The organism is Trinickia symbiotica (assembly GCF_002934455.1).
GTDB lineage: Bacteria > Pseudomonadota > Gammaproteobacteria > Burkholderiales > Burkholderiaceae > Trinickia > Trinickia symbiotica.
The window spans coordinates 111,250-226,592 of the sequence record NZ_PTIR01000007.1 but is presented as its reverse complement, the minus strand read 5'-3'; the positions used below and the strand labels follow the sequence as shown (position 1 = coordinate 226,592).

Below are 115,343 nucleotides of genomic sequence, written 5' to 3'. Positions count from 1 at the left end.
GTTCGAAAAGCAGTTCAGTAGTGGCAGCAGCGCGCAGCCGCGACAGGTTGTCGATTCACGCGGGCGCGATCGGCAGTACACGGGTTGCAGTTCGTAGTTGGCAGTACTGACCATGTCGATTCAGCAGTTGATGTAAAGCATTCGCGTCCAGAATGGCGGCCGCGGCGCCGAAGGTCGGCGCCGCCTGGCTGTCAGGCGCAACGGGGTATCAGAGCAGCGAAGAGACCAACGGGGGTATCGAATACGTAGTCAACGAGTAGTCCCGACTCAGTCGTTCGAGCCGCTTGCACCGGAAACGGTGGAAGCGGCTCTTTGTTTTCGATCGTGCGATCGGCCAACACGGTGCCCGGACGGCGCGCCCGCCCCTCTCTTCGCGCGCTACTTCCATCCTTCGAGCCTGAGCGTCGAGCGTACGAGACGCTGCTCTTCCTGCTCGATCTCTCTCAGGCAGAGCGCCACAGTTCGGATATGGTCGCTTGCCGCGCGCCGAGCCTGCTCGGGCATCTTGCCCACGACGGCGTTGTAAAGCCGGGCATGTTGCCGGTCGATCGTGTGCTTTTCGGCTTCGCGGTGATACAGGTTGTTGACCGATGCGAAGACCGAACTGAGGAGCAAGTCCGTCAGCGAACGAAGCGTATGCACGAGGATAGGGTTATGTGACGCCTCGCAGATCGCAAGGTGAAACGCGTGGTCGAGACGCGCATGCGTCTCGGCGTCGCGCTCGCCCGCACTCGTGTCGATCATTTCCTCGTACCGGCGCTTGATGAGCACGTAGTCGGCGGAGGTGCCGCGCAGCGCGGCAAGCCGCGCCGATTCGCCCTCGAGCAGCCCGCGCACCTCGAAGAGGTCGTAGAGCGTGCGCGGCTGCGAAGCAAGCAAATGCATCATCGGCGTCGTATGTTCGCGCGAGGCGAGGCGCGCGACGAACGAGCCGCGCCCCTGCTCCGTCTCGATGATGCCGCGCGCGCGCAGCAGCTTGAGCCCCTCGCGCAATGCGGTACGCGAAACGCCGAGCTTCTCCGTCAAGCGCCGCTCGGACGGCAATGCCTGCCCTTCTTTCAAAACGCCGTCGACGATCAAGGTTTCGATCCGCTCAGCGACGACGTCAGCGACCCGCCTGGCCGCCCTCTCTTCGAGTCTCTGTTCCACTGGTATGACCACCTGCGCTCAATCTGGGCGACGCGTTTGCATCGCGCTCCCATGCCGCTAATGATAAGCGCCGTCTGACCATCCTCGCAAAGAGGTCATCCAAAAACTGGTATGACCACCAGACTTCCCCATGGACAGATGGGGCAACCCCGTACAACAATCATTCGCACCACAAGGGAACATCATCGAATGAGCTTCACCTATGACGAAAGAATCGACGGCGCCTTGCCGCCGGTCGATCGCGAGGCGCTGATCGCCGCGCTGCATCGCCTTTCACCGACCATGGAAGTCCTGCACGAGCCGGAACGGCTGCGCCCTTACGAGTGCGATGGGCTCTCGGCCTACCGCACGGTGCCGCTTTGCGTCGTGCTGCCCGAGACGGTCGACGAGGTCTGCGCCGTGCTCGAGCTCGCCGCGAAGCGGGGCGTGCCTGTCGTTGCGCGCGGCGCCGGCACCGGTCTCTCGGGCGGGGCGCTGCCCCTCGAAAAAGGCATCCTGCTCGCCATGTCGAAGTTCAACCGCATTCTCGAGATCGATGCATCGGCCGGTATCGCGCGGGTTCAGCCCGGCGTGCGCAATCTCGCGATCTCGCAGGCGGCCGCGCCGTACGGCCTTTATTACGCGCCCGATCCTTCGTCGCAAATCGCCTGCTCGATCGGCGGCAACGTCGCCGAGAACGCTGGCGGCGTGCATTGCCTCAAGTACGGGCTCACCGTGCACAACATTCTCGCGGTCGACATCGTCACCATCGACGGCGAACGCATGACGCTCGGCGCCGCATCGCTCGATAGTCCCGGCTTCGACCTGCTCGCGCTCTTCACGGGCTCGGAGGGCATGCTCGGCGTCGTCGTCGAAGTGACGGTCAAGCTGCTGCCCAAGCCGCAATGCCAAAAGATGCTGATGGCGAGCTTCGACGACGTCGAGACGGCCGGCAACGCCGTTGCCCGGATCATCGGCGCCGGCATCATTCCGGGCGGGCTCGAGATGATGGACAACCTCGCCATCCGGGCCGCCGAGGACTTCATCCATGCGGGCTACCCCGTCGACGCCGCGGCGATTCTGCTTTGCGAGCTCGACGGCGCGGCGAGCGACGTCGACGAAGATCTGGCGCACGTGAGCGAGCTGCTGGCAAGCGCCGGCGCGGTCGAAATCCGGATCGCGCGCGATGAAGCGGAACGCCTGCGACTTTGGGCGGGCCGCAAAAACGCGTTTCCCGCGGTCGGCCGGCTAGCGCCCGATTACTACTGCATCGACGGCACGATTCCACGCCGCGAGTTGCCCGGCGTGCTGAAAGGGATCGCGGCCCTTTCGGACGAATACGGCTTGCGCGTCGCCAATGTCTTTCATGCCGGCGACGGCAACCTTCACCCGTTGATCCTGTTCGACGCGAATCGACCTGGCGAGCTCGAGCGCACCGAAGCGCTGGCCGGCAAAATCCTCGAACTCTGCGTGGCCGTGGGCGGCAGCATCACCGGTGAACATGGGGTGGGCCGCGAGAAGATCAACCACATGTGCGTGCAGTTTTCGAGCGACGAAATCGAGTTCTTCCACGCCGTCAAGGCCGCATTCGATCCGTCTCGCCTTTTGAACCCGGGCAAGAACATCCCGACGCTGCATCGCTGCGCCGAGTTCGGCGGCATGCACGTGCACCACGGCAACGTGCCGTTCCGCGAGCTGGAGCGCTTCTGATGCGACGAGAGTTCAACTCGACCGACGGCAGCGAAGCGCTCGTCGAAGCCGTGCGCGCCGCCATCGACAAGCGCACGCCGCTCGCGATCCGCGGCGGCGGCACGAAGGCTTTCCTCGGCCGACCGGTCGATGGGCACGACGGCCGCGCGGTGCCGATCGATACGACCGCTCACGCCGGCATCGTCAGCTACGATCCGACCGAGCTCGTCATCACGGCTCGCGCGGGCACACGGCTCGCCGATCTCGAGGCCGCGCTCGACGAAGCCGGGCAGATGCTGGCCTGCGAGCCTCCCACGTTCGACGGCCGCGCAACGGTCGGCGGCATGGTCGCCGCGGGCCTGTCCGGGCCGCGCCGCCCATGGGCCGGCGCCGTGCGCGATTACGTGCTCGGGTGCCGCGTCGTGACGGGTCACGGCAAGCACCTGCGCTTCGGCGGCCAGGTCATGAAGAACGTCGCCGGCTACGATGTTTCGCGCCTTCTCGCGGGCAGCTTCGGCTGCCTCGGAATCATCACCGAAGTCTCGCTGAAAGTCGTGCCGAAGCCGCGCGCCACGGCCGATCTCGCGCTCGACATGCCGCCCGAGGCCGCCCTGCCCAAGCTGGCAGGCTGGCTGCGAGAAGGCGTGCCGATCGCAGGCGCCTGCTTTGACGACGGCATGCTCCGGCTGCGGCTCGAAGGCGGCGCGGGTTCGGTGCGCGACGCGCGGGCGCGCTTGGGCGGCGTCGTGTCGGATGGTGCGTTCTGGGCCGCGCTGCGCGCGTTCGCCTTGCCGTTTTTCGCGCGTCCCGAGCCGCTTTGGCGGCTCTCCGTGCCTGCCTCGGCCCCGCTCGTCGAACTGCCGGGCAAGCCATTGCTCGACTGGGGCGGCATGCAGCGCTGGCTCAAAACCGACGCGCCGCCCCGCGTCGTGCGCGATGCGGTGCGTGCGCTCGGCGGACATGCCACCTGCTTCACGCCCGAGCTCGTGGATGAACCGTTCGAGCCGCTTTCCCCCGCGCTCCTGCGCATTCATCGACAGTTGAAGGCGCAACTCGATCCCCACGGGATCTTCAACCCCGGCCGCCTCTACGCCGGACTCTGAACGCCCGGCGCTGAACGCACCGCGGCTGAAAAGACGACCACGCGAACACCCGAATCCGATTACCCAAATCGATGCAAACCACTCTGAGTGAAGAAGCCCGGTCGATCGCCCGGGCCGACGAAGCCGAAGCGATCTTGCGAGCCTGCGTCCATTGCGGCTTCTGCAACGCGACTTGCCCCACCTATCAAGTGCTCGGCAACGAGCTCGACGGTCCGCGCGGCCGCATCTATCTGATCAAGCAGCTGCTCGAGGGCAAGCCGGTCGGCGCCACGACGCAAACCCATCTCGACCGCTGCCTCACCTGCCGCAACTGCGAGACGACCTGTCCGTCGGGCGTCCGCTATCACACGCTGCTCGACATCGGCCGCGCCGAAGTCGAACGGCGCAGCGAGCGTCCCGTGAAAGAGCGGCTGCTTCGCGCCGGCTTGCGCCGCGTCGTGCCGAACTCGTCGCTCTTCGCCAAGCTTTTGACGGCGGGCCGCGCGGTGCGCCCGCTCTTGCCCGGCTCGCTGCGCCGGAAGATTCCCGCGTCGGCCGCTCGCGCGTTGCCGCGGCCGCCGGTACGGCATGCACGGCGCGTCCTGCTGCTCGAGGGCTGCGTCCAGCCGTCGCTCTCGCCCAACACGAACGCGGCGGCCGCGCGCGTGCTCGACAGGCTCGGCATCAGCGTGAAGCCCGCCCGCGAGGCCGGCTGCTGCGGCGCGGCCGAATATCATCTCAACGCGCAGGACGCCGGGCTACAGCGCGCGCGGCGCAACATCGACGCCTGGTGGCCGGCGATCGAGGCCGGCGCCGAAGCGATCGTGCTGACGGCGAGCGGCTGCGGCGCCTTCGTCAAGGAGTACGGCGATCTGTTGCGCGACGACGCGGCCTATTCGGCGAAAGCGCGACGCGTGAGCGAGCTTGCGCGCGACCTCGTCGAAGTCCTCGCGGTCGAGCCCGTCGAGGCGCTGCAGCCGCCCGGCTCGACCGGGAAGGATCGCGCCCACCGCGCGGGCCGTATCGCCGTGCATTGCCCGTGCACGCTGCAGCACGCGCAAAAGCTCGGCGGCAGCGTCGAAGCGCTGCTGCGGCGCCTCGGCTTCGATCTCACCGAAACGGCCGACGGACACCTGTGCTGCGGCTCGGCCGGCACCTATTCGATCACTGAGCCCCAACTGGCCCGCACGTTGCGCGACAATAAGCTCGACGCGCTCGAAGCCGGCGGTCCCGACACGATCGTGACGGCCAATATCGGCTGCCAGACGCATCTGAACGGTGCTGGCCGCACGCCCGTGCGGCACTGGATCGAACTCGTCGACGCATCGCTGGCGTCCTCCTGAATCGAGATTCGTCGATCGACATCGGCAAGCACGGACGCCCGCGCCAGATCAGTCAGTAGTCCGAAGAGAAAAGAGAGAATCGAGATGAATACGAAATCCGTACTCGGCGTCGCCGAGGTCAACGACATCCTCACCGCGGCGCGCGCCGAAGCCGAACGGCACGGCTGGGCGGTGGCGATCGCGGTCGTCGACGACGGCGGCCATCCGCTCGGCCTGCTGCGCCTCGACGGCGCCCCGCCGAGCAGCGCTTATATGTCGACGGAGAAGGCACGTACCTCGGCCCTCGGCCGGCGAGAATCGAAAGCTTATGAGGATATGATCAATGGCGGACGCTACGCCTTCCTCAGCGCGCCGCTCGCCGGTACGCTCGAAGGCGCGGTGCCCATCGTCGTCGATGGGCAGTGCGTCGGCGCGGTCGGCGTATCGGGCGTGAAGTCGGACCAGGATGCGCAAATCGCCAAGGCCGGCGCCGCAAGCGTCACGCAGCGTGCCGCCTGAGGCCCCCTTCAACAACAACCCCATACGCATGACCATCATGAGCAATCTGACCGACCTTCACGGCTTGCGCGTCGACGACGCGCTCGTCCGCTTCATCGAAGACGAAGCGCTGCCCGGCACCGGCGTCGATCGCGACGCATTCTGGCAAGGGTTCTCGGCGATCGTCCACGATCTCGCGCCGAAAAACCGCGCGCTGCTCGCGGAGCGCGACCGTCTGCAGACGGCTCTCGACGAGTGGCACCGCGCGCATCCCGGCCCCGTGACCGATCCGCATGCCTATCGCGCCTTCCTCGAGCAGATCGGCTACCTCGCACCCGCGCCTCAGCGGGTGCAGGTGACGACCTCGAACGTCGACGTCGAGATCGCCGAGCAAGCCGGCCCACAACTCGTCGTGCCGCTCTCGAACGCCCGGTATGCGCTCAACGCGGCGAACGCGCGCTGGGGCAGCCTCTATGACGCGCTTTACGGCACCGACGCATTGCCCGAGGACAATGGCGCGGCGCGGGGTGGCGCTTACAACCCGATTCGCGGGACACAGGTGATTCAATACGCGCGCGCGTTCCTCGATCGCGCCGCGCCGCTCGAGAACGGCTCGCATCGTGACGCGACGCGCTATGCGGTAGTCGATGGCGTGCTCACCGTCAGCACGGCGAAGGGCGCGACGAAGCTCGCCACGCCGGCCCAGTTCGTGGGCTTTCTCGGCGAGCCCGATGCGCCGACGGCCGTCCTGCTGAAGCACAACGGGTTGCACATCGAGATTCAGATCGACGAGGAGACGCCGATCGGCCGCACGGATCCCGCGCATGTGAAAGACGTGCTGCTCGAGGCCGCCGTGACGACGATCATCGATTGCGAGGACTCGGTGGCCGCCGTCGACGCGGACGACAAAGTCGCCCTCTATCGCAACTGGCTGGGCCTTATGCAGGGCACGCTCACCGAGGAGGTCACGAAGGGCGGCAAGACGTTCGTGCGCCGCTTGAACGCGGACCGCAGCTATCGCACGCCGGACGGCAAGACGCTGACCTTGCATGGACGCTCGTTGCTTTTCGTGCGCAACGTCGGCCATTTGATGACGAACGGCGCCGTGCTCGATCGCGATGGCAACGAAATTCCCGAAGGCATTCTCGATGCGGTGGTGACGACGCTTTGCGCGCTCCACGATCGCGCGAGCAAGCTCAACTCGCGCACGGGCTCGATCTACATCGTGAAGCCCAAGATGCACGGCCCGGCCGAAGTCGCGTTTGCCGGGGAGCTGTTCGATCGCGTCGAGGATCTCTACGGTCTGCCGCGTAACACGTTGAAGATGGGCATCATGGACGAGGAGCGCCGCACGAGCGTGAACCTCGCCGCCTGTATCGCAGCGGCCAGCGCGCGCGTCGCGTTCATCAACACGGGCTTCCTCGATCGCACCGGCGACGAGATGCATTCGGCGATGGAAGCCGGCCCGATGTTCAGGAAAGGCGACATGAAGACGTCGACGTGGATCTCGGCCTACGAGCGCCACAACGTGCTCGTCGGCCTCGCCTGCGGGCTGCGCGGCCGCGCGCAGATCGGCAAGGGGATGTGGGCGATGCCCGACCTGATGCATGCGATGCTCGAGCAAAAGGCCGCGCAACTGCGCGCGGGCGCCAACACGGCCTGGGTCCCGTCGCCGACGGCCGCCACGCTGCACGCGCTCCACTATCACGATGTCGACGTCCAGGCAGTGCAAAAAGAGCTCGAGAACATCGACTATGCGAGCGAGCGCAGCGCACTCATCGACGGCCTCTTGACCGTGCCCGTCGTCGAGCGCGCCCAGTGGTCGCAAGAGGATATCCGTCGTGAAGTCGAGAACAACGCGCAGGGCATTCTCGGTTACGTGGTGCGCTGGATCGATCAGGGTGTCGGCTGCTCGAAGGTGCCCGACATTCATAACGTCGGCCTCATGGAAGACCGCGCGACGCTGCGCATTTCGAGCCAGCACATCGCGAACTGGCTGCGCCACGGGATCGTCGACGAAGCGTTCGTGAAGGAAGTCTTCGAGCGCATGGCCACCGTCGTCGACAAGCAGAACGCCGGCGATCCGAACTACCGGCCGATGGCGCCCGACTATGCGGCTTCCGTCGCATTCAAGGCGGCCTGTGCGCTGGCGCTGCAAGGCCGTGCGCAGCCGAGCGGCTATACCGAGCCTTTGCTGCATCGGTTCAGGCTCGAGATCAAGAAATCCGCGCGGCACTGAAAGTCACGCCATATTCCTCTCGGGAAGCCGCATTTGCGCTTCATACCGTGCCTGCCGCCCTTGCTCAAAGGGCGGTTTTTTTTGAGCCCGCTTGTTATAATCCGATCACGTCATCGATACAAATATAACGCTCCGCGCGCTACGCGCCGGGCGGCTGCGCTACCGATTCCTATGCTCAAGACCGAACGCCTGCGCTCGCTCGTCGATGCGCTCGCCAAGCACAACGTCATGCATCTGCGCGACGCGGCCACGCTGCTCGGCGTGTCCGAGATGACGGTGCGGCGCGACATCGCCGCGCATCCAGACCGCTTTACCTATCTGGGCGGCTACATCGTCAGCGCCGTCGATGTGCCGAACGCGGCGGGCTACTCGCTCGAGCAGGAAAAAGACCATTTCGCACAGGCGAAGGCGCAGGCCTCGGCGCACGCGGCGCGGCTCATCGCCGATCACGAAACGATCTTCATCGACTGCGGCACGACGCTGACCGCGCTCGCCCGCCTCATTCCGGCCAGCATGCAGCTGACAGTCGTCTGCTATTCGCTGAATATCGCCGAGATCGTGCGGCGCATGTCGAACGTGCGGATGATCATGCTCGGCGGCGTCTACGTACCGTCGTCCGATTCGTTCGCGGGCGACGAAAGCCTCGAGACGCTACGCCGGATGGGAATCAACAAGGCGTTCATTTCGGCGGGCGGCATCGATGCCGCGCGCGGCGTCACCTGCTGGAACTTTCACGAGGTCGCGATCAAGCAGGCGGCGATGGCCAACGCCGTGGAACGGCATCTCGTCGCGGATTCGAGCAAGTTCGGCATCGTCAAGGCCGTGCGCTTCTCGCAGATCGAAGACTTCGATTCGATCATCACCGAGAAGGGGCAGGAGCGGCAAACGCGCAAGACGTGACGCGACGGCCCGCGCCGCCGCGGGCAACGAAGCACCGCTTGGCGATCAGCCGCGCCGGCGCAACGCGAAGAGCGTACCCGCGACCAGGATGAACGCGCCGATGATGACCTTTTGCCAGGTGCTCGGCACACCGACGAGAATCAGCACGCTGTTGATGAGCGTGACGAGCACGACGCCGAGCAGCGTGCCCACCACCGTGCCGGTCCCGCCCGTAATGCGCGCGCCTCCGAGAATGACGGCCGCGATCACGTCGAGCTCGGAGCCGACGAGATCGAATGGATTCGCGATCCGCCCGTTCGACACGTGGATGATGCCCGCGATGCCGGCCAGCAGGCCCGTATAGCCGAACACGAAGAGATGGACGGCGCGCAGGTTGTACCCGAGCCGCTCGGCGATCGCGAGACTGCCGCCCATCGCATAGACGGCGCGCCCCATCATTGTCCGGTTCAGCAGCCACCAAGTGAGGACCGCCGCGACGAGGAGCGCGATCACGGAAACGGGCAGGACCGCGTGGAGTCCGTCGGCAGTCTGATAGGCAAAGAGCGGAATTCGGCCGAAGCGATCCATGCTGTGCGGGATGTTCATGAAGAACGTCGTCCCGACGAACGTCAGCAAAATGCCGCGATAGAGATATTGCGTGCCGATCGTCACGATCAGCGAAGGCGCCTTGAGCCGATGCACGAGCAAGCCGTTGACGACGCCGAGCAGTACGCCGCCTAATGCGCCCGTGCAAAGAATCAGCGCGAACGGCGCATCGGGCCACCAGACGAGCACGGCCTTCGTGATCGAATACATCGTCAGCGCGCCGATCGCGGTGAAGGACACATCGATGCCGCCCGATGCCAGCACGACGAGCGTGCCGAGCGCGAAAAGCGATGTCGTCGTGGCCGAATGCAGCATGTCGAAGAGCGTCGCCCACTGCAGAAAGCGCGGATTGAGTACCGCGACGACGATCGACGTCAGCACGATCAGCGCGACCGTGAACCATTCCGGATTGCGTGCGAGCTTCGCGCGCCAGGCGGGCGGCCGACCTTCTCGCGCGATATCCATGGCTTTGGGGGTGCTCATCGTCGATTGATTCATCATGCTGGTTCCGAGAGAGGTGCGTCCGAGAGGAGAGCACGGTACAACGCGGCCTCCGTGAGCCCTTCGGCGCCATACTCGCCGACGACGCGGCCTTTCTTCATCATCAGAATCCGATCGCAGTTCTGCAAAAGCTCGGGCAGGTCGTCGCTGATCAGCAAGATGCCGATCCCTTGCTGCGAGAGCCGCTGCACGATGCGATAAATGATGTCTTTCGATCCCACGTCGACGCCGACGGTCGGCCCGTGCAGGATCAGCACATGCGGATCGATCGCGAGCCAGCGCCCGATCAGCACGCGCTGCTGGTTGCCGCCCGAGAGCGACTGCACGGCGCGATCGACGTCGGGCGTCGCGATCTGCAGCTCCTTCACCGTCCGCTCGGCGAGCGCGCGCGAGCGCTTGCGATCGATCTGGCCGAAGCGGTCACGCAGGCTCGAAATCATCGCCGTGATGACGTTCTCGCGAATCGATTTATCGAGAAAAAGGCCTTCGCTCAAGCGATCCTCGGGCACGTAGCCGATCCGGTGCCGCTTCGCGTCGGCGGGCGTCGCCAGCGTCACGGGCTTTCCCTCGAGCGTAATGCGCCCCGCATCGGCAGGCGCCACGCCCGCCAGTGCGCGGGCGAGCTCGTTGCGGCCGGAGTCGAGCAGACCCGTCACGCCGAGAATCTCACCGCGATGCAAGGCGAACGAGATGTCGCGGAATTGCCCGCGGCGCGCAAGGTCGCGCACATCGAGGACGACCTCGCTTTGCGAAGCCGCTTCGCGATAGCGCTCCTGTGATAGCTGCCGCCCCGTCATCAGCTCGGAAAGCTGCGCTTTCGTGTAGTCGGTAATCGGCCCCTGCGCGACCTTCTGACCGTCGCGCAACACCACGACCTCGCCGCCGATCGCATAGCACTCGTCGAGCTTGTGGCTGACGAACAGCACCGTCACGCCCTGCGCGCGCAGCGCGCCGAGCACCTCGATCAGATTCGCGACTTCCTTTTGCGTGAGCGACGTCGTCGGCTCATCCATGATGACGAACTTCGCCTCGCTCGCGATCGCACGCGCGATGGCGACGAGCTGGCGCGTGGCAAGCGGCAGCTGCTCGATCAGCGTCGCCTGGAAGTCGGCATCGCTCGGCAGTCCTACCGATTCGAGCGCCTTCGCGGCGGTCGCCGCGAGGACGCGGCGATCGAGCGTCCGCGCGAGGCGTCCGCCATGCTCGGCGAGCTCGGGCGTGAGCGCGACGTTTTCGGTCACGCTCATGTTCCATAGCAGCGAAAGATCCTGATAGACGGTCTCGATACCGGCATCCAACGCCTGCAGCGGCGTCAGCCGCGCATAATGCCTGCCCTCGATCACGAGCTCGCCTTCATCGGGCGGCTGCGCACCCGAAATGATCTTGATCAGCGTGCTCTTGCCGCAGCCGTTTTCGCCGAGCAGGTGATAGATCTGGCCTCGCTCGAACGCGAGCGTGACGCCGCGCAGCGCATGCACGCCCGTGAAGCGCTTGTGGATGCCGACCACCTGCAGCAGCGGCTCAGAAGCCTTGTCCCCGTTCATCGTCGAGTTACCGTCCACCGTTTGCGTCAAACCTTTACAGAACTCGGGCGCGCGCTCGACGTCCGAGCGCGCGCCGTGCTTCTCGCCGATCCGATCAGAAGTTGTACTGCTTGTAGTTCGACTTGTCGACGCTGACCCAGCCCTTGCCGCGTACGATGATGCCCTTGCCGGGTCCCTTGCTGACGGTCACGCTCTCGTAGCCAGGCAGTCCGAGATTGTCGCCGTTCTTGACGGTCTTGCCGTCGATCAGCATCTGCGCGATCTTGTTCATCGCGAGGCCCGCAAGCTTCGGATCCCAGAACGCGATGCCGTTGATCGCACCGCTCTCGAGATACTTGGCCGCTTCGGTCGGCAGGCCCGTGCCATAGACGCAGACCTTGCCTTGCAAGCCGGCTTCCTCGACGGCGCGGCCGATGCCGAGCACATCGAGCGATGACGAGCCCTGGAAACCCTTGATGTCCGGGTGCTTGCGCAGCACCTCCTTGGCGACGACATAGGCGTGCTCGCCGTCGTTGTTCGTCTCGAGATTCTTCTCGACGAGCTCCATCTTCGGGTACTTTTTCTTCGCGTTGTCGATGCCGCCGTCCGCCCATTGCACCTGCGAGCGGCTGCCGAGCGAGCCGACGAGCGTCGCCCACTTGCCTTCGCTCTTCATGCAGCTGGCGAGCCGATCGTTCAGCGCGGCACCGTATGCGGAGTTATCGAAGGCCTCGAGGTCGACCATCGTGTTCTTTTCGTTGTCGGCCTCGTGCGTGACGACCTTGATGCCTTTGTCCATCGCCTTCTTGAGGACGGGCTCGAGCGTTGGCGGATCGTACGGGACGACGGCAAGCGCGGTCACCTTCTTCGCGATCAAATCCTGGATGATCTGCGACTGCTGCGCGGCATCGGCCGTGCCCGGCCCGGTCTGGTAAGCGTTGACGCCCTGCGCTTTCGCGAATTCCTTGACGCCTTCGTCCATCCGGTTGAACCAGCTGATACCGGTCACCTTGACCACCGTGACGATCGTTTCGTTCGTCGCCGCCTGCGCGGCCACGACGATGCCCGCGCTCAATGCACACGCCGCGAGCGCAAGGCTCAATCGATTCAATTTCATGCCGTGTCTCCTTCTTTTTTCGCTTGACGCCCCTTGTTACGCGACGCGGCGCCCGAGGCTTGGCGCTCGTCGATTACCGAATGCTGTTCGGCGCTAACCGCCGCCTTCGCGCTTGCCCGCGGCAGCAGGCGGCTTCACGCCGCCGACGCCGAAGATCGCGCGCACACGCTCGCCGCCCGCGAACGCGAGCGACAGCAGGAGCAGGAACCCCCATGTGCAATCGCGAAAGAACTGCGAGAGATTCATGAGGTTGAAAAGGCTCGACAGAAACTGCAGAACGGTCGCGGCGAAGACAACGCAGATCACGCGTCCGTACCCGCCCGCCGGGTTGACGCCGCCCATGACGGCGATCAGGATCGCGATCAGCAGATACGAGTTACCGTAGTCCCACTTCGCGCTCATCGTATGGGTCGAGCTGATGAGCCCGGCGACCGACGCGAGGACGCCGCAGATCGTGTAGGTGATGACAAGCATCCGCGCATTGGGCACGCCCGCATAGAAGGCCGCGCGCTGATTCGTGCCCATCAGATAGAGCCGCAAGCCGAACGGCGTGCGCGCGAGCAGCCAGCCCAGCAGCAGCGCCACGGCAACGTAGATGACGAACGAAATCGGCACCTGGAGGAACGTGCCGTTGCCGATGTCGGAAAGCGGCTCGATGTAGTCGATGTGAACGGACGCGCCATTACTGAGCGCGACCGCGAAGCCCGTAAAGACGAGCTGGGTGCCGAGCGTGCAGAGAATCGGCGTGAGGCGCAGCCGCGCGATGACCATGCCGTTCAGAAAGCCGCCTGCGAGCCCCATACAGACGACGATCACGCAAAAAAGCGACGTATAGAGCACCGGCGAGTCGTCGCCGTTGACGAAGCGCGGCACGACGAGCGCGGCGACCATCCCCGACAGGTTCGCGAGCCCGACGCCCGACAAATCGATGCCGCCGTTGCCCGACAGCATCGACAGCATGATGCCGAATGCCAGCAGGCCGACTTCGGGCAGCTGAGAGCCCATCGACTGCAGGTTGTCGATGCCGACGAACTGCCCTTGCGAAAACCAGACAGCGACGAGCACCACGACCAGGTTGACGGTCAAGAGGAAGTTCAATTGCCGATCGGCGAACCATCGGCGAAGCGTCAATGAGGACCACATGGCGACAATGGGCTCCTAATCGCAATCTCGGTAGTTACGCGCTTTCACGCATCGGCGCGGCGTTGCCGAGCAACGCTTGCACTTCGGCCAAACGCGGCATGGAAGGCGCGGTGCCCGCGCGCGTCACTGAGATGCCGGCGAGCGCGCAGCCGAAGCGCACCGCTTCGAGGGATTCCGCACCGCGCGCAAGCGCCGCCGCGAAGCCGCCCGTGAACCCGTCCCCGGCCCCTGCCGTTTCGACGACCGTACCGCACCGGAACGCCGGCACGAGCACCGATTGCGAACGTGAATGCAGTAGCGCGCCGGCCTCCCCGAGCGTGACGATCGCCGCGCCCGCGCCTTTCGCCAGCAGGACGTCGGCCGCGCGCCGTGCATCGTCTGCATCGCGGATTTCGATGCCCGTCAGCGCGGCGGCCTCGGTTTCGTTCGGCGTGATGTAGTCGCAAAGCGGAAAGAGGTCGTCGGGAAGCGGCAGCGCGGGCGCCGGGTTCAGCACCGTGGCGACACCATGGCGGCGCGCGATCTCGAGACCTCGCCGTGCGGCCGCGACCGGCTGCTCGAGCTGCGTCACGAAGACCTGGGCGGCCGAGATGTCGGCTTCGATCGCGTCGGCGTCGCTCGCGTCCATCGTCGCGGCCGCGCCAGCCGCAACAATGATCGCGTTGCGGCCGGTTCCTTCCTCGACAAAGATGTGCGCGGCGCCCGTCGCCACACCGTCGAGGACCTTCGCGCGCGCCACGATGCCTTCGGCTTGCCAGGTCGAGCGGGCGATTTCGCCGAACGCGTCGTTGCCGAGCCGCGTGCAGAACACGACCTCGGCACCGGCGCGCGCCGCCGCCACGGCCTGATTGGAGCCCTTGCCGCCCGGGCCGAGCGCGAAAGCCGAACCGGCGATCGTCTCGCCGATGAGCGGCATGCGATTCGCGCGAAACGCGAGATCCGTGACGTAAATGCCGAGGATGACGACGCGCCCGCTCATTGTCCCCGCTCCGTTGCGCCGCCGCTCGGCGCATCGGGCGCGAGAATCACGCCCTTCGCGAAGATGAAGCAGCCATAGCCGCGCTGCTCGCCGGTAGCGATCACGCAATAGGCCTTGCGCGCACGGGCATAGAACGCGTGGCGCTCGATCGGCGCGAACGGCACGGCGCGCCCCTCCGCGGCATCCACTTCGGCCTGGGCCTCGCGCTGAACGATGGGCAGCGCGTTCGGGTCGCCCACCACTTCCATGCGCATCGCGGGCGCTTCGACGAACGTGTCGAGCGGCAGCAGCGAAAGAACGGCGCGCACGGCACGCGCGGAGTCGGCGCCGTCCATGCGCAGGAGCCGCCCGAGCGTCGTCGCGCGCGCGACCGAATCGGCCGGGAAGTTCGCGTCGCAGATGACGAGTTCGTCGCCATGTCCCATCGCGCTCAACGCATAGAGGATGTCGGGATTCAACAGCGGGTCGAGTTGTTTGAGCATATGTCTCCTCCATTTCGATGTTGTGCCGCTTTGCGCCGCGGGCGGCCCCGGTCAGGCGCGTCGCCCTATCGAACTCTGTCTCGATCCGGCGAACGAAAGCGGTCAATCGCCGTACGGTATCCAAATGTTCTTGATTTGGGTAGCCTGACGTAAAAACGGCAGGCCCTCGCTCGAGCGGTCGAACCAGTCGATTTGCCGTCCGTAGTCGACAAAAGTCCGCTTCAAATTGCCGACGGACTCGCGCTCGACGAGCGTCGACTCGTCGGCACGCCCGAAGCTCCATACCGCGTCGACGTCGTCGTGCTTCACGAGCGCGGGCAACAAAGCGCTCCGCGAGCCGGTGACGATATTGAGCGCCCCAGCCGGCACATCCGACGTTTCAACGACTTGATAAAAGTCGGTCGCCATCAGCGGGCAAGCCTCGCTCGGCAACACCACGACACGATTGCCTAGCGCAAGCGCGGGCGCAACGAGCGAGACGAAAGCGAGAAGCGGCGCTTCGTCGGGACAGGCGATGCCGATCACGCCGACGGGCTCGTGCATCGCCAAAGCGACGCCGCGCAGCGGCGGGGCGTGCACCGCGCCGTCGAACTTGTCGGCCCACGCCGCGTAGCTGAAAAGCCGCCCGATCGCCGCATCGACTTCGCGTTGCGCGTCGAGGGCGACCACGCCCGCGCGGCGCGCGAGCTGCCGAGTGAATTCATCGGCGCGCGCGGCAAGGTTCTCGGCGAGGTAGTAGAGTACCTGCGCGCGACCATGCGCGCTCGCCTGCGACCACTTGCCCGCCGCGCGCGCGGCGGCCACGGCATCGCGCACATCCTTGCGGTTGCCGTCGCCGACTTCGCCGACGAGCTCGCCGCCCGGCGTAAGGACGGCCCGCGAGTAGCCGCTGTCGGGCCGGACCTGCTTGCCGCCGATGAAAAGCTTGGCAGTCCTGTCGATTCTCTCGATGCGCGAACCGTCGTCGACATGACCGGCTTCATCGGCCCGCCTCGGCGTACGCAGCGGCAGCTTGCTCCATGCCTGCGGCTTCAGGTATTCGTAGACGCCCTCACGCCCGCCCTCGCGCCCGTAGCCCGATTCGCGATAGCCGCCGAACCCGACCGCCGCATCGAAAAGATTCGTCGCGTTGACCCAGACCACGCCGCAGGCGAGCCGGGGGGCAATGTCGAGCGCGCGGCCGATCGTCTCGCTCCAGATGCTGGCCGCGAGCCCATAGCGCGTATTGTTCGCGAGCGCGACCGCCTCCTCGGGCGTGCGAAAGCTCATCGCCGCGAGCACCGGTCCGAAGATTTCCTCTTGTGCGAGCGTCGAGGCCGGCGCCACATCCGTGACGAGCGTGGGCGGATAGAACGAGCCGCGCTCGGGCAGCGCGACTTCGCGCGGTTGCCAGATCGTGCAGCCTTCAGCCCGCCCCGTCTCGACGAGCGATTCGATGCGCGCGAGCTGCACCGGGTCGACGATCGCCGCCATGTCGATGCCCTTGTCGAGCGAATGACCGACGCGCAGCGTCGCCATGCGGCGCTTCAGCTTCTCGATGAATTGCGCTTCGACGCCTTCCTGCACGAGCAGCCGCGAGCCCGCGCAACAGACTTGCCCCTGGTTGAACCAGATCGCGTCGACGACGCCCTCGACGGCCGAATCGAGATCCGCATCGTCGAAGACGATGAAAGGGGACTTACCGCCGAGCTCGAGCGTGAGCGACTTGCCCGATCCCGCCGTCGCCGCGCGGATCTGCCGGCCGACTTCCGTCGAGCCCGTGAACGCGATCTTGTCGACGCCCCGGTGATCGACGAGTGCCGCGCCGGTCCGGCCGTCGCCGGTCAAGATGTTGAGCACGCCATCGGGCAACCCCGCGCGCTGCGCGAGCTCGGCGAAGAGCAGCGCGGTAAGCGGCGTGTACTCGGCGGGCTTCAGTACGACGCAATTGCCGAGCGCGATGGCCGGTGCGATCTTCCACGCCAGCATCAGCAGCGGGAAGTTCCACGGCACGATCTGCCCGATCACGCCGAGCGGCGCCCATTCGGAAAATTCGCTCTCCTGCAGCTGAGCCCACCCGGCGTGGTGAAGAAAGTGACGCGCGACGAGCGGCACGTCGATATCGCGCGTCTCGCGGATCGGCTTGCCATTGTCGAGTGCCTCGAGCACCGCGAAGAGGCGGCTGTGCCGCTGAACCATCCGCGCTAGCGCGTAAAGATGCCGCGCACGCCCGGGGCCGCCAAGCGCATGCCACGCTGGCTGCGCCGCGCGCGCCGCCGCGACAGCCGCCTCGACGTCGGCGGCATCGCCCTGCGCGACGCGCGCGAGCGTTTCGCCCGTGGCCGGCGCGATGACGTCGAAGAACGTCCCGGCGGCCGGCGCGCGCCAGGCGCCGCCGATGAAATGGCCGAATCCCTCGCCGTGACGCGCGAGCCACTCGCGCACAGGCTGGTCGGCCTCAGGGGCGGGACCGTACTCCATCGAAGAAAAATACTCGGCTACGCTCATCGGAAATCGGCTCGGTCAGGCTGCGGGGTGTCGGTGGAAAGCGGAGTAACGACCGCTCACGTGATGCTCGAGTTGCCGTTCGATATCGGCCAAAAGGCTCGAGGCGCCGATGCGAAAGAGCGCCGGCTCGAGCCACGGACGGCCGAGCTCTTCTTTCATCAGGATCTGGTAGGCAAGCGCGGCCTTCGCCGTGGAGACGCCGCCGGCCGGCTTGAAGCCGACCATCGCGCCCGTGCGCTCGCGATACTCGCGAATCGCGCGCACCATGACGAGCGACACGTCGAGCGTCGCGTTCACGCCTTCTTTGCCCGTCGAGGTTTTGATGAAGTCGGCGCCGGCCATCATGCAGATCATCGAAGCTCTTGCCACGTTCGAAAGGGTGCGAATGTCGCCCGTGGCGAGGATCGCTTTCACGTGCGCCGGGCCGCAAGCCGCGCGAAAATCGCGCACCTCGTCGTAAAGCGCGCGCCAGTTGCCGGTCAGGATGTGCTCGCGCGTGACGACGATATCGATCTCCGCGGCGCCGTCCGCCACCGATGCTTCGATTTCCTTCAGCTTCAGGGGATGCGGCGTCAGGCCGGCCGGGAAACCGGTCGAGACGGCCGCCACGGGAATGCCGCTGCCCGCGAGCGCATCGACCGCCGCGGCGACGAACCGGTGATAGACGCAGACCGCACCCGTTGCTATCGGCGCGCCGGCCATGCCTAGCGCCTCGAGAATGTCTTCGCGAACGGGCCGGCGCGCCTTCGCGCACAAGCGGCGCACGCGGCCTTCCGTATCGTCGCCGTTCAGCGTCGTGAGATCGATGCAGGTGACGGCCTTCAGCAGCCAGGCCGCTTGCGCATCCTTCTTGACCGAGCGGCGCGTGCCGAGGGTGGCGGTGCGCCGCTCGACGGCCGAATGGTTGACGCGCAACGTATCGAACCATCCGGCGTCGAATGGAACGCCCGCGTTTCGCGCCGCGTGCACGAGCGGCGCCTGACGCAGCGCGACGACGGAGTTCGAGGGAGCTTCGGACATAGGAATGGGGGCCTCGATCAGCGAAAAGCGCTCGCCGCTTTCGCAATGCGAGGGAAAGCCGAGCGCTAACTGGCACCCATCCTAGCGCAGCCGATATGATCGTGACAATAGGTTGTTACGATCATCTCTACCGATCGGTCTTGTCGGCGTCATCGGTACGCAATCGATGCATCGAGGCCTGCAACGCGGGATAGAGCCCCTTGTAGACCTCGAACTGCCGCGCGTAGATCGCACGGCGGGCAGGGTCGGGGCGCGCATGCTCGCGCAGCGTCACCCAGCCGCGGGTGGCCGCCACCTCGTCGGCGAGCCCTGAGCCGATCGCCGCCAACAGTGCCGCCCCCATCGCCGCCTCGACTTCCTGCTCGATCGTAAAGACCGGGTATCCCGTCACGTCGGCGATGATTTGCATCCAAAGATCCGAGTGGGCCGCGCCGCCGACGACGATGAGCCGTTCGTCGAGGGCGCCCGCGCCGCGCCGGCCTGCCTCGATATTGTGCTGCAGCGCGAAGGCGACGCCCTCCAGCACGGCGCGATAGAGATGCGCGCGTGTATGGACGAGATTGAGACCGACGAACGCGCCGCTCGCCTGCGCATCCCAGATCGGGCTGCGCTCGCCCATCAAGTACGGCAGAAACACCACGCCGCCGCAGCCCGCCGGCACCTCGGCGGCGGCTCGCTCCAGCAGCACATGAGCGTCGCCGGGCGCGAGGCTGCCGGCCTCCTTGGCGGCCTTGGCCGCTTCGACTTCGGCCTGGCAAAACTGATCGCGGTACCAGGCCACGCAGGCACCCGCGCAGCTCGCGCCACCAAACACGTAGAGATCGCGGCGCCCGTTGACGACGTACGGCATGCTGACGAGCCCGTGCCGCGCGTCGACGCTTTGGTTGATATAGCCCCAACACATGCTTGTGCCGATCATCGCAACGTGTTGACCGGCGCGGGAGACGCCGGCGGCGAGCGTCGCGATGGCCGCGTCGACGCCACCCGCGACGATCGGCATGCCTGCTTCGAGGCCGAGCTCGTCCGCCCATTGCGGAAGCAGCCCGGCGACGACCTCAGACGACTCGACGAGCCGCTGCGGCAGCATGGCGGCTGGAATGCCGAGCATCGCGAGGGCTTCGTCGGACCAGCGGCGCGCGGCCACGTCATAGATGCCGCCGATGTTGCCCGCTGAACTGTGGTCGACGGCTACCTCGCCGGTCAGCCGATAGGCGACGTAAGCGTTCGGCGGCAGGAAATAGCGCGTCTTGGCCCAGACGTCGGGCTCGTGCTCGCGCAGCCAGAGCATCTTGGTGAAGCCATAGTAGCTATCGACGCCATTGCCTGTGATCGCGAGAAGCCGCTCCATGTCGACGTTGCGGCGCACCCATTCGACTTCGGCTGTCGCGCGCCGATCCATCCAGATGAGGCACGGGTGAAGCGGACGCATTTCGTCGTCGACGGGAATGCCGGAGCCGCCGTAGAGACTGCTGATCGCGAGCGCCTTGATGTCGCGGGCCTCGACGTCCTTGGCGCGCGCGTCGCGCGTGCAGGACGCGATGCAGTTCACGACGGCATCGAACCATACGCTCGGCCATTGCTCGGCCCACAATGGCCGCGGCGTATCGGGCCGGTAGCTTTGCGCATGCTGCGCAATGATCGTTCCGTTCTCATCGGCGAGTATCGCCTTCGTGCTTTGCGTGCCGATATCGATGCCGATGACGTAGTTCATCACGTTGTCTCCGAGTGGTTGTATTTCGAGGCCGGCGACCGCTTCGCCGCGCGGACGGACTAGTGCGTTTATAGGACGATGGCTTCGCGCGTGCAACCGCGGCGCGCGACTGCCTCGACCGATGCCGATCGGATAGCGCTCGGAGAAGACGTCGCCGCTCGGGCAAGTGGCGGCATCGGGGATGTCCAGCGTCGAGCGGCGGGACTCACACGGCGGTCGCGCCGGTCGAGGCTTGTTCGCCGTGCGCGGGTTTCATGACGCGTGTAACCGCGGCGAGAAAATGCTCTAGGTCAGGAGTGACGATCGAGGCGTCCTTCGCGGCGTCGTCCCATTGCCGCAGACGTACGGCGTCGGACGCATACGGCTTGCGAGAAAAAGCCTCGGCGTCCTCTCGGCTGAACACGCCGCCCTGTAGTTCCAGGCTGCGCTTGGAGTCAGCAGAGAGCCGCTCGTAATAGCCGTCGTCGACAGCGCAGAGATAGCGCTTTGCATCGACATGGAGGCGGATCGGCTCGAGCACGCTGTCAGGCAACACGGGGCGCAGAAACGGCAGCGCGAAGTATTGGTGCATGTCGTCGATGCCGTGCGCGGTGGGCGTGTCGCCCTGCAGGTTCAGCAGATGACCGAGATCGTGCAGCAAAGCGGCCGCGACGAGCGCGTCGCCTGCGTTCTCGCGCTCGGCGCACGTGGCGCACTGAAGCGCATGCTGAAGCTGCGTGACGGGTTCGCCGCTGTATGAAATGTCGCCGTGCTGTTGGAACAAGGCGCGAATATCGTCGAGGCTTAAAGCCACACGTCACCCCAATTGCTCACAGTCGAACCCCCTCGTTGGCGATATTGCGCAGCAACGCGGGATTGGAATACTGCTCCGGGTGCTCCCATTCATCGAGCCAGACAGGGAGTGGCGAAATGTTGACGCCGGTTTCGAGCAAGACGTCGAAAGCGATATCCGCCATAGCCAACGCCGTCCCCAGATAACGTTGGTGTTCGCCTCGAAGCAGAACCGCGACGTCTGCATCACTGTCGCGATGATGAGTCCCGCGTGCGCGGCTGCCGTACAAGAACGCGCCGGCCGTATCGTATCGGTCGGCGATCAGCTCGAGAAAGCGCCGAACGGCATCTTCCGTTTCATGATCAATGTGGTTCATCGCGGCATCCAACTGTCTTGCGGAGTCTAGCTGGATGCAATCATAGCAACGGCGCGGGGGCGGCAGCCAGCCCGTCAAAGATTCACCGTGCCCGCGTGCACGGCCGAGCCTGCGGGCCAACGCCGCCCTGGTTGTCGCTTTAGTCGCCCTACCGCTCGTGCTTCTTCGGAATCTTCGCGCCGTGCTTGCGCGCCTGATTGAGGGCGATCGCAACGGACTGCTTTTGCGACTTGCCGTGTTTCATTTCGGTCTTGACGTTCTTCGAGACGTCCTCACGAGATGTACCTTTTCGCAGTGGCATGGTCCTCTCCTGTGGTAGTTGCGGATTCGTTCACCGTTAGTTCGGTGTACTGATGAATCGAGCAACCGTCATTCCAGGAGCCGCCCTGCCCGGCTCGACCCACTGCCTCACGCCTCGATGCGCCGCCTTGTCATGCCGAGCAGCCCGGCCATCGCCGCGCGCGCCGCCTCCACGTTGCGCGCGCGGATCGCATCGAAAACGGCCGTGTGCTCGCCGAGCGCCGCGTTGAAGACGTCGGCGCGCTTCGCGTTGAGCCGCAACTGCGCCTCGAGGGTGCGCTCGATGACCGAGCCTAGCGGCATCAGAAGCTCGTTGCGGCTGGCGGCCAGGATCCCGAGGTGAAAGCGCAGATCCGCCCGCACCCACTCGTCGATACTGCGCGCCGCCGCCATCGCCGCGTGCGCGTCGGCGAGCGCGCCCATCGCCTCGTCCGTTTGCGCACGCGCCGCAAGCGCGGCAGCGTAAGGTTCCACCATCTCGCGCATCTCCTGCAGCTTGAGCGCAAATTCGAGCGGCGGCGCCACCTGCGAGTACCACTCGAGCAAGTCCGCGTCGAGCAGGTTCCAGGCGTGGCGCGGCCGCACGCGCGTGCCGACCTTCGGCCGCGACTCGACAAGCCCCTTCGATGTCAGCGTGCGCAGCGCCTCGCGCAACACCGTGCGGCTGACGCCGAATGTCTCCATCAACTCGGCTTCGCGCGGCAGCGTCGATGCCGGTGCGTAGTCGCCGCGCAGAATGCCGGTCGCAAGCAGGTAGGCGACGCGCCCATGCAGATCGCGCTGAATGATCGTTCTCCCCAAATGTGTGGTCTCGTGGATGCCGACGCTTTCCTTTCAATCCGCGCCGACGACGGGGATTATCGCGACATGCAGGAAAAGCGCAACCCCGCGTCAGATAAGGATTAGTAGTACTATTAATAGTACTTCATAACGATTTCGTGTACGATTCGTCTCCAACCGCAGTCGCCTCTGAGCAATCGCAAAGTCGGCACCGGGGATACCGCCAATCGTCATAGCAATCGTTGGAGACAGGAGAACGCTCCCCCATGAAGATCACCAAGCTCGAAACTTTCGTCGTCCCGCCGCGCTGGCTGTTCCTCAAGATCGAGACCGACGAGGGCATCGTCGGCTGGGGCGAGCCCGTCGTCGAGGGCCGCGCGCATACGGTCGAAACCGCCGTCCAAGAGCTCGCCGACTATCTGATCGGCAAAGATCCGCTCGCCATCGAAGATCACTGGCAGGTGATGTACCGGGCCGGCTTCTATCGCGGCGGTCCGATCTCGATGAGCGCGATCGCCGGCATCGACCAGGCGCTATGGGATATCAAGGGCAAGCACCACGGCGTACCGGTGCACGCGCTGCTCGGCGGGCAGGTTCGCGATCGGATCAAGGTCTATTCATGGATCGGCGGTGACCGCCCGAGCGACGTCGCGAACAACGCGCGCGCGGTCGTCGAGCGCGGCTTCAAGGCGCTCAAGATGAACGGCTCCGAGGAAGTCCAGATCGTCGATACCTACGACAAAGTCGAGCGCGTCATCGCGAACGTCGCCGCCGTGCGCGAGGCCGTTGGCCCGCACGTCGGCATCGGCGTGGATTTCCACGGCCGCATTCACAAGCCGATGGCGAAAGTGCTCGCGAAAGAGCTCGATCCGTACAAGCTGCTCTTCATCGAAGAGCCGGTGCTTTCCGAGAACGCGGAAGCGTTGCGCGACATCGTCAACCAGACCAACACGCCGATCGCGCTCGGCGAGCGGCTCTACTCGCGCTGGGACTTCAAGAACATCCTCGCGGGCGGTTACGTCGACATCCTTCAGCCCGACGCCTCGCATGCCGGCGGCATCAGCGAATGCCGCAAGATCGCGACCATGGCCGAAGCCTATGACGTGGCCATCGCACTGCACTGCCCGCTCGGACCGATCGCGCTCGCGGCTTGCCTGCAGATCGACGCGGTCAGCTACAACGCGTTCATCCAGGAACAAAGCCTCGGCATTCACTACAACCAGGGCAACGACCTCCTCGACTACATCCGCAACCCGGAGGTCTTCAAATACGAAGACGGCTTTGTATCGATCCCGCAAGGGCCGGGGCTCGGCATCGAAGTCGACGAAGCGAAGGTGCGCGAAATGGCGAAGGTCGGTCATCGCTGGCGCAATCCGGTCTGGCGCCACGAGGACGGCAGCGTCGCCGAGTGGTAATCGAAAAGCCGTCACCGTGCGGCCGTAACACGTAACGCGAAGGACGTAACGCCGCGGGCAATCCTGGTCGAACCGGTCGCCCGCCGAGCGTTGCGCGAATCGCGCGTCTTCCCGCAACGCCTCGCCCCATCAGGCAGCGCGCCTTCGAGCGCACCCCTCGGCATCCGCGGTACCCGACCTGGCCTGCGTTTTGCAAAGTGTCACCGCAAAACGACCAATCAGGGAGAGGCCGCCATGGCGGAGTATCTGCCGGACTATTTAATCCGGGAACAAATGGCGGTGGGCGCGCTCGTGATCTTCGGCGTGCTGCGCGTGCTGGCCGCGGCGTTTGCTTTACGCCGCGGCTGGCATGTCGCTTTGGTCGACAAGGCTGGCATCGCCGCGGCCGTTCTTTATTGCGCCCCGCAGATCGTCGATCTGCTCTCGCATGCGTACCTCGTATCCGCAGCAACCGCCGAGCTCGAAGGCAAAGTCATCGGCTGCGCGATCGCGCTGTTTTGCGCGCCGATCGTGAGCCACAAGCTGGGTTACGAATAGGCGCCAAGCACGGCGCGAACGCAACGTCCGGCAGGCGCCGCGCCGCCATCGTGGACGACCGCCGCCGCAGCCGGGTTCGGCTTCACGCAGGCGGCGTAAGCGCAAGCACCGCCGCCGCGATGAACACGCCCAGTATCACGAACGCCTCGAGATGCAGCACATTGTTGAACGTGTGCGCATCAGCCGTCGAGGCCGAGCGGCGCAAGCGCGGCAACACCGATATCCGGTTGAGCCCGCCGAGCACGATGGCGAACAACACGAGTGCGGCCTTGAGCGCCAACACATGGCCCCAGGTGCTCGTGCGCAGCGCGGTGAGCGTGCCGCCGAGGCCGCGCTCCGCGCTGACGAGGCCCGTCGCCGCAACGACGACGAGCGCGACGACTGAAGTCGTCGACACAAAACCGGCCACGCGGATCATGGCGCCGCGCGTCGTCGACGCGTCGAGCGCGGGCAGCACCACGAAGCCACCGGCCAACACGAGCCCGCCCCACACCGCCGTCGACAGCACGTGCAAAACTTGCGTCGCCGCCGCGAACGAGAGCACGCCCGCATCGGCTGCATGGCCGAGTAGCGCGGCACCGGATGCGCAAGCCAGCGCCGCGAGCCCCATCGCGAATCGGCCGAAGGGCCCGCCACGATACATGCAAGCCGCGATAACGAGCACGGCCGCCCCGCCGAACGCCACGCACCAGGCGTGGCCGACGTGCGTCTTCACGAGTACGTCTGGCAGGTAGGCCACGCCGTCGACCAACCCCGCGCCGCTCATCGAGGCAGCCTCGTAGACCAGCCAGCCGCCGTCGGCGAGCACGAGGACGAACGCGGCGGCGACGATGGACGAGCGTGCCCGATGCCAGGCCGAATGCGATGACGCATTGCGCACCCCGGCGCCATCCCCCGCCAGCCACCGCTCGAAAAGCACCGAGCCGACGACGAACGCAAAAGCGATATTCATCAATGCGGCCAGCGTGGCCTGCCCGATCAGCAATCCGTCGAGATTCATCGGTCGGCGTACCCCGCGAAGACCGGCGATACGGGAACGGCGTCTGGATGCGACAGCATGCCGCAGGGCACGCGGGAGGACTGACGAACAAGCTTCATGAGCGGCCAATGGAAAGAAAAACGACAGGAAGACGAAAAGCGCGGAGGCGTCGCGCATGCCGCGACACTCGCCTCGCGCGCCAGGCGAGAGTGTACGCTGTCGGCAGACCTCGGCCGACGACGTGAGTTCACGGACGATCCATTGCGAATGAAGCACGCATCGGCTTTGATACCAACACGATCCGCAGGCAGCCCTCAACCCATCCCGCATGAGCCCTGCGCACGGCTCCGACGCGGCAAATTGTCGCGGGAACGCGTCATGCGGTATCGCGGCCATGCGCAACGAATAGCTCGTGACCGGCATCGATGTTAGAATGCTGCGTCGCAACGCCGCAGCACGCCGGCCGGAAGGTGTCCCGCACCGTAGGCACCGAGCCCACATCCGGCAGTCACGAGCCAATCACAGAGCACCACCGGGCCGATCGAAGTCCGGCAGGTCCCACGAATAACGATGGAGTTACGCGTGTCTTCAAGACGCATTTTCCGCCCGCTACTCGCCCTTCTGCTGATTGGCGGTATCGGTCTCTCGATCAGTGCGCAAGCGCAGACGCAGCCCCAAGCCCCCGATACGATGGAACAGCGCGTGCAGGGTTGCACGGCGTGCCACGGCAGTCACGGGCAGGGCACCGATAATGACTACTTCCCGCGTCTGGCGGGCAAACCGGCCGAGTACCTGTTCAACCAGCTCCAGAATTTCCGCGAGGGCCGGCGCAAGTATCCGCCGATGAACTACCTCGTCACGTACCTTTCGGACGACTACCTGCACCAGATTGCGGATTATTTCTCCAAGCAGCGTCCGCCCTACCCGGATCCGTCGAAGCCGACCGTCTCGGCCGATACGCTCGCGCGCGGCAAGCAGATCGTCTTGAACGGCGATCCGTCGAAAAACGTCCCTGCCTGCGCGGCCTGCCACGGCAAGGGGCTGACGGGCATGGAGCCGGCCATCCCGGGTCTCGTCGGTCTGCATCAGGACTACATCAGCGCGCAACTGGGCGCCTGGCGTTCGGGCACGCGTCACGCGAAAGCGCCCGACTGCATGCATGAAATCGCGACGCGCCTGACCGACGACGACGTCAACGCCGTCGCGGCCTGGCTCGCGACGCAGCGCGCTCCCCAAAACCCCGTTCCGGCTCCGGCCCGCTCGATGAAGACTCCGCTTGCCTGCGGCAGCGAACCGCAATAAGCGCGAGGAGAGACATAAACATGAAACGCAAGTCCCTGTTCGCCCTCACGGCCGTCGTCGTCGCGGCCGCGGCGCTCGGCTCCGTCCTCTGGTCGGGCGGCGATAACCTGCACAACGGCGCGGCTGTCGCGGCCACGCCGGCCGATCAGGCCGCGCTCGTCAAGCGCGGCGAATACCTCGCCCGCGCCGGCGACTGTATCGCTTGTCACACCGTGCGCGGCGGCCAGCAATTCGCCGGCGGCCTGCCGATGGCGACACCGTTCGGCACGCTCTACACACCCAACATCACCCCGGACGATCAATACGGTATCGGCAAGTGGTCGGCCGACGATTTCTATCGCGCCCTGCACACGGGCCGCTCGAAGGACGGCAGCCTGCTCTATCCGGCGTTCCCGTTCGCGAGCTACACGAAGGTGACGCGCGCCGATTCCGACGCGATCTACGCGTACCTGCGCACGGTTCCGCCGGCGGAAGTGCCGAGCCGCCCGCATGAGCTGCGCTTCCCGTTCAACAACCGCAATCTGCTGATCGGCTGGCGCACGCTCTTCTTCCGTGAAGGCGAGTACAAGGACGATCCGACCAAATCGGTCGAATGGAACCGCGGCGCTTACCTCGTCGAGGGTCTCGGGCACTGCACGATGTGCCATACGTCGATCAACATGATGGGCGGCCCGGTCAACTCGGCGGCATTCGCGGGCGGGCTGATCCCGCTGCAGAACTGGTATGCGCCGTCGCTCACGTCGAACAAGGAAGCGGGTCTCGGCGATTGGGACATCAAGGACATCGCCAGCCTGCTCAAGACCGGTGTCTCCGAGCGCGGCGCCGTGTTCGGGCCAATGGCCGAGGTCGTCCACAACAGCCTGCAGTATCTGTCGGACGACGATGTCCGCGCGATGGCGACGTACCTGAAGACGATCCCGCAGAAGAGCGAAGCGCCCGAGACGATGCAGTACGAAACGTCTCAGAAGTTCGGCAGCGAGCTGCTCGACCAGGGCCAGAAGATCTACAAGGACAACTGCGCGAAGTGCCACGCCGACAACGGCCTCGGCAAGCCGCCGGCATACCCGCCGCTCGCGAACAACCAGTCGATCCAGATGCCTTCGGCCGTGAACCCGATCCGCATGGTGCTGAACGGCGGCTATCCGCCGAGCACGGGTGGCAATCCGAAGCCGTACGGCATGCCGCCGTTCGCTCAGGCTCTGTCGAACCAGGAAGTCGCGGCTGTGGTCACGTATATCCGTATGTCGTGGGGCAACCACGGCACGCCGGTCTCGCCGCAACAAGTGAGCGACCTGCGCTCCGCACCGCTCGATTGAGCCCATGATGCGCGAGGGCGCGGCCACGCGGGCAACCGCGGCCGCGCCCTCGCCTTTTTGGCGATGACGCGTGAGTCACGCGTCGCGCCTCTCGTAAAGATAACGCTATGTCATTCGATTCCCTCGGCCTGTCCGAACCAGTGGTACGGGCCGTCCAAGAGCTCGGCTACACTTCGCCGACGCCAATACAAAAGCAGGCGATTCCCGCCGTTCTCGAAGGCGGCGATCTGCTCGCCGGCGCGCAGACCGGCACGGGCAAAACGGCCGGCTTCACGCTGCCGATCCTCGAGCGTCTCTCCCGCTCGTCCACCGGTCACGAGAGCGGCGCGCGAGCGGCCCGTCCGGTGCGCGCACTGATCCTGACGCCGACGCGCGAACTGGCCGCGCAAGTCGAAGCCAGCGTGCGCGCCTATGGCAAATACCTGAAGCTCAAGTCGACGGTGCTCTTCGGCGGCGTGGGCATCAACCCGCAGATCGAGGCACTCAAGCGCGGCGTCGATCTCGTCGTCGCGACGCCCGGCCGGCTGCTCGATCACATGCAGCAAAAGACGATCGACGTGTCGCGGCTCGAAATCCTCGTGCTCGACGAGGCCGACCGCATGCTCGACATGGGCTTCATTCACGACATCAAGCGCGTGCTCGCTCAGTTGCCGAAGAAGCGCCAGAACCTGCTGTTCTCGGCCACGTTCTCCGACGAGATCAAGGCGCTGGCCGACAGTCTGCTCCAAGCGCCCGCGCTGATCGAGGTGGCCCGCCGTAATACGACGGCCGAGCTCGTCACGCAAACGATCTACCCCGTCGATCGCGAACGCAAGCGGGAGCTGCTCACGCATCTGATCAAAACGCGCAATTGGTTTCAGGTCCTCGTGTTTACGCGCACGAAGCACGGCGCGAACCGACTCGCCGAGCAGTTGACGAAGGATGGCGTGAGCGCGCTCGCCATTCACGGCAACAAGAGCCAGTCCGCGCGCACCCGTGCGCTTGCCGAATTCAAGGATGGCACGCTGCAAGTGCTCGTCGCCACGGATATCGCCGCGCGCGGCATCGATATCGATCAACTTCCCCACGTCGTCAACTTCGATCTGCCGAACGTGCCCGAGGACTATGTGCACCGGATCGGCCGCACGGGCCGCGCAGGCGCCACGGGCGAGGCGGTTTCACTCGTGTGCGTCGACGAGCGGCAATTGCTGAAGGACATCGAAAAGCTGATCAAGCGCGCGGTGCCCCAGGAAGTGATCCCGGGCTTCGAACCCGATCCGACCGCCAAACCGGAGCCGATCCAGCCGCGTCGCAACCAAGGCGGCACGAATCGTCAGCCGCGCTCGGACCAAAGCCGGCCGCAACCGGCGCGAGCGAAAGAGCCAGCAAGCGGTCGTGCCGCGCCGCGCGCCGAAACTCGCGGCGGGCAGACGAGCGATGCCAACCGTGTCGATACCAAGCGGGTCGATGCAAAGCGGGGCGACACCAAGCGCTCGGACCCGAAGCGTGCTGACGCGAGGCGCCCCGATTCGACGCGCCCGGACGCCAAGCGCGCGGACCCGAAGCGTGCTGACGCGAAGCGCCCCGATTCGACGCGCCCGGACGCCAAGCGGCCGGATGCAAAGCGCGGCGCCGAAAGCGACAAGCATGGTCGCGGCCCCGCTCGCAGCGGGAACCCGAATGCAGCGCCGGGCACCGATACGCGCAAACCCGACGGCCGCAATAAGAGGCAGGAGATGGAACCACGCGGACGAGACCAGCGTGCAAGCAATCCTGGCGCACTGCTCGGCGGCCGGTCGCGGCCTTCAGCCGCCAGCGGCGACTAACCGCAACCGCCATCAATCGCCGCTCGCTCCCCGCGCGGCTCGTCGGTTTTGCGCCGCGAGCCGCAGGCGATCGACCTGGCTCCGCCAACGGTCGAGCACGGCATCGCGGCTTTCGTCGGCGAGCTCGAAAGCGATTCCGCCCGTGAGCCGCGCATAGGCGACGCGCTGCAGCTCCCCCGTATCGATCGAGGCTTGGAAGGAAGCCAGCTCGCCGTCGTCGGGCAGGATATCGACGTTCAATTGCACCTGATAAAACGCCGCATCGTGAACGAACGTCAGCGCGGCGCGAGCAGAGCCCTTTGCCGCCTGCGCGGTCAGCGCGCGTGCGGCGCGCGCACCCGGCCATAGCGAAAATGAAAGCGTCCGCGCATCCGGCGCATAGAGTTCGCCGAGGCTCAGGAGCGAGGTGCGCAGGTGCCCGTTGGCATCGACCGTCACGAGCGATGCCGTAAAGCCGGTCTCACGGGCGAGCGCCGTCCCGTCGAACAACGCGCGCAACTCGGACGGCCATTCGTCGAAGACTTGCGACTCGAGTGCACGCGCTCGAGAGGAAGGATCGCTCATCTGCGTGCTCCGGACACCCTATCGAAAAAACACATGCTGCGTGATTTTCGCAAGCGGGTAGTGGACGCCGGGCTGAATGCGCGCGGGAAGGTCGAGCGGCTTCAGCAGCATCTTCACGCACATTTCAGCCGACAGATTGCGACGCACGAGCGCGTTGATGCGCGCCGCGCGCTCGCGGTTGTAAGCCGTATCGTGCACGCGCTCGGGGTAGCGGATCGCAAAAACGTGCCGCAATGCGATCTCGGAATCCTCGCTCTTGATCTCCATCACACGGCGCATCAACGCGCCAAGGACGGCCAGCCGGCCGTTGCCTTCGACCTTGTTGTACTTCTTGAAGTATTTGAAGAAGTGCTTGTAATGGCGGACTTCGTCGGTCCGGATGTTGTCGGTGATCTCCTTCAGCACAGGCTCATCCGAGCACTCGTTGATCGCGCGGTAAAGCGTGGCCGTGCCCGTCTCGACGACGCAGCGCGCCACCATCTCGAGCGCGCGCGTCTTCTCGAACTCTTCGACCGAGCAGGTCCGCGAGTATTCGTCGAAGAAGTTGCGAAAGGCGGTGTCCCAGTCGAATTCGGGCCAAACGTACGCGATGTAGGCCTTCAAGGCGCGTCCGTGCTGCAACTCCTCGGGCTCCCACTGATGGTTGAGCCAGGCCGAGACTTCGGGATCGTCGTCGAAGTAGGACGTGAGGTTGCTCGTGTACAGATCGGAACCGCTTTCAATGAACGAAGCCGCGCACAAAAGCAGCAGCAAGTCTTCGTTCGCGGCCGCGCGTTGGCGGTCGATCCGGGTCAAATCGATGTCCTCGATGCGCCAGGGCATCACATGCGTGGAGTCCGTGTACGTCATTGCATTGAGCTCCCAAAGCCGCGTCCCATGGGGTCGGCCGCGCGCCGGTCAACTCGCGCGAATACCCAATCGAGAGATTTCCCAAGACGTATTTCAGGCAAGCCTCGGGCCCGCCTATGCGTGCAGGAAATCCAATGCGGCGCTTCAGTTAATTAAACCTTATGCCGGCATGTTAGCCGGAGTTGGACGAAAGTGCTTCGGCACACTCCAATGACCGCCGAAGCGTATCGCCGGTTCCGGCCCTGATCACCTCGATCGGCCGGCGATGGGTGCATACGTCTTTCGGCGTATTACGAAAGAGAGCGCGCAACGTCGCCCCGCGCGCTCGCCCTTTGACGCTCGCCCTTTGACGCTCGCCCTTTGACGCTCGCCCTTTGACGCTCGCCCTTTGACGCTCGCCCTGGAACGCGCTCGTCCAAGAACGCGCTCGTCTTACAATACGCACCTCAATTTGCCCAATGCGAACGCCGCCCACCATGACCCGAGACCCCCGCCTGAGCCTCAATGCGCGCCAACAGGAACTGCTCGAATGGGTCCAGCGCGACGGCTTCGTCACCGTGGAGGATCTAGCCTCGCATTTCGATGTGACGCCGCAGACAATTCGCCGCGACGTCAACTGGCTCGCGGACATGAATCTCTTGCGCCGCTACCACGGCGGTGCAAGCCTGCCGACGAGCTCGGAAAACGTCTCCTACACGGCCCGTCAGCGAATGTTCCATGACGAAAAGCGCCGCATCGCAGCGCTCGTCGCCACCCATATCCCCGATCAGGCATCGCTTTTCATCAACCTCGGCACGACCACCGAGGAAGTCGCGCGCGCACTGAACCGTCACCGCGGATTGCGCGTCATCACGAACAACCTCAACGTCGCCAACATGATGAGCGGCTACCCGGAATGCGAGGTGCTCGTCACCGGAGGCATCGTGAGACCCTGGGACAAGGGGATCGTCGGCGAGCTCGCCATCGATTTCATTCGCCAGTTCAAGGTCGACTTCGCGATCATCGGCACCTCGAGCATCGAGACCGATGGGACGCTGCGCGATTTCGACACGCGCGAGGTTCGCGTGGCCGAGGCCATCATCGAACACGCGCGCACGGTATTCCTGGCCGCCGACCACTCGAAATTCGGCCGCCCCGCGCTCGTCCGGCAGGGTCACCTGAACCAGGTCGACGCACTTTTCACCGATGGGCCGGTCCCGCCGGAAATGGACGAGGCGATCAAAGCCGCCGGCACCCAGGTGTATATCGCCGAGCCGCAGTGAGCGGCGCGTGCCGCCGCCATATCATGCTGCGGCGCACGCGAAACTTGAAGTACTTTCGCGAAATTGCCACGGACGGCAAACCGCTTTGGCCCCGATCAATTGTCAAACGGAAAATTATCAGGGGACGATTTGGATAAGGCACTCCCCTTGACTACACTGCAGTTCCCCGGCGCATGACCGCGTTCAAGCGCCGCGATGTCTCCCTCTTCCGCCAAGGTGGAGTTCGACGGCAACCGCAAACGCGGCCGCCGCGGCAATTCGATTGCCCATGCATGGAGAGAACGAAATGCTGAGTCCGCATGAATTCGCTACGTTGCTACTCGTGAAGGATGCCCCGAACCAAGTCGATATGGACCGAGAAGAACTCGATGCACTCCTCGAGCATCAACTCGTGCGTCTCGAGAGCCTCGCCTCGGGCCACCGCGAATTGCGCCTGACCGAATCGGGCGATTCTGCGGTCAAAGCAATCAAACGCCTGTCGTAGGTTCCACCGGTTTCACCCGCTTTCGAAGCCTTGCGGCGCACCGCGCCGAAAGGCGGGCTTACGTGCGGCGCCATCGTAGGCCCGATCCCGTGGTCTGCTCAGGCCGGTAGCGCGCTCGCCGCGATGCGGCGCGCTCGGATTTGGGTGGAACCGCTCCCCTGCGCCCTTCAGTTCACCCCTAGCCTCCGCGCAGCGACGGATCCACGGCCGCGCGCCAATTGATCGCCTTCACGCGCGCCTCGTTGAAAAATTCCGCCCAGGCCGGCCGGGCATCCGAACCGCCCGCGACCAGCGCCGCATGCCGCTCGGCAATGGAGTTTTGAAACGCGCAAAAGTCGGCCTGTGTCACGCGGCGGTGCCGATAGCCGACATAGGCGTCGAGCAGCGCGGAATAGACGGCCGGCGCATCCGCACCGTAGTCCGCCTGCACGCCGCATTGCGCCTGCAGCGCCGAGAGCGGCGGCGCGCCGAATCCGGCCACGCCCGCCGCGCATCCCGTAGCGAGCACGACCGCCAGCGCCACACCGCACCATCCGAATCCTCGCATCGTCCACCTCTTCGCAGTTTTCGTCATAGTAGCGCCGCACACACCCTCGCGCGCTGACGGCATGCGCGCCGCTCAAACCCGCGGCGCACGAGTCATTCCCTTTACTTTTTCGAAAATGTTCGATAGATTTCGAAAACGAACATGACGCGTTCGCTACGCTTTCCCATACCGGCGAATCGCGGCCATGCAGATGGCCAGGCAAAGAGGTGAGCGAGTGACAGAACTGAGGGAAGGGGCGCGATACGATCTGCTCGTCGTCGGCGGCGGCATCAACGGAGCAGGAATCGCGCGAGACGCCGCGGGGCGCGGGCTCGCCGTGCTGCTCGTCGAACAGGACGATCTCGCCGGGCATACGTCGTCGTCGAGCACGAAGCTCATTCACGGCGGGCTGCGCTACCTCGAATACAAGGAGTTTTCGCTCGTTCGGAAAGCGTTGAAGGAGCGCGAGACACTATTGCGCGCCGCACCGCACATCATCCGCCCGTTGCGCTTCGTGATGCCGCATATGCCGAATCTGCGTCCGGCGTGGCTGATTCGCGCCGGGCTTTTCCTCTACGACCACCTCGCGCGGCGCGAGCTGCTGCCGGGCTCGCGCGGCATCGTCATGCGCCGTCATCCGGCCGGAGCGCCGCTCGTCGATTCGATCGACCGCGGGTTCGTCTACTCCGACGGCTGGGTCGACGACGCGCGGCTCGTCGTGCTGAACGCGCTCGATGCGAGCGAACGCGGGGCCGCGATTGAAACCCGCACGAAGCTGGTCAGAGCCGTCCGTGCCGGAGGCGAATGGCAAGCCGAGCTCGAGCGCGCCGACGGCACGCGGCTGGCCGTCCGTGCCCGCGCACTCGCGAACGCGGCGGGGCCGTGGGTCGGCCAGGTCCTGCACGAGGCGCTAGGGCGCGGCGCACAGCATACCGTGCGACTGGTCAAGGGCAGTCATATCGTGACGCGGCGCCTCTTCGAGCACGATCACGCGTACATATTTCAAAACCCCGACAAGCGGATCATCTTCGCGATCCCCTACGAGCGTGAGTTCACACTGATCGGCACGACGGACGTCGAGTATCACGACGATCCAGCCCGAGTCGCGATCGACGACGCGGAGATACGCTACCTCTGCGAATCGATCAATCGCTACTTCAAGCGCAAGATCGCACCGGCCGACGTCTGCTGGAGCTACTCGGGCGTGCGGCCGCTCCTCGAGGAGGAAGGCGCCGCCGACCCGTCGGCCGTCACGCGCGACTACCGGCTCGAGATCGATACCGGCACGAACGCGAGCGGACCAGACGCCCCTCTGTTGTCAGTCTTCGGGGGCAAGATCACGACGTTTCGCAAGCTCGCCGAAGAGGCCGTGGACCTCCTCGGCGAGGCGCTCGACCACCGCGCGCCCGGATGGACGGCGGGTGCGGCGCTGCCGGGCGGCGACATCGCGAACGGGCAATTCGATCGGTTTGCAGCACGCTTCGCGAGCGGGCATCCTTGGCTTCCGGCGGAGCTTGCGCACCGCTATGCGCGAGCTTACGGCACCCGGGCCGAGCGCATGATCGGCGAGGCGCGCTCGCTCTCCGATCTCGGGGCCGAGCTGGCGCCCGGGCTGTACGAGCGCGAACTGGCCTATCTGAGCGGCACGGAGTGGGCGCGCTGCGCCGACGACGTGCTCTGGCGCCGTTCGAAGCTCGGTCTTCATCTCGCGCCGGGCACGCTCGACGCGGTGCGATCGCGGATCGACACGTGGTTCACCCGATCCCGGTCGCGTGACAGCGCTTCGCGGGATTCCGTTTTTTCGCAGTAACCGGCGGCGCGCAAAGCGCGGCCGGAGCAAACACACGCCGCACGCGGGCCGCGGCGAATGACGACAATCACATGGAGGGCAGACAATGCAGGACCAATACATTCTTGCGCTCGATCAAGGCACGACCAGTTCGCGCGCGATGGTCTTCGACCGAATGGGCAATATCGTCTCCGTCGCCCAAAAGGAGTTCACGCAGATTTACCCCCGGCCCGGCTGGGTCGAGCACGATCCGCAGGAGATTTGGTCGACGCAGGCCGGCGTCGCGGCCGAAGCCGTCACGCGCGCAGGCTTGAACGGCGGCTCGATCGCCGCGATCGGCATCACGAATCAGCGCGAGACGACGATCGTCTGGGATCGCGAGACGGGCCAGCCCATCCACAACGCGATCGTCTGGCAGGACCGCCGCACGGCCGAGCTCTGCGACACACTCAAAGCACAAGGGCTGGAGGCCAAGGTCCGCGCGAAGACTGGGTTGCCGATCGACGCCTACTTCTCGGCAACGAAAATCCGCTGGATTCTCGATAACGTCGAGGGCGCGCGCGAAAAAGCCAAGCAAGGCAAGCTCGCATTCGGCACCGTGGACAGCTGGCTCGTCTGGAACTTCACGAAGCACGCGCTGCACGTCACCGACGTGACGAACGCCTCCCGCACGATGCTATTCAACATCCATACGCTGCAATGGGATGGCGACCTGCTCGAAGCGCTCGATATCCCCAGCAGCATGCTGCCCGAAGTGCGGTCCTCGTCCGAGGTCTACGGGCCGACGGTGACGACCGTCTTTGCCTCGAAGATTCCGCTCGCGGGCATCGCGGGCGATCAGCACGCCGCCCTCTTCGGGCAAATGTGCACGAAGTCGGGCATGGTGAAGAACACTTACGGCACCGGCTGCTTTCTCGTCATGAACACGGGCGCGAAGCCGATCGAATCGAAGAACAACCTTGTTACCACGCTCGCCTGGAAGATCGGCGATCGTGTCGACTACGCACTCGAAGGCAGCATCTTCATCGCGGGGGCCGTGGTTCAGTGGCTGCGCGACGGTCTCGGCATCATCAAGTCGGCGAGCGAAGTGGAAGCGCTCGCCGCGAGCGTGCCGCATTGCGACGGCGTGTACCTGGTGCCGGCCTTCGCCGGCCTCGGCGCGCCTCATTGGAACCCGCGAGCGCGCGGCACCGTGTTCGGCGTAACGCGCGGCACGACGAGCGCACACCTCGCGCGCGCGGCGCTCGATTCGATCGCCTACCAGTCAGTCGACGTGCTGACGGCCATGCAAGCCGATTCGGGTATCCGCGTGGGCGAATTGCGTGTCGACGGCGGCGCCTGCGCGAACGATCTGCTCATGCAGTTTCAGGCCGACTTGCTCGGCGTGGCGGCCGTGCGCCCGCGCGTCAGCGAGACGACGGCGCTCGGCGCCGCCTATCTCGCCGGGCTGGCAGTCGGGTACTGGAAAGACATCGGCGAGCTCGAGAGCCAGTGGCAGCTCGACAAGCGTTTCTCGCCGGCGATGGAGCGAGGAGCGGCGCGCGAGTGCCTGGCCGGCTGGCAACGCGCGGTCGCGGCCGCGAAAGCCTGGGCGGACGCCACCTGACTCGCGCCGGCGGACGGCCGAGCCCCGCTCACCGATCGCATGGGCCGTGCGACCGAAGAGCAGCCGATCCGAACGACAAAAAAGCAAGCGCGGGCGGCATCGCCCCAACCCGCGACTCGATACCAACGAATGCCATTCCGGAGACAACCATGTCACCTCTCATTGCTGAATTCGTCGGCACGGCGCTGCTCGTGCTGCTCGGCAACGGCGCCGTTGCCAATGTGTTGCTCGCGCGCACGAAGGGCAAGGGCGCCGATCTCATCGTCATCGTCTGGGGCTGGGCAATGGTCGTGTTCGTTGCCGTATACGTCACGGCTTCGTTCAGCGGCGCTCACCTGAACCCGGTCGTCACCGTGAGTCTCGCGCTCGCCGGCAAATTCGCCTGGAGCAAGGTGCCCGGCTACGTGGCGGCGCAGATGCTCGGCGGGATGGCGGGTGCCTTCCTGGTCTGGCTCGCCTACCGGCAACACTTTTCGAAGACCGACGATCCCGACGTCAAGCTCGCCTGCTTCTGCACTGCGCCGGCGATCCGCAGCGTGCCGCACAATGTCGTGACCGAAATGATCTGCACGTTCGTGCTGATTCTCGGCGTGCTCTATCTGGCCTCACCGCAGGTGGGCCTCGGCGCACTCGACGCACTGCCCGTCGGCCTGCTCGTGCTCGGCATCGGCATCTCGCTGGGCGGGCCGACCGGCTACGCGATGAGTCCGGCGCGCGATCTGGCGCCGCGCCTCATGCATGCGCTGCTGCCGATTCCGGGCAAACGCGGGAGCGACTGGCGCTATGCGTGGATCCCTGTATGCGGGCCGCTCGCGGGCGGAGCGATGGCATCGTGGGTCTATATGCACATGCATTGACGCCGCGAACAACGAGCCCCGACCCGCTCGACGAAAGGTAGAGCAGGACCGCGCAATCTACGTGTCATGGGGCCTCATCAAACAAAAAAGCATCCCGCGAGGTCGGCCGCCTCCAGGGATGCGCCCCATGCTCATCTACGACTCACTCTTTTGCGATTGCGATGGCGCCGAGGTGCCGGACGCACGCTCCCCGAGCCGAGGACGGCAACCTAAAGGGCTATAATCAAGGGCTATGCGGAGCGTGGCGTGGCGTGCCGGTCCGGCCGGCCGAGATCGCGCCCTTATTTTTCGAATTTCACCGCCCCCAGGTCAACCACTGCGATCGGCGACTTCATGACCAAAAAAGTGTATGTAAAGACCTTCGGCTGCCAGATGAACGAGTACGACTCCGACAAGATGATCGACGTGCTCGGGCAGGCGGAAGGCCTCGTCAAGACGGATACGCCCGAAGAGGCCGACGTCATCCTCTTCAATACGTGCTCGGTGCGTGAAAAAGCGCAGGAAAAGGTCTTCTCGGATCTGGGCCGCGTGCGCGAGCTCAAGGAAGCGAACCCCGATCTGCTGATCGGCGTCGGCGGCTGCGTCGCCAGCCAGGAAGGCGCGGCCATCGTTGCGCGCGCGCCTTATGTCGATCTGGTCTTTGGGCCGCAGACGCTGCATCGCCTGCCGCAGATGATCGGCGCGCGCCGCGCGACGGGGCGGGCGCAAGTCGACATTTCGTTTCCCGAGATCGAGAAGTTCGACAATCTGCCGCCCGCGCGCGTCGAAGGTCCGAGCGCGTTCGTCTCCATCATGGAAGGCTGCAGCAAGTACTGCAGCTACTGCGTCGTGCCATACACGCGCGGCGAGGAAGTGTCGCGCCCGCTCGACGACGTGCTGACTGAAATCGCCGGCCTCGCCGACCAGGGCGTGCGTGAAGTGACGCTGCTCGGCCAGAACGTCAACGCGTACCGCGGACCGCTCACGGCGGGCTGCCCGGAGATCGCCGACTTCGCCACGCTGATCGAATATGTCGCCGACATGCCCGGCATCGAGCGGATTCGCTACACGACCTCGCACCCCAAAGAGTTCACGCAGCGCCTCATCGACACCTACGCGAAGGTCGACAAGCTCGTTTCGCACCTGCACTTGCCGGTGCAGCACGGCTCCGACCGCATCCTCATGGCGATGAAGCGCGGCTACACGGTGCTCGAGTACAAATCGGTGATCCGCCGGCTGCGCGCGATCCGCCCCGACCTGTCGCTCTCGACCGACATCATCGTCGGCTTTCCAGGCGAGACTGAAGCCGATTTCGCCAAGACGATGGCGCTCGTCGACGAGATGAATTACGACACGAGCTTTTCGTTCATCTACAGCCCGCGCCCCGGCACGCCGGCCGCGAACCTGCACGACGATACGCCGCGGGAAGTGAAGCTGAAGCGCCTGCAACACCTGCAGGCGACGATCGATGGCAACGCCGCGCGGATCAGCCAGTCGATGGTGGGTGGCATCGAGCGCATTCTCGTCGAGGGACCGTCGCGCAAGGATCCGACCGAGCTCGCCGGACGCACGGCAAACAATCGCGTCGTGAACTTTCCGGCGCCGCCCGCGGCGCACGCGCGCCTCATCGGGCAAATGATCGACGTGCGCATCGGTCATGCTTATCCGCACTCGCTGCGCGGCGAGCTCCTGCTCGCCGATGCCGATCTCGCGGCGCATTGAGAATCCTCTTTCAGGACTACCGTTCGGGACAACCGTTTGACCTTGAAAACAGCCCAGCCCCTGGAATTCAACGCACCGCGCGACGACAATGCGCGCCTTGCCAACCTTTGCGGACCGCTCGACGAGAATCTGCGGCAGATCGAGCAGGCACTCGATGTGACGCTGCAGCGCCGCGGGCACCGGATCGCGATCCGCGGGCGCGGCGCCAAGGTTGCGCTCGGCGCGCTCGAGAACTTCTACAATCGCGCGCGCGAGCCGCTATCGGTCGACGACATTCAACTCGCCCTCGTCGAGGCACGCCATCCCGGCAACCGTGGCGCGGGCATGGCCGACGAACCGCTCGAGGCGGCGGGCGTCCGCTATGACCCCGATCACCCGTTCGACGAGCCGGCGGGGCTCGACGACGAGGATCTGGAAGAGCTCGGGCCCAAGCTCTATACGCGCCGGGCCGATCTGCGCGGGCGTACGCCGCACCAGCGCGAATACCTCAAACAGATTGTTTCGCACGACGTGACGTTCGGCGTCGGGCCGGCCGGCACGGGCAAGACCTATCTCGCCGTGGCCTGCGCGGTCGACGCGCTCGAGCGCGATCAGGTGAAGCGCATCGTGCTCACGCGGCCGGCCGTCGAAGCGGGCGAGCGCCTCGGCTTCCTGCCGGGCGACCTCGCGCAGAAGGTCGATCCGTATCTGCGCCCGCTTTATGACGCGCTATACGATCTGCTCGGCTTCGACAAGACGGCCAAGATGTTCGAGCGGCAGATGATCGAGATCGCCCCGCTCGCCTACATGCGCGGCCGTACGCTCAATCATGCGTTCATCATTCTCGACGAAGCGCAGAACACGACGCCCGAGCAGATGAAGATGTTCCTCACGCGCATCGGCTTCGGCTCGAAAGCGGTGGTCACCGGCGACACGACGCAGGTCGACCTGCCGCGCGGGGCAAAAAGCGGGCTCATCGAAGCGCAGCAGGTGCTCGCGAACGTGCGCGGCATCGCGCTCACGCGGTTCACGAGTGTCGATGTCGTGCGTCATCCGCTCGTTGCCCGCATCGTCGAGGCTTATGACAAACATGCGAAAAACGACGACCAGGAAAAGCCCGGGCGCGACGATCGTTAGCGCCCATATGCCGCGGCGCCGGCGCGGGCAATGGCGTTGCGCGCCATTTCGAAGCGACGACGACAGAGGCGGCTTGCCCACATGAGCGCGACCCACACGCCCAAGCTGACGCTCGCGCTGCAATTCCCGGCAGCGTCGGCTTATCCCCGCCACAAGGCGCTGCTGACGCGCGCGCGCGTCGCGAAGTGGATCAAGTCGGCTCTCTTCGCCGACGGCGAGCTGACGCTGCGCTTCGTCGATGCCGACGAAGGCCGTCTGCTCAATCGCACCTATCGCGGCAAGGACTATGCGACGAACGTACTGACGTTCGCTTACGCGGAAAGCGCCGACGAGCCGGTCACGGGCGACATCGTCGTCTGCTGCCCCGTCATCGAAAGAGAAGCGGCCGAGCAAGGCAAAGCGCTCGAGGCGCACTACGCGCATATGATCGTGCACGGCACGCTGCACGCGCAGGGGTACGACCACGAGCAGGAGGACGAAGCGCGCGAGATGGAGGCGCTCGAAACCGATATTCTTGGAGGACTCGGTTTCGCCGATCCGTACGCCGAGCACGAACGTTGACGGCGCCCGACGAATTTCGACATGGCGCGATTTCCCGATTCCCCCAACCTTCCCCTCGATGACGGCGCCGCTGCCGCCGGCGATTGCGCCTATCCGCCCGCGTTGGCCGAAGGCCGGCTGCTGTCCGACGAGGAGCTCGCCGCGTCGCTCGCCCGTGCGTTGAAAGACTGGGACGGCAAGTGCGATCTCTGGCTCTTCGGCTATGGATCCCTCATCTGGAACCCGGGCATGCCCGTGGCGGAAAGCGTGCGTGCGCGCGTGAACGGCTACCACCGCGGGCTTTACCTTTGGTCGCGCGTCAACCGCGGCACCCCCGAGCAGCCGGGGCTCGTGCTCGCGCTCGATCGCGGCGGCTCCTGCACGGGCGTGGCCTTCCGGCTCACCGGTGAAACGGCGATGCCGCATCTGCAAGCGCTATGGCAACGCGAAATGCCGATGGGCTCGTATCGGCCGCAGTGGCTGCCCTGCCGGCTCGTCGACGGGCGGTGCGTCCCGGCGCTCGCGTTTGTCATGCGGCGCGATGTCCCCACCTATACCGGAAAGCTGCCCGATGCCGTCGTCAAGGCGGTGTTCGGCTGCGCGCGCGGGCGCTACGGCACGACGCTCGATTATGTGAGCCGCACCGTGCAGGCATTGCGCGAAAGCGGCATGCCCGATCGCGCGCTCGAGGCCTTGCTCGCGCGCTGCCGCGCGGACGATTGAGCTTTCCGAGGGCCCCGCTTCGCTGACTCACAATCCCGCCGCGGCCGCCACGCCGACGAGCACGCCGACGCCGGCCACACCCAACGCCCCGACGAGCAGCCATCGGCGTCGCGTCAACAGCGTGATCGCCGCCAGCGAAATCGCGATCTGCGTAAGCGTCGTGGCCTGCGCCCAGCGATGATGCCTATGGAGCTGCTCTTCGCTTTCGGCGTCGGCTTCGCGCACGCCCTTCTCGAGCGCTTCGGCATGCTGGCGGATCGCCGCCTTCTGCTGCTCGTACTTGGCGACGTCGGCCTGGAACTTCGCGCTCGCCGCCGTATCCTTGCTCGTCAAGGCCGCACCGAGCTCGGCGAGGTTCTGCTTTTCGCCCTTCGCCTGATAGTAGCTCCACTGATCGGCCGCCTCGGTCTTGCGGATCGCCGCTTCGTTCTTGTAAAACAGCGCGAGGCCTTCCGTCGAGCCGCCCTGATACGAGAAAATCGCGCCCAACGTCGCGAATACGGCCGTCATGACCGCGACCCGACCCGCGAACGGATCGGGCGGCGCATGATGACCGCCATGTCCCGCATGTTCGAGGGCTTCGTCATGAGGACCGTGCACTTCAAAATCGTCCGACATATTTGTTTCGCGCGAGAAGGGTAAAAGAGCACCGTGCATGAGGTATGCGCGCATTCGTCGACGCGCGTTGCGCGACTTTATCAGGATGGCGCGCGCGCTTGGAGAGTCTTGCGCCTGGTGTATCCTTAACTTTCCGCTTACCACGCGTCCGGCCGTCTCGGACGCTTCGCCATGAACGACTCCTATCCCAGTCGACGACACACCGACAAACCGCATGAAAAGCGTTCGCTGCTCGAACGCCTGACCGATTTCATCTCGCCCGAGCCCGAAACGCGCAGCGAGCTGCTCGAAATCCTGCAGGACGCGCATACGCGCAATCTCATCGATGCGGATTCGCTCTCGATGATCGAAGGCGTATTCCAGGTCTCCGACCTATCCGCGCGCGACATCATGATCCCGCGCGCGCAGATGGACGCGATCAACATCGCCGAGCCCCCCGAGCAGTTCATTCCGTACGTCCTCGAGAAGGCCCACTCGCGCTATCCCGTCTATGAAGGCAACCGCGACAACGTGATCGGCGTCCTGCTCGCGAAGGACCTGTTGCGCTACTACGCGGAAGAGGATTTCGACGTGCGCGGCATGTTGCGGCCCGCCGTATTCATTCCCGAGTCGAAGCGGCTCAACGTGCTGCTGCATGATTTCCGCGTGAACCGCAATCACATTGCGATCGTCGTCGACGAATACGGCGGCGTTGCCGGCCTCATCACGATCGAAGACGTGCTGGAGCAGATCGTCGGTGACATCGAGGACGAGTACGACTTCGACGAAGAAAGCGGGAACATCATCGCGTCGCCCGACGGCCGCTACCGCGTGCGCGCGCTGACCGAAATCGAGCAGTTCAACGAAACCTTCGGCACGCAGTTCTCCGACGAGGAAGTCGACACGATCGGCGGCCTCGTCACGCATCGCTTCGGCCGCGTGCCGCACCGCGGCGAGCGCATGCGCATCGACGACCTGATCTTCGAGGTGCTGCGCACCGACGCCCGCCAAATCCACATGCTGCTCGTACGGCGCGATCCGCTCGCCGGCCAGCGCGAGCGCGAACAGCAGCACGTGGAGAGCTGAGTGGCCGAACCGATTTTGCCCCGCGCGCGCCAACGCGCAGCCACCTCGGTCGATGCGGCGAACGCCGCCGGCGCCAGCCTCCGTTCCGGTAGCGCCGGACGCTACGATCGCCCAGGCCGCCCGTTCGACCGACCGATCTCGGCACCGCGAGCGCTGCCCCGCTGGCATTACCTTGCCGCGCTCGCGGCCGGCGCGGCCAACACGCTGTCGTTTGCGCCGACGCCGCATGGCGGCTGGCTCGCGCTCGCGCTGTTCGCTTTTCTCTACGCCTGGCTCACGCGCACGACCGGCTGGAAAAGCGCGGCGCTGACGGGTGGGGCGTTCGGCCTCGGCAACTTCGTCACGGGCGTCTGGTGGCTTTACGTCAGCATGCACGACTATGGCGGGATGGCGGCGCCGCTCGCGGGCGCGGCGGTCATGCTGTTTTCGCTCTATCTCGCGCTCTACCCCGCCCTATCCGCGGGCCTATGGTCGTTTTGCGCCGGCCATGCCGAAAACGTCAGTCGACGCGGTGAATTGCCGTTCTACCCGACGTGGCACGGCACGTTCGCGTTCGCGAGCGCATGGGCGATCGGAGAATGGCTGCGCGGCACGATGCTGACCGGCTTTCCGTGGCTCGCGAGCGGGTACGCGCAGGTGGACGGCCCGCTGGCGGGCTTCGCGCCGATTGCGGGCGTTTATGGAGTCGGGTGGATCGGAGCGCTCGTCGCGGCGCTCATCGTTCAGGCGGTCCACGCGGGCATCGCGCGCCGCGGCCGCGGCCGCGAGCGGTGGGTAGCCGCCGCGATATGCCCGGGGCTGCTCGCGCTGGCGCTCATCGCGAGCGGCATGCTGCTCACGCGCGTCGCGTGGACCCTGCCGGCGAACGCGCCGCTCAACGCACGCGTTCTGCAAGGCAACGTCAAACAGGAAATGAAGTTCGACGAAGCGGGCGTGAGGGACGCTATCGCGCTCTATCAAAGGATGATCACGGAGAAGCCGGCCGATCTGATCGTCACGCCTGAAACGGCCGTGCCGCTGCTGCCGCAGCAGTTTCCGCCGCCGTTCGCGCAGGCTGTGCGCAAGTTTGCCGACAGCACCGGCTCATCCATCCTCGTTGGCGCGTTCGGCGCGACGATCACGCCCGATGGCCAGATGATCGATCCGACGAACAGCCTCTTCGGTATCACGCCGAACTCCAATGAGCTCTACCGCTACGACAAACGCCATCTCGTCCCGTTCGGCGAGTTCGTGCCGTTGGGCTTTCATTGGTTCGTGCAGCTCATGAATATCCCGCTCGGCGATCTCGCACGCGGCCAGCCGGTGCAGCGGCCGTTCATGGTCCACAACCAGCCGGTCGACGTCGATATCTGCTACGAAGACATCTTCGGCGAAGAGATCGCGCGCTCGCTGCGCGAAACGGCGACGCCGGCCGGCGTGCTCGTCAACGTGTCGAATCTCGCATGGTTCGGCGACACGATCGCGCTCGATCAGCATTTGCAGATGGCGCGCATGCGCACGCTCGAGACGGGCCGCCCGATGCTCGCGGCGACGAATACGGGAACGACGGCCGCGATCGACGCGCACGGCCGCGTCGTGGCGAAGCTGCCTGCGATGACGGTCGGCTCGCTCGACGTGACGGTTCAGGGCACGTCAGGCCGCACTCCCTATATCGCGGCGGGCAACAACATCGTGCTCGCCGTGTCGCTGATCCTGCTAGCCTTCGGCTTCGCGTTCGGGCCGGCCAGGCAAAAGCGGCGCAACGACTGAAGCGGGGACACAGAAGAGACGGAGCAATCAACGGCCTGGCGGGCTGCAACGCGCATCGAATAAGGGAGAAACGCAGCCCCCGCCTCACAATGCCGGCAGCAACTCCGGCGGATGATGCTTGAGCGTATGCCGCGCTTCGCGGAACTCGGGAAAGATTGACTCGACGGTTTGCCAAAAGCGCGGGCTATGGTTCATCTCGCGCAGATGCGCGAGTTCGTGCGCGACGACGTAATCGATGATCGAGAGCGGGAAGTGGATGAGGCGCCAGTTGAGCCGGATGCGCCCGTCGCTCGAGCAGCTGCCCCAGCGCGTCGCGGCCGATGACAACGCATACCCTTTGAAGCCGACGCCGAGCTTTTGCGCGTAGACGTCAAGCCGCTCGCCGAAAAGCCGCTTCGCCTCCCCTTGCAGCCAACCTTGCACGCGGTCCTTGATCTGCTGCGCGTCGGCGGATCCCGGCAGCGCGAGCGCGAGCAAGGCCGCGTCCACGTCGAAGGTCAACCTCCCGTGCGCCGACGCGAGCGCGATACGCACCGGCTTGCCCAGGTAGGGAATCTGCGCACCGTCCTGCCAGTCGATCCGCGGCAGCGCGCGCTGCTCGGCGCGCGTCTGCCATTCGGCCAGCTTGGCGAAGATCCAGCGTTCCTTGCCGACGATGGCCGCCTCGATGTCGGCAAGCGTGACCCAGCGCGGCGCCGTGATCGTGAGGCCGGTGCCATCGATCGCGAAACCGATCGTGCGCCGGGCCGATCGTTTCAAGGTGTACTCGAGCGTGCGGCCGTTCAGTGTCAGGCGGCGCAGCTTGGTGGCGGGGGCAAAGGGGGAAGCCGGCGTCTGCGTCGGCGACGAAGGGGACGACGGCGGCAAAGCGGCATCGACGTGCGGCTCGACGAAGAGCGGCAAGTCGAGCTGCCGGCTATCGAGTGCTTTGGCTGAACGGGGCGTTACGGGCTTCGGCATCGGCTTCCCTGTTCGAATAGGCGCCTGGGTCGATGCGGCGCATCTCGGCTTCGATCCATGTCTCGACGCGCGTATTGAGCTCGTCGGGGGTCAATCCTTTCGGATCGATCGGCTTGCCGATCGAAACGGTGACGACGCCCGGGTACTTGATGAACGAGTTGCGCGGCCAGACATGTCCTGCATTGTGCGCGATCGGGACGACGAGCGCTCCGGTATCGAGCGCGAAGCGCGCACCGCCGGTCTTGTACTTGCCCTGCTTGCCGACGGGCGTGCGCGTGCCTTCGGGAAACATGATGACCCAGGCGCCTTCGTCGAGGCGCCGGCGCCCCTGCTTGACGACCGAAGCAAAGGCGTACTTTCCTTCCTTGCGATTGATATGGATCATCTTCAGCATGCCGAGCGCCCAGCCGAAGAACGGCACGTAGAGCAGCTCACGCTTGAAGACGAAGCAAAGCGGGTGCGGCATCGTTGCCGGCAGCGCGAGCGTTTCCCAGGCCGATTGATGCTTCGAGAGCAGCACGGCGGGGCCGTCGGGCAAATTTTCGAGCCCCTCGACACGATGGCGGATCCCATTCAGGTGCCGCAGCACCGCGAGGGTCGAGCGGCACCAGCCGACGGCCATCCAGTACCGCTTGTCGGCACGCAGGAACGGAAAGGCGATGAAACAGGCGATCGCGTACGGAATCGTATAGGCGACGAGGTAGAGGAAAAGCAGAAGGGAGCGAAGGAAGCGCATCGGTGTCGTCGATCGATTGGCGTCACTCGTCCTGATCGGCGAGGTAAGTGAGCGCGAACGCCTTCAGATTTTCGTGCACGCGCGTGCCTTCGGGCAAGCCGCCCGCGACCAGCGTTTCGCCGCCTTTGCCCGTCAGCACGAGATGCGTTGGAAAGCCGAGCGCGGCGCCCGCCTGCAAGTCGCGCAGCGAATCGCCGACAACGGGCGTCACGGCCGGCTCGATCTCGAAGCGCTCGACGATCATCTTGAGGAGGCCCGGCTTCGGCTTTCTACACTCGCATTGGTCGTCCGCCGTGTGCGGGCAGAAAAACACGGCATCGATGCGCCCGCCGACGGCCGCTGCCGCGCGTTGCATCTTCGCGTGCATCGCGTTGAGCGCGGCCATGTCGAAGAGCCCGCGCCCGATGCCCGACTGATTCGAGGCGACGACGACGCGATAGCCGGCCTGATTGAGCCGCGCGATGGCCTCGAGACTACCCGGAATCGCGACCCATTCGTCCGGCGACTTGATGAACGCATCCGAATCGACGTTGATGACTCCGTCGCGATCGAGGATGACGAGTTTCTTGGTCATGGGCTAAGCCGCAAGCTTCGAAATATCGGCGACGCAATTCATTTGCGCGTGCAGCGCGGCGAGCAGCGCGAGCCGGTTCTTGCGCAGCGCCTCGTCGTCGGCATTGACCATGACGTCGTTGAAGAAGGTATCGACGGGGTCGCGCAGCGTCGCGAGCGCCGACAATGCGCGCGTGTAGTCGCGCTGCGCGAGCTGTAACTGGACCGCCGGCGCGACCTTGCCGAGCTCGTCGTTGAGCGCCTTTTCAGCGGCTTCGATGAGCAGCTTCGGCTCCACGCCAGGCCGGATGTCGGCAACCAACGGGGACACGGTCGCCGGCGCGGGCTTTGCCTCGGCATCCGACTTCTTGAGGATATTGGCGATCCGCTTATTGGCCGCGGCCAGCGCCTCGGCTTCAGGCAACGCCGCGAACTCGCGCACCGCGTCGAGTCGCTCGACGATATCGTCGAGCCGCCTCGGCTCGAGGCTCAGCACGGCCTCGACCTCGCCCGCCGTATAGCCGCGCTCGCGCAGCAAGCCGCGCAAGCGGTCCATGAAGAAGGCATAGAGCGCCTGAGTCGCTTCCGCAACATACGGCTCGCTCGCAAAGCAGGCATAGGCCGCGTGCAGCAGATCGACGAGATCGATCGGCAGCTGCTTCTCGATCAATAGGCGCAGCACGCCGAGCGCATGGCGGCGCAGCGCGAACGGATCCTTTTCGCCGGTCGGCACGAGGCCGATCCCCCAGATGCCGACGAGCGTCTCGAGCTTGTCGGCAAGCGCGACCGCGGTGCCCACGCCCGTCGAGGGCAGCGCGTCCCCCGAAAAGCGCGGCTGATAGTGCTCGCTGCAGGCGAGCGCCACATCCTCGGCTTCGCCGTCGTGCCGCGCGTAGTAAGTGCCCATCGTGCCCTGCAACTCGGGGAATTCGCCGACCATGTCGGTCAGCAGGTCCGCCTTCGCCAGATAAGCAGCGCGCCGCGCGAGTTCGACATCGGAATGAATGAACGGAGCGATCGTCCCCGTCAGCGCGACGAGTCGCTCGACGCGCTTCAGTTGGGACCCGAGCTTGTTGTGGTACACCACATTGGCGAGGAGGGGCACGCGCTCGGCCAGCGGCTTTTTCTTGTCCTGCTCGAAAAAGAACTTGGCGTCGGCCAATCGGGGGCGCACCACGCGCTCGTTACCTTCGACGATCTCGCCGGGCGTTTTGGTCTCGATATTCGAGACGATCAGAAACCTCGAGCGCAGCTTGCCGGCCGCGTCGGTCACCGCGAAGTACTTCTGGTTGGTCTGCATGGTGAGGATCAGGCATTCCTGCGGGACCTGCAGAAACTCGTCCTCGAAGCGGCACTCGTAGACCGCCGGCCACTCGACGAGCGCCGTCACTTCATCGAGCAAGGCATCCGGCATCAGCACCTTGTCGGCCTGCGCGTGCGCGAGCAGTTGCGTGGCGATCGTCTCGCGGCGCTCGGTGAAGCTCGCGACGACGCGCCCCTTCGTGCGCAACGTCGATGCGTATTCATCGGCATGGAGAATCGCCACGAGGCCTTCGGACATAAAGCGGTGGCCGAGCGTCGCGTCGCCGGCATCGATGCCGAAAGCCGTGACCGGGACGACCGCCTGGCCATGCAGGACGGTGAGCCGCTGGACCGGGCGCACGAATTGAACGCTCGTGCCGTCGGGACGCTGGTAGGTCATCACCTTCGGGATCGGCAGCTTCCCGAGCGCTTCGTCGAGCGCAGCCTGCAGGCCGTCCGCAAGCGTCGCGCCGGGCGCCGAGTAGCGGAGGAAAAACGCTTCCGCCTTGCCGTCGGACGCCCGTTCGAGCTCGTCGAGCCGAGTGTCGGGAAAGCCGAGCGCGGCGAGCTTTTTCGCGAGCGGCGCGGTGGGCTGGCCGTTCGCGTCCAGCGCGACCGAAACGGGCAGCACTTTTTCGCGCACATGCTTCTCGGGCGCGACGGCGCGCACGCGTTTGACGAGCACGGCGAGGCGGCGCGGTGTCGCGAAGCGCTCGAAAGACGGCTCGCCGTCTATCAGATCGCGCGCCGCGAGCCGCTCGACGAGCCCTTGCGCGAAGGCATCGGAGAGCCGCGCCAGTGCTTTCGGCGGCAGCTCCTCCGTCAGCAGTTCGACGAGCAGGGAGGCGGTGGAGTCTTGATTCATGTTGTCGGATCTTTGTCGGGTCTCGTCACTTCTCGTCGACCGTTCGCTCCGCTCTGAGCGGCGGCGTCCAGGCCGGCATCGCGGCGTCCTGCTCATCGGTCGTGAGGCCTCTCACGCCATGCACCGGGTTGCCGAGCATCGGGAAGCCGAGCTTCTCGCGCGAATCGTAGTAGGCCTGCGCAACCAGCCGCGAAAGTGCTCGGATCCGGCCGATATAAGCCGCGCGCTCCGTGACCGAAATCGCGCCGCGCGCATCCAGCAGGTTGAACGTGTGCGCAGCTTTCAGCACCAGCTCGTAGGCCGGCAGCGCGAGCTGCGCTTCGATCATCCGCTTCGACTCGGACTCGTAGCTGTTGAAAAGCGTGAAAAGAAGATCGACGTTCGCGAACTCGAAGTTGTAGGTCGATTGCTCGACTTCATTCTGGTGATAAACGTCGCCATAGCTGAGGCGCCGCAACTCCGGACCGTTCGGGCCCGCCTCTTCCCATTCGGTCCACACGAGGTCGTAGACGTTCTCGACCTTTTGCAGATACATTGCGAGGCGCTCGAGGCCGTAGGTGATTTCGCCGAGCACCGGCTTGCAATCGAGGCCGCCGACCTGCTGGAAATAAGTGAACTGCGTCACTTCCATGCCGTTCAGCCAGACTTCCCAGCCGAGCCCCCAGGCCCCGAGCGTCGGGTTCTCCCAGTCGTCTTCGACGAAGCGCACGTCGTTTTGCTTCAAGTCGAAGCCAAGCGCCTCGAGCGACCCTAGATAGAGATCGAGAATGTTTTCGGGCGCGGGCTTCAGCACGACCTGGTACTGGTAGTAGTGCTGCAGGCGGTTCGGGTTGTCGCCGTAGCGCCCGTCCTTCGGGCGGCGCGACGGCTGCACATAGGCGGCACGCCAGGGCTCGGGGCCGACGGCGCGCAGGAACGTGTGCACGTGCGACGTGCCGGCGCCGACTTCCATGTCGATCGGCTGAAGCAGCGCGCAGCCCTGTTGATCCCAATAGGACTGCAGCGTCAGGATGATTTGCTGGAACGTGAGCATGTCGTGCCTTTTGCGGCGGGCGGCGCATGAGGCCGCCGAGTTGCGCCGACGTGTCGAAAGGCCGGCCGGACTGGATTTCCGAATGCACGGCCGGGCGCGGGACGCGATCATTCATGCGACCCGCGCTGCGAAACGATGAATTTTACCGGATTGGTGCGGCGTTGAGGCTTTTGGCGGGTCGCGCTCGAGCGCGAGGGCGGTGGCGCAAGGCCGATCGGACAGTTCCATCGAGGGCAAAGCCACGCGGGCAATGGCGCGCGCGGCGCGGTTAGGTCAACGCTTCCTCTGAATGAACTCGATTTTGTAGCCATCCGGATCGGTGACGAATGCGATCACCGTCGTGCCGTGCTTCATCGGGCCCGCCTCGCGCACGACAGTGCCGCCTTGCGCCTTGATCTGTTCGCAGGCCGCGTACGCGTCGTCGACCTCGACGGCCAGATGACCGAATCCCGTGCCGAGGTCGTACGATGGCGTGTCCCAGTTGTGCGTGAGCTCGATGACGGTGCCGTCGCTTTCGTCCGTATAGCCCACGAATGCGAGCGTGAAGCGGCCCTCCGGATAGTCCTGCCGGCGCAACACCTTCATGCCGAGCAGGTTCGTATAAAACGCGATCGAGCGATCGAGATCGCCGACTCGCAGCATCGTATGAAGCAGGCGCATGCTGTCCTCCCTTCGGTCGAAAAACGGAACGCGACAAACCTTGAATCTATCAAGAAAGCCGAAACGCCGCTGCGAGCCCGGCGCGACTCGAGCGCCGAAACGGCCGCCGCACGGCTCGCTCACTCCGAAGGCACTCGCCCCGGCGCAAGCGCCTGCGCCACACGTACGTATTCGTCGACGGACACTTCTTCGGCTCGACGGGAGAGATCGAATCCGAGCGCATCGAAATCGACCTGCTCCCGGTAGGCGGACAACGTATTGCGCAGCATCTTGCGCCGCTGCGAAAACGCGGCCAGGACGAGATCGGCGAACGCCCGCTCGTCGACGGGCGCGAGCTCGTCCGGAGCAAACGGGATCATCCGCACGATCGCCGAATCGACTTTCGGCGGCGGCTGGAACGATTCCGGCGGCACGTCGAGCAGCTTGTCCATCACGTAGCGGTATTGCAGCATGACCGACAGGCGCCCGAACGCCTTCGAGCCCGGCTCGGCGACCATCCGCTCGACTACCTCGTTCTGCAACATGAAATGCTGGTCGACGACGATCGGCGCGAACGACATCAGGTGAAAGAGCAGCGGGCTGGAAATGTTGTACGGCAGATTGCCGACGATGCGCAGCGTCGGCCTGTCGCGCGTCTCGACGAGCGAGCTGAAATCGAACGCGAGCGCATCGCCGGCGTGCAGCGCGAGCCGTTCCCCGAATTTCTTCTCCAACCGCGCGATGAGGTCTCGATCGAGCTCGACCGCATGCAGCGGCGAGTCGGGCGTCGCGATCCGCTCGATGAGCGGCTCCGTCAGCGCGCCGAGCCCAGGGCCGATCTCGACCATGCGCTGGCCTCGCTCGGGACGGATCACGTCGACGATCGAATCGATGATGCCCATGTCGACGAGAAAGTTCTGCCCGAACCGTTTGCGCGCCAGGTGGCCTTCATGCTGGCGGCTTTGATGCTGTCTGCTCGTGGACATCGGGTCGTGGAAAGCGCGGAAAAGATGGAATTGAAGTGATGGATAATCGAGCGGCGCGGCGAATCGGCTCGAGCGCTCGCTCAAGCGCCGCGCCGGTTCCGCGCCATCGCCACCGCCGTGTCGATCGCGGCGATGAGGCTGCCCGCATCGGCCTGCCCGGTGCCGGCCAGATCGAGCGCCGTGCCGTGATCGACCGACGTGCGGATGATTGGCAGCCCAAGCGTCACGTTCACGCCTTCCCCAAACGTCGCGTACTTCAGCACCGGCAGCCCCTGATCATGGAACATCGCGAGCACGCAATCGGCTTGCTCGAGGTAGCGCGGTTGAAACAGCGTATCGGCGGGATACGGGCCGCGCGCGTCGATCCCGCGCTGCTCCGCGAGCGTCAGCGCCGGCGAGATCACATCGATCTCCTCGCGCCCGAGATAGCCGTTTTCGCCCGCGTGCGGATTCAGGCCCGTGACGAGAATTCTCGGCACGGGCAGCCCGAAATCGCGCCGCAAATCGTGATCGATAATCGCGAGCGTTTCGACGAGCCCATCGACCTTCAGCGCCGCCGGCACATCTTTCAGCGGCAGATGCGTCGTTGCGAGCGCGACGCGCAGCGGGCGCGCGCCCGTGCCCGCGAGCATCATCACGACGCGCGCGGTTCCCGTGCGCTGGGCAAGATACTCGGTGTGGCCCGTGAAAGGCACGCCCGCGTCGTTGATCGTGCTCTTTTGGAGCGGAGCCGTCACGATCGCATCGAAGGTGCCGGCGAGCGCGCCGTCGATGGCGCCGTCGAGCAGGCCGAGCACGTAACGACCGTTGGCCGCATCGAGCCGGCCGGCCTGAGCGGCGGTAGCAAGCGGACGATGCTCGACGTGCACGCGGACGTCGCTCGGCGGGCGCCCGCTGGTTGCGGCCATGCCGGTCGCAGCGGAGCCACCGACGAGCGCAGTCCAGTCGACGCCGACGGCGCGCGAGCGCGCCTCGAGCAAAGCCTCGTCGCCGAATACGGTGAAGTGGGCATCGGGCCAATGAGCCGCGGCGCCCGCGAGGGCCATCGCCGTCAGCTCCGGGCCGACGCCAGCCGGCTCGCCCGTCGTAATCGCGATCCGCAGGGGGGAACGCTTTTCGTTCGTCGTCGCGTTCGTCATCTCTCGTCGCTCATTGCGCCGCTGCACGCCTCAATCGCAGCGGCCGGCGCCTCGCTCCCGCACGGCGCCGCTTCTCTCGTGGCCTTACTGCTGCGCGAGCGAGCTGCCGAGCTTGTACTCGACGTAGGCCGAATCGCGCAGCTGCCGCAGCCAATCGGCGTACGCCTGCTCGGCCTTGCGCTGGCCGATCGCCTGCCGCGCCATATCCATCTGCTGCTGGATCGAGCCAGGCGCTTCGCGCCGGCCGAGCACCTGGATCAAGTGATAGCCGTACTCGCTGCGCACGGGCTCGCTGACCTCGCCGTCCTTCAGGTTGTTCATGGCCCGCTCGAACTCGGGCACCGTCTCGCCGGGGCTGATCCAGCCGAGGTCACCGCCTTGCGAGGCGGAGCCGTCCTGCGAGTACGATTGCGCGAACTTGGCGAAATCGCCGCCCTGTTCGATCTGCTGGCGGATTTCGAGCTCCTTCCTGCGCGCCTCTTGCTCCGAGAGGCCGGTCGGGCTCACGCGCAGCAGGATATGGCGCACATGCGTCTGCATGAGCTTTGCCGCCTCGCTCGTCGAGCCGCCGACGCCCGTGCGCCGATCGACGAGACGCATGATCTCGAAGCCTTCACTCGTGCGGATCAGATTGGGGCTGACCTGGCCGGGGCGCAACTGCGAAGACGCTTCGACGAACTCACTCGGCAACTGCGACGGCGGCTGAAAGCCGAGGTCCCCGCCCTTTTTTGCGTCGGCCGCCTGCGATTCATCCTTGGCGAGCGACTCGAAGTTCGCACCGTCCTTCTTGGCGCGATCGAGAATCGCCTGAGCCTTCTGCTGGGCCGCGGCGAGGACGTCTTGCGTCGCGCCGTCGGGCACCTTCACGAGGATATGCTCGATCCGCAAGTCCTGTTCCGCCTTCGAGCCGGGACCGCGTTGGCTCGCGATGTAGTTGACGACTTCCGCATCGGATACGCTGATCCGGCTGTCGACCTCGCGCTCGCGCAGCTTCGAAAGCGTGAGCTCGGTGCGCGCGTCGCGCGTGAAGACGGACCACGGCACGCCTTCCGCTTCGAGCCGCGCGCGGTAGACTTCGAGCGTCATGTTGTTGGCTTGGGCGAGGCGCTGCAACGTCGACTGCACGGCTGCATCGTCGATGTTGATGCCGTCTTCCTTCGCCTTTTGCAGCTGGATCCGCTCGAGCACCATTTGATCGAGCACTTGCTGCTTCAACTGCTCGGCGGGAGGCACCGGCGCATTTTGCTGCTGCAGACGACGCGCGACCAGATCGACACGCAGCTGCAGCTCGCGCTCGGTGATGACGTCGTCGTTGACGACGGCCGCGACGGAATCGACGGGCTGCGCCGCCTGTGACGATCCGGCCGTCGACGCGGGCGCGCCTTGCAATGCCTGCGCCGCCGCCGGCGTTGCCGGAACGACGAGAAAAACGACAAATAGGCCGCAAGCGGCGGCAATATGGGCCGCAAGCGTTGCCATGCGAAGCTTATTCGTGATTGCCACAGCTACTCCATTGTTGTCGGGCCGTCGAAAAACGAGGCCCTTCCCCGTCGTCTTGCAAAATGCTCCTCGCGCCCGCGGCGCGCCGGAAAATGCTGACCGCCGCCTCGTCCTCACTCGTAATCGGAGAACCGTGACAGCGGCGGCGCCGGCGGCGGGGGCGGCTGATACCCTTCCACGCCGGCCCTGAACGCCGCCGTGAGCCCGTTGTCCACGTGCGAAAGGCCCTTCAGCGTCAGTTGCGCGAGCACGCGCGTGCCGGAACTCGGCACGCCCGAGGCCGTGATCCCGTTCACATAGCGTTGCAGACCGATGCCGAAGCCCCAGCAGTCGGCATCGTACTGGAAGCCGACCAGTCCGTCGACAACACGCTTGTCGGCCAAATCGTACTCGATCCGCCCGACCGCGAAGATGCGCCGGGTGATCGGCCATTCGCCCGAGATCAGCAACTGGTTGATCGGCTCGTTGTTGTTGAGTGCCAGATCGGCCCGCGTGTATTGATACGACATGTTGATCACTTTGCGATCGGCGGGGCTGAAGCCGAAGCCGGTGATGGCCTGGACGAACTGACTCTGCTCGGCATTATATTGGACGGCCGCCTGCGTCGAAAAACCGGCGCCGATCTTGAGCGACCCGCCCGCGATGACGTTCGAGCCTTTCGTCCCGGGTTGCACGTTGGTCGTGCTGACCAGCACGCGCTGGTTGACGAAGTTGTATTGCTGGGCGATGACGAAGCGCGCGCGCTCGTCGCCCGTGGCGGCGTCGATGAAACGCGTCGTCAGCGCAGTCGTGACGCGGTTCGCGTCGGCCACGCGGTCGTTGCCGACGAACGTATTGGGCATGAACATCTCCGCAAGCCCGAAGTCGATCGGAGCTGTATCGAAGAGCGGCGCGCGATTCTGATTGCGGTACGGCGAATAGACATAGTAGAGCCTCGGCTCCAGCGTCTGGATGTAATCGCCGCCGAAAAGCCGCACCGATCGTTCGAAGATGAGGCCGCTGTCGAAACTGTACGTCGGGACAGCCTCGGTGAAGTTCTTGGGCTCGCCCGCCGGCACGTCCGTGCCGATATTTGTGAGGTTGTACGCGGCAACGTGGGCCTGCACTTTCGGCACGATGAAGTAGCCGGGCGCATAGATGCCGTAAGACACGTACGGATTGAAAGCAAACCGATCGCCTTGCGTGGAATTGGAGACCGGTATCGTGAAACGCGTCGCGTCGGCCTCCGCGCCGAAGTCGAAGCCGCCGACGTTGTACCGCGTGTACTTGACGTTCAATTGCGGCTCGCGCCCGTAAGGCGTCGCGCCGGGATCGAACGACAGCCAGTGCTGCTCGCGCAACAGCACCGACCAAGGGCCGCTGTTGTAGGTGAAGCCGGCTTCCTGCGCATAGACGAGCTGCGCGCCGACCGTGTACTGGTTGCCCGCCGAGCCGAGCTGGTACGGATAGTTGATATCCGAGACCTTGTTGTAATTGACGTAAAAGCCGAACCCGTTGCCGAGATTCTGATTGTGCTGCCAGAAGATCGCGTAGCGGTTTCGGTGGGCGGCGGCGTCGTTCGGCAGGTAATCGGTATAGAACGTGCCCGAGTAACTCGGCGAAAGATAGCGGAACTGCTGCTGCAACTGCACGCCGCGCCTTTCGATATAGCGCCCCGTCACCGTCAGATCGCGGTTCGGCGCGATATTGAAATAGTACGGCTGCGAGAAATCGAACCCATTCGTCGAGCCGAATGAGAAGGTCGGCGGCAACAGGCCGCTCTTGCGCTCGTTGCTGAGCGGAAACGAAAGCCACGGGCTCGCGAAGATCGGCACGCCCTGGAAAAACAGCACGCCGTTGCGCGCGACGCCCTCGTCCTGGCCCGTGTCGAATTCGAACTTGCTGCCGCGAATGTACCAGGCCGGGCGCGTTTCGCACTGGCACGCCGTGTAGGTCGCATCGGTGAATACGGAACGCTCGCTATCGAGCAGCTTGACCTCTTTTGCGCTTCCCGAGCCGCCGCGCGTGGTGAAGTGATACTTCGGCACCGGCATGAAGCCCTGACTCGATTCGACCTGCATATGGGCCTCGGGCCCGTAGAACACCGCACCGTTGGTGCTAATCCGCACATGCCCGTAAGCATCGGCCATGTCGGTGTCCTGATCGTAGTGAAGCGCATCGCCTTTCACGACCGACACGCCGCGCCGCACTTCGGCGGCACCCTTCGCGGCCATGTCGCGGTCCGCCGTGCCGCTCGCCTGGTCGCCGAGCACGAACGTCGAGGGAGCGCTGCCTGGGGCAAGCGGATGCTCCTCGATCTGCGGCGCGAGCCGCAGCCCCCAAGGCACGTCGATCTGCTGCGGCTCGGCTGCGGCGCCGGATAGCTGCGCATTCGAGATCGACGGCATGAGACCCGGCACGGCAATCAATGCCGCGGCGAGCCGTTTCATGCGCGGGGCGCGATCGCAGATGCGGAAGCCGAAGGGATGCGTTCGAAGGTGTCTGGGCGGCATGTATCGATATTCGAATCGGCCGGCGGGCCGGCAACGGGCCGGTCGCTGCCTGCGTGCACCGCCGCGGGACGTGGCGGTCTCATCGAGCGCCCGCTTGCCAGGGCGCGCGATGAAAGGCGGTCCAACGGGACCGTGCGAGGGCCAACACGGGGCGCATCAAAAAAAGTCGTCGGGTATTATATGGCAAGACGTTTTGCCTCCCGCCTTTCATGACGACGACCTCCCCCGCCGACGCCCGCCTCGATTCGCTGAGCGAGTGGCTTGGCACGCACGCGGCGCGCTATGCGCTCGACCTTGCCACGCTCGCACCCGCTTCCGCCGATGCAAGCTTCCGCCGCTATTTCCGGTTGGCATCGGCTGGCGATCACGGCGCGACGCTCATCGCCGTCGACGCCCCGCCGCCCGAGAAATGCCGCGAATTCGCCGAGATCGCGGGCCTGCTCGCGCAAGCGGGCGTGCACGTGCCGCGAGTGCTCGAATGCGATCTCGAGCGCGGCTTCATGTTGGTGAGCGATCTCGGCACGCGGTCCTACATAGCAGCACTCGACGCGAACGATCCACAAAGCGCGCGGCCGCTCATGCGGGACGCGCTCGACGCGCTGATCCGCTGGCAGCTCGCGTCACGCGAAGGGGTGTTGCCTGTGTTCGACGAAGCGTTCATGCGCCGCGAGATGGAGCTCATGCCCGAGTGGTACATTGGCCGCCACCTGAACCGTGCCGTCGACGAGAAAACGCGCGCCGTGCTCGACCGCACCTACGCGCTCGTCATCGCGAGCGCACGCGCGCAGCCGCAGGTCTACATGCTGCGCGATTTCATGCCCCGCAATCTCATGATCTGCGAGCCGAACCCGGGCGTGCTCGACTTCCAGGATGCGGTGATGGGGCCGATTACTTACGATGTCGCTTCGCTCATGCGCGATGCCTTTCTGACGTGGGACGAGGAGTTCGAGCTCGATTGCTTCGTCTACTATTGGGAGCGCGCCAAAAAGGCGGGGCTTCCCGTGGACCCCGACTTTGGCGAGTTCTACAGGCAGATCGAATGGATGGGCCTGCAGCGCCACATCAAGATCCTCGGACTCTTTGCGCGACTCAATCACCGCGACGGCAAAGCGCGCTATCTCGCCGATCTGCCACGCTTCATCGGCTACGCTCGCAAGGTCAGCGAACGGTACCGGCCGCTCGCGCCGTTCGCGCAACTGCTCGACGAACTCGACGGCCGCGCCGCCGAAATTGGCTATACATTCTGAGCCTTTCGACGTTTCCAAAAACTGGATAAACAGAACGACATGACGGCCAAGCCGATCAACGCGATACAACGAGCGGCGGCAGGAGCTGCGAACGCGGCGCCGATCAACAAGGCGATGATTTTCGCGGCGGGCCGCGGCGAAAGAATGCGGCCGCTTACCGATACCTGCCCGAAGCCGTTGCTCGAGGTGGGCGGCAAGCCGCTCATCGTCTGGCAGATCGAGCGCCTCGCTCGCGCGGGTTTCACGACGATCGTCGTCAATCATGCCTGGCTCGGCGAGCGGATCGAAGCGGCGCTTGGCGACGGCTCGCGCTGGGGCGTGCGCCTCGCCTACTCGGCGGAAACCGTCGCACTGGAAACGGCGGGTGGCATCGCTCAGGCGCTGCCGCTTCTCGAGGATGACGGCCGGCCTCAGATCTTCGTCGCGGTGAGCGGGGACATCTACTGCGATTTCGATTACGCCCGCTTACACGAGCCCGCCGGGCGACTCGCGCAATCGGCGCAACCGGGCATGCACCTCGTCATGGTCCCGAACCCGCCGTTTCATCCGACGGGCGACTTCGCGCTGATCGACGGTCAGCTTGCACTCGACGGCGCCCCGCGCTATACGTTCGGCAACATCGGACTCTACGACACACGGATGTTCCGCGGCCTCGGCCGCGGCGAGCGCTGCGCGTTGAAGCCGTACTACCGGGAAACCATCGGAGCCGGCCGCGCAAGCGGCGAGTTCTATGACGGGCGCTGGGAAAACGTCGGGACGCCGCAGCAATTGCGCGAGCTCGACTCGACACTCAGCGTGCGGACCCGTTGACGATCGCCGGGTCGGCGAGCGGCGCCTCGCGCGCCGCCTGCTGCTGTTGCAGTGCCCACATCTGCGCAAAATGACCGCCCGCGCGCACGAGCTCGGCGTGCGTGCCGCGCTCGACGATGCGGCCGTGGTCCATCACGATGATCTGATGCGCGTGGACGACCGTCGAGAGTCGGTGTGCGATGACGAGCGTCGTGCGTCCGCGCGCGATCTGATCGAGCTCCGCCTGAATCGCGCGCTCCGAGCGGGAATCGAGCGCCGATGTGGCTTCGTCGAAAACGAGGATCGGCGGGTCCTTGAGGAGCGTGCGCGCGATCGCCACGCGTTGCTTCTCGCCGCCCGACAGCTTGAGACCGCGCTCGCCGACAGGCGTGTCATAGCCCTTCGGCAATCCCTCGATGAAGTCGTGAATATGTGCGGCGCGCGCGGCCGCGACGACTTCCTCGCGCGTGGCGCTCGGCCTGCCGTAAGCGATGTTGTAGTAGATCGTATCGTTGAACAGCACCGTGTCCTGCGGCACGATGCCGATCGCCGCTCGCAACGTCTCCTGCTTCACGTCACGGATGTCCTGCCCGTCGATGCGGATCGCACCGCCCGCCGTCCGGTCGAGATCGTAAAAGCGAAAAAGGAGCCTTGCCAGCGTGGACTTGCCGGCACCGCTCGCGCCGACGACGGCTGTCGTCGTGCCGGCGGCGATCGTGAAGCTCACGTCGTGGAGGATCTGCCGTGACGGCTCGTAGGCGAACGAGACGCGCTCGAGCGAGAGCTCCGCCCCGCGTACGGCAAGCGACGCGGCGCCGGGCGCATCGGGTATCTCGCGGGCGGCGCCCAGCAGCGTGAACATCCGGTCCATATCGGTGAGCGCCTGCTTCAGCTCGCGATAGACCACGCCGAGGAAGTTCAGCGGGATATAAAGCTGGAGCATGAACGTATTGATGAGCACGAGGTCGCCGAGCGTGAGGCGTCCCGCCATCACGCCCGAGGTCGCGCGCCAGAGAATGAAGACGAGACCGGTGCCGATGATCGTCTGCTGCCCGAAGTTCAGCAATGAAAGCGAGTTCTGCGATTTGATCGCCGCCGCGCGGTAGCGCTTGAGGTTTTCGTCGTAGCGCTTTGCTTCCCATTCCTCGTTCCCGAAGTACTTGACGGTCTCGTAATTGAGCAGCGAATCGATGGCCCGCGAGTTCGCGCGCGAATCGAGTTCGTTCATCGTCCGGCGAAAGTGCGTTCGCCATTCCGTGACCTTCACCGTGAATGCGATGTAGACGACGAGCGCAATCAACGCGACCACGGCGTAGTAGGCCTCGTACTTGACGATGAAAAAACCGAGCACGAGACCGACTTCGACGAGAGTCGGCAAGATGCTGTAGAGCGAATAAGAAATCAGTTGCTGAATGCCTCGCGTGCCGCGTTCGATGTCGCGCGACATCCCGCCCGTCTGCCGCTCGAGATGAAAGCGCAACGAAAGCGAATGGAGGTGCCGGAAGACTTTCAGCGCGAGCTCGCGCACGGCGCTTTCCGTGACTTTCGAGAACAGAATCTCGCGCAGCTCGGTGAACGCCGACGTCGAAAGCCGCACGACCGCATAGGCGACGACGAGCAGCGCGATGCCGCCCGCGAGCACGATCGCCGGTTCGTGCTCGGCCCGGCCGAGCGCCGTCAGATGCTGCATCGATGCGAGACCATCGACGATGCGCTTCATGACGATCGGCACGCCAAGGTTCGCGACTTTCGCGCCGACCAGGCAGGTCAGCGCAAGCGCGACGCGCCCCTTGTAGGTGGCGAGGTAAGGCAGCAGCGAGCGAATCGTCTGCCAATCGCGGCGCGGCGCGTCGGACGGCGGAGCGAGCTCCGTGGAAGCGGAAAAACGTCGCATGAAATCATCGGCAACAGCCGCGGCAACAACTCTGCAAAATGTGGGGACCCGGGCTCGGCGTTGCCCGTACAATTCCAACGCCGTCACACCGCCCGTGCCGGTATTGTCGCAGAACCCGATCGGCGGCGTTTGCGCCCTTGCGGCGCGGATCGTTTTTACTTTTTCACGGTGCACCCATGACCTTTTCGCCCATGCTTCCGCAAAAATCCTGCGCCTTGCGCGTCATGCCACAACCGTCGGACGCCAACGTCCACGGCGACGTATTCGGCGGCTGGATCATGGCGCAGGTCGACATTGCGGGATCGATCCCCGCGAGCCGCCGCGCCAACGGCCGCGTCGCGACGGTGGCCGTGAACTCGTTCGTCTTCAAGCAGCCGGTATTCGTCGGCGACCTGCTCAGCTTTTACGCCGAGATCGTCAAGACGGGCAACACCTCGATCACGGTGGACGTCGAGGTGTTCGCGCAGCGCATGAGCCTCTCCGAGGAAGTCGTGAAGGTGACGGAAGCCACGCTCACCTATGTCGCCACCGATCGCGATCGCCGTCCGCGCAAGCTGCCGGAACTCGGCTGAAGCACCGCCAGCGCCGCGCCTATGCGCCTAGGCGCCCAGGCGCCTATGCGTCGGCGTGTTCGGTCTTGCGCCCTCGGTCGCGCTCCAGAAGCTGGGGAATCGCATCCTGCGGCATCGGCCGCGCGAAGTAGTAGCCCTGCATTTCATGGCAGGCGCGCGCTTTCAGAAAGTCGAGTTGCGCGGCCGTCTCGACACCTTCCGCAATGACCTGCAGATCGAGCGAATGCGCGAGCGCGATGATGGCCGAGGTAATCGTCTCGTCATCGCTGGAGTCGCCGATGTCCGAGACGAACGAGCGATCGATCTTGAGCCGGTCGACCGGAAAACGCTTCAGATAGCTGAGGCTCGAATAGCCGGTCCCGAAATCGTCGATCGCGAGGCCGATACCGAGCGCGTGAAGCTCGTTGAGCATGATGACCGCTTCCTCGGCGTTGCGCATGATCGTGCTCTCGGTCAGCTCGAGCTCGAGGTAGCGCGGCTCGAGCCCGGTCTCCTCGAGGATCGACATGACGAGCTTGGCGATGTCGCGCTGCTGAAACTGGCGGGCCGACAGATTCACCGAGACGCGCGCGGGCGGCAGCCCTTCGTCCTGCCAGGCTTTGTTCTGGCGGCAGGCCTCGCGCAGCACCCACTCCGATAACGGGCCGATGAGGCCGCTTTCTTCCGCGACGGGAATGAACGCCGAGGGCGGCACGAGCCCCACTTCCGGGTCGTGCCAGCGCACGAGCGCCTCCATGCCGACGATGCGCCCGGTCCCGATGTCGACCTGCGGCTGATAGTGAAGCAGGAATTCGCCGTCGCGAAGCGCGCGGCGCAGGCGCCGCTCCAGACTCAGGCGAGCACCGACGCTCGTGTTCATCTCTGGCTGAAAGAGCTGGAACGTGTTGCGCCCCATGTCCTTCGCGCGATACATGGCGAGGTCGGCCTTTTTCAGCAATGTTTCGACGTCCTCACCATCTTGCGGAAAGAGGCTCGCGCCCATGCTGCAGCCGACATAGAGTTCGGTGCCGTCGAGCATGACCGGCTCCGAGATCACCGCGCGAACGCGCTCCATCCACTTCACGAGCGCACCGTCGCCGACGAGCTCCGTCAGTACGATCACGAACTCGTCGCCGCCATGACGCGCGACGGTATCGCCGGCCTGAGCCGTGCGCGCGAGCCGCTCGGCAACGACGCCGAGCAGGCGGTCGCCGACGCTATGGCCGAGACTGTCGTTGACGTTCTTGAAGCCGTCGAGATCGACGAACACGACCGCGAGCTCGATGCCGCGCGCCATTGATTGCTGCAGCCGCTCGCGCAGGAGGATGCGATTGGGCAGCCTCGTGAGACTGTCGTAGTTCGCCTGATATTCGAGTTGTTCCTGATAGCGGATCAGCTCGGTGACGTCGTTGATGACGCCGATATGGTGCGTGATTCGGCCGTCCGTATCGGGCACGGGCGCGACGTAGAGCTGATTCCAGAACAGCGCGCCATCCTTGCGGTAGTTGCGCAAAACCGCGCTGACCTCACGGTTCGCCGCGAGCCCTTCGCGAATGGCGACGAGCCCGTCCTGCTCGCGATCGTCGCGCTGCAGGAACCGGGAGTCGTGGCCGATGACCTCGGCCGGCTCGTATCCCGTGATGCGCTTGAAGGCGGGATTCGCGTACTCGATGACATGGCCGCCCTCGGCCGGCCCCGTGATGACGATCGCATTGACGCTCGCATCGAGCGCGCGGCTTTGCAGGCGCAGCGCCAGATCGGACCGCTTGCGGTCCGTCGTGTCCGTGTAGGAGCCGAGCACGCCGATCACCGTGCCGTCGCCGTTCGTAAGCGGAATCTTGCTCGTGATGCCGGCGCGCAAGACGCCTTCCACCACGAGTTCGAACTCGAGGTTCATCTTCGGCACGCCGGTCACGACGATTTCGCGATCGGCTCGCTGCAGCGAGTCAGCCATGCTTTTCCACGGCATGTCGTAGTCGGTCTTGCCGATCACTTGCTCGGGATAGGCGAGCCCCGCGTCGCGCGCGAACGCCATATTGCAGCCGAGATAGCGCGATTCGCGGTCTTTCCAGAAAATGCGCTGCGGGATGTTGTCGATGACAGTCTCGAGCATCTGGTTCGAGCGCTGGGCCTCGGCTTCGGCCTTGATCTGATCGGTCACGTCGTCGGCCAGCACAAACATTGCCGGACGGCCCATGAAGCTCAGCACGTGGTTCGAGATATCGGCCGAGAGCAGCGAGCCGTCGCGACGCCGATGGCGCCAAACCCCGGCCATGACACGGCCGCGGCGCGGCGTCGCACTGGTGCGGCCCAGATACGAATCGAGCCGCGCGAGCTCGTCGGGCGGGTGAATCTCGCGGATCGTCATCGAAAGCAACTCGCTTTCGCTGTAACCGTACTGCTCGACGGCGGCGTCGTTCGCCGCGAGAAAGCTCAGCGTTTCGCGGTCATAGATCCACATCGGCACGGGATGGGCATCGAAAAGCTCGCGAAAGCGCTCGTCGCTGCGACGCATGACGCGCGCGACACGCAGCTTCGCGCGCGCGGCGCCCTCGCGCGCGCCAAAGGTGTAGATCAGCACGCCGCAGCCCGCGATCATCGTCACGAGCAGAAGCAGCATGGCAAAGCGCGTCGAACGCATCGAAGCGGCGAGCGCGGCCGCGACGACGACGAAGTTGATCAGCAACCGCTTCGAAAAGAAAGATCTCATTTATCGAACGCCGTTCGCACCGGGGACGACGCACCCATCCTGCGGGGCAGGCACCCCATTATTGATGGAATACGAAGGAATGCGGGTTTTTTGACACGCCAACTCGTGGATAACGGCAGGGCTGCGCAAAAGTTGAGCGCGTCCGTGCAAAAACGCGAAACGACACCTTCAATATTCGTATGACGAAACCGCGCGGAAGCGAACCGCTACTCAATCGCTCCGCGCAATTCTCAACGATTGTTAAATTCAAGCCGCCAGCCCGAATTCCTTCATGGCCGGTATGAAGTCGTGATTGCCTTCCGGCTTGCGCGACAGCTTCGCCAGCACATAGCGCTTGAATGGCGCGAGCTGTGCCCAGCGGTCATTCGAGGGGAGAGGAATCCCGGCGATGCCGCACTGATGGGTAACGCCTTCGGGCACGGTGTCGACCTTGCGCCATGCGGGGTCGGCGTCCGGCGTGAACCATTCGGGCTCGACATTCGCATGCGTGCGCATCATCTCGAAGAGCGCATGGTCGAAATTCGGCTCGATCGCCGTATCGTCGTCGACGGGAAAGCGCGCGAGCAGCACGCGGTCCGGATAGGGCAGCATCTGCCACTGCGCGAGCGAGATACGCAGCCCGAAGCGATCGAGGTTGAAGCGCACCGACATCGGCATGAATTTGAAGTCTTCTGACGACACCACTTCGAAATCGAACAAGAACGGCGCTTCGAGCAGTCCCATGACGATGTCCTCTAGGTCAAGGAAGCCTTGTTTCGGCAGGCAGATATGGTCTGGTTCGGGTATTTTAGAACTTCTATCGGCGCGTCAATGCGGCCAGCAAGGAGCGATCTTGAACGAACCATTGGATTACGCCGAGCAATCGGGCGTGGTTGAGCAGCAAGTGCGCCGGCATCGCGGGGGCGCCGTCGAGACCGCCGCCGACCGGATCGGCCAGGAGTGGCCGGTCGCGCTCATTTTCAACGGCATCTCGCATGCCGTCATGATGTGTACGCCACGCGATCTCGAGGCGTTCGCGGTCGGCTTCGCGATTTCCGAAGGGATCGTCGAGCGCGGCAGCGACATCCATGACATCGAAGTGACGATGCACGGCGAAGAATTGCCGTTTCCACACGCTCAGGTCGAACTGACCGTCGTCCAGCAGGCGTTCGTCGCACTCAAGGAAAAGCGGCGTGCGCTCACCGGCCGCACCGGATGCGGGGTATGCGGTATCGAGAGCATCGATTTGCTCGATCTCGCGCCCGAGCGCGTCTCCGATACGGGATTCCTGTCACGCCTCGCATCCGACGCTATCGCACACGCGGCGCGCGCGCTGCCCGAGCATCAGGCGCTCACGAAGCTCACGGGCGGCCTGCATGCCGCCGCATGGTGCGCGGCCGACGGGTCGATTGGGCGCGCCTTCGAGGACGTCGGCCGACACAATGCGCTCGATAAGCTGATCGGCCAGCTCGTCCTCGATCGCACGGATACGACCGACGGCTTCGTCTTCCTTTCGAGCCGTGCGAGTTACGAGCTGGTACGTAAGGCGGCGCGCGTCGGCATCCCGATGGTCGCGACGATATCGGCGCCGTCGTCGCTGGCTGTCACGATCGCGCGTCAGGCAGGCATCCGGCTGTTGAGCTTTTGCCGCGAGGCCGGGTATGTCGACTACGAAACGGCATAGGGAGCGCCGTCCCGCCACCGGAACGTCGCACCCCTGGATCGACGCAGTCGGCTAATCGAACTGGCGAAAGTCCGGCTTGCGCTTCTGAAGAAATGCCGTCATCGCCTCGCGAGCTTCGGGCGCGAGCAGCATCTTGCCGAAGTGCACGACTTCCTCCTTGATCCGCTGCGCGACTTCCTGGTCTCCCGCCTGCTTCATCAAGCGCTTCGTCACGCGCAGCGACGACGCCGGCAACGTCGCCAGCTTGGCTGCCTGCGCGAGAGCAAACGCATCGACTTCGCCCGCAGGCAGCAGGCGGTTCACGATTCCCATCCGATGCGCCTCGCGTGCGTCGAACGCCTCACCCAGCAGCAACTTTTCCGCGGCGAGCTGATAACCGGCCAGGCGCGGCAGCAACATGCTCGAAGCCGCCTCCGGGCACAGCCCGAGCTGCGTGAACGGCAACGAGAACGTCGCCGAATCGGCCGCATAGACGAGATCGCAATGAAGCAGCAGCGTCGTGCCGATCCCGACCGCGACGCCCGCTACCGATGCCACGACCGGCTTTGGCGCGGTGCTGATGCTGCGCAGAAACCGCAGCACCGGCGCGTCATCGCCCATCGGCGGCGACTTCACGAAATCCTCGAGATCGTTGCCCGCGCTGAATGCGCCTCCGGCGCCGCGAATCACGATCGCACGCACGGCCGCGTCGTCGCGGGCATCCTCGAGCGCTTCGGTCATCGCGGCATACATCACCGACGTGATCGCATTCTTTTTATTTGGACGATTGAGGGTAATCGCCATCACGCCATCGGCGCGCTCCACCAGAATTTCGTCCGTCATCTGTCGACTCCAGAAAAAGCGATGGCTCGCGAAGCTGTCCGATCGTCGGCGAACGATCATCGAGCCCGCGAACCGTCACCGCTATCTGCCGCGTCAGGCCGATCAAAGGCGCTCGATAATGCCGGCGGCACCCATGCCGGTACCGACGCACATCGTCACCATCCCGTACTTAAGATTGCGCCGACGCAGGCCATGCACGACCGTGGCCGCGCGAATCGCGCCGGTCGCGCCGAGCGGATGCCCCAGCGCGATGGCTCCGCCGATCGGATTGACCTTTGCGGGATCGAGCCCGAGCTCGCGAATGACGGCGAGCGACTGCGCCGCGAACGCTTCGTTGAGCTCTATCCAGTCCAGATCGTCCTGCTTGAGGCCGGCGGCCTTCAGCGCAACGGGAATGGCCTCTTTCGGCCCAATGCCCATCACTTCGGGAGGCACGCCACGCACGGCGAAGCTCACGAAACGCGCCAGCGGCGTCAGGTTGAATTGCTTCAGGATCTTTTCCGAAACGACGATGAGGGCGCCCGCACCGTCCGATGTCTGCGAGCTGTTGCCGGCCGTCACCGACCCCTTGCTCATGAACACAGGCTTGAGCTTCGCGAGTCCTTCGATCGATGTGTCGGGCCGAGGGCCCTCGTCGAGCGCGAGCTCGCGCGTGCTGACTTTGACCTCGCCCGAGGCGAGATCCGGAAATCGCTCGACGAGCGCATAAGGCGCGATCTCATCCTTGAATTCGCCAGCCCTTTGCGCGGCGATCGCCTTTTCGTGTGAACTCAGCGAAAAGCGATCCTGGTCCTCGCGGCTCACCTTCCAGCGCTCGGCGACGCGCTCGGCCGTCAGCCCCATGCCATAGGCGATGCCATAGTCTTCGTCGCGATCGAAGATATGCGGCGACATCGACGGCGTGTTGCCCATCATCGGCACCATGCTCATCGATTCGCACCCTCCCGCGATCATCGCGTCCGACTCGCCGACCCGGATCCGGTCGGCCGCCATCGCGAGCGCAGTCAGGCCCGATGCGCAGAAACGATTGACCGTCACGCCGCCGACCGACCTCGGCAGGCCCGCGAGCAGCGCGCCCATGCGGGCGACGTTGAGCCCTTGCTCGGCCTCGGGAATCGCGCAGCCGACGATCGCGTCTTCGATGACGTTCGTATCGAGCGCCGGCACCTGCGCGACGGCCGATTTGATCGCATGGACGAGCAGCTCGTCCGGGCGCGTGTTCTTGAACGCCCCGCGCGGCGCCTTGCCGATCGGCGTGCGGCTTGCCGCGACGATGTATGCGTCTTGCAGCTGTTTGCTCATTTGCAGCTCCTCATTGCCACCGCTTTAGTTGCGCACCGGCTTGCCGGTCTGCAGCATGCCCATGATCCGCTCCTGCGTCTTTTGCGTGCCGAGCAGCTCGACGAACGCGCGGCGCTCGAGCGTGAGGAGCCACTCCTCGTCGACGAGGCTCCCCGCCTCCACGTCGCCGCCGCATATGACCTCGGCGATGCGCGAGGCGATCAGGAAGTCGTGCGCGCTGATGAAGTTGCCGTCGCGCATGTTGACGAGCTGCGCCTTGATCGTCGCAATCGCCGAGCGGCCCGCGACAGGAATCTGCGAAGCCCGCAGCGGCGGCCGATAGCCGGCGGCCGCCAGTGCGCGCGCTTCCTTCTTCGCCGTATCGAGCAACTCGAAAACGTTGAAGACAATCGTGTCCGACGGCTTCAGATAGCCCATTGCGCGCGCTTCGAGCGCGGAGCCCGAGACCTTCGCCATCGCCGCGTTCTCGAACGACTTGCTGACGAACTTGAGCAGCTCGCCCTGCGGCGCGCCGACCGCGGCAGCCGTTTCCGCCGCGCGCAACACCGCCTCCTTGAGACCGCCGCCGGCCGGCAACAGCCCGACACCGACTTCCACGAGCCCAACGTAGCTCTCGAAATGCGCCACGCGCTTCGCGCTGTGGAGCATCAGCTCGCAACCGCCGCCGAGTGCGATGCCCGACACCGCCGTCACGACGGGCACGTTCGCGTATTTGACGCGCAGCATGCCCTGCTGGAACTTCTTCACGAACGGCTCGATGCCCTTCGCGCCGCCCATCATGAACGCGGGCATCGCCTCCTCGAGGTTCGCACCGGCCGAGAACGGTCCGCCGGGCGTGCCAAGCGTCAACGAGGTGGGCTGCCAAATGACGACGGCGCGGTAGTCCTTCTCGGCGAGATCGATCGCCTGCACGAGCCCGTCGATGACGCTCGGCCCCATCGTGTTCATCTTGCTCTTGAACGAAACGATGACGACGTCTTCTTCGCCGGCGCGATCGTCGACCCACGCGCGCAGCGTCTCGCTTTCGAAGAGCGTCTTGCCCTGCTTTCTCGGATCGCGGCCCGTCTCGCCGACGAGCGGCGCGCGGAACATCTGCTTGTCATAGACGCCGAGCGTGGAACGCGGCACGAACGACTTCGCGGCCGGCGACCACGATCCCTCGTTCGTATGGACGCCGCCTTTCTCGGCGACGGGGCCGTCGAAGACCCACGCGGGCAGCGGCGCCTTCGCGAGCGCCTTGCCCGCGGCGATATCGTCCCGCACCCATTCGGCCACTTGCTTCCAGCCGGCGGCCTGCCATCCTTCGAACGGCCCGTCGCTCCAGCCGAAGCCCCATCGAATCGCGAGATCGACGTCACGCGCGTTGTCCGCGATCGATTCGAGATGAACGGCGATGTAGTGGAAAACATCGCGGAAAATGGCCCAAAGAAATTGGGCCTGCGGGTGCTCCGATTCGCGCAGCAGCTTCAGCCGCTCGGCCGGCGCACGCTTCAGCATGCGACCGACGAGCTCGTCCGCCTTGGCACCGCTCTCGAAGTACTCGCCCGTCTTCGGATCGAGCACCTTGATCGCCTTGCCTTCCTTCCGATAGAACCCGCTGCCGCTCTTCTGTCCGAGCACGCCCTTCTGGACGAGCGATGCCAGCACGGCAGGCGTCTCGTAGACGGGGAAGAACGGATCTTCGGGAAGATTGTCCTGCATCGTCTTGATGACGTGCACCAAGGTATCGAGGCCGACGACGTCGGCTGTGCGGAACGTTGCCGACTTTGCGCGCCCGAGACGCGCACCCGTCAGGTCGTCGACCTCGTCGAAGCGCAGCCCATATTTCGCGGCTTCCGCCATGACGGCGAGGATGGAAAAGACGCCGACGCGGTTCGCAATGAAGTTCGGCGTGTCTTTCGCACGGACGACGCCCTTGCCGACGACGCTCGTGAGGAACGACTCGAGATCGTCGAGGATCTGCGCGCGCGTCGTCGCCGTCGGGATCAGCTCGACCAGATGCATATAGCGCGGCGGATTGAAGAAATGCACACCGCAAAAGCGCGACTTCAGCTCGTCCGAAAATCCTTCGGACAACTGAGTGATCGAGAGGCCCGACGTATTCGTCGCGAAAATCGCATGGGGCGCGAGATGGGGCGAGACCTTCTGGTAGAGATCGTGCTTCCAGTCCATGCGCTCGGCGATCGCTTCGATCACGAGGTCGCATTCGGCGAGCCGGGCAATATCGTCCTCGTAGTTCGCCGGTTCGATGTAGCGCGCATCGTCCTTGACGCCGAGCGGGGCCGGCGAGAGCTTCTTCAGATTGTCGATCGCCTTGAGGGCGATCGCGTTCTTCGGACCTTCCTTGGCCGGAAGGTCGAACAGCAGCACCGGCACCTTGGCGTTGATGAGGTGCGCGGCGATCTGCGCGCCCATTACGCCGGCGCCGAGCACGGCCACCTTGCGAATGATCAGGTTGCTCACGTGTCTCTCCAGTTAAAACAGCGCCTCGTCGATCTCCATCAGCGGCTTCGCACCCGCGCGCGCCATGCGGATCGTCGCGGCCGTCTCGGGCAGAAGCCTCGCGAAGTAAAAGCGTGCGGTGGCGAGCTTCGACTTGTAGAACGGGTCGCCCGACGCCTCTTTGTCGAGCGCGATGCGTGCCATGCGGGCCCAGAAGTACGAGAAGACCAGATGACCGACGGTGCGCAGATACGGTACGGCGGCAGCGCCCACTTCGTCGGGGTTCTGCATCGCCTTCATGCCGATCTCCATCGTGAGCTTCTGCACCTTTTCCCCGATATCGGCGAGCGGGTTGACGAACTCCTGCATCTCGGGCTTCACGCCCTCCGCTTCGACGAACTCGGTAACGAGCTTGCCGAACTTCTTCAGCTTCGCGCCCATGTCGGCGAGCACCTTGCGTCCGAGCAGGTCGAGCGCCTGCACGGCATTCGTGCCTTCGTAGATCATGTTGATGCGTGCGTCGCGAACATACTGCTCCATGCCCCATTCGGCGATATACCCATGCCCGCCGAAGACCTGCAGCGCGTGATTGGTGCACTCGAACGCGTTGTCGCTGAGGAATGCCTTCAGCACCGGCGTGAGCAGCGCGACGAGATCGCTCGCGTCCTTGCGCACGGCCTCGTCGGCATGCGAGAGCTCGCGATCGATCTGCACCGCGGCCCAGTACGAAAACGCGCGCGCGCCTTCCGCGTAGGCCTTTTGCGTGAGCAGCATGCGGCGCACGTCGGGATGGACGATGATGGGATCGGCCGGCTTGTCCGGCGCCTTCGGGCCGGAGAGCGAGCGCATCTGCAAGCGCTCCTTCGCATAGGCGAGCGAGTTCTGGTAAGCCACTTCCGTGAGGCCGAGCCCCTGCATCGCGACGCCGAGCCGCGCCGCGTTCATCATGACGAACATCGCCTGCAGGCCTCGGTTCGGCTCGCCGACGAGCCAGCCCTTCGCGTTGTCGAGGTTCATCACGCAGGTGGCGTTGCCATGAATACCCATCTTGTGCTCGATCGATCCGCACTTGATGGCATTGCGCTGACCTGGCTCACCGTCCGGCGCCGGAATGAACTTCGGCACGATGAAAAGCGAGATTCCCTTCGTCCCCGGCGGCGCGTCGGGCAGCCGCGCGAGAACGAGGTGCACGATGTTCTCCGCGAGGTCGTGCTCGCCGCTCGAGATGAAGATTTTCGTGCCCGACAGCGAGTAGGAGCCGTCTCCGTACGACTCGGCCTTCGTGCGCAGCATGCCGAGGTCCGTGCCGCAATGCGGCTCGGTCAGGCACATCGTGCCCGTCCAGGTGCCGGCGACGAGCTTCGGCAGATAGACCTTCTGCTGCTCCGGCGTGCCGTGCGCGGTGAGGCACTCATAGGCGCCGTGCGAGAGCCCCGGATACATCGTCCAGGCCTGGTTCGCCGAATTCATCATCTCGAACAACGCATTGTTGACGAATTTCGGCAGCCCCTGCCCCCCATATTCGGGTTCGCAGGAGAGCGCGGGCCATCCCGCTTCGACGTACTGCCGGTAGGCCTCCTTGAAACCCGTGGGCGTTTTGACGACGCCGTCGCCCTCGTAGACACACCCTTCCTGGTCGCCGCTCTGATTGAGCGGGAACAGCACCTCTTCGCAGAACTTGCCGGCCTCTCCGAGCACCTGATTGATCGTATCGGCGTCGAGTTCGGCATGCCTCGGCATGCCCTTCAGTTCGGCTTCGACGTCGAGCAGCTCGTTCAGAACGAACTGCATGTCGCGCAGCGGCGCGGCGTATTGGCCCATGACTACCCTCCAAAGATTGCGGCGACAAGGCTCGGCCGTCGATCGAGGCGGGCACTCGAATGCGCCCGCTAACGGCTCTGGTAAGAAACGATCGTCTTTTCCAACGCGGCCCACGTGAGGCGCGCGGCATCGGGCAGATGCAGAAACCGCGCGTCGTGATGCAGACCGAGCGTGAAGCTATACAGTTCGAACAGCATCAGGTTCGGATCGGTATCCGCCCGCAGATGCCCCTCTTCCACCGCCTGCGAAATCGCGCGCAAAAGCGCCGCGCGCCAGGTCGAAACGCTTGCGACGAGCTGCTCGCGCACCGGGTTGTCGCCGCGATCGTCGTACTCGACGGCGCCGCTGATATAGATGCATCCCGTCATCACTTCCTGGACGCGCTTATCCATCCAGCGCGACAGCATCGCCTTCAAGCGCGGCAGACCGCGCGGCTCGCGCAGGCTCGGGTAAAACACCTCTTCCTCGAACCGGCGGTGGTACTCGCGCACCACTTCCACCTGCAGATCCTCGCGCGAGCCGAAATGCGCAAACACGCCGCTTTTGCTCATCTGCATGCGCTCGGCCAGAAGACCGATCGTCAGACCTTCGAGCCCGTCACGGCTCGCCAGGTCCAGCGCTGCATCGAGGATCGCGGCGCGCGTCTGTTCACCTTTTCGCATGGCCTCGTACCGTTCTTTTCGTGATCGAACCAAAAAATAGAACGGCCGTACTATTATTGAGTGCGGCCGTCGTCGAAACAAGGACTTTATTAGAACGCCGTATCTAACCGGGGGCCTTATTCTTGCCTCATTTGCCGAGGGCGGGAAAGAGGGCTTTCGCGAATTGCGATCGCGAGCGCCGCCGTTGCCCTCCACTACCGCGCCGGTACGGCCCCGTTACCTTATGCCCCTCGATCCCATCAATCGTATCCGCCGACGGTGATGAGTTTCATGACGGCCCGGTACGCGACGTAGGCGACGCCGTTGATCGCTCGCTCGAAAAAGGGCCGCGCGGCGTACCGAGCGGCATCGATCGGCCGCGCCTCGTCGAAGGCGGCGAGCATCGCCTCGCGCAGCAGCGCGATTTCCGGATGCTCGACGAGCACGACGTTGGCCTCGTTGTTGAGCACGAGACTGAGCGCATCGAGATTGGACGAGCCGACCGTCGCCCAGTTGGAGTCGACCACGGCCACCTTGCCATGGAGCATCGTCTTTTCATACTCGGCTATCCGTACGCCGGCTTTCAGCAGCGTCCGGTAGAGGTAGCGGACCGCGTAGTCGAGCAGCACGAACTCTTTGCGCCCGACGACGAGCCGCACGTCGACGCCGCGGCGCGCCGCGCTCGCGAGGGCCCGGCGGATCTTGCGTGCAGGCATGAAGTAGGGATTCGCGACGAGGATTTCGCGTCGCGCCCGGCCGATGGCAACGAGATAAGCCTTCTCGATCGCCCGCCGGTTCACGAGGTTGTCGCGTGCGACGAAGGCCACGGCCGACTCGCCGAGCGGAATCGAAGCGCCTCGCCGGCCGCGCGCCCAGGCCGGCAGCCAGGCGCCTGCTCGCAGCGCTTCCAGCGGATGCGGGCGATGCCCGCTCTCGATGCGCCGCCATTGGATGTCGAACGCCGCGCTCACCTGTGCGACGACAGGTCCCTCCAGCTCGACGGCGAAGTCCCAGCGCGGAAACGGCAGGCTCACGCCGTTCGAGTCGTAGTCGTCGACGATGTTGATGCCGCCGCAAAAGGCAAAACGCTCGTCGACGACGGCGATCTTGCGGTGGGTGCGCGAAAAGCCGAAACGGCCGAAGAGATGCGGATTGTAGACGCGATGCGCGACGCCGGCGGCGAGCCATTCATCGAAAAACGGCAGGCGCCCCGTGCCGAGACCGTCGGTGATGATACGCACCCGCACGCCGCGCTTTGCCGCGCGGATCAGCGCGGTCGAGACGGGCTGCCCGGCCGCGTCGTCGCAGAAGATATAGGTTTCGAGCACCACGCTCACCTGCGCCGCATCAATGCGAGCGATCAGCGCCGCGAAGTAGTCGGCGCCCGTGCTCAGGAGACGAACGCCGTTGCCCGCGGTGAACGCAAGCCGCACGAGGCCTCGGCGCGAGAGCAGGCCCGCGCCGAATCGCGCCAGCCGGCGCGTGCGGCGCCGGCTCATTCGTCCCGTGCACGCGCGCGGCGCGGCAGTTCGAGGATCGCGTCGCGGTTCGACGAGGAGAAGCAGCGTGCCGCCGCTTCGGCATAGGGCAGCCACAAATACGCGGTGTGCTCGCGCGGCGCCAGTGTCACCGCCTTCCGGTAGGGCACCTCGAGCCCGAACCAATGCTCGACGTTGCGGGTGATGCCCTCGGCGTATCGATGCCGCCAGACGGGATAGATTTCGTACTCGATCTGGTGATGCCAGTCGATCAGTGCATCGGCCGGCACTTGGTCACCGCCGATCTCGATCCCCGTCTCCTCCGCTACTTCGCGCACGGCTGTCTGTATGAGCGGTTCATCGAGATGGTCTTTCGAGCCGGTCACCGATTGCCAGAACCCCGGGCGATCGGCGCGCTCCATGATCAGCACGTCGAGCTCGGGCGTGTAGATGACGACGAGGACGGACTCCGGAATCTTTGGCGGCTTTTGCATAGTTTTTCCATCCTAGCCCGCGAGAAGAAAAAAGGCGCCGACGCGCCTTTTTCTTCCAACAAAACAGCGAAGCCCTCTCAGACCTTCGATTGTTCCGGTTGACGCAAGCGGATATGCAGCTCGCGCAACTGGCGCTCATCGACAGCGCTCGGCGCCTGCGTCAGCAGATCCTGCGCGCGCTGCGTCTTCGGGAAGGCGATGACGTCGCGTATCGAATCGGCGCCGGCCATCATCGTCACGATGCGATCGAGACCGAACGCAATGCCGCCGTGCGGCGGCGCGCCGTACTGCAACGCGTCAAGCAGGAAGCCGAACTTCGCCCGCGCCTCCTCCGGCCCGATCTTCAGTGCACGGAACACCTTGCTTTGAACGTCCTCTCGGTAGATCCGCACCGAGCCGCCGCCGATTTCCCATCCGTTCAGCACCATATCATAGGCCTTGGCCAGGCATCGGCCAGGGTCACTCTCGAGATACTCGAGATGCTCGTCCTTCGGGCTCGTGAACGGGTGATGCGCGGCGACGTAGCGTGCTTCTTCTTCGTCGTACTCGAACATCGGAAAATCGATGACCCAAAGCGGCTTCCAACCGTGCTCGACGAGGCCGTTCGCCTTGCCGAACTCCGAGTGGCCAATCTTCAGACGCAGCGCGCCGAGGCTGTCGTTGACGACCTTCGCGCGGTCCGCTGCGAAGAAGACGATGTCGCCATCCCGTGCACCCGTGCGTTCGAGGATCGCGGCGATCGCGGCATCGTGCAGGTTCTTGACGATCGGGCTTTGCAAACCGTCGCGCCCCTTTGCCGCATCGTTGACCTTGATCCAGGCGAGGCCCTTCGCGCCGTAGATGCGCACGAACTCGGTATAACCGTCGATGTCGCCGCGCGTGAGCTCACCGCCCTTCGGCACGCGCAATGCGGCGACTCGCCCATCCTTGCTGTTGGCCGGCGTGCTGAATACCTTGAACTCGACGTCCTTCATCGCATCCGTGAGCTCGGTGAACTCGAGCTTCACGCGCAGATCGGGCTTGTCCGAGCCGAAGCGCGCCATCGCCTCGGCGTATTGCATGACGGGGAACGGATCGTCGAGCGCCACGTCGATCGTTTCCTTGAACACGTGGCGAATCATCTTCTCGAAGAGGTCGCGGATGTCCTGCTCGGAAAGGAACGAGGTCTCGCAGTCGATCTGCGTGAACTCGGGCTGGCGGTCGGCGCGCAAGTCCTCGTCACGGAAGCACTTCACGATCTGATAGTAGCGATCGAAGTTCGCGACCATCAGAAGCTGCTTGAAGAGCTGCGGCGATTGCGGCAGCGCGAAGAACTGCCCCGCGTTGACGCGCGACGGCACGAGATAGTCGCGCGCGCCTTCAGGCGTGCTCTTCGTGAGCATCGGCGTTTCGATGTCGATGAAGCCTTGCGCGTCGAGGTACTTGCGCACCTCCATGGCCACCCGGTAGCGCAGACGCAGGTTCTCCTGCATCTGCGGGCGGCGCAGATCGAGCACGCGGTGGGTCAGGCGCGTCGTTTCGGAAAGATTGTCGTCGTCGAGCTGGAACGGCGGCGTGACCGATGCGTTCAACACCGTCAGCTCATGGCAAAGCACCTCGATCTTGCCGCTCTTCAAGCCCGTGTTGACCGTGCCCTCGGGGCGGTTGCGCACGACCCCGACGATGCGCACGCAAAACTCGTTGCGCACGCCCTCGGCCGCCTTGAACATCTCGGGGCGATCCGGGTCGCAGACGACCTGAACGAGCCCCTCGCGATCGCGCAGGTCGATGAAAATGACGCCGCCATGGTCGCGCCGGCGATGCACCCATCCGCACAGCGCGACGGATTGGCCCAGCAGGTGTTCGGTCACCAGACCGCAGTATTCAGATCTCATCGACATGGTGTTCGTCTTTCGTTTGCATGAATGAGCGGGACGCGCCACGCGGCGCGCTTCGCATTAAAGGGGCGGCTCGACCGGACGTCGTATCGGCGCAACCGGCGTCGGCGCGGCCGGGGCGACGACGCCCATCGAGACGATGTACTTCAGGGCCGCATCGACGCTCATGTCGAGCTCGACGACCTCGCTTCTCGGCACCATCAGGAAAAAGCCCGACGTCGGATTCGGCGTGGTCGGGACATAAACGCTCACATGCTCTTCCTGCAAATGATTGACGACGTCGCCGCCGGGCGCGCCGGTCAGGAAGGCAATCGTGTATGAGCCGCGCCGCGGATACTCGATCAGGAGCGCCTTTCGAAACGCGTTGCCGCTGCTCGAAAGCAGCGTGTCGGAAACCTGCTTCACGCTCGTGTAAAGGGGCCCGACGACCGGGATGTGGCGGACGATCGCATCCCACCAGGTGACGAGTTTCTGACCGACCAAGTTCTGCGTGAAGAGACCGACGACGAAGATGAATGCGATCGTCAGCAGCGCACCGATGCCCGGCAGATGGAAGCCGAAAAGCTTCTCCGGTTGCCACGAGGATGGCAGGAGTAGCAGCGTCTGGTCCATCGTGCCGATGATGAGCCCGAGCACCCACAGCGTGACGGCCAAGGGCACGATAACGAGCAGACCGGTAAGGAACACGGATTTGAGCGTCGTCTTCTTCATGAGTACCGCCAGAAATTTTTAGAGCCCCCGCGCTCACTTCGTTCCGTGCCCCCGAGGGACTTCGGCTGCCTTGGCGCGAAACCGGCGCCACGAACGTTCCCCGGGGGGCAAGCCCCCTCCGGGAGGGTAGTCGTGCGCCACGGAAAAGAGTCGGCGCAGGGTGCGAGCCGCTTACTGCAGGTCGAGCGGCAGCGACTGGCGACGGCACCCGGACGGTGCGCTCGCCGGCGTTCCGGCCACGCCTTCCGCCCGAACCGTGTCACGCGTCCGACGTACTCGATGCAGCGGCCGTCGAGCTCGCCGTACTCGTGGGCGCGCCCGTCGCCGCACCGGCATTCGCCGCGCCGGCATTCGTCGCGCCGGCATTCGACTCGCCGGAATTCGACCCGCCGGCTTCCTTCGTGCCGCTGTCGGCGCCCTTGGCGCCGTTCGCGCCCTTTCCGCCGCTCGAGCCACCGCGGAAATCGGTGACATACCAACCGGAGCCCTTCAATTGAAAGCCGGCCGCCGTCAACTGCTTGCGGAATGTTTCACTGTGGCATTCGGGACACTGCGTGAGCGGCGCATCGCTGATCTTCTGCAGGACGTCTTTCTCGAAGCCGCACGATTCGCAACGATAAGCGTAGATCGGCATGATTCTCTTCCCGTCAATTCCGACGAAAACGGTTCAAAGCTTGCAAAACGTTGAATTATAGCCGTAATCGGCTGACGCCCCGATGTCGGGCCGCGGCCGAAAGGCGCTAGTGAGATGGGGGCGGCGATTCGGAACTTCAAGCCCCATATGCCACCACGAGCCAGAAGCGCGCGACGACGGCCCCGACGCCGACCGCCACGCCGAACAGCAGCAGCGCCTGCAGCAGCCGATTCGTGCGCCGGTGCTCGACGAGCAGCATCTCCATGACGGCGTCGTTCGGCGAACGCGAGCCCTCGCGCACGTCGGCGAGCACGTTGTGCACAAGCCGCGGCAGCTGCGGCAGCGTCTTGCTCCATTGCGGCGCCTCGATCTTGAGCCGCTCGTACCAGCCGCGTAAGCCGACTTGCTCGTTCATCCAGCGCTCGAGATACGGCTTCGCGGTCTTCCAGAGATCCAGCTCCGGGTCGAGCGAGCGGCCGAGACCTTCGACGTTGAGCATGGTCTTCTGCAGCAGGACGAGTTGCGGCTGGATTTCGACATTGAACCGCCGCGAGGTCGAGAAAAGCCGCATCAGCACCTGGCCGAGCGAGATGTCCTTCAGCGCCCGGTCGAAGTAGGGTTCGCAAACGGCACGAATCGCGCTTTCGAGTTCCTCGACGCGCGTCGTGGGCGGCACCCAGCCCGACTCGAGGTGAAGCGTCGCGACGCGGTGGTAATCGCGCTTGAAAAATGCGAGAAAGTTCTGCGCGAGGTAATTTTTGTCGAAGTCCGAAAGCGCGCCGATGATGCCGAAATCGAGCGCGATATAGCGGCCGAAATGCGCGGGATCAAGGCTCACCTGGATGTTGCCCGGGTGCATATCGGCATGAAAAAAGCCGTCGCGGAAAACCTGCGTGAAAAAAATCTCGACCCCTTCGCGCGCGAGCTTCGGTATGTCGACCCCCGCCTCCCGCAGCGTCTCGACCTGGCTGATGGGCACACCGACCATACGCTCCATGACGAGCACGCTCGGCGTGCAGAACTCCCAGTACATCTCGGGAACGAGCAGCAGATCGAGTCCGGCGAAGTTGCGGCGCAGCTGGCTGCCGTTGGCCGCCTCGCGCATGAGATCGAGCTCGTCGTGCAGATACTTGTCGAATTCGGCGACGACTTCGCGCGGCTTCAAGCGCTTGCCGTCGGCCCAAAGGCGCTCGGCCCAGACGGCGAGATCGCGCAAGAGCGCGAGGTCCGAATCGATGACGGGCAGCATGTTTGGCCGCAGCACCTTCACGGCCACGGGCTTGCCGGCGTGTTGCCCCGATTTCACTCTGGCGAAATGCACCTGGGCGATGGAAGCGCTCGCCACGGGAATTCGCTCGAAATCGTCGAAGAGCACGTCGACGCTCGCGCCGAGCGATTTTTCGATGATCCCGATCGCCACGTTGGAATCGAATGGGGGCACCTGATCCTGGAGCTTCGCGAGCTCCACGGCAACTTCGGTCGAAAGCAGGTCGCGCCGCGTCGAAAGCACCTGGCCGAACTTGACGAAGATCGGGCCGAGGCTTTCCAGGGCAAGCCGCAGCCGCACGGCCGGCGGCGACTTGAAGCGGCGGCCGATCGTGCCGATGCGAAGCAGCAATCGCACGCGGCGATCCTTGATGCGCGCGAGCATCATCTCGTCGAGGCCGAAACGGATGACGGTGAAGACGATCTTGATAAAGCGCAGAAGACGCATGGAGGAAAAATCCCGGGGCCGACGTCTAGCGCACGCCGCGCAAGGGTACGCTGACCGCTCGCCCGCCGCGCTCGATGCGTTCGACGCGCTTTTCGAGCCGCGCGAGCGCGTCGCGTGCGCGTGCAAGCTCCGCATTGAAAAGATCGAGCGATGCACGCCGCACGAGCTGCGGATTTTCATCGAGCAGATACTCCGCAACCGAATCGCGCAAATTGCGCCCGGCACGTGTCGCCTGCTCGCCGGCCATTCGCACGAGCGTGGCGACTCGATACGCCGGTGCATCGCCGATCACCTTGGCGAGGTCTTCTTCAGGCTCCCAGCGCAAATGCTCGGCCAGCTTGCCGAGGAGCGTCGCGAACTCGGCGTCGCCCTCGATCTTCACATGCTTCATAACCGCGGCCTGGCCGCCTTGCACGAAGGCGGGCAAGGCATCAGCCGGGACGGCGATCGCCACGTCGACCTGCGGCGCCTCCGTCTCGTCGATACCATTTAGATAGCCGTCGGGTTGGACGACGAACGTCACGGCGACGGACGAGAAGGCGAGCCGGGCCGTCTTGCCCGCATAGGGCGCCAGGCGCTCGCGCGCCCAGGCTTCGCGAGCGAGCAGGTGATTGACAGCGGCGGCAATCGGTTTGGCGGCGAGGATCATCGGGCTCGAAAATGAAAAGCCCGCGCGAGCGAGGTGGCCTACGCGGGCCTCTATTGTAGCGTCCGATCGACCGCCGGCCGCCGGCGACATGCTCCGGCGGTCGACGCCCCGACGGTGACGACACGACGCCGCGCCTGTCACCGGCGCGCGGCGCGACAGGCAGCACCGATCAGCAACGGGCGCGCTTACTGAGACGCACTCGTGGTCAACGGGTTGACCGACCACGAAGCCGGCGCAGCCGGCAATGGCGGACCGCCTAGTTTGATTAGGATGTTCCCATGCATGTCGGAATCTTGATTGAGGCAATTGGCTCGCTCCCAACTCGCCTTGTCGGAACTTTCACAGATCGCCGACTTGAAAAGCGTGCCGTCGGTGCAGAGATCGGACGCTCCCGGCGCGACCGGGTCTACGGGTTCTACTTCGACTTTCGTTCGAAACCAACGAATTTCTGCATCAAACCGATTGGTCAAACGCATGCGGCATTGCCACCGGAAGTTGTCCTCTTGCCGGGACGCTGTTACGAGCCAGCGTAACTCCTTGGTTTCGTAGAAACAGTTGTCTTCCGAAAGAAGTTCATAGTACCTGTATTTTTCGCCCCACCCTCGTTCCAACGCAAAGTTTCCCTTCCCCGCGACGGTTTTCGCGCAGGCGGCAAACTCTTGCGTCATTTCAAATCGAGGATTGTTTGCACCATAATTGTCGACGTCAATTGTATTGAGACGCCGCATCGGATCAGCATTGGCATGTGGCGAGACGCTTGTTGCAGAAATCGCCATCGCAATCAGGATGAATATCCTCATAAAAGCAAGTGTGGCTGGGCCGACCGCTTCCCGCTCCCAGCTCGCGATTGCGGGCGATTGCAAGAACCATTGGCCGGCTGGATTTTGTCGTCTTTGCCACGTTCACACTCGTTCACGCGGCACCCAACCTTCAAACTGAATTGGCCCGCTCTAATGAAGCGCGGACTGTTGGATTCCGGCAAGCAACCAGCCCTCGCCTGCGCGCGCCGACTTCGACAGATTCCATACCTCCGAAAACGGCTCGGCCGGCGCGCCAGCCGATTCGCGAATGAGCCCGCTGAAGCGAACACTCGCGAGATACTCGGAGCCGCGGTCTTCGATGCCTAGCAGTTCGCCGTTCAACTGGACGACGTCGGTCCGGTTCGGCTCGCGGCCGCGCGCGTCGATGTCACGTTTGAGCTCGGTGAACATTTCGGGCGTCGTGAGATCGCGGATCTCGGCGAGATTGCCCGCGTCCCACGCCGCCTGCAAGCGCGCGAAGTTGAGTTTGGCGTGATGCAGGAACGTTGCCGCATCGAAACCGGCGGGCAGCGTCGCCGCCATGCCCGCGGACTGTCCCGGGCCCGACCACACGGCGCCGCCCGCCGGGCGGCCGAACGCCTCATCGTCGCCCGCCTGCATGCGGCTCTCTGCGAATGGCCGCGAACCGAGCGGCGGTGCACCCGTCGCCGCGCCGGCCGTGCCGTAGGCGGGCGACGGCGCGCGTCGGCCACGCGACATGAGCTTGCGCACGAGCCAGATGCCGATCATCGCAAGCAGCGCAATGACGATGATGTTCGCCATCGCCCCGGCGAACGCGGAGCCGAGGCCGAAATGCGACAAGAGCGCCGCGATGCCGAGACCCGCCGCGAGCCCGGCGATCGGCCCGAGCCAGCGCGAACGCGGCGAAGCGGCGGGCGCGGGTTGCGGCGATGGGGACTGTTGCGCGCGCTGCGCCTGAGACGGTTGTGCCGATTGCTGCATCGGCTGTTGCTGGGCCGGGTTCCGGGGCGACGACGGCGCATTGTGCGACGGCTGCACCATCTGCGTCTGGCGCCCGACGCTGCGACCGCCACCAAGCCGCTTGGCGTGCGCATCGAGCGACGCGATCGTGCCGACCGCGATCGCCGCGACGACCGTCGCCGTTCCGATTCGCTTCGCCAGAGTCTTTGAAAGATTTTTGAAAGCACAGCCAAACGAATCGGTCATCTCAAAATCCTCCGTTAAAACAATGAGCTAGCGACGCTAATACTTCGTCGCGACATGCAAGGCTACCACGCCAGCTGACAAATTGTAATATTTGACGGCGTCGAGTCCTGCTTGTTCCATCATTGTTTTCAACGTGTCCTGGTCCGGATGCATGCGAATCGATTCGGCGAGATAGCGGTAGCTTTCGGCATCCTTCGCGAACTTGCTGCCGAGCCAGGGGAGCACCTTGAACGAGTAGATGTCGTAGGCGCGGCGCAACGGCTCCCAGACTTTCGAGAATTCGAGCACGAGCAGGCGTCCGCCCGGCTTAAGCACGCGCCGCATCTCGGCCAGCGCGATTTCCTTGTGCGTCATGTTGCGCAGGCCGAAAGCGACCGTGACCACGTCGAAGTAGTTGCCCGGAAACGGAATCTTCTCGGCGTCGCAGAGCAGCGCAGGGGTGATCACGCCGTCGTCGAGCAGCCGGTCGCGGCCCACGCGCAGCATCGACTCGTTGATGTCGGTCAGCCAGACTTCGCCGGTCTGTCCCGCCTGCTTCGCGAACGTCTTGGCGAGATCGCCGGTGCCGCCCGCGATGTCGAGTACCTTGAACCCGGGCCGCACGTTCGCCTGCGCGATCGTGAACTGTTTCCAGATCCTATGCATCCCGCCCGACATCAGATCGTTCATCAGGTCGTAGCTCGGGGCGACCGAATGGAAGACACCCGCCACCTTCTTCGCCTTTTCTTGTTCGTCGACCGTCTCGTAGCCGAAATGAGTCTTGGTCATGGCGCACATCCTCCCTTCTTTTGCATGGTTGCGCGCGAGCGCGGCGGCAGCCGCGGCGGTGCGCGATCTACTACGATCCCTTGCCCGTCGCCGAGAGCTGCCGCCGCGGCCCCTGGCACGGACTCCCTCAGTGGCAGTGGCCGTGCCCGCCCGGTGTGTCCGGCGCGCTCATCGGCGCGTCGCGATCGACGCGCGCCGCGGCGAGCTTGTCGAGGTATTGCCGCCACAGCGCGTCCTTCTGTGTCGCGAGCTCGTAAAGCAAATCCCACGAATAGATGCCCGTCGAATGCCCGTCGGAAAACGTCGGCTGCAGCGCGTAATTGCCGACGGGCTCCATCGCCACGATCGTCACGTCGCGCTTGCCCGTTTGCAGCGTCTCCTGCCCCGGCCCGTGCCCACGCACTTCAGCCGACGGCGAATAGACGCGCAACAGCTCGAACGGCACGCGATAGCTTCGGCCGTCGGCGTATTGCAACTCGAGCACGCGCGAGACGGCGTGAATGACGACGCTCGTCGGTACGGGCGTATCGGATGTGAGTCCGCTCATGGCTTTCTCGATAGGAATTCAGGGCGTTCGGGTTCGGGCCGTTCAGGCCTTCATGCCAACGCCCCGGCAATTTCGCGACGAACCGCGTCGCCGAGGAGCGTGGCCTGCGCGCGCCGCGACGATAGCAACGCCTCCGAGACGCCGCGCTGGCGCGGCGCCCAGACGGGCAGCGGGAAATGCGCGTCGTTCGAAAAGCGCGGGATCACGTGCCAGTGCACGTGCGGCACCTGGTTGCCAAGGCTCGCGAGGTTGACTTTGACCGGCTGCAGCACTTGCCGCTGCGCCCGCTCGACGGCATAGACGACGCGCATGAGACGGTCGCGCTCGGCGGCCACGAGATCGGAGAATTCGGAGACATGCCGGTTCCAGATCACCCGGCAAAAACCCGGGTAATCGTGCTCGTCCGCGAGGACGACGCGCATGGCGTCGTCCTGCCAGAGCACTACCCCGCCTTCGTCACGGCAGAATGCACAGTCCATCGTCGTCCTTTCGCGTCTTTTGCATTATCGCGGCCTCGATGAAACGCCCGATTCTCTCGCGCCTCGGCTCCTGTCACCCCTATTAGACCAGCACGCGCTCGATCCCGCCATCGTTGGCCTTGCGGACGTAGTCGATCATCCAGTCCTCGCCGAGCACTTTGCGCGCCATTTCTACGACGATATAGTCGGCTTCGATGTCCGCATCCTCGTTGTAGCGCGAAAGCCCTTGCAGGCAGGACGGACAGCTCGTCAGGATCTTGATGTCGGGCTGGCCGTGGGCACCGCTCGCCGCGCCGTCGGATGCGGCGCCGTTGGCAGCCGCGCCGTTGCCGGCCGCTCCCGCGTCGACGATCGGCAGCGCGCGCAGCTTGGCCGCGCCCTTCCTGATCTCTTCTTCCTTGCGAAAGCGAACCTGTGTCGAGATATCGGGCCGCGTGACCGCGAACGTGCCCGACTCGCCGCAGCAGCGGTCGTTCTTCTCGATCTTGTAGCCGTCGTTGCCGGCCCCCATCAGCTCGTTGACGAGCTTGACCGGGTCCATCGTCTTGATCGGCGTATGGCACGGGTCGTGGTACATGTACCGCACGCCCTTCACGCCGTCGAGCTTCATCCCCTTCTCGAGCAGGAACTCGTGGATGTCGATGATGCGGCAGCCTGGGAAGATCTTGTCGAATTCGTAGCCCGCGAGCTGGTCGTAGCAGGTGCCGCACGAGACGACGACCGTCTTGATGTCGAGATAGTTGAGCGTGTTCGCCACGCGATGGAACAGCACGCGGTTATCGGTGACGGTCTTCTCGGCCTTGTCGTACTGCCCCGCGCCGCGCTGCGGATAGCCGCAGCAGAGGTAGCCCGGCGGCAGCACGGTCTGCACGCCCGCTTCCCAGAGCATCGCTTGCGTGGCGAGCCCGACCTGCGAGAAGAGGCGCTCGGAACCGCAGCCGGGGAAGTAGAACACCGCCTCCGAATCGACCGTCGTCGTCTTCGGGTTGCGGATGATCGGCACGATCTTGTTGTCCTCGATGTCGAGCAGTGCGCGCGCCGTCTTCTTCGGCAGATTGCCGGGCATCTTCTTGTTGACGAAGTGAATCACCTGCTCGACCACGGGCGGCTTGCCGGTCGTCGCGGGCGGATGGGCCGTCTGCTTCTTCGCGAACTGCTTGACCACCTCGTTGCCGAAGCGCTGGACCTTGTAGCCGACCCCCATCATCGCCGTGCGCGCGACATTGATCGTGCGCGGGTTCGTCGCGTTGAGGAAGAACATGCCCGCGGCGGAACCCGGGTTGAACTTCTTCTTGCCCATCTTGCGCAACAGGTTGCGCATGTTCATCGACACGTCGCCGAAGTCGATTTTCACCGGGCACGGCGTCACGCATTTGTGGCAGACCGTGCAGTGATCGGCGACGTCGTTGAACTCGTCCCAATGCTTGATCGACACGCCGCGGCGCGTCTGCTCCTCGTAGAGGAACGCCTCGATCAGGAGCGAGGTCGCGAGGATCTTGTTGCGCGGGCTGTAGAGAAGGTTCGCGCGCGGCACGTGCGTCGCGCAAACGGGCTTGCACTTGCCGCACCGCAGGCAGTCTTTGACCGAATCGGCGATCGCGCCGATATCGGACTGCTGCATGATCAGCGACTCGTAGCCCATGAGCCCGAAGCTCGGCGTATAGGCGTTGCGCAGGTCGGCGCCCGCGAAAAGCTTGCCCTTGTTGAAGCGCCCTTGAGGATCGATGCGCTCTTTGTAGGCGCGGAATTCGGCGATCTCGTCGTCGGTCAGGAATTCGAGCTTCGTGATGCCGATGCCGTGCTCGCCCGAGATGACGCCGTCGAGCGAGCGTGCGAGCTTCATGATCCGCTCGACCGCCGCATGGGCGACTTGCAGCATCGCGTAGTTGTCCGAGTTGACGGGGATGTTCGTATGAACGTTGCCGTCGCCCGCATGCATGTGCAGCGCGACGAAGACGCGCCCGCGCAGCACCTGTTTGTGGATAGCCTGCGCCTGCTCGAGGATCGGCTTGAACTCACCGCCGTTGAAGATCTGCCGCAGCTCCGCCCGGATCTCCTGCTTCCACGAGACGCGCACGGTGCGATCCTGCGTCACGTGGAAAACAGTCGCGTCGGATTGGGCGTCGACGCGGTCCGCGAACTTCTCGGCAAGCGCTTCGTAGCCGAGCTGCACGAGCGTATGCTGAGCCTCGCGCAACGGCATGTCGAGGTTGTCCCGCAGGAACGTCCAGCGCTCGCGCACGCGCCCGAGCAGCTCGAGCGCATGCTGAACGCGGTCTTCGAGCAGTTCCGCGCTTGGAATTTCGTTGGCGTCGTCGGTCTTGCCGAGCGGCAGGTTGCCCGCCTTGAAGGAGGCCTCCAACGCGTCGACGAGCTCCAGCTTGTTCTTGATCGAGAGCTCGATGTTGATGCGCTCGATGCCGTCCGTGTACTCGCCCATCCGGTCGAGCGGGATGACGACGTCCTCGTTGATCTTGAACGCGTTCGTATGCTTGGAGATGGCGGCCGTGCGGCTGCGATCGAGCCAGAAGCGCTTGCGCGCCTCGGCGCTGACGGCGACAAAGCCCTCGCCGCTCCTGCCGTTCGCCATGCGTACGACTTCGGAAGTCGCGGCGGCGACGGCGTCGGCATCGTCACCGACGATGTCGCCGATCAGCACCATCTTCGGAAATGCACTGCGCTTCGACTTCGTCGCATAGCCGACCGCGCGCAGATAGCGCTCGTCGAGATGCTCCAGGCCGGCGAGAATCGCGCCGCCGCGCCTGGCGGTCTCGAAGAGGTAGTCCCGGATCTCGACGATGCTCGGGATCGCCTCGCGCGCCTGGCCGAAGAACTCGAGACAGACCGTGCGCGTATGTGCCGGCATCTTGTGGAGCACCCAGCGCGCCGACGTAATAAGGCCGTCGCAGCCTTCCTTCTGTACGCCCGGCAGGCCGGCGAGGAACTTGTCGGTCACGTCCTTGCCGAGCCCCTCCTTGCGGAAGCGCCGGCCTCCGATCGAGAGCGTCTCGGTGCGCAGGAGCTTCTCGCCTGGCGCATGCTCGCCGTCGAACCATTTGAGCTCGAAACGTGCTGTCTCGATATCGTGGATCTTGCCGAGGTTGTGTTCGAGGCGCGTGATTTCGAGCCAGTTGCCGTCCGGATCGACCATGCGCCACCAGGCGAGATTGTCCAGCGCCGTTCCCCAGAGCACCGCCTTCTTGCCGCCCGCATTCATCGCGATGTTGCCGCCGATGCAGGACGCGTCGAGCGAGGTCGGATCGACGGCGAAGACATAACCGGCCGCCTCCGCCGCCTCGGTCACGCGCCGCGTGACGACGCCCGCGCCCGAGAAAATCGTCGGCACCTTGCGCGCGACGCCGGGCAGCTCGGTCTGCTCGACCGCGCCGAGCAGTTCGAGCTTTTCCGTGTTGATGACGGCCGAAAACGGCGTGAGCGGCACCGCTCCGCCGGTATAGCCCGTGCCGCCGCCGCGCGGAATGACCGTGAGGCCGAGCTCGAAGCAGGCTTTGACGAGGCGGGCGATTTCCTCTTCCGTATCGGGCGTCAGCACGACGAACGGATACTCGACGCGCCAGTCTGTTGCATCCGTGACGTGCGAGACCCGGGAGAGTCCGTCGAAGCGAATGTTGTCCTTCTGCGTGCAGCGGCCCAGCACTTTCAGTGCGCGCCGGCGCAGTTCCGCCGTCTCGGCGAACTCCGCCGCAAACGCCTCGACCGCACGACGCGCGGCGGCGACGAGCGTCTCGACGCGCGCGGCGCGCTCCTGACCGGCCACGTCGTCATGCGAGACGAGATCGGCTCGGCGGCGCTTCTCGATTTCGGTCAGCCGGTGATGAAGCGCTTCGATGAGCAGCTTGCGGCGCTTCGGATTGTCGAGCAGGTCGTCTTGCAGATAAGGGTTGCGGCGCACGACCCAGATGTCGCCGAGCACTTCATAGAGCATACGGGCCGAGCGGCCCGTGCGGCGCTCGGCCCGCAACTCGTCGAGAACCTGCCACGCTTCTTCGCCCAGCAATCGGATGACGATTTCGCGGTCGGAGAAGGACGTGTAGTTGTAGGGAATCTCGCGCAAGCGCGGTTCGGGATCGGCAGCCAGCGCGGCGGCGGCGCCGTTCGGATCGAAGACTTGAGGTGCGTTCATGGTCGGACGGATCGATGGGCCGGCCGCGCGCTCGTCGATCGAGTCGATCTAGTCGACTTAGCGACCGCGCGGCGAGCATTGCGCATCAGGCGCGCTATTTTCTGGAAAGTTTGGCTTCGTCAGGCGAACGGCCATCGCACGGCGGGCGCCGGCGAGCCCTCGCAAGCAGCGTCTCACACCGGCCACGATCGTCCGTGACGGACGTGCCGCTCCGCCGCGGGGCGCGCTTCTCGCGGTGCGGGGATCAAGTGGGCGGTCCGAGGTTGCCAGCGCATTTTCCGGTCCAGGGTGTATCGAAATGCGATTCTACCGCAGGATGGGGGTGGGCGTGGGAGGGGGCTACCGTCGTTGCAAGACGATAGTGGAGGACCTTGCTCCATCTCAATGGCGGCGTGGCTCACGCCGCGAGGCGTCCTCGGCCGCTCCATACTTATGACGGAATCGTGCTCGGCGGAATAAACTTCGACACTCCCATGGCAACGCCCACCAACCCGGCATCCGCCGGGGTCGATGTTTCAATGCTTCAACGGAACAAGAGATTCTTGAGGACCACATACACGATGAAGCTCATCCCAACGCACCCTCATCTCGACTGCGCGTCCTTCATTCGACGCAATCTCCTCTTAAATTCGTGAATCGGCAGCAGCGGATAACTTGACACATCACAGCCTTGCCGCTTGGCCATGACCAGATTCCACCTCGCCTTCTTGTGATTTTCATTGAATGATGCAGCGTAAGGCGAAGGCGCATTTTGCTTAATCAGATACAATTGAACCATTGCTCCTGTTGTGTCCCCACTTGTGGAGTAAGCGCGGTCGAAGTTGTCGCTGGCCCATTCGTTCAGTCCACGCGCCAATTCCAGGCGTTGCTCGTCAGACGTCGCCCCACCGGAGATCCACCGCGCTCCCGAGTCAATGGGTGTTTCACCAATCAACGTGGCCGGTGCACCTGATTCATGCTCGTCGTTGACCGTCACGCCCATGCCGCGCATCTGCTCCTCGATCTCTTCCCGCGTGTACTTGCCTGCACTCCTCTCGGCCAAGTGCGTCGCGACGCGCTTTTCCCCTTCAGGAAGCTGCCGATTAAACAACCCCTCCGTGCCCGCCGCGTTCGCGGCTGTCACCGGATCGCCCATCACGCCTGCTACACCCGCGACAAACGACGTGACCAGATTTGTCTGCGCCTCCTTCTCCTGCGCGCTGAGCCCCGTCGTCGGCCCGAGCAGCGAGCCCAGCACCGAACTGGCCGCCGCCCCCACGGCTGCGTTGCATATTTCTTAGCGCCTGGACGTCCGGCTCTTCAACGGAACAAGAGATTCTTGAGTAGCACGTACACGATGAAGGTCATCATCGCGGTGAAGCAACTCCACCAGACGATTTTTTGTGCTCGCGTTTCAGGTACCTGACCTGGGAAACTCAGCATAATTACCACTCCATTCCAGTTTTTCCTTTATCAACCGTGTACCCCATACCGGTCGATGCAGGGTTTTTAGCTTTGCCAAGGTTTGCACCGGCTCCAACCCCGAGAACCGTTGCTGTCCCATTTCCGGGTGAATACACCACTCCGCCTCCAACAGCAGAGAATGCGACGGTACCACTCCCAGCGTAGCCGGCCAAAAACTTATTCGTTTCGCCGGGAATGACCGACGATCTGTTGAGCCAACCAAATTGTGCGCTCGCTGATGCGTTGACGGAGTTCGGTAGCGCTTTGTTCACGCCGTAGCCAAAGTAGGAATTGCCGTCACGCGAGAAGCTTCCCCACGCGCTGCCCACGAAATAATCGACCTGGAAGTTCACAAAATCCGGCAGTCTGAACAGCCCCGGATTCGAGCCGATGATCGTCGCCTCATACGTCATGCCGTTTGCCGTCTTGCCATTCGTGTTGTTCGCGATGAACGCCTGCAAGTCGGGATCCCCTCGTTGCACGTTCTGCACCCACACCGACTCGCCCTCTACGTTCTGCCCGTAGTAGTTCCAGTCCGTCCCGTCCTGTGGCTTGCTGCCCGTCGCGACTTGGTTGTCGCCATAGTACGTCTTTCCGTCGATGGCGAGGTTCATCAGCGCCTGCTGGTTCTTGATATCGGCTTCGGTATAAGTCAGGCCCCGTTCCTTAGCCAGTGCGGAAAGCCGCTTCGCCTGCTCCCGCTCCTCGTCATTCAACTGCCGGTTATATAACCCCTCCGTGCCCGCCGCGTTCGCGGCTGTCACCGGATCGCCCATCACGCCTGCTACACCCGCGACAAACGACGTGACCAGATTTGTCTGCACCTCCTTCTCCTGCGCGCTGAGCCCCGTCGTCGGCCCAAGCAGCGAGCCCAGCACCGAACTGGCCGCCGCCCCCATCGCGCCCGCGTTGCACGTCTGAGTGCTCGCAGCCGCTCCGGCGCATCCCACGATCGCGTGCAACGCCGCGCGCGCCGCTTCGGCCTCCGGCGTCCCTTCCCCGAGCCGGTTGGCCAACTCCTTCGCCTCGCTCACCGCCAAGCCTTGGAGATAGCTCACCGCCGCATCCCGCGTGAACGCTTCGGCTCCGCCCGTCACATTTCCGCCCGCGGCCGCCGTCAGCGCCGTCAGCACCCGTCGGTAACTGCCACCCGGCCCCCAAGCCGCCGTTAAGTCATCCGCCTTTTGCTGCGCCAGTACCCGCTCCTCCGGCGTCAGCTTCGGGTCGTTCGCCGCTGCCTGCGCCGCATCGACTTCCTTGGCTCGATTAGCGAGAAACGCCCCCGTCTCCCGCTGCCACGCGCCGACGATCTCGAAACCTGCCTGGATCTCCCGCTCATCGAATATCGGCTTCAGCGTATTTGCTCCATCGCGCTCCGTCGTCACGGCGCGATTGACGCTTGCAATCGTCTCCTCCGCGCTTTTTCCGGTCAGCGCCTGCTGCTTCGCCTCGTCGGTGATGCGAATCGCCCCGCCGCTGATACCGCTGACCGTCGTGCTGCTACCGTCGCCCGACGCCCCCATGACCACGGGCGGCACAGCACTCCAGTTGCCCGAGCGCGGCAAATCGCTGCCCGGCACTTTGTCGCCACCGGTCGTCGCCTGACCCTGCTGATTCGTGCCGACACCGCCAGCGGTCAAATTGCCCTTGCCACCTCGTGGCGACATGCCGCCACCATCGGAGCTATAGCCGCCTCCTAGCGCGAAACCGCTCGCGCTGTACTCCGCACGGTTCTCGATATCGCTCGTCGAAAGCGTCGCCGTGGTCAAGCTGTTCAAGCCATCCGCAATCGCCTGCTCAGAACTCGTGATCACGCCGCCGTTCAGGTGAGTGTCGCCCTTGACGTCGATCTGGAAGCCGCCGTCACCCGCCTTGATACCCGACTGCTCCGCCACGCTCGCGAAGTCGCTGTCCATCTTCTGCTGACCATAGTTCGCGCTGCCCGAAAACCCATAGCCCACCGTGACGCTGCCGCTGACGGATTCGTGCTTGCTGTGGTACGTGCTCGTATCCTGCAGACTCTCGATCGTCAAGTTGCCGCCTACATTGGCCACCACTTGCCTGCCGCCAACCACCGCTCCGCGCAACGCCCAACTCCCGCACCAGTTGCTTAGCAATCGCGAATCACCGTCTCGGTATCCCATCGCAAATATCGACGCAGCAGTCCTTAGATGAGCCACTTCAGTTCTTCACCGAAAATCTCCCGTTGCCGCCCGTTTTCATCTTGAGGCGCAAGTCTGCCCGAGTGGTCATCGCGGATGTCGCGATTCCCTCATTTCTCGGACAAACGGAAGGAGTTGCATCGGTCCGTTATCGGTCCTCATAAGACGAACATCGCTACGCGGCTGGCCGCAATGCGTAAGCAGAAGCGGCTGATTGCACGCCAACGTCATCCGCCTCCATATCATGCAGATCAAGACCTTTTACGCCGGCACTCGCGCCATCCTATGGATCGCGATCAAAACATCGCTAGCACGTTGTGCCGATTCTTTAATCGTTGTCGTTTTCCGCCCGAGACGGGCTGGCGCTAAAGCAGCAGGAGATCATCAAGCAACTGCTCGAGGGCACGATGCCGGTGTCCTTACTCCTCGTCCATCGCCTTGTCTGCCGCCCTCCGCCCTGGCTTCGACGCTCGCAAATCCTTCGCGAACTGATAGGTAATCGCTGCAACAAACGTTAAGTAAATCGGTGCGCCTGTCAACATAGGCTCCCACCCCGCACGCTGCGCCAAACAGAACACTAGTGCGACCAGGACCATGCCAAGAACGCCGAGATAGCCGATAGCTAGGCGCCGAATCAACGCTTTGCGCGCCAACTCATGATTCATTGCTCTTCGCTCCAGCCCTTTTTTGAACCTTCGATCGCGGCTTGCATTGGCCCGGGAACAATTTCGAAAAGGTAACGCAGAGTCTTGCCAATTGGCCCCGGCACAGCGTTTTGAGCAAAACTGCCAGCAGCAGCAGTCCCCGCGCCTAGCCCGGCCGACAAATCTGGGCTACCCGAGCCCGTAACCGCCGCTGCGCCAAATGCCGCTGTCCCTGCTACCGTGCTGTTGTATCCGCCTACCACAGCCTTTACTGCAGTGCTACCGCCCAACGTCTTTAGCGGCAAATAGAAGGGAGACGCGGCGCCGGCAATGCCCCCTACTACCAATGACTTCCCGATACTCGGACCATCCGTCGACCAACCTTTCCACCGACTGATTACATCTCCCGCATAATCATAGATAGTCCCCACAGTCCACGCTGTTGCCGCCGTCGGCGCTACAGCACCCAGCGCCAACAAACCTACGCCGGCCCCGACTGCCTTGCCGATTTCGGGATGCGCCTCGTGCCCATGTAACGCCAATTGCTCCTGCTTCAGCGGCCCGGGATTTGCACGCTCGGCCGCCGTCGCCTTGAACAATTCGCCGGAGTTCTCCGAGATATACTGCGCTGCCGCCATATCGTAACCGGGGCCCGCCTTCGCCTTGTCGTCCACCATCATGTAGCCCGTGCCCAGCAACAGCTTTTCCGCTCGTTCGAGCGTGATTGCCTGACCCGTTTTCTCTTCATAGGCGGCGGCAAACCACTTCGCATGTTCCTTCGTCCACTGCCGTTCTTGATCAGGAAGCTGCCGGTTGAACAATCCCTCCGTGCCCGCCGCGTTCGCGGCTGTCACCGGATCGCCGATCACGCCTGCGACACCCGCGACAAAGGACGTCACCAGATTGATCTGCGCCTCCTTCTCCTGCGCGCTGAGCCCCGTCGTCGGCCCGAGCAGCGAGCCCAACACCGAACTGGCCGCGGCCCCCATCGCGCCCGTGTTGCACGTCTGAGCGCTCGCAGCCGCTCCGGCACATCCCACGACCGCGTGCAACGCCGCACGCGCCGCTTCGGCCTCCGGCGTACCTCCCCCGAGCCGGTTTCACCTCGCTCACCGCCAAGCCTTGTAAATAGCTCACCGCCGCATTCCGCACGAATGCTTCGACACCGCCCGTCACGTTCCCGCCGGCGGCCGCTCATGCTGCTACTAGAGCGATGCATCTCGACGGCATTCTTCGCCGCCAGCAGGGCAATGCCATTTCCGACGAGTTCACATTGACGTCGTTTTCGCCCGTCGCCGCTTCACGAGGGCGGTTTGCTCGCGACTGTTTTCGGCCTAACGGCCGGAGACTTTCTTTTCGTAAAGCCATATCACCGTGCCAATAAAGAAGCTAAAGAGCGCGACGAATACGGCCATTCGTACCTCTCGGGTCCACGGTGGTAATTGGTATGGAATGTCATACAACAACCATTGCAGCGCAGGACCAACAGCAATCTCGCCGACGATAACAATCACAGTCATGCCGACTAGCCAGAGCAACACAAAGTGGGCCCAGCGGAACAATTCAAAGCTTGTCTTCGGCTTCATGGCTCTACCTTGGTTTGAACCGCACTATCGGTGATTCCTTGTATCACACCATTGCCGGCACCTCCGAACCAGGATGGGATCGTGCTTTTCGGTACGTAGGTTGATATGCCCATCCCAACATATCGCCACTCTTGCCGATACCAAGGATTTATCACATTACCGAGGCCGCTCTCAACTTTCGCACCAACGGGATAACCGATAACCGTTCCGGCTGTAGCTCCGGCCATCGCGCCATTCGGGTTCTCGCCGCGCAGAGCCGAGCTCGTAAGCGCTCCACCTACGTTAGTAAGCAGAACAGGAGCAAACCGCATCCCCGTCGACAAAGCCCCTGTGATGCCCGCAGTACCGAAGCTCGTGCAGTCAAACGGCTTATCACTAATAAGCTGGAGGCCTCCGTTTACGCCCAGCCCGACTGTTGTACCGATACCCATCATTCCCATAGTTGCCAATGGGCCGCCCGTCGCAAGTCCTAGACCCATCATGCCAACACCGGCGAGAGTCGAACCCACTGGATCCTTCTGAATGTTCGACGTCACCAGTTCGTTATACGTCTGGCCACGGCCAAGCTGCTGCTGACCCAGCTCATACGAAGACCGATTTGGCTCGACGTATTCACTGTTATAAGCGTGGTCCCCATAGTTCGGGTCGCTCTTGTAGCCGTCGCAGTTCAGATTCTGGCAACCGATAATCCTGCGGATTTCGTAGTCGTGCTTACCGTCCGTCGCTTCCGCCGTCCGCTTATCCGAATTGCTCAGCATTTCCGCAATGATCCGGCCTTCCGCTTCCTGCTCGCTGATGCCAAGTTCCTTCGCAACGGTTTTCGCATGCCGCCTTGCATCATCGTATTCATGCTGGTGGAGCTGCCGGTTGTACAACCCCTCCGTGCCCGCCGCGTTCGCGGCTGTCACCGGATCGCCCATCCCGCCTGCCACGCCCGCGACAAACGACGTGACGAGATTGGTCTGCGCCTCTTTCTCCTGCGCGCTGAGCCCCGTCGTTGGCCCGAGCAGCGAGCCCAGCACCGAACTGGCCGCCGCCCCCATCGCGCCTGCGTTGCATGTCTGAGCGCTCGCAGCCGCTCCCGCACATCCCACGATCCCGTGCAACGCCGCACGCGCCGCTTCCGCCTCGGGCGTGCCTTCCCCGAGCCGGTTGGCCAACTCCTTCACCTCACTCACCGCCAAGCCTTGGAGATAGCTCACCGCCGCATCCCGCGTGAACGCTTCGGCTCCGCCCGTCACATTTCCGCCCGCGGCCGCCGTCAGCGCCGTCAGCACCCGTCGGTAACTGCCACCCGGCCCCCAAGCCGCCGTTAAGTCATCCGCCTTTTGCTGCGCCAGTACCCGCTCCTCCGGCGTCAGCTTCGGGTCGTTCGCCGCTGCCTGCGCCGCATCCACTTCCTTGGCCCGATTGGCAAGAAAGCGCCCCGTCTCGCGCTGCAATGCGCCGACGATCTCGAATCCCGCCTGGATCTCCCGCTCATCGAATATCGGCTTCAGCGCATTCGTTCCATCGCGCTCCGTCGTCACCGCGCGATTGACGCTTGCAATCGTCTCCTCCGCGCTTGTTCCGGTCAGCGCTTGCTGCTTCGCCTGGTCGGTGATGTGAATCGCCCCGCCACTGATACCGCTGACCGTCGTGCTGCTGCCGTCACCCGACGCACCCATGACCACGGGCGGCGCCGCACTCCAATTGCCCGAGCGCGGCAAGTCGCTGCCCGGCACCTTGTCACCACCCGTCGTCGCCTGACCCTGCTGATTCGTGCCGACGCCGCCAGCGGTCGAATTGCCCTTGCCACCTCGTGGCGACATGCCGCCACCATCGGAGCTATAGCCGCCTCCCAGCGCGAAGCCGCTCGCGCTGTATTCCGCACGGTTCTGGATATCACTCGTCGACAGCGTTGCCGTCGTCAAGCTGTTCAGGCCATCGGCAATCGCCTGCTCAGAACTCGTGATCACGCCGCCGTTCAGGTGAGTGTCGCCCTTGACGTCGATCTGGAAGCCGCCGTCACCCGCCTTGATGCCCGACTGCTCGGCCACGCTCGCGAAGTCGCTGCTTATCTTCTGCTGGCCATAGTTCGCGCTGCCCGAAATCCCATAGCCCACCGTGACGCTGCCGCTGACGGATTCGTGCTTGCTGTGGTACGTGCTCGTATCCTGCAGACTCTCGATCGTCAAGTTGCCGCCTACGTCGGCCATCACTTGCCTGCCGCCAACCACCGCTCCGCGCAACGTTGTGTCTCCACCCGACTTCAGTGTGAACTTCTTGCCCGCCGACACATGCGTGTTCGTCCACATCACGTCGGTGCCGTCGCCCTTGCCGCGTGAACCACTCGCATTGGCCGTCACGCCGAAGGACGCACCATTCGAATTTGCGCTCACCGCCACACCCACACCGCCACTCATGCTGCTGCTGGAGTGATGCATCTCCACGGCATTCTTCGCCGCCAGCAGGGCAATCGCACCGTCGGCCTGCAGGTCTACATCGCCGCCGCCCTCGATGTCACTGCCCTGCACGGTCAACGTCGAATCCTTTCCAGCGCCCGTAGCGCGAATGCGCACGCCGCCGCCCGCGGTGACCTTGGAGCCCGCCACCCGCACGCTGTCTTCCGTCGTCTTGCTTTGGCTCTTCGAGCCGCCCACCGTGATCGAGGCGCTCGCGCCGCCGCCCGACTTCGGATCAGCCTTTGCGGCATCGGCCGCGTTTTTGCCCGCCAGCCCCATCGCCCCCCCGGCGAGCAGCTTGAGGCGCATGTCCGATGTCTCGCCGGCCGCATGCTTCATCTGCCCGGCAGTCTGTATCGCCGCGATCACCGGAGCCGTCACCGCCACGGTGAGACCCGATTGCTTGAACTGCGTCTCCTGCGTACCGTGGCTGATCTCCTCGGCTGCGAGGATATCCACCTTCTTCGCCTGAATATCGATGTCGCCCTGCGACGCCAAGAGATGGCTGCCAACCTGCCTGTAATGATTGCCCGCGGCAATAGCGACGTTGCCGTTCGTCGAGCCGACAATCGACGCGGACGCACTAGTTCGAGTATTCCGGTTGTCCTGGCTATGTTGCTCGGTCCCGATCGTGAATCCGATGCCGCCCGTGCCAAAAAGGCCCGTCTTTCTCTCGTCGCGGTAGTGCCGCTCGGTCGCCGAATTGATCGCCGCTTCGATATTCACATCGTGCAACGCGATCAACGACGTGCCGTGCGTCGATACGACGTTGCTTCCCTTCACATTGATATCGTGGCCTGCCTGCAGATGGACCGTGTCGCCCGAGAACGTCGTGCCTCGATTCATCGCTTCAGACAAGGTATTGCGCGTCGAAATAGTCTTTGACGAGAACCAGCTGCTCTTGCCTTTATGCTGATGCGCCTCGTCGACGTTGCGTGTCGTTTTCGACGACGTCAGATTGATGTCGTTTTCGGCTGTCGTGATCAGCGCGCCTTGCTCGCTCGTCACCGAGGCGCCGCGCGCATTCAAATCGCGGCCAGCCGACAGGCGCAGGTCGCCGACTGTTTGGATCGACGCCCCCAGCTCCCGGTGCGTACTGTCCTTGCGCCAATTGTTGGCATCCCATTTCAGCGACTGGCTGCTCGACCTATCGATCGTGGCGAGGTTTAGATCGCGCCCCGCCGCAATCACTGTCTGCCCGTCCGCGCCTGCATTGCCGATCTGCGAACCTGCAAGCGTGAGATCCCGCCCCGCCGCGGCAACCAGCGTCCCTCCCGACGGGTCTGTCACATAGAGCCCCGCCACACGGCTTACGTTGGTTATCGTGCCCTGGCCGTTCGCATTGCTGTTCGTCGTACTGACGCTCTTCAAATCGCGCCCCGCGATGGCCGAGAGACTGTTGGCCGCATCGATGGTGCCGCCCAGATTGAGAAGATCGGTCTTCGCCTTAACCGCAACATGACTACCTGAGATGCGCCCACCAAGGTTTTTGACGTTCTCGGCCGTGAGCGAGACAACATCGCGGCCCGCAATCGTCCCTTGGTTCACGAGATCATTCGATAGTTTGAGGTCGACCGTTTGCCCCGAGATCAACGCTCCCGATCCGTCGACATCACCTGGCTTCACAAGCACATAGACCTGCGGCACGAGTGCCTTCGTGGTCTGCCCATCCGGCAACGTCACCTCGCTTTCGACGAGCCAGACAATATCGCTCGTCAATCGCGCCATCTGGGCCGCGGTCAGCGCAATGCCGGGCCGCAAATCCCATTCCTTCGCGTAGGTCAAGCCGTTGTTGATCAGCGCCCGATATTCGGCCTCCTCGCTCGCGTAACCTTTAAGGAACCTGCGACCCGTCAGTTGTGCAATTTGCTCACGAATCAGCTTCTGCTCGTAAAAGCCGTCGCCCAGGCGCTTGTGCGTGAGCGCCGGATCGATCCGCAGTTGTTCCAACATATAGTCCGATGACAACCACTCCCGATAGTTGACGAAGCGTCGATCCGTTTCGATCAGATAGTTGCCCGTCGGATCGGGGTTCACGGAAAAGAGGCTCGTGTTCGGCACCGTGGTGTTGACGGCGGCGCTACGAATGACGAACGAGTGGCCGCTTGCGGCCGCGTTGACGGCTTCGACCTCGGTGATGGGGTTTATCGCCCTGCCGGCACGGACCGTCACACCGGCTGGGCCTGCGCCAACTGCGCCTCGTACGAGAGGAGCGGTACTGACGCCCGCGATTTCGGTGCCGCTCCCGCCCGGCGCGGTATGACCTCGGTAGACCGTCGGCGTCAGTCGAATGTCGCTGATCGTCGCCGGTGGCGTATATGCTGTGGAGCGGCTACCTGTATCATCGCGACCCTTCCTGTGATTGCGCCAATACGATGTGACTGTGCCGATATCCGTCACTATCTGTTGGCCAGCCACCTCGGTGTTCTGGAGCTTCGCTATATTTGTTCCATCGAGCGCACCTCCCGCGATGATTTGGCTTTTGTCGTTGAGTACGTTGTTCGCCTTGATGCGCATGGCACCGCCCGATGTGATCCTCCCCGGATCGGATTCTGCAATGACAGTGGCCGCCGTCGTGCGATCGTATTCGTACTTGCTCCAGCTCTCGTAGTTGCGTTCCGGAGTACGCAAGTGGTCGGACTCGTCGCTGTAGACGCGAACGTCGGATTCGCCGCTCGCATAGCGATTCGGTGATCCGTCGCCCTGGTACTCGACGATATGCGCCGGCTCACCTTGCCGCTGAACCGTGGTGGCGAAGTGCTCATTTGTGTTGTTGACGTCGACGGCGGTCAGCTTGAGCTCACCAAGCGCTTCGATCGACGCGCTGTTGTTATTGACGACACCCGCCGAACCCGTAGCGGTGCGGCTACCGTCGATGGCGCCGCCGATAAACATATCACCCGCGCTGAAGATCAATGAATGCTCACGGTTCGTGATGGTCTGCGCGCCGATATCGAGGCGACTGCGCGCGGCAATGGTCGCCGCCCTATCGTTCTCGGCGTCATTATTGACCGTGCCGGCCGATATCGCAGAATGGTCGCCGTAGATGCGGCCAGTTCCCACGTTATTGAGGACTCCGGATGAAACGGTCGTATCCTGCCCGTCGATCAACCCTCGATTGGTGATCGTCCCTCCGGCGCTGATCTGCGAGGTTGCCGCGCTGAACTCGCCGCGTGCCTCGTTTTCGATGTCGCGGGCATTCACTGTTAGGGTCTTGCCAGCCAGCATCACCGCCTGGTTCGTAAGCTTCCCGGCAGTCTCAATTTCGACGTTGCCGTTGCCTTCAAAATTGCCCGCATTGACGAAGTCGCCCGCGAGGCTGACATTGAGGTCGCCTTGCGAAAGCACACTTCCGTCACCGGATAGTCCGGCGCTGTTCACACCGAGCGATTTAGCCGCGATCAACGTGCCGCCTTTGTTGATCACTCGCTGAGTCTTTTGCGTCAGATCGCGGTCGCGCACCTGCACGGATTGCGCGGACGAGATCAGACCTCCGGTGTTGTCGATCGTGCCCGAGCCTGTCAGTGATAAGGACGTGTCGGCTCGCACAGCACCGGACCGGTTGTCGATCGCATCGGCAGTCACGCTGATGCTCTGCGCTTCGACGCCTCGGTCGTTGCCATGCGTGCCGCGATTGACGAGGCTGCCAGCACCTATCGTCAATGCGGCACCCGAGCGCATCAAACTTGCGCTGTTGTCAACGGTACCGCTCCCTACATCGATCGCCAGGTTGCCGAGCGCTTGAACATTGCCACCGCGGTTATCAACGCCAGTGCCGGTCAGTGTTATGGCGTCCTTTCCAGTTATTTGCCCGCCCCGCGCATTGGTGATCTGCGCTGTTGTCGCGTTGATGTCGCCCGTGGCACCGATAAAGCCCGCCGAGTTATCGAGCTTGCCCGTTCTCAGTGTGATGGCGCTCTGGGCGAGAATGCCGCCTGCCGGACCGGAATGCGTGTTCGACAGCGTCTGGCCGTGGGTGTCAACGGTCACAGTCCCGCTGGCCTGCAAGCTGCCCGCATTGTTGGTCAACCGTCCGCTCTGGACTTCGAGCAATCCGCCTGCGGCGACCGTGCCGCGCGTGTTGTCGAGCGGCCGCCCACTGCTATTCAGTCGCACGTCGGTGCGACCGGACACCACGCCATCCGTATTGGTGAGTCCATTGGCCGCGATCGCGACGGTCCGCGCCGCCTCGATACGGCCAGACGTGTTGTCGATGGCCCCCGCGGACGCCGTCACCATCAATCCCCTGTGAGCCGACCCGATCTGACCGCTCGCGTTATCGATCGAGCTTCCGACAATGGATACGTTCTCGTTCGCGGCAAGCAAGCCACCCGCATTGGCCACAGCACCAGCCGTGAGCACATCGAGTGCGCCGCCCGCGGTGAGTCCGCCGCTCGCGTTCGACAACGTCACCGCATTGATGCTGGCGTCACCGCCCGCGGCAATCTTGCCTTTCGCACTGTTGTTCAATGCGCCCGACATCTTCATCGTCAGCGGCGATGCGCCTGCGGCCTGAATCGTGCCGCCCTGATTCAGCAAGTCTCTGCCAGTCACCGTCACCGCGCCATTGGCGGCAATCGTGCCGCCGCTATTGTCGAGCGAGGCGCGAGCGGCAATCGATGCGTTGCCGGTACCGGTTTGAATGATATGTCCGCTACGATTCGACAGCGCGTGCGTGTCGAAGCTAAGCTTGTTCGCCGCCACGTTACCGCCATCGAGCGTGATCGTCTGTGACGTCATCGACAGCGTACCGTTCGTGCCAATCGCGCTGCGCGCTCCATCTACAGTGGTGGCACCCAACGACAGCGTCCCGGTACCAGCATGCTCGATGCGCCCATTGGTATTGGTCAGCGTCTGCGCACCGATCGATAGATTGCCTCCGTTCGCAGCAATCCGCCCGTTGGTGTTATCGAACTGTCCGGAAAGTCGAATCGCCAAATCGGTGGTGCCCGTCTGAACAAGGTTGCCCTGGCTGTTGGAAATATCGCGCGCCGCGAGCGACAACCGATCGGCCGATACCGTGGCGCTATTGGTACTGAGCGTACCGGCTGCACTGGCCGTCAATGTCTGTGTCGCCGAAACGCTCGCCCCGCTCAGCTCGATGCCACCGCCGCTCGCCGTCAACGTGACGTCCTTCGCGGCCGTTTGGCTGCCGGCCAGACTGATTTCCGCGCCGCTTGCCGTCGCATCCGCACTTGCGAGGTTCTGCCCGTGCGCGCCGATCTGGCCCGTCGCGGCCAGTTGCAGCGTACCGCTCCCGCCGAGCGTGCCGTCGCTGCGTACGCCGGCTCCAAGCAATGAGTTCGATTGGCTGTCGATCGCGCTGGCCGTTCCCGCCGCTTCGACTGACGTGTTGCCCTGCGCCGCGATCGTGTGCGTATTGACTACATTGCCGCGCGTCGTCACTTGTGTATCGCCAAGTGCGTAAACAATGCCCGCATTCGAGATACCGCCGTTCGTGTCGACACGCACCAACCCACTCGCCGTGATGCGTCCGCTGTTCTCGAGCCGGCCGTCGGCCGTCACCAAAACCTCGCCCGCCGATGCACCAATCTGCCCGGCGTTGCGCACGCCCACGCCCGACCCAGTGCCGACGAGCGTGATCTTGCCGGCATACATGCCACCGAGGTTCGCGACATCGAGCCCGTAGGCGGGGGCGCTGCCGCTCGCCGTGATCGCCGCCATCTGCGTATGGTCGGCACTAACCTCGTTCGGCCCCGTGGTCACCTTCAATGAGTTCGCCCAGATGCCGGCGTTCACCTGCACGGAGCGCGCAATGATATCGGTATAGTCTGTGCGGCTCGCGTCCAGTCCGGCTCCCGTGATGCCGATCATGCCGTTCTGAACGCGATAGCTGTCGAGATTCCCATTGTTGAAGATGGGTGTACCCGTGGTCAGCGTCGCCCGATTGGCGTTGATGAATCCGCAACCGTCGCAGGTGATGCCCGCCGGGTTTGCGATGACAACCTGCGCGCGATCTCCCGCTACCTCGAGATAGCCGCGCAGGAGGCTCGGATTGCTCGAATTGACTTCATTGAGAATCACGCGTGCGGTACCCGCCGCCAGCCACGGGTTGCCCTGCACCCAGCCGCCTAACTGCGTTTGCGCCGACTTGCGCGCGTTGTTGAGAATGGCGCCTTGCGAATTGACATCGAACTGGCTGTAGGTGTTGCGCGAAACGCCTGCGGCGCTCGGCGTCTGGATGTTGATCAGCGGCACGCCGTTGCCCGCGTTCAGGACGGTCGGCTGCTGATTGCCAGGCGCGCGGGGGTCCGCCACGATCTGGGCCTTTGCAGCAAGGCTCACGAGCCCCAATGCCAGCAAAATCGAATACTGCAATGGTCGGAAGGCTGCAACAACGGTCGCTGCGGCCTCTGTCGTGGCGCCCGGCACAAGCGAGGTGCCCGGCGCCTTGCCGTTGGTCACCGCGGTTTCGGCGACAGCCATCAGCAGGCCCCGGACCTTGTTGAAGACGATGCGATAGAGGTACTTGTTCATTTGCTTCGGTCCTTCGAATGCGGTAGTGCACACGCGATGGGATGATCAAAGAACCAGGCTCGCGCCTCCTCCTTCGTCACAGCGATCCCGTTGAACTCCATGACACGTAGTCCCCGCTCATCGCCGCGGTGATAGAGCGAACGCAAACAGCGATCGGCAAAGAGCCGCGCCACGACGTGACGCAAGGTTCGGGTGTGGCCGAACGGCGCCACCCAGTCCAGGATCCATATCCGGTCCCCACTCGCCCAGTCCGCGTCGGGCATGAGTTCGGGCCGATGACTCAGGTAGCGCGCTTCCGCTGCTTCGCACAAGCTTGCCCAGGCGAGATAGAAGACGGGTTTGCCGGCTTCCGCGGCGAGCACGAATTGCTTGTGCTTGATGGCCGGCAACAACGCGGATGCAAGGGCATGCAGCGGGGCGTCGCGATGCGCGGCCGAATGCATCCAGAGCCAAACGGCGCTGCCCAGCGCTTCTGCCTCGTTGCACGGCGTATTCAACAGGCCGGGGGCCATAATCTCGAGCGATTCATTCCTCATGCATCGCGCCTCAATACGTCCAGCTGATGTTGAATCCCGCGGTGGTGCTGGCGGTTTGAAATCCATCGGGCTTGCTGATGGGGCGGCCGGCGAACGCATCCCAGTAAAGCCGTTTGTACGCTCCGCGCAGACCGATCACCGCGCCGGCGAGATGTGTGCCGACGAGCTCTTGCGTCGATGGCCCGCGGACCTGACTATAGTCAACGCCGAGGTAAAGCTCCTGCCCTGTGTTGCCAAAAGTCCAGCCGAGCTCGTTGCGCACGAGCCAGCCGCGCTCGCCGAGCAGCGTGGTTTCGCCGTCGAAGCCGCGCACCGTGTACCGTCCGCCGATCTGGAAGCGATCCTGCGGCACCAGTGATGTACGGTTCCACTGCGCGCGCCATGCAACGAGATATCGGAACCGCTGCTTCGACACCGCGATGGGGATGTTCAACTGCCCTTGCGCGGTAATCACCGCCGAGCGCGACGTACCTTCGCCGAACGCTTCTTCCGGCGCGGCACGTGCCGACAACATCCCCGTTCCGCGCCGGTACGCGACGTCGGCATCGAGCGTTGCAGCGCCGATGAATTCGCGATGCGCGAGACCAACCGCCCAACCGGCCATGCGGCGGCGCTGCACTTCGATTTCCGTATCGTCGATGTAGTTACGCGAATTGCGCGACCAGGCGGCGACGTACGCACTCGCCTTTCGCACAGCATCGCGATAGAAGAGGCGCGACAAGCGCAGCTCGCTGTTTTCGCTGCTGCCGCTGAAGACGTAGGTCCAATTCCCACCCGCTACCGACTGGCGGTAGTTGTAGCCGCTGATCGTGAAGCCAAGCAACCAGTAGTCGTACGGCACCTCATAGTGGACCGTGTATCCGCGCGTCCCCTTGCCATCGCCATAGCCTCGGCCAAGATCGTGATTGAGGTTGACGTAAAAGAGGTCGTTGAGCGTCCACCAGTTGTCGTAGGAGAGCGTTACGCTGCCTTGGCATTTGCCCGTGTATTTGCTGCCAGCGTCGTCCGCCGACAACGTGATCCGAAATGGGAAGTCCTGCTTCCATTTAATGACAAGGTCGCTATCTCCAGGCTTGGCGTCGGGACCTTCCGCGGGCGTGATCTGAATATCCGCATCGACAGTGGGTACGCGCTGAAAATTCTCGAGTGCCTGCTCGATGTCGCGCACATTGAGGATATCGCCGGGGCGCGCGGGAACAGCATTCCATTTCGTCCCGCGGCGGCCACGGCCCTCCGAGAAGCGAATTCGGCGAACGCGGCCGGGGATGACCGCGAGCGTCAACGTGCCTTGCGTGAGATCTTGTGACGGGGCGAGGACCCGCGTCGTGACATACCCGCGCGCGACGATTGCGTTTTGCACGCGTTTCATCGTCAGGCTGATGCCTTCACTGCCGAGGCACCGGCCCGTTGCACGATCGTTCGCCGGATTGGCCGCCTTTACCGCCCACTGGAACCGTTCAGCAGCATCGCCTTCAAGCAGGATGCGGTCAATGCGAAAACAGGGCGACTCGTGCTCCGGCAGCCGTTCATCGCCCGCCTGAACCGGTCGTTGGAGCCGCACGTTGGGAGCGGCCTCCTGCTGTGACCTTAACGCGCGCTCACGCTCCCGTTGACGCAGCTCTTGCTGCGAGCCATCCACCATTGACGCAGGCTGCGCCATCGCAGGCGTCACCGCCAGCGCCAAAACGCAGAGTGCGACACGACATTGGCCGCGCCTGTGGATGAACCTTCCTAGCCTCATGCTTGCCGCCCGTGTTCGTTCGTCGTTTGGAACGGAAAAGCAGCGGCTGCCCGACCATCAGGCTGGATCGGTCTGTCTCGCGCACGCCCAATTCCGTCTTGCGATCAAGATGGGCGGAACTCTGCCTGCACTACTGGCAAGAATCGAAAGGTTCACGTAAAAATCAGACGGATTAACGGGGGAGCGTAGAACGAGGGAGAAGCCGCGCCAGCTGCGTAGGCCGGACCGATGAAAACCCGACGCGAAGCCCCGGGCGACGAGCACCGGCTAATTTCGACTTACTGAAACAGGCCGATCAACTAAACGGTGGATCACCGCCCGCGGCGCGAACGAGGCGGCTTTCGCCGCGAAAGTGCGGCAAGCGGCTGGCTCCCACTTCGTGACCGAGGCGCCGTTGGCGCTATCATTGTCCTTTTCAGCCTCTGGCGGTCCGTCGAAGCGCATTGCCGCGTCATCACATGTCCACGTCTTCCCACGATTACCTCAAGAAAATCCTGACAGCGCGCGTCTACGACGTGGCTCACGAAACGGAGCTCGAGCCGGCCCGCAACCTGTCGGCGCGCCTCGCGAACCGCGTCTACCTCAAGCGGGAAGACAATCAGCCCGTCTTCTCGTTCAAGCTGCGCGGCGCCTACAACAAGATGGTGCACCTTTCCGCCGACGCGATGGCGCGCGGCGTCATCACCGCCTCGGCCGGCAATCACGCGCAGGGCGTCGCTTATTCGGCCGCGCGCCTCGGCGTGAAAGCCGTCATCGTCGTACCCGTGACGACGCCGCAAGTGAAGGTCGACGCCGTGCGCGCGCATGGCGGCCCGACCGTCGACGTCGTCCAGGCCGGCGAATCGTATAGCGACGCCTACGCGCACGCGCTCGAGCTTCAGCAGGCACGCGGCCTCTCGTTCGTCCATCCGTTCGACGACCCGTACGTGATCGCCGGCCAGGGCACGATCGCGATGGAGATCCTCAGTCAGCACCAAGCCCCGATCCACGCGATTTTCGTGCCGATCGGCGGCGGCGGGCTCGCGGCCGGCGTGGCTGCCTACGTGAAGGCCGTGCGCCCCGAGATCAAGGTCATCGGCGTGCAGACGGAAGACTCGTGCGCGATGGCGACGTCACTGAAAGCCGGCGAGCGGGTGACGCTCGACGAGGTCGGGCTCTTTTCGGACGGCACGGCGGTCAAGCTCGTCGGCGAGGAGACGTTCCGCCTTTGCAGCGAGTATCTCGACGACGTGCTGACCGTCAACACGGACGAGATCTGCGCCGCGATCAAGGACGTCTTTCAGGACACGCGAAGCCTGCTCGAACCGGCCGGCGCGCTCTCCGTCGCGGGCGCGAAGCAATATGCCGAGCGCACGGGCGTCGAGAACGAGACGCTCGTCGCCATCACGTCCGGCGCGAACATGAACTTCGATCGGATGCGCTTCGTTGCCGAGCGCGCCGAGGTGGGCGAGGCCCGTGAGGCCGTTTTCGCCGTGACGATTCCTGAAGAGCGCGGCAGCTTCAAGCGGTTTTGCGAGCTCGTCGGCGAGCGCAGCGTCACCGAGTTCAACTACCGGATCGCCGACGCGAGCGCCGCGCACATTTTCGTCGGCGTGCAGATCAAGAGCCGCGACGAGTCGGCCGACATCGCGCGAACGTTCGAGGCGCACGGCTTTCCGACCGTCGACCTCACGAACGACGAGCTCTCGAAGCAGCACATCCGCTACATGGTGGGCGGGCGCTCGCCGCTCGCGCAAGACGAGCGGCTCTTTCGCTTCGAGTTTCCGGAACGGCCCGGCGCGCTGATGAAGTTCCTCTCGTCGATGGCGCCCGACTGGAACATCAGCCTGTTCCATTACCGGAATCAAGGCGCCGACTACAGTTCGATCCTCGTCGGCATTCAGGTGCCCGTCGCCGACGATGACGCATTCGCGCGCTTCCTCTCGACGCTCGGCTACCCGCATTGGGATGAAAGCCGCAATCCGGTCTACCGGCTCTTTCTCGCCTGAGGCCGCATCAACGGACAGATTCAAGAAGTTTTGCCATGACCCCCGACCAATCGCCGCTCGGCAAGCCGTCCTCATACACCGAGCAGTACGATCCGACACTGCTCTTTCCGATCGCGCGCAGCCTTGCGCGCGAAGCAATCGGCATCGATGCGCAGGTGCCGTTTTTCGGCACCGACATCTGGAACGCTTACGAGCTTTCGTGGCTCAACGCGCGCGGCAAGCCGCAGATCGCGATCGCCACGTTCTATGTGCCGGCCGAGTCGCCGAACATCGTCGAATCGAAGTCGTTCAAGCTCTATCTCGGCTCGTTCGCCCAAACGCGCATCGAATCGATCGACGCATTGCGCGAGATGCTCAAACGCGACGTGTCGGCCGCCTGCGGCGCGACCGTCTCGGTGCGGCTCGCATCACCGTCGGAGTTCGGCAAGCTCGAACTCGATGAACTCGACGGACTCTCGCTAGACCGCCTCGACCTCGAGACCGACGTCTATCATCCGGAATCGTCGCTGCTGAAGGCTGCGCTCGACGAGGCGCCTGTCGAAGAGACGTTGTTCTCCAATCTGCTCAAGTCGAACTGCCCCGTCACGGGCCAGCCGGATTGGGGCAGCGTACAAATCCACTATGTCGGCCCGCAGATCGATCAGGCCGGGCTGTTGCGCTACATCATCTCGTATCGCAATCACACCGGGTTCCACGAGCAATGCGTCGAGCGGATGTTCGTCGACATCCTGCGCGAATGCCGGCCCGTGAAGCTCGCGATCTATGCGCGCTACACGCGGCGCGGTGGGCTCGACATCAACCCTTTCCGCACGAACTTCAACCTGCCGATGCCTGACAACGCACGCACGGCGCGGCAGTAAAGCGCGCGTTTCGCGCGCAGCCGGCATCGACGATTCGAAAGCTCGCCGGCTCGGCGCGATCACTGCTCGCGCCAGGTCGCCCCGCGGGCGACGAACCGGCCCGCCCGCTCGCCCGTCGCCTCCCCGTTACGACACGACAGCACGCCGTTGACCCAGACGGCGTCGATGCCGTCGGCGGCCTGCCGAGGGTTTTCGAAGGTCGCGGCGTCACGGATACGCGCCGGGTCGAACAGCACGAGGTCGGCCTGGAAGCCCACGCGTACCTCGCCGCGAGGCCCGAGCCCGAAACGCTGCGCGGACAGGCTCGTCATCTTCCGCACCGCCTCCTCGAGCGGGATGAGCTTCGCATCGCGAGCATAGTGGCCGAGCACGCGCGGAAACGCGCCCCATAGGCGCGGATGCGGCAGCGGATCGTTCGGCAAGCCGTCGGAGCCGATCATCGTCGCCGGGTGCGAGAGGATTCGGCGAACGTCGTCCTCGGACATGTTGTGATAGACCGCGCCCGCCGGCTGCAGACGTTCGGCCGCCTCGCGCTCATTGACGCCCCACTCGGCCGCGATTGCTGAAATGCGCTTGCCGGCCTGCTCGGGATGCGGCGTCGACCACGTGATCGTGATTTCGATGTCGCCCGTGACTTGCTTCAGATCGAGCGTCGACGAGCTGCGATCGTACGGATAGCAGTCGCAGCCGATCGGTTGGATCCGCCGCGCCGCTTCGAGCGAGGCGAGCACCTCTTTGCTTCGGCCCCAGTTGCTCGGCCCTGCGCATTTCAGGTGTGAGACGACGACGGGCACACGCGCATGGCGGCCGATCCGGCACGCTTCGTCGAACGCCTCGAGGATGGCGTCGAACTCGCTTCGCATGTGTGTCGTATAGACGGCCCCCGCGGCGGCGAGCGGCTCCGCCAGCGCCATCACCTCCTCGGTCGGCGCGGCGTTGGCCGAGGCGTAGGCGAGCCCGGAGCTCAAGCCGAGCGCGCCATGCGCAAGCGCCTCCTCGAGTTCGGCGCGCATCGCGGCCAGCTCGCGTTCGGTCGCGGCACGATCGAGGCGATCCATGTGGTTGTTGCGCAGCGCCGTGTGGCCGATGAGCGCCGCGACGTTGACGGCGGGGCGCGCCGCTTCGATCGCATCGACGTAGGCCGCGAATGTGGGATAGCGAAACGCGTCGCGCTCGCCGAGCAGGTTCATCGGGTCGGGCGGATCGCCTTTCAGCGTCACGGGCGACGCGCTGATGCCGCAGTTGCCGACGATGACCGTGGTTACGCCTTGCGTGATCTTCGGTAGACATTGAGGCGAGCGGATGACGTGCGTATCGTCGTGCGTATGAACGTCGATGAAACCCGGTGCAAGCGCCCGGCCTTCCGCCTCGACGACTTCCTCGGCGAGCCAGTTCGAGAGATTGCCGATGGCGGCAATGCGCCCGTCGCGCACGGCAACATCGCGCACGACGGGCGGCTCGCCCGTGCCGTCGTATAGCTGCGCCCCGACGATCAGCGTATCGGCGGCTTCGGGGTGAGAATGCATGCGTAGTCTCCTGTCAGTGGGCGTCCCCACGGGGATTTCCTTCGGTCACTGCGCCGCCCCAAGCCACTGACGGCCCCCTCGCGCCCCGAAGGGAGCACCGTTTCGGGGCTCCCTGAGGAAGTCCCCTTGCGGGAGCGGGCAGCGAACGCAGAGAGCGTGGGGGCGACCCATTAGAGGCGGGGTCATCGCTTCGATCCTACCTGCAGGTTCGGTACCATGCACGGAAAGCGGATGTTTCCACCGGCACGCTGATCTGCGCTTTCATACGATCGATATAGTGCCGGATCCATCATATGCAGTCGAGCAGCGCTCGACAACCGACGACGACCGACAAGGACAGTTAGCACGCCTATGAAGATCACTTATCAAAACGCGACGATCGATCCCCGCAGCAAGGGCCTCGGCACGGTGCCGAGCGCGAGCGTGCCGCTCGAATCGGCGGCCAACCTCGAATGGAATCTGCTCGCCGAGGACGTCAGCCTGCCGGCCGCCGTGCTCTATGCGGACCGGATCGAGCACAACCTTCAGTGGATGCAGGCTTTCGTCGCGGAGTACGGCGTCAAGCTCGCGCCGCACGGCAAGACGACGATGGCGCCGCAACTCTTTCGCCGACAACTCGAAACGGGCGCCTGGGGCATCACGCTCGCCACCGCCCATCAGACGCGGGCCGCGTATCTCGGCGGCGTCCAGCGCGTGCTGATGGCGAACCAGCTCGTGGGGCGGCACAACATGGCGATGATCGCGGAGCTCCTCACGGACCCGGAGTTCGAGTTTTTCTGTCTCGTCGATTCCGTCGACGGCGTCGAGCAGCTCGGCGCATTCTTCGAGTCGGTACGCAAGCCGCTGCAGCTTCTCATTGAACTCGGCGTACCGGGCGGGCGCACGGGCGTGCGGGACGATGCACAGCGCGACGCGGTGCTCGCGGCCATCGCGCGGTATCCCGATACACTGCGGCTGGCGGGCATCGAGATTTACGAGGGCGTCCTCGCTGACGAAGCGGCCGTGCGGACCTTCTTGCGCCGCGCCGTCGAAACGACGCGCGCCCTCGCGGCGCAAGGCCGCTTCGCACGCACGCCGGCGATCCTGTCCGGCGCCGGCTCCGCCTGGTACGACGTGGTCGCCGAGGAGTTCGCGCAGGAATCGAAGTCGGGCGCCGTCGAGGTCATACTGCGGCCAGGCTGCTATGTCACCCACGACGTGGGCATCTATAAGAAGGCCCAGGCCGCCATTCTCGCGCGCAATCCCGTCGCGAAGAAGATGGGCGAGGCCCTGCTGCCGGCGCTGCAGCTTTGGGCCTATGTTCAATCGATCCCGGAAGCCGATCGTGCGATCGTCGCCTTAGGCAAGCGCGACGCCGCTTTCGACTCCGGTCTGCCGGTTCCGGCACGGCATTACAGGCCGGGTACGCCCGCTCCGCGCGAAATCGCCGCCGACGAAGGCTGGGAAGTGACGGGACTCATGGATCAGCACGCCTACATGCGCATCGCGCCGGGCGCCGACCTGAAGGTGGGCGACATGCTCGCGTTCGACATTTCGCATCCGTGCCTGACGTTCGACAAGTGGCGGCAGGTGCTGATCGTGGATGAACAGTACCGAGTCACCGAAGTCGTCGAAACGTACTTCTGAACGACCAGGGCCTGCTCATAGTGACTTACCGATCGCAGGCCCATCCGACTCAGACTGTCTCCGCTTGCGCTACCTCGGCGATGCGCGTCTCGAACTTGGCGAGCGCGGCCGAAAGCGCCCGCAGCGCATCGTCGGGCAACGCACCCATCGTTTCGCGCAGGAATGCGTTGCGCCGCGGCAGCGCTTCGGCGACGACGGCCGCGCCTTCGCTCGTCAGTTCCACGTTCGTTACGCGGTTGTCGCGCGCGTCGACGCTGCGGGCCACCCAGCCCAGCGCCTCGAGCGCCTTCAATTGCCGCGTCAGCGCGCCCGGGTCGATCCGCAGGCGCTCGACAAGGCGCTTTTGCGACCATTCCCCGAGCTGATCGGAAAGCGCGAAAAGGATGCGCCAGCGCGGCATGGGGTGGCCGACGTGCGCCTCGAATGCCGACATGAAAGCGCGATAGGTGCTGCCGAACTGGCGGACGACCGCGACGTATTCATGTTCTTCCATTGCCTGCTCCAGGTCCGGTTCGGTTCATTCGCTCGCGACGGCAGGCTCGGGCGCGCGTGTGATCTTGACCCGCGGCACGCGCCGGCATTGCCAGGCGGCGAAGAGCGCGACGGCCATCGCGACGGCAATGCCGGCATGAATCGACGCGACGAGCGCCTCGCGTGCCGTCTCGAGCAGCGCGGCACCGTCATGGCCGGCGTGCGCGAGCTGCGCGATGAGCGATTGCTGGGCCTCACGGTTCACGAGGATTTGCGGATCGCGCATCTGATCGAGCCATGGCGTGGCATTCGCCGCTTGCAGCGCGCCCCCGACGCGATGCCGGTACATCAGTGAAACGAGCGTGCCCGTCAACGCCGTGCCGAACATTCCGCCGATCATCCGCAGGGACTGCAGCAGCGCGGTGGCGATGCCCAGGTGCTCGCGGCCCGCCGTCTGCTGCGCGAAAACCGTGAGGTTCGGCAGCACGAAGCCAAGGCCGAGCCCGCCCGCCACCATGAAGGTCATCAGCAGTGCGTGCGGCATGTTGCGCGTCGCGGCGACGGTGCCGAGACATGCGACGGCGACGAGCAGGAACCCGATCCAAAGCATCGAATTCGGATTGCGGATGCGCGTGACGATGCGGCCATTCGTGATACTGCCGATCGTGATGAATACGACGAGCGGCGTGATGACGAATCCTGCATCGCGCGGCGAAAGCCCGAAGCCGCCCTGCAGCAGCAGCGGCGCGTAAAAGAGCAGAGAAAACATCGTGAACCCGCCGAGCACCGACAACGCGAAAAGCGCCGCGAGGCTTGCATTGCGGAACATGTCGAGCGGCAGGATCGGTTGTGCGCTCGCGCGCTCCCATTTCAGCAGGGCAAAAGCGCTGGCGACACTGAGCATGACGAGTGCGGCGACGACCGGCGTGAAGCCGTCGTGCGCGACCCATTCGACGAAGAGTTGCAGACTGGAGAGCGAGATCGCGATCAACAGCGCGCCGGGCCAATCGAGCCGTATGCGGCCCTTGTGCTCGACGTGCCGCATATGCGGCAGATAGCGCCAGACGAAGACGAGCGAGAGCAGGCCGACCGGCAGATTGACGTAGAACGCCGAGCGCCAGCCGTAGTACTGCGTGAGAAAGCCCCCGAGTGACGGCCCGATCGCGTTGGCAATGCCGAAAGCCGAGCTCATCAGCACCTGCCAGCGCAGCCGCACGACCGAATCGGGGAAGAGATCCGCGATACAGGCGAACGCGGTGCCGACGAGCATGCCGCCGCCGATGCCCTGCAAGCCGCGCGCAAAGACGAGAAAAACCATGCTGTTCGCGGCGCCGCAAAGCGCCGACGCCCCGGTGAAAAGGGCGATCGACGCAATCACGAACGGCTTTCGGCCATAGTAATCGCCAAGCCGCCCGAAGATCGGTACCGTGATGACGGATGTGAGCAGATAGGAGGTCGCGACCCATGCATAAAGGTCGAAGCCCTTCAGCTCGGCGACGATCGTGGGCAAAGCCGTGCCCACCACCGTTTGGTCGAGCGCGACGAGCATCGTCACGAACGACACGCCGAGCATCGCCAGCAGCGACTCGCGAAAAGGGAGGACCTGCCCCTTCGAGTGGTGAGGGGCCGTATGAACAGCCATCGTTTGATGAAACAATCGTTGTGTCGTCAAAGAACTGAAATGATAGCATGGTGGCGCAGTCGCCGCCTCGCGCTCGCGCCGTCCTTCGCGCCCGTGCCGCCGGCGGGCGCTCTGCCTCACCGTCAAGGGAAATGCTGTGATGGAAAACTCGACCCCGGCCATTGCCGGCCCGCTCACGGCCGACGATCTCGCGGCGCTCGCGCGTGCGAAGCGCGCGCTCGAGCGTGCGCCGCTCGCGATGAAGCTGGCCGGCGCCGCGGGCGCGCCGGTGGAACGGCTGATGGCGCGTCTGCCGGCGGCGGCGCACGAGACCATCGCCGAAGCGACGCGGCGCGCGCTGGACAAGTGTCTGCAGGCCGCGCTGGCGAGCCTCGGCGTGCGCGGCGAGGCCGAGGGCCTCCTACCGGGCGGCTCGGCCGCGTCCGCCAAGGCCCGCGACATCTGGCACAAGCTCGCGGTTGCGACCACCGGCGCGGCCGGCGGTGCCTTCGGGCTGCTGGCGTTGCCGGCGGAACTGCCGGTTACGACGACCCTGATGTTCCGTTCCATCTGCGATATCGCCCGCAGCGAAGGCGAGGACTTGCGGACGATCGAGACGCAGCTGCAATGTCTGTCCGTATTCGGCCTCGGCGGCGGCACCCGGTCGAAGCGCGAGCAGGCCAACGAAGACGCGGAGTTCGGCTACTTCATCGCGCGCGGCGCGCTCGCGCAGGCCATATCGAAGGCTTCGTCGGACCTCGCGTCGAAAAGCCTCGCCTCCCACGGCACCGCCGCGCTACTGAGACTCATGAACGCGATCGCGGCGCGCTTTTCCGTGCAAGTCAGCGAGCAGGTCGCGGCCAAGTCGATTCCCGCGATCGGGGCGGTGCTCGGTGCCGTCGTCAACACGGCCTTCATCGACCATTTCCAGCAGACGGCGCACGGCCATTTCACGATCCGTCGGCTCGAGCGGCGATATGGCACAGAGGTTGTGGAAACCGCCTATAGAGCAATCGACCTCTCGCCGCTGCGCTGACGATAGCGTTCGCTGGCATGCCAGCGCGCGAACGCAGCCGCCCGATCGAGGGCGCGGCGCGCCTCGGGAATGAACGGGGCGAATAGTTGCCAGACATGCGGCATCTTCGCCCAGACCTCGAACTCGACGACACACCCGGCCGCCCGCGCGCGCTC

The 115,343-nt window shown here is 64.5% G+C and carries 91 protein-coding genes and 1 pseudogene (1 of these 92 running past the window's edge); 30 read left to right on the top strand and 62 right to left on the bottom strand.

Annotation, left to right across the window (positions count from 1 at the left end; genetic code table 11):
• Window positions 1-378: 378 nt before the first annotated feature.
• Window positions 379-1,149 (bottom strand): transcriptional regulator GlcC, encoded by a 771-nt coding sequence (gene glcC, locus B0G57_RS12920; protein WP_018443777.1) that lies wholly within the window; start codon window positions 1,147-1,149, stop codon window positions 379-381.
• A 189-nt stretch (window positions 1,150-1,338) separates the two neighbouring features.
• Between glcC and glcD the strand changes: the two genes are divergently transcribed.
• The 6 genes from glcD to B0G57_RS12890 all read left to right on the top strand — a co-directional run bounded on the left by glcD (window position 1,339) and on the right by B0G57_RS12890 (window position 8,858).
• Window positions 1,339-2,838 carry a glycolate oxidase subunit GlcD gene (gene glcD, locus B0G57_RS12915; RefSeq protein WP_018443776.1) on the top strand — a complete coding sequence of 500 codons (1,500 nt, stop codon included), beginning with the start codon at window positions 1,339-1,341 and terminating at the stop codon, window positions 2,836-2,838.
• Window positions 2,838-3,920 carry a glycolate oxidase subunit GlcE gene (glcE, locus tag B0G57_RS12910; protein ID WP_018443775.1) on the top strand — a complete coding sequence of 361 codons (1,083 nt, stop codon included), beginning with the start codon at window positions 2,838-2,840 and terminating at the stop codon, window positions 3,918-3,920. Before glcD ends, glcE begins: the two co-directional genes overlap by 1 nt.
• Before the next feature lie 71 nt (window positions 3,921-3,991).
• The gene (gene glcF / locus B0G57_RS12905) at window positions 3,992-5,242 is read left to right on the top strand and encodes a glycolate oxidase subunit GlcF (RefSeq protein WP_018443774.1); all 1,251 of its coding nucleotides are present in this window, start codon (window positions 3,992-3,994) and stop codon (window positions 5,240-5,242) included.
• Between the two features lie 84 nt (window positions 5,243-5,326).
• A complete protein-coding gene (locus B0G57_RS12900) occupies window positions 5,327-5,740 on the top strand; it encodes a GlcG/HbpS family heme-binding protein (protein ID WP_018443773.1) in 414 nt (137 codons plus the stop codon).
• Window positions 5,741-5,786: 46 nt separating this feature from the next.
• The gene (locus tag B0G57_RS12895) at window positions 5,787-7,958 is read left to right on the top strand and encodes a malate synthase G (protein ID WP_026230245.1); all 2,172 of its coding nucleotides are present in this window, start codon (window positions 5,787-5,789) and stop codon (window positions 7,956-7,958) included.
• Window positions 7,959-8,129: 171 nt separating this feature from the next.
• Entirely contained in the window at window positions 8,130-8,858 is a 729-nt protein-coding gene (locus B0G57_RS12890) for a DeoR/GlpR family DNA-binding transcription regulator (RefSeq protein ID WP_018443771.1), read from the top strand.
• A 45-nt stretch (window positions 8,859-8,903) separates the two neighbouring features.
• Here the strand turns inward: B0G57_RS12890 and B0G57_RS12885 are convergent, their stop codons facing one another.
• The 13 genes from B0G57_RS12885 to B0G57_RS12830 form a co-directional block, all read right to left on the bottom strand.
• Complete coding sequence (locus tag B0G57_RS12885) at window positions 8,904-9,944, bottom strand: ABC transporter permease (protein ID WP_051090130.1); 1,041 nt, start codon at window positions 9,942-9,944, stop codon at window positions 8,904-8,906.
• Window positions 9,941-11,488 (bottom strand): sugar ABC transporter ATP-binding protein, encoded by a 1,548-nt coding sequence (locus B0G57_RS12880; protein ID WP_026230243.1) that lies wholly within the window; start codon window positions 11,486-11,488, stop codon window positions 9,941-9,943. The genes B0G57_RS12885 and B0G57_RS12880 overlap by 4 nt, the downstream gene beginning before the upstream one ends.
• A gap of 94 nt (window positions 11,489-11,582) precedes the next feature.
• Window positions 11,583-12,584, bottom strand: a complete 1,002-nt coding sequence (locus B0G57_RS12875; RefSeq protein WP_018443768.1) for an autoinducer 2 ABC transporter substrate-binding protein — start codon at window positions 12,582-12,584, stop codon at window positions 11,583-11,585.
• A gap of 93 nt (window positions 12,585-12,677) precedes the next feature.
• A complete protein-coding gene (locus B0G57_RS12870; RefSeq protein WP_018443767.1) occupies window positions 12,678-13,727 on the bottom strand; it encodes an ABC transporter permease in 1,050 nt (349 codons plus the stop codon).
• Between the two features lie 34 nt (window positions 13,728-13,761).
• Entirely contained in the window at window positions 13,762-14,706 is a 945-nt protein-coding gene (rbsK, locus tag B0G57_RS12865; RefSeq protein ID WP_018443766.1) for a ribokinase, read from the bottom strand.
• Complete coding sequence (locus B0G57_RS12860; RefSeq protein ID WP_018443765.1) at window positions 14,703-15,188, bottom strand: RbsD/FucU family protein; 486 nt, start codon at window positions 15,186-15,188, stop codon at window positions 14,703-14,705. Before B0G57_RS12860 ends, rbsK begins: the two co-directional genes overlap by 4 nt.
• Before the next feature lie 102 nt (window positions 15,189-15,290).
• Complete coding sequence (locus B0G57_RS12855; protein WP_018443764.1) at window positions 15,291-17,675, bottom strand: aldehyde dehydrogenase family protein; 2,385 nt, start codon at window positions 17,673-17,675, stop codon at window positions 15,291-15,293.
• A gap of 15 nt (window positions 17,676-17,690) precedes the next feature.
• Entirely contained in the window at window positions 17,691-18,695 is a 1,005-nt protein-coding gene (deoC, locus tag B0G57_RS12850; protein ID WP_018443763.1) for a deoxyribose-phosphate aldolase, read from the bottom strand.
• A gap of 127 nt (window positions 18,696-18,822) precedes the next feature.
• Window positions 18,823-20,406, bottom strand: a complete 1,584-nt coding sequence (locus B0G57_RS12845) for an FGGY-family carbohydrate kinase (protein ID WP_018443762.1) — start codon at window positions 20,404-20,406, stop codon at window positions 18,823-18,825.
• 205 nt (window positions 20,407-20,611) lie between these two features.
• Window positions 20,612-21,199: a phosphonate degradation HD-domain oxygenase gene (locus B0G57_RS12840; RefSeq protein ID WP_018443761.1), complete on the bottom strand. Its 588-nt coding sequence runs from the start codon at window positions 21,197-21,199 to the stop codon at window positions 20,612-20,614.
• 16 nt (window positions 21,200-21,215) lie between these two features.
• Window positions 21,216-21,554, bottom strand: a complete 339-nt coding sequence (locus tag B0G57_RS12835) for a nucleotidyltransferase domain-containing protein (RefSeq protein WP_020566548.1) — start codon at window positions 21,552-21,554, stop codon at window positions 21,216-21,218.
• Window positions 21,555-21,702: 148 nt separating this feature from the next.
• Complete coding sequence (locus tag B0G57_RS31345; protein ID WP_018443759.1) at window positions 21,703-21,855, bottom strand: DUF6496 domain-containing protein; 153 nt, start codon at window positions 21,853-21,855, stop codon at window positions 21,703-21,705.
• A 107-nt stretch (window positions 21,856-21,962) separates the two neighbouring features.
• The gene (locus tag B0G57_RS12830) at window positions 21,963-22,655 is read right to left on the bottom strand and encodes a FadR/GntR family transcriptional regulator (RefSeq protein WP_018443758.1); all 693 of its coding nucleotides are present in this window, start codon (window positions 22,653-22,655) and stop codon (window positions 21,963-21,965) included.
• Between the two features lie 245 nt (window positions 22,656-22,900).
• Between B0G57_RS12830 and dgoD the strand changes: the two genes are divergently transcribed.
• Together dgoD and B0G57_RS12820 are read left to right on the top strand one after the other, a co-directional pair.
• Window positions 22,901-24,049: a galactonate dehydratase gene (gene dgoD, locus B0G57_RS12825; RefSeq protein WP_018443756.1), complete on the top strand. Its 1,149-nt coding sequence runs from the start codon at window positions 22,901-22,903 to the stop codon at window positions 24,047-24,049.
• Window positions 24,050-24,283: 234 nt separating this feature from the next.
• Window positions 24,284-24,586 carry a hypothetical protein gene (locus B0G57_RS12820; RefSeq protein WP_018443755.1) on the top strand — a complete coding sequence of 101 codons (303 nt, stop codon included), beginning with the start codon at window positions 24,284-24,286 and terminating at the stop codon, window positions 24,584-24,586.
• An 82-nt stretch (window positions 24,587-24,668) separates the two neighbouring features.
• Here B0G57_RS12820 and B0G57_RS12815 read toward each other — a convergent pair whose 3' ends face one another.
• Entirely contained in the window at window positions 24,669-25,586 is a 918-nt protein-coding gene (locus tag B0G57_RS12815; protein ID WP_018443753.1) for a CopD family protein, read from the bottom strand.
• A 549-nt stretch (window positions 25,587-26,135) separates the two neighbouring features.
• On the opposite strand from B0G57_RS12815, the gene B0G57_RS12810 reads away from it, so the two are divergent.
• The 3 genes from B0G57_RS12810 to B0G57_RS12800 all read left to right on the top strand — a co-directional run bounded on the left by B0G57_RS12810 (window position 26,136) and on the right by B0G57_RS12800 (window position 29,988).
• Entirely contained in the window at window positions 26,136-26,867 is a 732-nt protein-coding gene (locus B0G57_RS12810; RefSeq protein ID WP_018443752.1) for a c-type cytochrome, read from the top strand.
• Window positions 26,868-26,887: 20 nt separating this feature from the next.
• Window positions 26,888-28,183: a c-type cytochrome gene (locus tag B0G57_RS12805; RefSeq protein WP_018443751.1), complete on the top strand. Its 1,296-nt coding sequence runs from the start codon at window positions 26,888-26,890 to the stop codon at window positions 28,181-28,183.
• A 107-nt stretch (window positions 28,184-28,290) separates the two neighbouring features.
• On the top strand, window positions 28,291-29,988 hold the full coding sequence (locus tag B0G57_RS12800; RefSeq protein WP_020566547.1) for a DEAD/DEAH box helicase: 1,698 nt from the start codon (window positions 28,291-28,293) through the stop codon (window positions 29,986-29,988).
• A 12-nt stretch (window positions 29,989-30,000) separates the two neighbouring features.
• Here the strand turns inward: B0G57_RS12800 and B0G57_RS12795 are convergent, their stop codons facing one another.
• Both B0G57_RS12795 and B0G57_RS12790 read right to left on the bottom strand, forming a co-directional pair.
• Entirely contained in the window at window positions 30,001-30,552 is a 552-nt protein-coding gene (locus B0G57_RS12795) for a hypothetical protein (protein WP_018443749.1), read from the bottom strand.
• An 18-nt stretch (window positions 30,553-30,570) separates the two neighbouring features.
• A complete protein-coding gene (locus B0G57_RS12790; protein ID WP_018443748.1) occupies window positions 30,571-31,401 on the bottom strand; it encodes a ferritin-like domain-containing protein in 831 nt (276 codons plus the stop codon).
• Window positions 31,402-31,877: 476 nt separating this feature from the next.
• Here B0G57_RS12790 and B0G57_RS12785 point away from each other — a divergent pair, with 476 nt between their 5' ends.
• Both B0G57_RS12785 and B0G57_RS12780 read left to right on the top strand, forming a co-directional pair.
• The gene (locus B0G57_RS12785; protein ID WP_018443747.1) at window positions 31,878-32,663 is read left to right on the top strand and encodes a DeoR/GlpR family DNA-binding transcription regulator; all 786 of its coding nucleotides are present in this window, start codon (window positions 31,878-31,880) and stop codon (window positions 32,661-32,663) included.
• A 286-nt stretch (window positions 32,664-32,949) separates the two neighbouring features.
• Window positions 32,950-33,147 carry a hypothetical protein gene (locus tag B0G57_RS12780; protein WP_026230241.1) on the top strand — a complete coding sequence of 66 codons (198 nt, stop codon included), beginning with the start codon at window positions 32,950-32,952 and terminating at the stop codon, window positions 33,145-33,147.
• Window positions 33,148-33,325: 178 nt separating this feature from the next.
• Here the strand turns inward: B0G57_RS12780 and B0G57_RS12775 are convergent, their stop codons facing one another.
• Window positions 33,326-33,721: a hypothetical protein gene (locus tag B0G57_RS12775; protein WP_399277071.1), complete on the bottom strand. Its 396-nt coding sequence runs from the start codon at window positions 33,719-33,721 to the stop codon at window positions 33,326-33,328.
• A gap of 163 nt (window positions 33,722-33,884) precedes the next feature.
• Between B0G57_RS12775 and glpD the strand changes: the two genes are divergently transcribed.
• From glpD to B0G57_RS12740, 7 genes are all read left to right on the top strand, one after another.
• A complete protein-coding gene (glpD, locus tag B0G57_RS12770; RefSeq protein ID WP_399277073.1) occupies window positions 33,885-35,483 on the top strand; it encodes a glycerol-3-phosphate dehydrogenase in 1,599 nt (532 codons plus the stop codon).
• Between the two features lie 85 nt (window positions 35,484-35,568).
• The gene (glpK, locus tag B0G57_RS12765; RefSeq protein ID WP_018443743.1) at window positions 35,569-37,068 is read left to right on the top strand and encodes a glycerol kinase GlpK; all 1,500 of its coding nucleotides are present in this window, start codon (window positions 35,569-35,571) and stop codon (window positions 37,066-37,068) included.
• Window positions 37,069-37,217: 149 nt separating this feature from the next.
• On the top strand, window positions 37,218-37,925 hold the full coding sequence (locus B0G57_RS12760) for an MIP/aquaporin family protein (protein WP_018443742.1): 708 nt from the start codon (window positions 37,218-37,220) through the stop codon (window positions 37,923-37,925).
• A 333-nt stretch (window positions 37,926-38,258) separates the two neighbouring features.
• The gene (miaB, locus tag B0G57_RS12755) at window positions 38,259-39,626 is read left to right on the top strand and encodes a tRNA (N6-isopentenyl adenosine(37)-C2)-methylthiotransferase MiaB (RefSeq protein ID WP_018443741.1); all 1,368 of its coding nucleotides are present in this window, start codon (window positions 38,259-38,261) and stop codon (window positions 39,624-39,626) included.
• Between the two features lie 42 nt (window positions 39,627-39,668).
• Window positions 39,669-40,742, top strand: coding sequence for a PhoH family protein (locus tag B0G57_RS12750; protein ID WP_018443740.1), 1,074 nt, complete (start codon window positions 39,669-39,671; stop codon window positions 40,740-40,742).
• A gap of 81 nt (window positions 40,743-40,823) precedes the next feature.
• Window positions 40,824-41,303 (top strand): rRNA maturation RNase YbeY, encoded by a 480-nt coding sequence (ybeY, locus tag B0G57_RS12745; protein ID WP_018443739.1) that lies wholly within the window; start codon window positions 40,824-40,826, stop codon window positions 41,301-41,303.
• A gap of 21 nt (window positions 41,304-41,324) precedes the next feature.
• Window positions 41,325-42,005, top strand: coding sequence for a gamma-glutamylcyclotransferase (locus B0G57_RS12740; RefSeq protein WP_018443738.1), 681 nt, complete (start codon window positions 41,325-41,327; stop codon window positions 42,003-42,005).
• Window positions 42,006-42,032: 27 nt separating this feature from the next.
• Here the strand turns inward: B0G57_RS12740 and B0G57_RS12735 are convergent, their stop codons facing one another.
• Entirely contained in the window at window positions 42,033-42,623 is a 591-nt protein-coding gene (locus tag B0G57_RS12735; RefSeq protein ID WP_026230238.1) for a DUF4337 domain-containing protein, read from the bottom strand.
• Between the two features lie 171 nt (window positions 42,624-42,794).
• Here B0G57_RS12735 and B0G57_RS12730 point away from each other — a divergent pair, with 171 nt between their 5' ends.
• Both B0G57_RS12730 and lnt read left to right on the top strand, forming a co-directional pair.
• The gene (locus tag B0G57_RS12730; protein ID WP_018443736.1) at window positions 42,795-43,688 is read left to right on the top strand and encodes an HlyC/CorC family transporter; all 894 of its coding nucleotides are present in this window, start codon (window positions 42,795-42,797) and stop codon (window positions 43,686-43,688) included.
• A complete protein-coding gene (gene lnt, locus B0G57_RS12725; RefSeq protein ID WP_018443735.1) occupies window positions 43,689-45,437 on the top strand; it encodes an apolipoprotein N-acyltransferase in 1,749 nt (582 codons plus the stop codon). It begins immediately after the preceding gene.
• An 84-nt stretch (window positions 45,438-45,521) separates the two neighbouring features.
• Here the strand turns inward: lnt and B0G57_RS12720 are convergent, their stop codons facing one another.
• The 10 genes from B0G57_RS12720 to B0G57_RS12675 form a co-directional block, all read right to left on the bottom strand.
• Complete coding sequence (locus B0G57_RS12720) at window positions 45,522-46,397, bottom strand: M48 family metallopeptidase (RefSeq protein ID WP_018443734.1); 876 nt, start codon at window positions 46,395-46,397, stop codon at window positions 45,522-45,524.
• Window positions 46,354-47,133 carry a lysophospholipid acyltransferase family protein gene (locus B0G57_RS12715; protein ID WP_018443733.1) on the bottom strand — a complete coding sequence of 260 codons (780 nt, stop codon included), beginning with the start codon at window positions 47,131-47,133 and terminating at the stop codon, window positions 46,354-46,356. Before B0G57_RS12715 ends, B0G57_RS12720 begins: the two co-directional genes overlap by 44 nt.
• Before the next feature lie 22 nt (window positions 47,134-47,155).
• Window positions 47,156-47,707, bottom strand: a complete 552-nt coding sequence (gene gmhB / locus B0G57_RS12710) for a D-glycero-beta-D-manno-heptose 1,7-bisphosphate 7-phosphatase (protein WP_018443732.1) — start codon at window positions 47,705-47,707, stop codon at window positions 47,156-47,158.
• Between the two features lie 3 nt (window positions 47,708-47,710).
• On the bottom strand, window positions 47,711-49,852 hold the full coding sequence (glyS, locus tag B0G57_RS12705) for a glycine--tRNA ligase subunit beta (RefSeq protein ID WP_018443731.1): 2,142 nt from the start codon (window positions 49,850-49,852) through the stop codon (window positions 47,711-47,713).
• 25 nt (window positions 49,853-49,877) lie between these two features.
• Window positions 49,878-50,885, bottom strand: coding sequence for a glycine--tRNA ligase subunit alpha (glyQ, locus tag B0G57_RS12700; RefSeq protein ID WP_020566546.1), 1,008 nt, complete (start codon window positions 50,883-50,885; stop codon window positions 49,878-49,880).
• A 273-nt stretch (window positions 50,886-51,158) separates the two neighbouring features.
• A complete protein-coding gene (gene gloA, locus B0G57_RS12695; protein WP_018443729.1) occupies window positions 51,159-51,545 on the bottom strand; it encodes a lactoylglutathione lyase in 387 nt (128 codons plus the stop codon).
• A gap of 119 nt (window positions 51,546-51,664) precedes the next feature.
• Entirely contained in the window at window positions 51,665-52,510 is an 846-nt protein-coding gene (rsmA, locus tag B0G57_RS12690; RefSeq protein ID WP_026230237.1) for a 16S rRNA (adenine(1518)-N(6)/adenine(1519)-N(6))-dimethyltransferase RsmA, read from the bottom strand.
• An 80-nt stretch (window positions 52,511-52,590) separates the two neighbouring features.
• Window positions 52,591-53,649 (bottom strand): 4-hydroxythreonine-4-phosphate dehydrogenase PdxA, encoded by a 1,059-nt coding sequence (gene pdxA / locus B0G57_RS12685; protein ID WP_018443727.1) that lies wholly within the window; start codon window positions 53,647-53,649, stop codon window positions 52,591-52,593.
• Between the two features lie 84 nt (window positions 53,650-53,733).
• Complete coding sequence (locus tag B0G57_RS12680) at window positions 53,734-55,152, bottom strand: peptidylprolyl isomerase (protein WP_018443726.1); 1,419 nt, start codon at window positions 55,150-55,152, stop codon at window positions 53,734-53,736.
• A 110-nt stretch (window positions 55,153-55,262) separates the two neighbouring features.
• The gene (locus B0G57_RS12675; RefSeq protein WP_018443725.1) at window positions 55,263-57,641 is read right to left on the bottom strand and encodes an LPS-assembly protein LptD; all 2,379 of its coding nucleotides are present in this window, start codon (window positions 57,639-57,641) and stop codon (window positions 55,263-55,265) included.
• Window positions 57,642-57,850: 209 nt separating this feature from the next.
• On the opposite strand from B0G57_RS12675, the gene B0G57_RS12670 reads away from it, so the two are divergent.
• Window positions 57,851-58,888: an aminoglycoside phosphotransferase family protein gene (locus B0G57_RS12670; protein ID WP_018443724.1), complete on the top strand. Its 1,038-nt coding sequence runs from the start codon at window positions 57,851-57,853 to the stop codon at window positions 58,886-58,888.
• 114 nt (window positions 58,889-59,002) lie between these two features.
• Window positions 59,003-59,698 (top strand): N-acetylmuramate alpha-1-phosphate uridylyltransferase MurU, encoded by a 696-nt coding sequence (gene murU / locus B0G57_RS12665; RefSeq protein ID WP_035469672.1) that lies wholly within the window; start codon window positions 59,003-59,005, stop codon window positions 59,696-59,698.
• On the opposite strand, the gene B0G57_RS12660 is transcribed toward murU, so the two are convergent.
• Window positions 59,679-61,571: an ABCB family ABC transporter ATP-binding protein/permease gene (locus B0G57_RS12660; RefSeq protein ID WP_018443722.1), complete on the bottom strand. Its 1,893-nt coding sequence runs from the start codon at window positions 61,569-61,571 to the stop codon at window positions 59,679-59,681. The genes murU and B0G57_RS12660 overlap by 20 nt on opposite strands.
• Before the next feature lie 176 nt (window positions 61,572-61,747).
• On the opposite strand from B0G57_RS12660, the gene B0G57_RS12655 reads away from it, so the two are divergent.
• A complete protein-coding gene (locus tag B0G57_RS12655) occupies window positions 61,748-62,143 on the top strand; it encodes an acyl-CoA thioesterase (RefSeq protein WP_020566544.1) in 396 nt (131 codons plus the stop codon).
• A 43-nt stretch (window positions 62,144-62,186) separates the two neighbouring features.
• Here B0G57_RS12655 and B0G57_RS12650 read toward each other — a convergent pair whose 3' ends face one another.
• Entirely contained in the window at window positions 62,187-64,832 is a 2,646-nt protein-coding gene (locus B0G57_RS12650) for a sensor domain-containing protein (RefSeq protein WP_018443720.1), read from the bottom strand.
• Between the two features lie 246 nt (window positions 64,833-65,078).
• Complete coding sequence (locus B0G57_RS12645) at window positions 65,079-65,555, bottom strand: nitrate reductase associated protein (protein WP_018443719.1); 477 nt, start codon at window positions 65,553-65,555, stop codon at window positions 65,079-65,081.
• Window positions 65,556-65,664: 109 nt separating this feature from the next.
• Here B0G57_RS12645 and fdhD point away from each other — a divergent pair, with 109 nt between their 5' ends.
• Window positions 65,665-66,495 (top strand): formate dehydrogenase accessory sulfurtransferase FdhD, encoded by an 831-nt coding sequence (gene fdhD, locus B0G57_RS12640; protein ID WP_026230235.1) that lies wholly within the window; start codon window positions 65,665-65,667, stop codon window positions 66,493-66,495.
• Between the two features lie 51 nt (window positions 66,496-66,546).
• On the opposite strand, the gene B0G57_RS12635 is transcribed toward fdhD, so the two are convergent.
• The 26 genes and pseudogenes from B0G57_RS12635 to B0G57_RS12510 form a co-directional block, all read right to left on the bottom strand.
• Window positions 66,547-67,317 (bottom strand): enoyl-CoA hydratase, encoded by a 771-nt coding sequence (locus tag B0G57_RS12635; RefSeq protein WP_026230234.1) that lies wholly within the window; start codon window positions 67,315-67,317, stop codon window positions 66,547-66,549.
• Between the two features lie 102 nt (window positions 67,318-67,419).
• On the bottom strand, window positions 67,420-68,619 hold the full coding sequence (locus B0G57_RS12630) for an acetyl-CoA C-acyltransferase (RefSeq protein ID WP_018443716.1): 1,200 nt from the start codon (window positions 68,617-68,619) through the stop codon (window positions 67,420-67,422).
• Between the two features lie 24 nt (window positions 68,620-68,643).
• On the bottom strand, window positions 68,644-71,082 hold the full coding sequence (locus B0G57_RS12625; protein WP_018443715.1) for a 3-hydroxyacyl-CoA dehydrogenase/enoyl-CoA hydratase family protein: 2,439 nt from the start codon (window positions 71,080-71,082) through the stop codon (window positions 68,644-68,646).
• A gap of 12 nt (window positions 71,083-71,094) precedes the next feature.
• Window positions 71,095-72,882, bottom strand: a complete 1,788-nt coding sequence (locus B0G57_RS12620; protein ID WP_018443714.1) for an acyl-CoA dehydrogenase C-terminal domain-containing protein — start codon at window positions 72,880-72,882, stop codon at window positions 71,095-71,097.
• 68 nt (window positions 72,883-72,950) lie between these two features.
• Window positions 72,951-73,544, bottom strand: a complete 594-nt coding sequence (locus B0G57_RS12615) for a TetR/AcrR family transcriptional regulator (RefSeq protein WP_018443713.1) — start codon at window positions 73,542-73,544, stop codon at window positions 72,951-72,953.
• Window positions 73,545-73,783: 239 nt separating this feature from the next.
• Window positions 73,784-75,022 (bottom strand): cardiolipin synthase ClsB, encoded by a 1,239-nt coding sequence (gene clsB, locus B0G57_RS12610; RefSeq protein WP_018443712.1) that lies wholly within the window; start codon window positions 75,020-75,022, stop codon window positions 73,784-73,786.
• A complete protein-coding gene (gene nudB / locus B0G57_RS12605) occupies window positions 75,019-75,495 on the bottom strand; it encodes a dihydroneopterin triphosphate diphosphatase (protein ID WP_018443711.1) in 477 nt (158 codons plus the stop codon). Before nudB ends, clsB begins: the two co-directional genes overlap by 4 nt.
• 77 nt (window positions 75,496-75,572) lie before the next feature.
• Window positions 75,573-77,375 (bottom strand): aspartate--tRNA ligase, encoded by a 1,803-nt coding sequence (gene aspS, locus B0G57_RS12600; RefSeq protein WP_020566543.1) that lies wholly within the window; start codon window positions 77,373-77,375, stop codon window positions 75,573-75,575.
• A 57-nt stretch (window positions 77,376-77,432) separates the two neighbouring features.
• Window positions 77,433-78,083, bottom strand: coding sequence for a DUF502 domain-containing protein (locus B0G57_RS12595; protein WP_018443709.1), 651 nt, complete (start codon window positions 78,081-78,083; stop codon window positions 77,433-77,435).
• Between the two features lie 259 nt (window positions 78,084-78,342).
• Entirely contained in the window at window positions 78,343-78,717 is a 375-nt protein-coding gene (locus B0G57_RS12590) for an FmdB family zinc ribbon protein (protein ID WP_018443708.1), read from the bottom strand.
• Between the two features lie 136 nt (window positions 78,718-78,853).
• Window positions 78,854-80,431: a ubiquinone biosynthesis regulatory protein kinase UbiB gene (gene ubiB, locus B0G57_RS12585; protein WP_018443707.1), complete on the bottom strand. Its 1,578-nt coding sequence runs from the start codon at window positions 80,429-80,431 to the stop codon at window positions 78,854-78,856.
• A gap of 25 nt (window positions 80,432-80,456) precedes the next feature.
• Window positions 80,457-81,080, bottom strand: coding sequence for a ubiquinone biosynthesis accessory factor UbiJ (locus B0G57_RS12580; RefSeq protein ID WP_018443706.1), 624 nt, complete (start codon window positions 81,078-81,080; stop codon window positions 80,457-80,459).
• Window positions 81,081-81,265: 185 nt separating this feature from the next.
• Window positions 81,266-81,880 (bottom strand): hypothetical protein, encoded by a 615-nt coding sequence (locus B0G57_RS12575; RefSeq protein ID WP_102607120.1) that lies wholly within the window; start codon window positions 81,878-81,880, stop codon window positions 81,266-81,268.
• A 150-nt stretch (window positions 81,881-82,030) separates the two neighbouring features.
• Window positions 82,031-83,068 (bottom strand): Tim44 domain-containing protein, encoded by a 1,038-nt coding sequence (locus B0G57_RS12570; protein WP_018443704.1) that lies wholly within the window; start codon window positions 83,066-83,068, stop codon window positions 82,031-82,033.
• A gap of 36 nt (window positions 83,069-83,104) precedes the next feature.
• A complete protein-coding gene (gene ubiE, locus B0G57_RS12565) occupies window positions 83,105-83,836 on the bottom strand; it encodes a bifunctional demethylmenaquinone methyltransferase/2-methoxy-6-polyprenyl-1,4-benzoquinol methylase UbiE (protein WP_018443703.1) in 732 nt (243 codons plus the stop codon).
• 127 nt (window positions 83,837-83,963) lie between these two features.
• Window positions 83,964-84,383, bottom strand: coding sequence for a gamma-butyrobetaine hydroxylase-like domain-containing protein (locus B0G57_RS12560; RefSeq protein WP_018443702.1), 420 nt, complete (start codon window positions 84,381-84,383; stop codon window positions 83,964-83,966).
• Between the two features lie 50 nt (window positions 84,384-84,433).
• Window positions 84,434-84,862, bottom strand: a complete 429-nt coding sequence (locus B0G57_RS12555; protein ID WP_018443701.1) for an HIT family protein — start codon at window positions 84,860-84,862, stop codon at window positions 84,434-84,436.
• Between the two features lie 82 nt (window positions 84,863-84,944).
• Complete coding sequence (locus B0G57_RS12550; protein ID WP_018443700.1) at window positions 84,945-89,006, bottom strand: DUF3683 domain-containing protein; 4,062 nt, start codon at window positions 89,004-89,006, stop codon at window positions 84,945-84,947.
• A gap of 583 nt (window positions 89,007-89,589) precedes the next feature.
• Entirely contained in the window at window positions 89,590-90,243 is a 654-nt protein-coding gene (locus B0G57_RS12545) for a hypothetical protein (RefSeq protein ID WP_146013360.1), read from the bottom strand.
• A gap of 187 nt (window positions 90,244-90,430) precedes the next feature.
• Window positions 90,431-92,548 (bottom strand): annotated as a pseudogene (locus tag B0G57_RS12540) (hemagglutinin repeat-containing protein); the annotation flags it as partial.
• A gap of 482 nt (window positions 92,549-93,030) precedes the next feature.
• Window positions 93,031-93,276 carry a hypothetical protein gene (locus B0G57_RS12535; RefSeq protein ID WP_018443697.1) on the bottom strand — a complete coding sequence of 82 codons (246 nt, stop codon included), beginning with the start codon at window positions 93,274-93,276 and terminating at the stop codon, window positions 93,031-93,033.
• Window positions 93,273-94,244, bottom strand: coding sequence for a hypothetical protein (locus B0G57_RS31710; RefSeq protein WP_018443696.1), 972 nt, complete (start codon window positions 94,242-94,244; stop codon window positions 93,273-93,275). Before B0G57_RS31710 ends, B0G57_RS12535 begins: the two co-directional genes overlap by 4 nt.
• A 345-nt stretch (window positions 94,245-94,589) precedes the next feature.
• Window positions 94,590-94,841 carry a hypothetical protein gene (locus B0G57_RS12525; protein ID WP_018443695.1) on the bottom strand — a complete coding sequence of 84 codons (252 nt, stop codon included), beginning with the start codon at window positions 94,839-94,841 and terminating at the stop codon, window positions 94,590-94,592.
• Complete coding sequence (locus B0G57_RS12520) at window positions 94,838-103,783, bottom strand: two-partner secretion domain-containing protein (RefSeq protein WP_102607122.1); 8,946 nt, start codon at window positions 103,781-103,783, stop codon at window positions 94,838-94,840. Before B0G57_RS12520 ends, B0G57_RS12525 begins: the two co-directional genes overlap by 4 nt.
• A complete protein-coding gene (locus B0G57_RS12515) occupies window positions 103,780-104,319 on the bottom strand; it encodes a toxin-activating lysine-acyltransferase (protein WP_018443693.1) in 540 nt (179 codons plus the stop codon). Before B0G57_RS12515 ends, B0G57_RS12520 begins: the two co-directional genes overlap by 4 nt.
• A gap of 10 nt (window positions 104,320-104,329) precedes the next feature.
• Window positions 104,330-105,979: a ShlB/FhaC/HecB family hemolysin secretion/activation protein gene (locus B0G57_RS12510; RefSeq protein WP_199189636.1), complete on the bottom strand. Its 1,650-nt coding sequence runs from the start codon at window positions 105,977-105,979 to the stop codon at window positions 104,330-104,332.
• A gap of 539 nt (window positions 105,980-106,518) precedes the next feature.
• On the opposite strand from B0G57_RS12510, the gene ilvA reads away from it, so the two are divergent.
• Both ilvA and queF read left to right on the top strand, forming a co-directional pair.
• Window positions 106,519-108,048, top strand: a complete 1,530-nt coding sequence (ilvA, locus tag B0G57_RS12505) for a threonine ammonia-lyase, biosynthetic (RefSeq protein ID WP_018443691.1) — start codon at window positions 106,519-106,521, stop codon at window positions 108,046-108,048.
• Between the two features lie 35 nt (window positions 108,049-108,083).
• Window positions 108,084-108,908: an NADPH-dependent 7-cyano-7-deazaguanine reductase QueF gene (queF, locus tag B0G57_RS12500; protein ID WP_018443690.1), complete on the top strand. Its 825-nt coding sequence runs from the start codon at window positions 108,084-108,086 to the stop codon at window positions 108,906-108,908.
• 59 nt (window positions 108,909-108,967) lie between these two features.
• On the opposite strand, the gene B0G57_RS12495 is transcribed toward queF, so the two are convergent.
• The gene (locus B0G57_RS12495; RefSeq protein WP_018443689.1) at window positions 108,968-110,434 is read right to left on the bottom strand and encodes an N-acyl-D-amino-acid deacylase family protein; all 1,467 of its coding nucleotides are present in this window, start codon (window positions 110,432-110,434) and stop codon (window positions 108,968-108,970) included.
• A gap of 351 nt (window positions 110,435-110,785) precedes the next feature.
• Between B0G57_RS12495 and B0G57_RS12490 the strand changes: the two genes are divergently transcribed.
• Complete coding sequence (locus B0G57_RS12490) at window positions 110,786-112,060, top strand: amino acid deaminase (RefSeq protein WP_018443688.1); 1,275 nt, start codon at window positions 110,786-110,788, stop codon at window positions 112,058-112,060.
• A gap of 49 nt (window positions 112,061-112,109) precedes the next feature.
• Here the strand turns inward: B0G57_RS12490 and B0G57_RS12485 are convergent, their stop codons facing one another.
• Entirely contained in the window at window positions 112,110-112,553 is a 444-nt protein-coding gene (locus tag B0G57_RS12485; protein WP_018443687.1) for a MarR family winged helix-turn-helix transcriptional regulator, read from the bottom strand.
• A 24-nt stretch (window positions 112,554-112,577) separates the two neighbouring features.
• Window positions 112,578-114,173: an MFS transporter gene (locus B0G57_RS12480; RefSeq protein ID WP_020566541.1), complete on the bottom strand. Its 1,596-nt coding sequence runs from the start codon at window positions 114,171-114,173 to the stop codon at window positions 112,578-112,580.
• Between the two features lie 139 nt (window positions 114,174-114,312).
• On the opposite strand from B0G57_RS12480, the gene B0G57_RS12475 reads away from it, so the two are divergent.
• Window positions 114,313-115,188 (top strand): EcsC family protein, encoded by an 876-nt coding sequence (locus tag B0G57_RS12475; RefSeq protein ID WP_018443685.1) that lies wholly within the window; start codon window positions 114,313-114,315, stop codon window positions 115,186-115,188.
• Here B0G57_RS12475 and B0G57_RS12470 read toward each other — a convergent pair.
• Window positions 115,155-115,343, bottom strand: the end of a protein-coding gene (locus B0G57_RS12470; RefSeq protein ID WP_018443684.1) for an alpha/beta hydrolase. It continues 828 nt past the right edge of the window; the window shows 189 of its 1,017 coding nt (coding positions 829-1,017); the start codon falls outside the window, past its right edge; the stop codon is at window positions 115,155-115,157. The two genes, B0G57_RS12475 and B0G57_RS12470, sit on opposite strands and share 34 nt — an antisense overlap.

Excerpts from the sequence above, each read along its gene's own strand:
- B0G57_RS12900 (WP_018443773.1), top strand. The coding sequence starts at position 5,327 with ATGAATACGAAATCCGTACTCGGCGTCGCCGAGGTCAACGACATCCTC.
- B0G57_RS12595 (WP_018443709.1), bottom strand. The coding sequence starts at position 78,083 with ATGAAGAAGACGACGCTCAAATCCGTGTTCCTTACCGGTCTGCTCGTT.
- B0G57_RS12660 (WP_018443722.1), bottom strand. The coding sequence starts at position 61,571 with ATGCGACGTTTTTCCGCTTCCACGGAGCTCGCTCCGCCGTCCGACGCG.
- B0G57_RS31710 (WP_018443696.1), bottom strand. The coding sequence starts at position 94,244 with ATGGGGGCCGCGGCCAGTTCGGTGTTGGGCTCGCTGCTCGGGCCGACG.
- B0G57_RS12775 (WP_399277071.1), bottom strand. The coding sequence starts at position 33,721 with ATGACGAAAACTGCGAAGAGGTGGACGATGCGAGGATTCGGATGGTGC.
- B0G57_RS12735 (WP_026230238.1), bottom strand. The coding sequence starts at position 42,623 with ATGTCGGACGATTTTGAAGTGCACGGTCCTCATGACGAAGCCCTCGAA.
- glyQ (WP_020566546.1), bottom strand. The coding sequence starts at position 50,885 with ATGCTCACGTTCCAGCAAATCATCCTGACGCTGCAGTCCTATTGGGAT.
- glcF (WP_018443774.1), top strand. The coding sequence starts at position 3,992 with ATGCAAACCACTCTGAGTGAAGAAGCCCGGTCGATCGCCCGGGCCGAC.
- B0G57_RS12510 (WP_199189636.1), bottom strand. The coding sequence starts at position 105,979 with ATGGCGCAGCCTGCGTCAATGGTGGATGGCTCGCAGCAAGAGCTGCGT.
- B0G57_RS12560 (WP_018443702.1), bottom strand. The coding sequence starts at position 84,383 with ATGAGCGGACTCACATCCGATACGCCCGTACCGACGAGCGTCGTCATT.
- glpK (WP_018443743.1), top strand. The coding sequence starts at position 35,569 with ATGCAGGACCAATACATTCTTGCGCTCGATCAAGGCACGACCAGTTCG.
- B0G57_RS12630 (WP_018443716.1), bottom strand. The coding sequence starts at position 68,619 with ATGAGCAAACAGCTGCAAGACGCATACATCGTCGCGGCAAGCCGCACG.
- B0G57_RS12520 (WP_102607122.1), bottom strand. The coding sequence starts at position 103,783 with ATGAACAAGTACCTCTATCGCATCGTCTTCAACAAGGTCCGGGGCCTG.
- gloA (WP_018443729.1), bottom strand. The coding sequence starts at position 51,545 with ATGCGCCTGCTTCATACGATGCTGCGAGTCGGCGATCTCGATCGCTCG.
- B0G57_RS12805 (WP_018443751.1), top strand. The coding sequence starts at position 26,888 with ATGAAACGCAAGTCCCTGTTCGCCCTCACGGCCGTCGTCGTCGCGGCC.
- B0G57_RS12550 (WP_018443700.1), bottom strand. The coding sequence starts at position 89,006 with ATGAACGCACCTCAAGTCTTCGATCCGAACGGCGCCGCCGCCGCGCTG.
- B0G57_RS12485 (WP_018443687.1), bottom strand. The coding sequence starts at position 112,553 with ATGGAAGAACATGAATACGTCGCGGTCGTCCGCCAGTTCGGCAGCACC.
- B0G57_RS12650 (WP_018443720.1), bottom strand. The coding sequence starts at position 64,832 with ATGAGATCTTTCTTTTCGAAGCGGTTGCTGATCAACTTCGTCGTCGTC.
- B0G57_RS12670 (WP_018443724.1), top strand. The coding sequence starts at position 57,851 with ATGACGACGACCTCCCCCGCCGACGCCCGCCTCGATTCGCTGAGCGAG.
- B0G57_RS12835 (WP_020566548.1), bottom strand. The coding sequence starts at position 21,554 with ATGAACCACATTGATCATGAAACGGAAGATGCCGTTCGGCGCTTTCTC.
- B0G57_RS12760 (WP_018443742.1), top strand. The coding sequence starts at position 37,218 with ATGTCACCTCTCATTGCTGAATTCGTCGGCACGGCGCTGCTCGTGCTG.
- B0G57_RS12845 (WP_018443762.1), bottom strand. The coding sequence starts at position 20,406 with ATGAACTACGTCATCGGCATCGATATCGGCACGCAAAGCACGAAGGCG.
- B0G57_RS12675 (WP_018443725.1), bottom strand. The coding sequence starts at position 57,641 with ATGCCGCCCAGACACCTTCGAACGCATCCCTTCGGCTTCCGCATCTGC.
- B0G57_RS12525 (WP_018443695.1), bottom strand. The coding sequence starts at position 94,841 with ATGAAGCCGAAGACAAGCTTTGAATTGTTCCGCTGGGCCCACTTTGTG.
- pdxA (WP_018443727.1), bottom strand. The coding sequence starts at position 53,649 with ATGACGAACGCGACGACGAACGAAAAGCGTTCCCCCCTGCGGATCGCG.
- ybeY (WP_018443739.1), top strand. The coding sequence starts at position 40,824 with ATGAGCGCGACCCACACGCCCAAGCTGACGCTCGCGCTGCAATTCCCG.
- ilvA (WP_018443691.1), top strand. The coding sequence starts at position 106,519 with ATGTCCACGTCTTCCCACGATTACCTCAAGAAAATCCTGACAGCGCGC.
- glcE (WP_018443775.1), top strand. The coding sequence starts at position 2,838 with ATGCGACGAGAGTTCAACTCGACCGACGGCAGCGAAGCGCTCGTCGAA.
- B0G57_RS12720 (WP_018443734.1), bottom strand. The coding sequence starts at position 46,397 with ATGCCGAAGCCCGTAACGCCCCGTTCAGCCAAAGCACTCGATAGCCGG.
- B0G57_RS12860 (WP_018443765.1), bottom strand. The coding sequence starts at position 15,188 with ATGCTCAAACAACTCGACCCGCTGTTGAATCCCGACATCCTCTATGCG.
- miaB (WP_018443741.1), top strand. The coding sequence starts at position 38,259 with ATGACCAAAAAAGTGTATGTAAAGACCTTCGGCTGCCAGATGAACGAG.
- B0G57_RS12490 (WP_018443688.1), top strand. The coding sequence starts at position 110,786 with ATGAAGATCACTTATCAAAACGCGACGATCGATCCCCGCAGCAAGGGC.
- B0G57_RS12790 (WP_018443748.1), bottom strand. The coding sequence starts at position 31,401 with ATGACGTACACGGACTCCACGCATGTGATGCCCTGGCGCATCGAGGAC.
- B0G57_RS12810 (WP_018443752.1), top strand. The coding sequence starts at position 26,136 with ATGGAGTTACGCGTGTCTTCAAGACGCATTTTCCGCCCGCTACTCGCC.
- B0G57_RS12880 (WP_026230243.1), bottom strand. The coding sequence starts at position 11,488 with ATGAACGGGGACAAGGCTTCTGAGCCGCTGCTGCAGGTGGTCGGCATC.
- dgoD (WP_018443756.1), top strand. The coding sequence starts at position 22,901 with ATGAAGATCACCAAGCTCGAAACTTTCGTCGTCCCGCCGCGCTGGCTG.
- ubiE (WP_018443703.1), bottom strand. The coding sequence starts at position 83,836 with ATGACCAAGACTCATTTCGGCTACGAGACGGTCGACGAACAAGAAAAG.
- aspS (WP_020566543.1), bottom strand. The coding sequence starts at position 77,375 with ATGTCGATGAGATCTGAATACTGCGGTCTGGTGACCGAACACCTGCTG.
- B0G57_RS12620 (WP_018443714.1), bottom strand. The coding sequence starts at position 72,882 with ATGGGCCAATACGCCGCGCCGCTGCGCGACATGCAGTTCGTTCTGAAC.
- B0G57_RS31345 (WP_018443759.1), bottom strand. The coding sequence starts at position 21,855 with ATGCCACTGCGAAAAGGTACATCTCGTGAGGACGTCTCGAAGAACGTC.
- B0G57_RS12635 (WP_026230234.1), bottom strand. The coding sequence starts at position 67,317 with ATGACGGACGAAATTCTGGTGGAGCGCGCCGATGGCGTGATGGCGATT.
- B0G57_RS12580 (WP_018443706.1), bottom strand. The coding sequence starts at position 81,080 with ATGATCCTCGCCGCCAAACCGATTGCCGCCGCTGTCAATCACCTGCTC.
- B0G57_RS12730 (WP_018443736.1), top strand. The coding sequence starts at position 42,795 with ATGAACGACTCCTATCCCAGTCGACGACACACCGACAAACCGCATGAA.
- B0G57_RS12535 (WP_018443697.1), bottom strand. The coding sequence starts at position 93,276 with ATGAATCATGAGTTGGCGCGCAAAGCGTTGATTCGGCGCCTAGCTATC.
- B0G57_RS12555 (WP_018443701.1), bottom strand. The coding sequence starts at position 84,862 with ATGGACTGTGCATTCTGCCGTGACGAAGGCGGGGTAGTGCTCTGGCAG.
- B0G57_RS12740 (WP_018443738.1), top strand. The coding sequence starts at position 41,325 with ATGGCGCGATTTCCCGATTCCCCCAACCTTCCCCTCGATGACGGCGCC.
- B0G57_RS12615 (WP_018443713.1), bottom strand. The coding sequence starts at position 73,544 with ATGCGAAAAGGTGAACAGACGCGCGCCGCGATCCTCGATGCAGCGCTG.
- clsB (WP_018443712.1), bottom strand. The coding sequence starts at position 75,022 with ATGAGCCGGCGCCGCACGCGCCGGCTGGCGCGATTCGGCGCGGGCCTG.
- glyS (WP_018443731.1), bottom strand. The coding sequence starts at position 49,852 with ATGAATCAAGACTCCACCGCCTCCCTGCTCGTCGAACTGCTGACGGAG.
- B0G57_RS12815 (WP_018443753.1), bottom strand. The coding sequence starts at position 25,586 with ATGAATCTCGACGGATTGCTGATCGGGCAGGCCACGCTGGCCGCATTG.
- B0G57_RS12570 (WP_018443704.1), bottom strand. The coding sequence starts at position 83,068 with ATGACCGATTCGTTTGGCTGTGCTTTCAAAAATCTTTCAAAGACTCTG.
- glpD (WP_399277073.1), top strand. The coding sequence starts at position 33,885 with ATGGCCAGGCAAAGAGGTGAGCGAGTGACAGAACTGAGGGAAGGGGCG.
- B0G57_RS12515 (WP_018443693.1), bottom strand. The coding sequence starts at position 104,319 with ATGAGGAATGAATCGCTCGAGATTATGGCCCCCGGCCTGTTGAATACG.
- B0G57_RS12495 (WP_018443689.1), bottom strand. The coding sequence starts at position 110,434 with ATGCATTCTCACCCCGAAGCCGCCGATACGCTGATCGTCGGGGCGCAG.
- B0G57_RS12885 (WP_051090130.1), bottom strand. The coding sequence starts at position 9,944 with ATGATGAATCAATCGACGATGAGCACCCCCAAAGCCATGGATATCGCG.
- B0G57_RS12575 (WP_102607120.1), bottom strand. The coding sequence starts at position 81,880 with ATGAGGATATTCATCCTGATTGCGATGGCGATTTCTGCAACAAGCGTC.
- deoC (WP_018443763.1), bottom strand. The coding sequence starts at position 18,695 with ATGTCCGAAGCTCCCTCGAACTCCGTCGTCGCGCTGCGTCAGGCGCCG.
- B0G57_RS12870 (WP_018443767.1), bottom strand. The coding sequence starts at position 13,727 with ATGTGGTCCTCATTGACGCTTCGCCGATGGTTCGCCGATCGGCAATTG.
- rsmA (WP_026230237.1), bottom strand. The coding sequence starts at position 52,510 with ATGTCCACGAGCAGACAGCATCAAAGCCGCCAGCATGAAGGCCACCTG.
- B0G57_RS12655 (WP_020566544.1), top strand. The coding sequence starts at position 61,748 with ATGACCTTTTCGCCCATGCTTCCGCAAAAATCCTGCGCCTTGCGCGTC.
- murU (WP_035469672.1), top strand. The coding sequence starts at position 59,003 with ATGATTTTCGCGGCGGGCCGCGGCGAAAGAATGCGGCCGCTTACCGAT.
- rbsK (WP_018443766.1), bottom strand. The coding sequence starts at position 14,706 with ATGAGCGGGCGCGTCGTCATCCTCGGCATTTACGTCACGGATCTCGCG.
- B0G57_RS12875 (WP_018443768.1), bottom strand. The coding sequence starts at position 12,584 with ATGAAATTGAATCGATTGAGCCTTGCGCTCGCGGCGTGTGCATTGAGC.
- gmhB (WP_018443732.1), bottom strand. The coding sequence starts at position 47,707 with ATGACCAAGAAACTCGTCATCCTCGATCGCGACGGAGTCATCAACGTC.
- B0G57_RS12475 (WP_018443685.1), top strand. The coding sequence starts at position 114,313 with ATGGAAAACTCGACCCCGGCCATTGCCGGCCCGCTCACGGCCGACGAT.
- nudB (WP_018443711.1), bottom strand. The coding sequence starts at position 75,495 with ATGCAAAAGCCGCCAAAGATTCCGGAGTCCGTCCTCGTCGTCATCTAC.
- ubiB (WP_018443707.1), bottom strand. The coding sequence starts at position 80,431 with ATGCGTCTTCTGCGCTTTATCAAGATCGTCTTCACCGTCATCCGTTTC.
- B0G57_RS12480 (WP_020566541.1), bottom strand. The coding sequence starts at position 114,173 with ATGGCTGTTCATACGGCCCCTCACCACTCGAAGGGGCAGGTCCTCCCT.
- B0G57_RS12795 (WP_018443749.1), bottom strand. The coding sequence starts at position 30,552 with ATGAGCGATCCTTCCTCTCGAGCGCGTGCACTCGAGTCGCAAGTCTTC.
- glcD (WP_018443776.1), top strand. The coding sequence starts at position 1,339 with ATGAGCTTCACCTATGACGAAAGAATCGACGGCGCCTTGCCGCCGGTC.
- B0G57_RS12780 (WP_026230241.1), top strand. The coding sequence starts at position 32,950 with ATGCTGAGTCCGCATGAATTCGCTACGTTGCTACTCGTGAAGGATGCC.
- queF (WP_018443690.1), top strand. The coding sequence starts at position 108,084 with ATGACCCCCGACCAATCGCCGCTCGGCAAGCCGTCCTCATACACCGAG.
- B0G57_RS12785 (WP_018443747.1), top strand. The coding sequence starts at position 31,878 with ATGACCCGAGACCCCCGCCTGAGCCTCAATGCGCGCCAACAGGAACTG.
- B0G57_RS12645 (WP_018443719.1), bottom strand. The coding sequence starts at position 65,555 with ATGGGACTGCTCGAAGCGCCGTTCTTGTTCGATTTCGAAGTGGTGTCG.
- B0G57_RS12820 (WP_018443755.1), top strand. The coding sequence starts at position 24,284 with ATGGCGGAGTATCTGCCGGACTATTTAATCCGGGAACAAATGGCGGTG.
- B0G57_RS12715 (WP_018443733.1), bottom strand. The coding sequence starts at position 47,133 with ATGCGCTTCCTTCGCTCCCTTCTGCTTTTCCTCTACCTCGTCGCCTAT.
- B0G57_RS12890 (WP_018443771.1), top strand. The coding sequence starts at position 8,130 with ATGCTCAAGACCGAACGCCTGCGCTCGCTCGTCGATGCGCTCGCCAAG.
- B0G57_RS12590 (WP_018443708.1), bottom strand. The coding sequence starts at position 78,717 with ATGCCGATCTACGCTTATCGTTGCGAATCGTGCGGCTTCGAGAAAGAC.
- B0G57_RS12855 (WP_018443764.1), bottom strand. The coding sequence starts at position 17,675 with ATGAGCGTAGCCGAGTATTTTTCTTCGATGGAGTACGGTCCCGCCCCT.
- B0G57_RS12800 (WP_020566547.1), top strand. The coding sequence starts at position 28,291 with ATGTCATTCGATTCCCTCGGCCTGTCCGAACCAGTGGTACGGGCCGTC.